This window comes from Polaribacter sp. 2405UD43-2 (assembly GCF_058147125.1).
Genome location: NZ_JBYVJX010000009.1, coordinates 1 through 112042, shown reverse-complemented (window position 1 = coordinate 112042; position 112042 = coordinate 1). Strand labels below are relative to the sequence as shown.

At 29.6% G+C, this 112042-nt stretch carries 99 protein-coding genes and 1 tRNA gene; 49 read left to right on the top strand and 51 right to left on the bottom strand.

Annotated features, from left to right (window positions below; all coding sequences use genetic code 11):
- Positions 1-88 precede the first annotated feature (88 nt).
- The gene (locus ACY2RX_RS12315; protein WP_490104288.1) at positions 89-1159 is read right to left on the bottom strand and encodes a phosphotransferase enzyme family protein; all 1071 of its coding nucleotides are present in this window, start codon (positions 1157-1159) and stop codon (positions 89-91) included.
- Positions 1150-2055 carry a nucleotidyltransferase family protein gene (locus tag ACY2RX_RS12310; protein ID WP_490104287.1) on the bottom strand — a complete coding sequence of 302 codons (906 nt, stop codon included), beginning with the start codon at positions 2053-2055 and terminating at the stop codon, positions 1150-1152. The genes ACY2RX_RS12315 and ACY2RX_RS12310 overlap by 10 nt, the downstream gene beginning before the upstream one ends.
- Before the next feature lie 251 nt (positions 2056-2306).
- Between ACY2RX_RS12310 and ACY2RX_RS12305 the strand changes: the two genes are divergently transcribed.
- Positions 2307-3344 carry a LacI family DNA-binding transcriptional regulator gene (locus tag ACY2RX_RS12305; protein WP_490104286.1) on the top strand — a complete coding sequence of 346 codons (1038 nt, stop codon included), beginning with the start codon at positions 2307-2309 and terminating at the stop codon, positions 3342-3344.
- A 96-nt stretch (positions 3345-3440) separates the two neighbouring features.
- Complete coding sequence (locus ACY2RX_RS12300; RefSeq protein ID WP_490104285.1) at positions 3441-5360, top strand: DUF4955 domain-containing protein; 1920 nt, start codon at positions 3441-3443, stop codon at positions 5358-5360.
- A 134-nt stretch (positions 5361-5494) separates the two neighbouring features.
- Here the strand turns inward: ACY2RX_RS12300 and ACY2RX_RS12295 are convergent, their stop codons facing one another.
- The 4 genes from ACY2RX_RS12295 to kduI form a co-directional block, all read right to left on the bottom strand.
- Entirely contained in the window at positions 5495-7960 is a 2466-nt protein-coding gene (locus tag ACY2RX_RS12295; protein WP_490104284.1) for a polysaccharide lyase family 8 super-sandwich domain-containing protein, read from the bottom strand.
- On the bottom strand, positions 7947-9137 hold the full coding sequence (locus ACY2RX_RS12290) for a BT3233 family polysaccharide utilization protein (RefSeq protein ID WP_490104283.1): 1191 nt from the start codon (positions 9135-9137) through the stop codon (positions 7947-7949). Before ACY2RX_RS12290 ends, ACY2RX_RS12295 begins: the two co-directional genes overlap by 14 nt.
- 92 nt (positions 9138-9229) lie before the next feature.
- The gene (locus ACY2RX_RS12285) at positions 9230-10021 is read right to left on the bottom strand and encodes a gluconate 5-dehydrogenase (RefSeq protein WP_490104282.1); all 792 of its coding nucleotides are present in this window, start codon (positions 10019-10021) and stop codon (positions 9230-9232) included.
- An 18-nt stretch (positions 10022-10039) separates the two neighbouring features.
- Positions 10040-10882, bottom strand: coding sequence for a 5-dehydro-4-deoxy-D-glucuronate isomerase (gene kduI, locus ACY2RX_RS12280; protein ID WP_490104281.1), 843 nt, complete (start codon positions 10880-10882; stop codon positions 10040-10042).
- Positions 10883-11062: 180 nt separating this feature from the next.
- Here kduI and ACY2RX_RS12275 point away from each other — a divergent pair, with 180 nt between their 5' ends.
- The 20 genes from ACY2RX_RS12275 to ACY2RX_RS12180 all read left to right on the top strand — a co-directional run bounded on the left by ACY2RX_RS12275 (position 11063) and on the right by ACY2RX_RS12180 (position 42772).
- Positions 11063-12097: a LacI family DNA-binding transcriptional regulator gene (locus ACY2RX_RS12275; protein ID WP_490104280.1), complete on the top strand. Its 1035-nt coding sequence runs from the start codon at positions 11063-11065 to the stop codon at positions 12095-12097.
- Positions 12098-12135: 38 nt separating this feature from the next.
- Positions 12136-16242 (top strand): hybrid sensor histidine kinase/response regulator transcription factor, encoded by a 4107-nt coding sequence (locus ACY2RX_RS12270; protein ID WP_490104279.1) that lies wholly within the window; start codon positions 12136-12138, stop codon positions 16240-16242.
- 167 nt (positions 16243-16409) lie between these two features.
- Positions 16410-19595: a SusC/RagA family TonB-linked outer membrane protein gene (locus tag ACY2RX_RS12265; RefSeq protein WP_490104278.1), complete on the top strand. Its 3186-nt coding sequence runs from the start codon at positions 16410-16412 to the stop codon at positions 19593-19595.
- Between the two features lie 10 nt (positions 19596-19605).
- Positions 19606-21243 carry a RagB/SusD family nutrient uptake outer membrane protein gene (locus ACY2RX_RS12260; protein WP_490104277.1) on the top strand — a complete coding sequence of 546 codons (1638 nt, stop codon included), beginning with the start codon at positions 19606-19608 and terminating at the stop codon, positions 21241-21243.
- Between the two features lie 27 nt (positions 21244-21270).
- The gene (locus ACY2RX_RS12255; protein ID WP_490104276.1) at positions 21271-22224 is read left to right on the top strand and encodes a DUF5017 domain-containing protein; all 954 of its coding nucleotides are present in this window, start codon (positions 21271-21273) and stop codon (positions 22222-22224) included.
- A gap of 175 nt (positions 22225-22399) precedes the next feature.
- A complete protein-coding gene (locus ACY2RX_RS12250) occupies positions 22400-23665 on the top strand; it encodes a T9SS type A sorting domain-containing protein (RefSeq protein ID WP_490104275.1) in 1266 nt (421 codons plus the stop codon).
- A gap of 221 nt (positions 23666-23886) precedes the next feature.
- The gene (locus ACY2RX_RS12245; protein WP_490104274.1) at positions 23887-25173 is read left to right on the top strand and encodes a glycoside hydrolase family 88 protein; all 1287 of its coding nucleotides are present in this window, start codon (positions 23887-23889) and stop codon (positions 25171-25173) included.
- A gap of 15 nt (positions 25174-25188) precedes the next feature.
- Positions 25189-26682, top strand: a complete 1494-nt coding sequence (locus ACY2RX_RS12240) for a sulfatase family protein (RefSeq protein WP_490104273.1) — start codon at positions 25189-25191, stop codon at positions 26680-26682.
- A 10-nt stretch (positions 26683-26692) separates the two neighbouring features.
- On the top strand, positions 26693-27478 hold the full coding sequence (locus ACY2RX_RS12235; RefSeq protein ID WP_490104272.1) for a hypothetical protein: 786 nt from the start codon (positions 26693-26695) through the stop codon (positions 27476-27478).
- Between the two features lie 16 nt (positions 27479-27494).
- Positions 27495-30548, top strand: a complete 3054-nt coding sequence (locus ACY2RX_RS12230; protein WP_490104271.1) for a chondroitinase family polysaccharide lyase — start codon at positions 27495-27497, stop codon at positions 30546-30548.
- Between the two features lie 12 nt (positions 30549-30560).
- On the top strand, positions 30561-32183 hold the full coding sequence (locus ACY2RX_RS12225) for a DUF4955 domain-containing protein (RefSeq protein ID WP_490104270.1): 1623 nt from the start codon (positions 30561-30563) through the stop codon (positions 32181-32183).
- A gap of 338 nt (positions 32184-32521) precedes the next feature.
- A complete protein-coding gene (locus ACY2RX_RS12220; protein WP_490104269.1) occupies positions 32522-34369 on the top strand; it encodes an alpha-L-fucosidase in 1848 nt (615 codons plus the stop codon).
- Between the two features lie 108 nt (positions 34370-34477).
- A complete protein-coding gene (locus tag ACY2RX_RS12215; protein WP_490104268.1) occupies positions 34478-35524 on the top strand; it encodes a PfkB family carbohydrate kinase in 1047 nt (348 codons plus the stop codon).
- 85 nt (positions 35525-35609) lie between these two features.
- On the top strand, positions 35610-36275 hold the full coding sequence (locus ACY2RX_RS12210) for a bifunctional 4-hydroxy-2-oxoglutarate aldolase/2-dehydro-3-deoxy-phosphogluconate aldolase (protein ID WP_490104267.1): 666 nt from the start codon (positions 35610-35612) through the stop codon (positions 36273-36275).
- A 20-nt stretch (positions 36276-36295) separates the two neighbouring features.
- Positions 36296-37270 (top strand): TRAP transporter substrate-binding protein, encoded by a 975-nt coding sequence (locus ACY2RX_RS12205; RefSeq protein ID WP_490104266.1) that lies wholly within the window; start codon positions 36296-36298, stop codon positions 37268-37270.
- Between the two features lie 46 nt (positions 37271-37316).
- Positions 37317-37781, top strand: a complete 465-nt coding sequence (locus ACY2RX_RS12200) for a TRAP transporter small permease (protein ID WP_490104265.1) — start codon at positions 37317-37319, stop codon at positions 37779-37781.
- The gene (locus tag ACY2RX_RS12195) at positions 37781-39079 is read left to right on the top strand and encodes a TRAP transporter large permease (RefSeq protein WP_490104292.1); all 1299 of its coding nucleotides are present in this window, start codon (positions 37781-37783) and stop codon (positions 39077-39079) included. The genes ACY2RX_RS12200 and ACY2RX_RS12195 overlap by 1 nt, the downstream gene beginning before the upstream one ends.
- Positions 39080-39089: 10 nt before the next feature.
- Positions 39090-39728 carry a carbohydrate-binding family 9-like protein gene (locus tag ACY2RX_RS12190; RefSeq protein ID WP_490104264.1) on the top strand — a complete coding sequence of 213 codons (639 nt, stop codon included), beginning with the start codon at positions 39090-39092 and terminating at the stop codon, positions 39726-39728.
- Positions 39729-39836: 108 nt separating this feature from the next.
- On the top strand, positions 39837-42575 hold the full coding sequence (locus tag ACY2RX_RS12185) for a DUF8693 domain-containing protein (RefSeq protein WP_490104263.1): 2739 nt from the start codon (positions 39837-39839) through the stop codon (positions 42573-42575).
- 29 nt (positions 42576-42604) lie between these two features.
- Positions 42605-42772 (top strand): hypothetical protein, encoded by a 168-nt coding sequence (locus ACY2RX_RS12180; protein ID WP_490104262.1) that lies wholly within the window; start codon positions 42605-42607, stop codon positions 42770-42772.
- 81 nt (positions 42773-42853) lie between these two features.
- Here the strand turns inward: ACY2RX_RS12180 and ACY2RX_RS12175 are convergent, their stop codons facing one another.
- The gene (locus tag ACY2RX_RS12175) at positions 42854-43189 is read right to left on the bottom strand and encodes a single-stranded DNA-binding protein (RefSeq protein WP_490104261.1); all 336 of its coding nucleotides are present in this window, start codon (positions 43187-43189) and stop codon (positions 42854-42856) included.
- A 158-nt stretch (positions 43190-43347) separates the two neighbouring features.
- Between ACY2RX_RS12175 and ACY2RX_RS12170 the strand changes: the two genes are divergently transcribed.
- Positions 43348-43890, top strand: a complete 543-nt coding sequence (locus ACY2RX_RS12170; RefSeq protein ID WP_490104260.1) for a GNAT family N-acetyltransferase — start codon at positions 43348-43350, stop codon at positions 43888-43890.
- Complete coding sequence (locus tag ACY2RX_RS12165; protein WP_490104259.1) at positions 43880-44230, top strand: hypothetical protein; 351 nt, start codon at positions 43880-43882, stop codon at positions 44228-44230. Before ACY2RX_RS12170 ends, ACY2RX_RS12165 begins: the two co-directional genes overlap by 11 nt.
- A gap of 7 nt (positions 44231-44237) precedes the next feature.
- On the opposite strand, the gene ACY2RX_RS12160 is transcribed toward ACY2RX_RS12165, so the two are convergent.
- Complete coding sequence (locus ACY2RX_RS12160) at positions 44238-44705, bottom strand: CBS domain-containing protein (protein WP_490104258.1); 468 nt, start codon at positions 44703-44705, stop codon at positions 44238-44240.
- A 105-nt stretch (positions 44706-44810) separates the two neighbouring features.
- Between ACY2RX_RS12160 and ACY2RX_RS12155 the strand changes: the two genes are divergently transcribed.
- The gene (locus ACY2RX_RS12155; RefSeq protein ID WP_490104257.1) at positions 44811-47108 is read left to right on the top strand and encodes a M28 family peptidase; all 2298 of its coding nucleotides are present in this window, start codon (positions 44811-44813) and stop codon (positions 47106-47108) included.
- 60 nt (positions 47109-47168) lie between these two features.
- Here ACY2RX_RS12155 and pyk read toward each other — a convergent pair whose 3' ends face one another.
- From pyk to ACY2RX_RS12130, 5 genes are all read right to left on the bottom strand, one after another.
- Entirely contained in the window at positions 47169-48596 is a 1428-nt protein-coding gene (pyk, locus tag ACY2RX_RS12150) for a pyruvate kinase (protein WP_490104256.1), read from the bottom strand.
- A 2-nt stretch (positions 48597-48598) separates the two neighbouring features.
- Complete coding sequence (locus ACY2RX_RS12145; RefSeq protein WP_490104255.1) at positions 48599-49069, bottom strand: IPExxxVDY family protein; 471 nt, start codon at positions 49067-49069, stop codon at positions 48599-48601.
- A gap of 92 nt (positions 49070-49161) precedes the next feature.
- Positions 49162-49899 carry a ribonuclease III gene (rnc, locus tag ACY2RX_RS12140; RefSeq protein WP_490104254.1) on the bottom strand — a complete coding sequence of 246 codons (738 nt, stop codon included), beginning with the start codon at positions 49897-49899 and terminating at the stop codon, positions 49162-49164.
- A 6-nt stretch (positions 49900-49905) separates the two neighbouring features.
- Positions 49906-51159 (bottom strand): beta-ketoacyl-ACP synthase II, encoded by a 1254-nt coding sequence (fabF, locus tag ACY2RX_RS12135; protein WP_490104253.1) that lies wholly within the window; start codon positions 51157-51159, stop codon positions 49906-49908.
- A 7-nt stretch (positions 51160-51166) separates the two neighbouring features.
- Positions 51167-51403 carry an acyl carrier protein gene (locus ACY2RX_RS12130; protein WP_004569249.1) on the bottom strand — a complete coding sequence of 79 codons (237 nt, stop codon included), beginning with the start codon at positions 51401-51403 and terminating at the stop codon, positions 51167-51169.
- A 175-nt stretch (positions 51404-51578) separates the two neighbouring features.
- Between ACY2RX_RS12130 and purN the strand changes: the two genes are divergently transcribed.
- Complete coding sequence (purN, locus tag ACY2RX_RS12125; RefSeq protein ID WP_490104252.1) at positions 51579-52151, top strand: phosphoribosylglycinamide formyltransferase; 573 nt, start codon at positions 51579-51581, stop codon at positions 52149-52151.
- Positions 52144-52779, top strand: a complete 636-nt coding sequence (locus ACY2RX_RS12120; protein ID WP_490104251.1) for a ribonuclease H1 domain-containing protein — start codon at positions 52144-52146, stop codon at positions 52777-52779. The genes purN and ACY2RX_RS12120 overlap by 8 nt, the downstream gene beginning before the upstream one ends.
- A gap of 86 nt (positions 52780-52865) precedes the next feature.
- On the opposite strand, the gene ACY2RX_RS12115 is transcribed toward ACY2RX_RS12120, so the two are convergent.
- The 3 genes from ACY2RX_RS12115 to ACY2RX_RS12105 form a co-directional block, all read right to left on the bottom strand.
- Entirely contained in the window at positions 52866-55538 is a 2673-nt protein-coding gene (locus ACY2RX_RS12115) for a carboxypeptidase-like regulatory domain-containing protein (protein ID WP_490104250.1), read from the bottom strand.
- A gap of 111 nt (positions 55539-55649) precedes the next feature.
- Complete coding sequence (locus ACY2RX_RS12110) at positions 55650-56393, bottom strand: GLPGLI family protein (RefSeq protein WP_490104249.1); 744 nt, start codon at positions 56391-56393, stop codon at positions 55650-55652.
- Positions 56394-56483: 90 nt separating this feature from the next.
- The gene (locus tag ACY2RX_RS12105) at positions 56484-56711 is read right to left on the bottom strand and encodes a hypothetical protein (RefSeq protein WP_490104248.1); all 228 of its coding nucleotides are present in this window, start codon (positions 56709-56711) and stop codon (positions 56484-56486) included.
- Between the two features lie 501 nt (positions 56712-57212).
- Between ACY2RX_RS12105 and ACY2RX_RS12100 the strand changes: the two genes are divergently transcribed.
- Positions 57213-57476 (top strand): helix-turn-helix domain-containing protein, encoded by a 264-nt coding sequence (locus ACY2RX_RS12100; RefSeq protein ID WP_490104247.1) that lies wholly within the window; start codon positions 57213-57215, stop codon positions 57474-57476.
- Between the two features lie 126 nt (positions 57477-57602).
- Here ACY2RX_RS12100 and ACY2RX_RS12095 read toward each other — a convergent pair whose 3' ends face one another.
- Entirely contained in the window at positions 57603-57956 is a 354-nt protein-coding gene (locus tag ACY2RX_RS12095) for a toxin-antitoxin system YwqK family antitoxin (protein WP_490104246.1), read from the bottom strand.
- Between the two features lie 153 nt (positions 57957-58109).
- Between ACY2RX_RS12095 and ACY2RX_RS12090 the strand changes: the two genes are divergently transcribed.
- The 3 genes from ACY2RX_RS12090 (at position 58110) to ACY2RX_RS12080 (ending at position 59605) form a co-directional block, all read left to right on the top strand.
- Positions 58110-58310: a dodecin family protein gene (locus tag ACY2RX_RS12090; RefSeq protein WP_288955135.1), complete on the top strand. Its 201-nt coding sequence runs from the start codon at positions 58110-58112 to the stop codon at positions 58308-58310.
- A gap of 72 nt (positions 58311-58382) precedes the next feature.
- Complete coding sequence (locus ACY2RX_RS12085; RefSeq protein ID WP_490104245.1) at positions 58383-58739, top strand: DUF1304 domain-containing protein; 357 nt, start codon at positions 58383-58385, stop codon at positions 58737-58739.
- A 65-nt stretch (positions 58740-58804) separates the two neighbouring features.
- Complete coding sequence (locus tag ACY2RX_RS12080; RefSeq protein WP_490104244.1) at positions 58805-59605, top strand: mechanosensitive ion channel family protein; 801 nt, start codon at positions 58805-58807, stop codon at positions 59603-59605.
- Here the strand turns inward: ACY2RX_RS12080 and tsaB are convergent.
- From tsaB to ACY2RX_RS11995, 17 genes are all read right to left on the bottom strand, one after another.
- Positions 59595-60281 (bottom strand): tRNA (adenosine(37)-N6)-threonylcarbamoyltransferase complex dimerization subunit type 1 TsaB, encoded by a 687-nt coding sequence (gene tsaB / locus ACY2RX_RS12075; protein WP_490104243.1) that lies wholly within the window; start codon positions 60279-60281, stop codon positions 59595-59597. The two genes, ACY2RX_RS12080 and tsaB, sit on opposite strands and share 11 nt — an antisense overlap.
- Positions 60282-60388: 107 nt before the next feature.
- On the bottom strand, positions 60389-61726 hold the full coding sequence (locus tag ACY2RX_RS12070) for a TolC family protein (protein WP_490104242.1): 1338 nt from the start codon (positions 61724-61726) through the stop codon (positions 60389-60391).
- Between the two features lie 222 nt (positions 61727-61948).
- Positions 61949-62170, bottom strand: a complete 222-nt coding sequence (locus tag ACY2RX_RS12065; protein ID WP_490104241.1) for a hypothetical protein — start codon at positions 62168-62170, stop codon at positions 61949-61951.
- A complete protein-coding gene (locus tag ACY2RX_RS12060; RefSeq protein WP_490104240.1) occupies positions 62163-62702 on the bottom strand; it encodes a DUF420 domain-containing protein in 540 nt (179 codons plus the stop codon). Before ACY2RX_RS12060 ends, ACY2RX_RS12065 begins: the two co-directional genes overlap by 8 nt.
- Positions 62695-63339 (bottom strand): SCO family protein, encoded by a 645-nt coding sequence (locus tag ACY2RX_RS12055; protein WP_490104239.1) that lies wholly within the window; start codon positions 63337-63339, stop codon positions 62695-62697. The genes ACY2RX_RS12060 and ACY2RX_RS12055 overlap by 8 nt, the downstream gene beginning before the upstream one ends.
- Before the next feature lie 6 nt (positions 63340-63345).
- The gene (locus ACY2RX_RS12050; protein ID WP_490104238.1) at positions 63346-63999 is read right to left on the bottom strand and encodes a hypothetical protein; all 654 of its coding nucleotides are present in this window, start codon (positions 63997-63999) and stop codon (positions 63346-63348) included.
- A 71-nt stretch (positions 64000-64070) separates the two neighbouring features.
- The gene (locus ACY2RX_RS12045; protein WP_490104237.1) at positions 64071-64412 is read right to left on the bottom strand and encodes a cytochrome C oxidase subunit IV family protein; all 342 of its coding nucleotides are present in this window, start codon (positions 64410-64412) and stop codon (positions 64071-64073) included.
- A gap of 59 nt (positions 64413-64471) precedes the next feature.
- Positions 64472-65452 (bottom strand): cytochrome c oxidase subunit 3, encoded by a 981-nt coding sequence (locus ACY2RX_RS12040; protein WP_490104236.1) that lies wholly within the window; start codon positions 65450-65452, stop codon positions 64472-64474.
- A gap of 56 nt (positions 65453-65508) precedes the next feature.
- A complete protein-coding gene (locus ACY2RX_RS12035; RefSeq protein ID WP_490104235.1) occupies positions 65509-66096 on the bottom strand; it encodes a cytochrome c oxidase subunit 3 in 588 nt (195 codons plus the stop codon).
- An 8-nt stretch (positions 66097-66104) separates the two neighbouring features.
- Entirely contained in the window at positions 66105-67007 is a 903-nt protein-coding gene (gene cyoE / locus ACY2RX_RS12030; RefSeq protein ID WP_490104234.1) for a heme o synthase, read from the bottom strand.
- A 201-nt stretch (positions 67008-67208) separates the two neighbouring features.
- On the bottom strand, positions 67209-69278 hold the full coding sequence (locus tag ACY2RX_RS12025; RefSeq protein ID WP_490104233.1) for a gliding motility protein RemB: 2070 nt from the start codon (positions 69276-69278) through the stop codon (positions 67209-67211).
- A gap of 1 nt (position 69279) precedes the next feature.
- Complete coding sequence (locus ACY2RX_RS12020) at positions 69280-69852, bottom strand: acyltransferase (RefSeq protein ID WP_490104232.1); 573 nt, start codon at positions 69850-69852, stop codon at positions 69280-69282.
- Between the two features lie 2 nt (positions 69853-69854).
- Positions 69855-70601 (bottom strand): deoxyribose-phosphate aldolase, encoded by a 747-nt coding sequence (gene deoC, locus ACY2RX_RS12015; protein ID WP_490104231.1) that lies wholly within the window; start codon positions 70599-70601, stop codon positions 69855-69857.
- Between the two features lie 68 nt (positions 70602-70669).
- Complete coding sequence (locus ACY2RX_RS12010) at positions 70670-71413, bottom strand: energy transducer TonB (RefSeq protein WP_490104230.1); 744 nt, start codon at positions 71411-71413, stop codon at positions 70670-70672.
- Between the two features lie 355 nt (positions 71414-71768).
- The gene (locus ACY2RX_RS12005; RefSeq protein WP_490104229.1) at positions 71769-72515 is read right to left on the bottom strand and encodes a hypothetical protein; all 747 of its coding nucleotides are present in this window, start codon (positions 72513-72515) and stop codon (positions 71769-71771) included.
- A gap of 11 nt (positions 72516-72526) precedes the next feature.
- Positions 72527-74716 (bottom strand): T9SS type A sorting domain-containing protein, encoded by a 2190-nt coding sequence (locus ACY2RX_RS12000; RefSeq protein ID WP_490104228.1) that lies wholly within the window; start codon positions 74714-74716, stop codon positions 72527-72529.
- A 12-nt stretch (positions 74717-74728) separates the two neighbouring features.
- Entirely contained in the window at positions 74729-75976 is a 1248-nt protein-coding gene (locus ACY2RX_RS11995) for a DUF4412 domain-containing protein (RefSeq protein ID WP_490104227.1), read from the bottom strand.
- 244 nt (positions 75977-76220) lie between these two features.
- Here ACY2RX_RS11995 and ACY2RX_RS11990 point away from each other — a divergent pair, with 244 nt between their 5' ends.
- Genes ACY2RX_RS11990 through ACY2RX_RS11980 form a run of 3 tightly spaced genes read left to right on the top strand, consistent with a single transcriptional unit; the run spans position 76221 to position 80354 of the window.
- Positions 76221-76955, top strand: coding sequence for a LytR/AlgR family response regulator transcription factor (locus ACY2RX_RS11990; RefSeq protein ID WP_490104226.1), 735 nt, complete (start codon positions 76221-76223; stop codon positions 76953-76955).
- 18 nt (positions 76956-76973) lie between these two features.
- On the top strand, positions 76974-78899 hold the full coding sequence (locus ACY2RX_RS11985; RefSeq protein ID WP_490104225.1) for a tetratricopeptide repeat-containing sensor histidine kinase: 1926 nt from the start codon (positions 76974-76976) through the stop codon (positions 78897-78899).
- A gap of 3 nt (positions 78900-78902) precedes the next feature.
- Positions 78903-80354, top strand: a complete 1452-nt coding sequence (locus ACY2RX_RS11980) for a sensor histidine kinase (protein WP_490104224.1) — start codon at positions 78903-78905, stop codon at positions 80352-80354.
- On the opposite strand, the gene ACY2RX_RS11975 is transcribed toward ACY2RX_RS11980, so the two are convergent.
- Positions 80346-80915 carry a DUF3109 family protein gene (locus tag ACY2RX_RS11975; RefSeq protein ID WP_490104223.1) on the bottom strand — a complete coding sequence of 190 codons (570 nt, stop codon included), beginning with the start codon at positions 80913-80915 and terminating at the stop codon, positions 80346-80348. The genes ACY2RX_RS11980 and ACY2RX_RS11975 overlap by 9 nt on opposite strands.
- An 86-nt stretch (positions 80916-81001) precedes the next feature.
- Between ACY2RX_RS11975 and ACY2RX_RS11970 the strand changes: the two genes are divergently transcribed.
- The 3 genes from ACY2RX_RS11970 to ACY2RX_RS11960 all read left to right on the top strand — a co-directional run bounded on the left by ACY2RX_RS11970 (position 81002) and on the right by ACY2RX_RS11960 (position 83077).
- Positions 81002-81583, top strand: coding sequence for a MarC family protein (locus ACY2RX_RS11970; protein WP_490104222.1), 582 nt, complete (start codon positions 81002-81004; stop codon positions 81581-81583).
- A 10-nt stretch (positions 81584-81593) separates the two neighbouring features.
- On the top strand, positions 81594-82199 hold the full coding sequence (locus ACY2RX_RS11965) for an NAD(P)/FAD-dependent oxidoreductase (protein ID WP_490104291.1): 606 nt from the start codon (positions 81594-81596) through the stop codon (positions 82197-82199).
- A gap of 143 nt (positions 82200-82342) precedes the next feature.
- Positions 82343-83077, top strand: coding sequence for an energy transducer TonB (locus tag ACY2RX_RS11960; protein WP_490104221.1), 735 nt, complete (start codon positions 82343-82345; stop codon positions 83075-83077).
- Here ACY2RX_RS11960 and ACY2RX_RS11955 read toward each other — a convergent pair.
- The 3 genes from ACY2RX_RS11955 to ACY2RX_RS11945 all read right to left on the bottom strand — a co-directional run bounded on the left by ACY2RX_RS11955 (position 83074) and on the right by ACY2RX_RS11945 (position 85514).
- Positions 83074-83286 carry a transposase gene (locus ACY2RX_RS11955; protein WP_490104290.1) on the bottom strand — a complete coding sequence of 71 codons (213 nt, stop codon included), beginning with the start codon at positions 83284-83286 and terminating at the stop codon, positions 83074-83076. The two genes, ACY2RX_RS11960 and ACY2RX_RS11955, sit on opposite strands and share 4 nt — an antisense overlap.
- Before the next feature lie 201 nt (positions 83287-83487).
- Positions 83488-84675, bottom strand: coding sequence for a mannonate dehydratase (uxuA, locus tag ACY2RX_RS11950; protein ID WP_490104220.1), 1188 nt, complete (start codon positions 84673-84675; stop codon positions 83488-83490).
- An 11-nt stretch (positions 84676-84686) separates the two neighbouring features.
- Positions 84687-85514, bottom strand: a complete 828-nt coding sequence (locus ACY2RX_RS11945; protein ID WP_490104219.1) for an SDR family oxidoreductase — start codon at positions 85512-85514, stop codon at positions 84687-84689.
- Positions 85515-85884: 370 nt separating this feature from the next.
- Between ACY2RX_RS11945 and ACY2RX_RS11940 the strand changes: the two genes are divergently transcribed.
- The gene (locus tag ACY2RX_RS11940) at positions 85885-86106 is read left to right on the top strand and encodes a helix-turn-helix domain-containing protein (RefSeq protein ID WP_490104289.1); all 222 of its coding nucleotides are present in this window, start codon (positions 85885-85887) and stop codon (positions 86104-86106) included.
- Between the two features lie 99 nt (positions 86107-86205).
- On the opposite strand, the gene ACY2RX_RS11935 is transcribed toward ACY2RX_RS11940, so the two are convergent.
- Positions 86206-86276 (bottom strand) — tRNA-Cys (locus ACY2RX_RS11935).
- A gap of 49 nt (positions 86277-86325) precedes the next feature.
- The gene (gene folB, locus ACY2RX_RS11930) at positions 86326-86688 is read right to left on the bottom strand and encodes a dihydroneopterin aldolase (RefSeq protein ID WP_490104218.1); all 363 of its coding nucleotides are present in this window, start codon (positions 86686-86688) and stop codon (positions 86326-86328) included.
- Between the two features lie 76 nt (positions 86689-86764).
- On the opposite strand from folB, the gene ACY2RX_RS11925 reads away from it, so the two are divergent.
- The 6 genes from ACY2RX_RS11925 (at position 86765) to ACY2RX_RS11900 (ending at position 91115) form a co-directional block, all read left to right on the top strand.
- Complete coding sequence (locus tag ACY2RX_RS11925; RefSeq protein ID WP_490104217.1) at positions 86765-87613, top strand: hypothetical protein; 849 nt, start codon at positions 86765-86767, stop codon at positions 87611-87613.
- 52 nt (positions 87614-87665) lie between these two features.
- Entirely contained in the window at positions 87666-88298 is a 633-nt protein-coding gene (locus tag ACY2RX_RS11920) for a dioxygenase family protein (RefSeq protein WP_490104216.1), read from the top strand.
- A 114-nt stretch (positions 88299-88412) separates the two neighbouring features.
- A complete protein-coding gene (locus ACY2RX_RS11915) occupies positions 88413-90098 on the top strand; it encodes a glutamine--tRNA ligase/YqeY domain fusion protein (RefSeq protein ID WP_490104215.1) in 1686 nt (561 codons plus the stop codon).
- Positions 90099-90160: 62 nt separating this feature from the next.
- Positions 90161-90469 carry a DUF6370 family protein gene (locus tag ACY2RX_RS11910; RefSeq protein WP_490104214.1) on the top strand — a complete coding sequence of 103 codons (309 nt, stop codon included), beginning with the start codon at positions 90161-90163 and terminating at the stop codon, positions 90467-90469.
- A gap of 129 nt (positions 90470-90598) precedes the next feature.
- Complete coding sequence (locus ACY2RX_RS11905; RefSeq protein ID WP_490104213.1) at positions 90599-90847, top strand: hypothetical protein; 249 nt, start codon at positions 90599-90601, stop codon at positions 90845-90847.
- A gap of 1 nt (position 90848) precedes the next feature.
- Positions 90849-91115, top strand: a complete 267-nt coding sequence (locus tag ACY2RX_RS11900) for a type II toxin-antitoxin system RelE family toxin (protein WP_490104212.1) — start codon at positions 90849-90851, stop codon at positions 91113-91115.
- Positions 91116-91196: 81 nt separating this feature from the next.
- Here the strand turns inward: ACY2RX_RS11900 and ACY2RX_RS11895 are convergent, their stop codons facing one another.
- Both ACY2RX_RS11895 and ACY2RX_RS11890 read right to left on the bottom strand, forming a co-directional pair.
- Positions 91197-92237 (bottom strand): aldo/keto reductase, encoded by a 1041-nt coding sequence (locus ACY2RX_RS11895; protein ID WP_490104211.1) that lies wholly within the window; start codon positions 92235-92237, stop codon positions 91197-91199.
- A 207-nt stretch (positions 92238-92444) separates the two neighbouring features.
- A complete protein-coding gene (locus tag ACY2RX_RS11890) occupies positions 92445-93632 on the bottom strand; it encodes a phosphoglycerate kinase (protein ID WP_490104210.1) in 1188 nt (395 codons plus the stop codon).
- Positions 93633-93810: 178 nt separating this feature from the next.
- On the opposite strand from ACY2RX_RS11890, the gene ACY2RX_RS11885 reads away from it, so the two are divergent.
- From ACY2RX_RS11885 to ACY2RX_RS11875, 3 genes are all read left to right on the top strand, one after another.
- Positions 93811-94953, top strand: coding sequence for a DNA polymerase III subunit (locus ACY2RX_RS11885; protein WP_490104209.1), 1143 nt, complete (start codon positions 93811-93813; stop codon positions 94951-94953).
- A 142-nt stretch (positions 94954-95095) separates the two neighbouring features.
- Positions 95096-95443, top strand: a complete 348-nt coding sequence (locus ACY2RX_RS11880) for a YciI family protein (protein ID WP_490104208.1) — start codon at positions 95096-95098, stop codon at positions 95441-95443.
- A complete protein-coding gene (locus tag ACY2RX_RS11875; protein WP_490104207.1) occupies positions 95443-96684 on the top strand; it encodes an RNA polymerase sigma factor in 1242 nt (413 codons plus the stop codon). Before ACY2RX_RS11880 ends, ACY2RX_RS11875 begins: the two co-directional genes overlap by 1 nt.
- Before the next feature lie 31 nt (positions 96685-96715).
- On the opposite strand, the gene ACY2RX_RS11870 is transcribed toward ACY2RX_RS11875, so the two are convergent.
- The 4 genes from ACY2RX_RS11870 to ACY2RX_RS11855 form a co-directional block, all read right to left on the bottom strand.
- Positions 96716-97273 (bottom strand): MOSC domain-containing protein, encoded by a 558-nt coding sequence (locus ACY2RX_RS11870; RefSeq protein WP_490104206.1) that lies wholly within the window; start codon positions 97271-97273, stop codon positions 96716-96718.
- Between the two features lie 4 nt (positions 97274-97277).
- The gene (locus ACY2RX_RS11865; protein WP_490104205.1) at positions 97278-98045 is read right to left on the bottom strand and encodes an enoyl-CoA hydratase/isomerase family protein; all 768 of its coding nucleotides are present in this window, start codon (positions 98043-98045) and stop codon (positions 97278-97280) included.
- Between the two features lie 133 nt (positions 98046-98178).
- Positions 98179-99510, bottom strand: coding sequence for an MATE family efflux transporter (locus tag ACY2RX_RS11860; RefSeq protein ID WP_490104204.1), 1332 nt, complete (start codon positions 99508-99510; stop codon positions 98179-98181).
- Positions 99511-99562: 52 nt separating this feature from the next.
- Positions 99563-102301: a PD-(D/E)XK nuclease family protein gene (locus ACY2RX_RS11855; protein WP_490104203.1), complete on the bottom strand. Its 2739-nt coding sequence runs from the start codon at positions 102299-102301 to the stop codon at positions 99563-99565.
- Positions 102302-102380: 79 nt separating this feature from the next.
- On the opposite strand from ACY2RX_RS11855, the gene ACY2RX_RS11850 reads away from it, so the two are divergent.
- Positions 102381-103163: an amidohydrolase gene (locus ACY2RX_RS11850; protein ID WP_490104202.1), complete on the top strand. Its 783-nt coding sequence runs from the start codon at positions 102381-102383 to the stop codon at positions 103161-103163.
- A 146-nt stretch (positions 103164-103309) separates the two neighbouring features.
- Here the strand turns inward: ACY2RX_RS11850 and ACY2RX_RS11845 are convergent, their stop codons facing one another.
- From ACY2RX_RS11845 to ACY2RX_RS11825, 5 genes are all read right to left on the bottom strand, one after another.
- Positions 103310-106414, bottom strand: coding sequence for a leucine--tRNA ligase (locus ACY2RX_RS11845; protein ID WP_490104201.1), 3105 nt, complete (start codon positions 106412-106414; stop codon positions 103310-103312).
- A gap of 128 nt (positions 106415-106542) precedes the next feature.
- Positions 106543-107085, bottom strand: a complete 543-nt coding sequence (locus tag ACY2RX_RS11840; protein WP_490104200.1) for a DUF2911 domain-containing protein — start codon at positions 107083-107085, stop codon at positions 106543-106545.
- Between the two features lie 205 nt (positions 107086-107290).
- Positions 107291-109402 carry a ferrous iron transport protein B gene (gene feoB, locus ACY2RX_RS11835; RefSeq protein WP_490104199.1) on the bottom strand — a complete coding sequence of 704 codons (2112 nt, stop codon included), beginning with the start codon at positions 109400-109402 and terminating at the stop codon, positions 107291-107293.
- A 6-nt stretch (positions 109403-109408) separates the two neighbouring features.
- Positions 109409-109633: a FeoA family protein gene (locus ACY2RX_RS11830; RefSeq protein ID WP_490104198.1), complete on the bottom strand. Its 225-nt coding sequence runs from the start codon at positions 109631-109633 to the stop codon at positions 109409-109411.
- An 85-nt stretch (positions 109634-109718) separates the two neighbouring features.
- Entirely contained in the window at positions 109719-110399 is a 681-nt protein-coding gene (locus tag ACY2RX_RS11825) for an SCO family protein (RefSeq protein WP_490104197.1), read from the bottom strand.
- Positions 110400-110569: 170 nt separating this feature from the next.
- Between ACY2RX_RS11825 and rseP the strand changes: the two genes are divergently transcribed.
- On the top strand, positions 110570-111916 hold the full coding sequence (gene rseP, locus ACY2RX_RS11820; protein WP_490104196.1) for an RIP metalloprotease RseP: 1347 nt from the start codon (positions 110570-110572) through the stop codon (positions 111914-111916).
- The last annotated feature ends 126 nt before the right edge of the window (positions 111917-112042 follow it).

Genomic DNA, 112042 nt, shown 5'->3' with positions numbered 1-112042 from the left:
ATCCAAGTGACAAAACCGAAGATGGCAAACATACCTCCTATTATGACAATCGCTCTTGTGTTGTTTTTTTGTTGCATAGTGTTTTGTTTTATAGTTTTTCAGAAAAACTTTCTATCAATTTAAATTGATTTTTAGCTCTATCTAAGTTATGTTCTGAATAGTTTGTTTTGTAATAGGTGTCGTTATTTAAATAATCTGTTAAAAAACGAAGTCCCATTATAAAAATCATTGTTTTTGCTGCTAATGGTAAATACTTTAATTCTGTGGCTGATAAAGAATCTTTGGTTTGTTCTAAAAATCCTTTTTCGTAAGCTTTGTAATATTCTAAATTAAAGGCTACTTTAGACAAGTCTTTTTCATCTTCTGCTGCTGTATTACAAATAGTTCTAATGGCATCTCCAAAATCATAATGTATAATTCCTGGCATTACTGTATCTGTATCTATCATACAAATTCCTTTTTTGTTTTTATCGAAAAGTGAATTTGAAATTTTAGTATCATTATGAGTTACTCTTGTTGGAATTTTTCCTGTTGCCTTTAAGTTTTGAAGTATGTGCATTTCATCTTTTAAATCTGCCACCAACTTGGTGTATTTTGCCGCTTTTTGTAATCTTGCTTTTGTGGCACTTTGGATGGATGATGCATATTGTGAATAACGAAATGACATATCATGAAAATTCGGAATTACATCTATTAATTGACTGCTATCAAAATCGGATGTTAGGTTTAAAAATTTGCCTAAAAGTTTCCCTCCTTCGTAAGCAATTTCTTTGTCTTTTACAATTTCGTGTGTTACACTATCGTTGATAAAAACCATTACATTCCAATAGTCTTTATCCTTTTTGTAGTAATAAAAATCGGAGTTTTTGGTTTTTACAAAGCTTAATACTTTTTGACTTAGTTCATTCTCTGAAATACCTGTAAATTTACTTTTTATATGTTTACTGGTAAGTACTTTATTATTTACTAAACCTGGCACATCTTTAAAAATGTTATGGTTTATTCTTTGTAAAATATAGTTTTTGTTTCCTGCTGTTTTTACTAAAAACGTATCATTAATATGCCCCGAATTTAATTCTGAATGACTTATATATTCTGACTTATGGTCAAATTCGTTAAATATATTTTTTAGAGTGTTTGCTTCCATAACTAGTTCCATAAATTTGTTGGATAGACTCCGTTTTCTTTTAATTTATTGATCTCTTTTTGTGCTTTTTCTTTGTCATCACTATAAGTAACTCCAAACCATTTTGAGTTTGATGCTAATACTTTTACGGTTGCTTTTTTACTTTCTAACATCTTATTTACTATTAATGGTAAATAAAATTCGGCTTTTAGATTGTTTTTATTATTCTCTAAAAATTCTAAAAACAACGCGTCTCCAAACTCAAAACATTTAGGTGTAAACCCCCAAAAATTCATAGAAACTGTGGTGTTTTCATCAATAGGAATCATTTCTCCTGCCTCGTTCTCGCTTTTTAAGATTCCGTCTAATTTTTCAATTCTTGTTCTTTCTGTTACATCTGTTAGGTAACCGTTTTTATCAACAGTACATTCACCTCTAGAAACATAGCCATTGTCTGAAACTGTATTTTTTAAAGAATAGGCAACCATACTAAAATCGTAGCTATTTTTATCTGTATTTCTTAGTTGTTCTGCAATCGTTTCAAATGCCTGTCTGCTATAAAAATCATCGGCATTTATAATGGCAAAATTTTCTTTTACAACATCTTTTGTCATCAATAAAGCGTGCCCTGTTCCCCAAGGTTTTACTCTTTCTGGGTTTTTATATTTTTCTGGAACGTTGTCTAATTCTTGAAAAACATATTCTACTGCTACCTTACCTGCTAACTTTTTATTAAAAATGGCTTTAAAATCTTCTTCAAAACTTTTTCTTATGATAAAAACTACTTTACCAAAACCTGCCTGAATTGCATCGTACAAAGAAAAATCTATAATTGTATCTCCTTCTGGTGTAAATGTATCCATCTGTTTTAAGCCTCCATAACGGCTTCCCATTCCTGCAGCTAAAATTACTAATGTCGGTTTGTTCATTTTTTTTCTGTTTATAATATTTCTTCCTCTTAAAAGTTTTTTAAATCAAATTCAAACACCTACAAGTCAATATTTTAAAATAGTTTATAGTTATAAAGAACTCTTTTAAGGCTTTACAAATTTAGTCATTAAAAGAATATAAAAAAAGAAAAACACGAAAAAATGTGTTCGAACACATTTTTTCGTGTTGTCGAACACAGAAATTGTCTAATTAGGCAATTAGAATAATAAAATCTATCTATATTTGTGTTATGACAAAAAAATATACCATAAAAGATATCGCAGAAATTGCTGGTGTATCTAAAGGTACAGTTGATAGAGTTTTACACAAAAGAGGAAAAGTTTCTGCAAAAGCATTAGAAAAAGTAAATACAGTTTTAAATAAAATAGACTATAAGCCAAACTTACTTGCCAGAAGCTTAAAGAACACAAAAGACTATCATATCTGTGTAGTGCTGCCAGATTTTAATAGAGATTCTTTTTGGCTTCCTTGTAATGAAGGCATACAAGAAGCTATTAAAGAATTTTCTTCTTTCGGAATTTTTATAGAACCTTTCTTTTTTAGTCCTAATGATATACAATCTTTTATAAAAGTAAATAATGATGTTTTAAAAATAGCCCCAGATGCTGTTTTATTAGCTCCTTTATTCTATAAAGAAACAACAGAAATTATTGCTAGTTATGCACTTTCTAATATTATTGTAAGTAAGTTTAATAATCAATTAGACACTGAAAACATTAAAAACTTTGTGGGTCAAGATTTATTTAAAAGTGGTAGTGTTGCTGCAAATTTACTTAGAATGATTACTCCTATAAATTCTACAATTGCTATAATTCATATTGATGAAGATTTTAATAATGCAGTTCATATGCAAGAAAAAGAAAAAGGGTTTAGAAAGTATTTTAATGATTCTTCTGACTATAAAATAAGAACTTTTAATTTTCGACAATCGCAACTCAATAATAATTTAGAAACCATTTTTAATTCTTCTTCAGAGATTGTGTCAGTTTTTGTTACCACATCAAAAGTTTATAAAATTGCTCATTTTTTAAAAAATAAAAAAATAAAAAATGTTCATTTAATTGGTTATGATTTGCTTGTTGAAAACATACAATATTTAAATGAGAATTTAATCCAATTTTTAATTCATCAAAATCCTAAAAAACAAGTTTATTTAGGATTAACTTACTTAGCAGAACATTTTCTTTTTGGTAAAGAAATTCCTAAAAAAAGTTTATTACCAATAGATATTATTACTTCAGAAAATTTAGAAACTTATTTAAGTTAAGCTTTTATTTTTTTTGATTAAAAAACCCCTTTAAAAGAACATAATACCTCCTATTTAAAAAACAAGAATTAACTAATTTTATAAAAAATAAAAAATATGAATTTTAGTTTTTCAAAAATATTATCATCCACTTTTTTTTTCTTCTTAGTTATAAAGCTTGCTGCTCAAAACCCTAGTTCATTATATCAAAATTGGGTAAACGCGCAAACAAATAATACCACACCAACCTTACCGACTTTTAGTTATGCTGGGTATCATAATGGAGAAATTGACCTACCAACTTCTTTCTCTCAGCAAATTTATAACGTTACCAATTACGGAGCGGTTGCAAATGATAATAAATCTGACAAAGCTGCTATCATTGCAACCATTGCTGTGGCTGAAGCAAACCCTAATGGAGGAATTATTTTCTTTCCTCCTGGTAAATTTATAGTTAATGACACAAATCCAACTGAAGCGGGTGTTACTGCAGATGACCCAAGCCAAGTTATTAGAATTTCTAAAAGTAATATTGTAATTAAAGGAAGTGGTTCTGGTATTGGGGGTACTGAGTTGTATCAAAAAAGTCATACAACACACCCAGATATGGCTACAAGACCTTGGGCTTGTCCATATTTATTTATGTTCTGGAATGGTGAAGATTCTACCAATTCTTTTAGAGCTAATGTTACTGCCAACGCTAATAGAGAATCTTATACGGTTCAAGTAAATACTACATCAAACATTTCTGTGGGACAATGGGTAGAATTATTTGTTAAAAATAACAATAGTAATTTTGTAAATGAAGAATTAGCACCTTTCTCAACCTCAGATTTTTATCAACCTGAAAATTTAAAGATCGTAAATAATGGTGTAGAGATTAGAGAAATTCACAAAGTGGTAAGTAAAACAAGTAATTCTATCACCTTTAAAGAACCTATTCACAGAGCAATTAACGCTTCTTATGGTTGGAAAATAAACAACTTTAAAGCTTTAGAAGAAGTAGGGGTTCAAGATTTAAAATATACAGGCGGTTATATTTGGAATTTTTTACACCATAGAGCTCCACAAGAAATACATCCTGGTGAAGCTGTAAATGGCCCTAATGCTTTTAAAAGTGATTCTGGTTGGAGTGGCATTGGATTTAACCATGTAGTAAATAGTTGGATTAAAAATGTTGAGTTTTCTGCAATGTCTCAAGTAGCTATATTTACATTTTCTGCAAATATTACTGCTTTAAATAATAAATATACAGGCAATCCTGGTCATAATTTTATCACTGCCAATTCCTCTACTGGTTGTTTTATTGGAAACAATAAAGACTTAACAACTGGTGTTTGGCATGGAGCTGGCGTAAACGGAAAATCCATAGGAAATGTACTTTGGAGAAATGAACATCCACAAAACGGAAATTCGGGTATGGAAATACATGCAAGCCAACCCAGATCAACACTTTTTGATGCCTGTAAAGGAGGTTTCTTTTTAAATGCAGGAGGAGCATACCAATCATTACCTAATCATTTAAAAAATTTAGTGTTATGGAACTTTGAAGGAGTTTCTTACAGTAACTCTAATGTAAAATCTTTTGCACCACTCCCAAATCGAAATCTAAAATTTATAACACCAATTATTTCTGGCTTAAAAGGGTTTACAATGTCTACAGAAACAAATCAATACCAAGTAAACGAATCTGAAGGAACACACGTAGATGAAGAATCTTTATATGAAGCTCAGTTAAAATACAGATTAGGTACACTTCCTAATTGGATAAACAATACTTTAACAACTAAAAATTATAATGTAAATAAAACGAAAGTGTTTCCAAACCCTTTTTCTGCAGAAATTAAAATATCTAATTTAAATGCAAAATTTATAAAGGCTTTTATAATTGATTCTTCTGGAAGAATTATTTTATCTAAAAATATTAAAGGTATTGAAAACATTAACTTAAAATTAAAAAACTTATCAAATGGGATTTATTTTTTAAAGTTGATTGGTTCTTCTTTTTCAACAACACATAAAATTATTAAAAAATAATAGTTACTTTAAATATATTCACAACAAAAAAGGGTTTCTAATTATTTTTTATAATTAATATAGTTTGATTAGAATAAATAATAAAAAAGGCAAGATTATTTATAAACAATCTTGCCTTTTTTATTAAATGAAATTTATAAAAGGTTAACAGAAATAGGCTTACCTGTAAGATTTCCTTTTGGAAGCTCTACTTTAAGAGTATACCATTTTCCTTCTCTTTTAGCATTTTTAATTTTAAGTGTAGTTTTAATAGTAATCGCTTCTAAACCAGGAGTCATTGTTGGGTCATTAACCGTTAATCTATATCCTTTTACTTGCTTTTCTAATAAAATTACCACGGGATGAGATACTTTAAGTTCAAAACTATCTTCAGCTTTTAATGTGCTTTTTGTAGAATAAAAAACAGCTCCTAGTACTTTTTTATCAACGGATTGTAATGCTTGAACTAAAGTGTCATTACGAATTATATTTACAGGCCTTTTTCTAAAAGCTTCTTTAGCTGTTTTATTACCTAAATATACAGCATAAGCATAAGTATCATTAACTGGAGTTTTACTATGATTTATTGCTAATTGAAATACTTTTGCTGAAGAAGGTAATTTTTTTGCTCTTTTATTAGCTTCATTATACTTTACCCAGTCTGCTTGTCTTTCTTCACTAGTAATATGTATATTTCCTTTATTCCATTTAGGAAAAATAGCATAAGACATTTGATTTTCTTGCTCAACAAGAATTAAGTTTTTGCTTTTTTTATTTTTAAGAATAATTCTTTTATTCTCTTTTAAAGAACAAAATCTTTTTTTATTTTTCTTACTATAACTAACTTTTCCGTTTAAAAGTGTTTGATTAATTGTAGTATAAACTTCTCCGTCCTTTTCAGGTTGAGTATTGGTAATACCAGAGCCTAATGCAATCATATAATCGTTCCATAAAAAATAACTTTTATGTGCTTTTACTCCGTAAATTAAATCTACATTAAGTTCTTCTCTCCTGTTTGTTTTATACTTTTTACCAGAATTTATTTTCTCAAACTTAAATCCTACGATTCCATTTCCAGATTCTGATACTGATGCACCTGCAAAGTTATACTTGCTGCAAAACCCAGACCAATTAGTAATTGTTTTTGGCAAAGAACTTGGGTGCCTATTAGTTACACCTGGTGTAGAATAAATGTCCCAAACTCCAAGAATATCTTTGTATTCGCGTCCTTTTTTTGTAAATAAAGTAGCACCGTCATTGGTAAAGAAATTTAACTTATCAGCCATTGAGTCAGCACTTTCGGTACCATCAACTCTAAAAGAAGCCATATTGATGAAAGCAGCATATTCTGAAGTTTTTTTAACAACATCATCATTATTAAAAAAGAATCTGATACCTGAATATTTGTTAGGATAATCAGACATTAATAGCAGTTTTTTATTTGCTTCTTTTTTATACTGTTTTAACTCTTTAACTTGTTCATTACTTAAAGAAGGTTGAAAATCAGACAGTAATTTGTTAACCAATTTTATAGATTTAATAACCTTACTTTTAGATTTATACTGAAATGTATGACGACTTAAAAAAAGTTGATCGTAGCCTTTGTAATGATAAAAAGATGAGCCTCTTAAATAGTTAAAGATGCTATTTATATTAGATTCAGATAGTTTTTGGCTCCAAGGAGTATTTTTTAAATAACTTAAAATAGCCAATGCATTAATAGTACCATCTATTGGATATTCAAAAATTAAGCATTGACGACCATGACCCCATCCTGCTCCATCTGCAGTAAAACCTTCAGACCAAAATGAGGTTTTATTTGTTACTTGCGAAGTTGGACTAATTGATTTTTTAGTTACTTCTGCCAAAACATCAACCATCTTTATAGATTTTAACATTATAGCACAAGGTAATAAACTACGATATGCTAAAGCATTTCCTCCTACCCACCAGACATGGTGTCTAAATCTTTCAACAGAAACTACATTTTTATCTGTTTCGTCATTTCTTACTGGTTGTGTCCAACTTTGTTTACCTAATACTTTTAATATTTTATTCAATTCTACAAACAAAGGATCATTTACAGTGTTGTTTTCAACTGCATCCATTAAATTTATTAAGGAAAAATAACTATTTATTGCTGCTGTTGGAATTGCAAAACAAGAAGAATGAAAACGTGTTGATACGTTTGGAAGATCTTTTTCTATTTGCCCTAAATATACCATTCCCTTTGCTATTTTACGAAATAAAGAATCGGATTGGTAACTTTGATAAGACTTGTTTCTATACTGCTCTGCAATTTTCCAATATTTATTGTATTGAACAGAAATAAAATCACTTATTTTTCTGGTAGGCATTTTTATTGCCTCTTCTTTATTTTTTACAATATTTTTGAAATCAGGAAAAAGACCATTTTCATCTATATTATTAATGAGTTTAGCTCTACTAGTTTTTATTGAGTTTAACTGGTGACCTCTATACTTTCTTTTTGAAAAAAACTCTCTAAAGTATTTTATTCCATCCTCTTTTGTTGTTACTTTTTGTTGTGCACTTACTGTAGAAGATAAGCTGAGTAAAAGCCATACACAAAACCAAAAAAAATTAAAATTATTTGTTTTCACTATTCTCTTTTTTTACTTCTAAAGGATTATTAATCATTTTAGAGAATTTATTTAAATAGTTTTCCCATTCTTTATTCGATTTAAATTGCCCGCTTTTTACCCATCCAAAACCAGCATAATAAACAACTTTATTATTTTTAACGTTAAGATGTGCATAAGCATTGCTTAAATCTTTAGTTTCAACATCGTATTTTTCAAAACCTTTAAAAGTGTTTTTTGGAGCTATGATAGCAGTACCAAGTTCAGAGTCTGCGTGAGGTTGCCAATAACTAACCCAGCCATTTTTATTACTACCTGTAACTTTACCATCTTTTTCATGCAAAGTTAATCCTGCAGAAATAGTATTTGTTCCTTCGATATTAGTTGTAAATTTCGAAAAATTATTACCTAAATCTAAACTGATAACTTTAGACTCTTTAATTTTTTTACCATTAGCATCCCAATTTTCATATTCTAAATAAAAACTTGTTCTTAATGGACCAGTAGTAATGGTTCTCCATTTTGTATAATTTTTAGAATAATAATAAACATCATTAGACTTAACAGCAATACCACCAACACCTCTACTAACCCCCACATGGAAATTGTCTAAACCTTCGCCAGTATCTTCATGATAGCTTCCTGTTTTATCTATCATTGTTTCTTTATACCATTTATTAATTACAGGATATTCTACTCTTTTTAACCAAGCATCTACTCCACTAGATAAAGTGCCACCAGGAATATTGTCTTCTATCATTTTTTGAGCCACAGGACCATAAACTCTAAAAGCAACTTTGTTGTTTTCCCAAGTATAATCATCTGTTCTTTCTGGCACAAAACGAGAATAACATAAATCATCTGCTTTAGGTTTTTCTGCTTCAGTAATGGTTACCACTTCAAATTTAGCTTCTGAGTTTGCAGCTACTTTAGGTTGAAATAAAATTTCATCCATAGAACCATCTCCGTCTAAATCTACCAATTGAGTAACTTGTAATTTACCCGATTTTACATCTTTAATTCCTAAAAGTGATAAATCATCAACATTTAAAGAAGATTTATTGATTTCGACGATTTCAAAAGTCCGTGCTATATCGAGCGTATTTTTTACGGTAATAATTGTAGCTTTTTTTTCTGTTGAACAAGAAATGTTAAGAGACACAATTAATAGATAAGAAAGTGTTTTAATAATATTCATTTTTCGTTAATTTAAGTTAAAAAATTAAAAAACCTGCCCAATATAAAAAGACAGGTTTTCTAAACTATTATATTTATATTGATAAAGTTTCACTAGTCTTCATTGGCAGGTTTACCAATAGTTGCTAAAATACCACCATCTACATAAACTATATGTCCGTTTACAAAATCACTTGCTTTAGAACTTAAAAAGATGGCTGCTCCTTGTAAATCTTCTGGAGTTCCCCAACGTGCAGCTGGTGTTCTTTTTATAATAAATTCGTTAAACGGATGACCATCTACTCTAATTGGTGCTGTTTGACTTGTTGCAAAATACCCTGGTCCAATTCCGTTTGTTTGGATGTTAAATTTAGCCCATTCTGTAGCCATACTTCTGGTAAGCATTTTTAAACCACCTTTTGCAGCAGCATAAGCACTTACAGTATCTCTACCTAATTCACTCATCATAGAACAGATGTTTATAATTTTACCTCCACCTCTTTCTATCATACCTTTTGCAACGTATTTAGAAACAATAAATGGCCCAACTAAATCCACATCAATTACTTGTCTAAAGTCTGATGTTTCCATTTCTACAATAGGAGTTCTTTTAATAATACCTGCATTGTTTACTAAAATATCTATTGCACCAACTTCTTTTTCTATTTTTTCGATAGATTCTTTTACAGCTTTATCATCCGTTACATCAAATACATAACCATAGGCATTTAAACCACAAGCTTTGTATTCTGCAACAGCTTCATCTAATGCTTCTTTAGAAAAATTATTTACCACAATTGTTGCTCCAGCGTTTCCTAAACCTTTGGCCATAGCCATTCCTAATCCGTGAACTGCTCCTGTTACTAAAGCTACTTTTCCTGTTAAATCAAATAAGTTAATTGACATATTTTCTGTTTTTATTGATTATCTTAATTCGTTAATTTTGCAGTGATCCATATCACCATAATCTAAATTTTCTCCAGCCATTCCCCAAATAAAAGAATAACTACTTGTACCAGAACCTGAGTGAATTGACCAAGGTGGAGAAATTACGGCTTCGTTATTTCCCATCCAAATGTGTCTTGTTTCTGTTGGTTCTCCCATAAAATGGCAAACAGCTTGATCTGATGGAACTTCGAAATAGAAATAAACCTCCATTCTTCTGTCATGCACATGCGCTGGCATTGTATTCCAAGAACTTCCAGATTTTATGGTAGTCATTCCCATTTGTAATTGACAAACCTCTACTACACTGTTTACAATGTATTTTCTTAATGTTCTTGCATTTGCAGTTTCTGCTGCACCTAACTCAATAGTTTCAACATCATCTTTACCAATTTTTTTAGTTGGAAAAGCTTTGTGAGCTGGAGTAGAGTTTAAATAAAATAAAGCTGGATTTTCTGCAGATTCACTAGAAAATGTTACATCTTTATTTCCTTGACCAACATATAGTGCTTCTTTATGCTCTAAAACATACGTTGTTCCATCTACAGTTACAGCTCCTTTTTCTCCAACATTAATAATTCCTAACTCTCTTCTATCTAAAAAGTTTTCAGACTTTAAAGCATCTATAGTTTCTAATTTTAATGGAGATTCTGTGGGTACTGCACTACCAGCTATAAATCTGTCATAATGCGTATAAACTAGGTTTATAACGTTAGGAACCATTAAATTATCTATCAAAAATTCTTCTCTAATTCTTGTTGTGTCGTAATTTTTTACATCTTTTGGCGATACCGCAAATCTTGTGCTATAGTTTGTTTTCATAATTATAATTTTGTATTTTTAAAATAATGTTCTACAAAACATTCTGTGGCAAAAGTAATAAAAAATATTAAAATACAATCGATTGTATTTTAATATTTTTTATCTTTGTTCTATATAAAGTGAATTTTATGTTTAAATTCACTTAAAAAACAAGAACTAAAAAAGAGGTTTTTTTAAAGGATGGATAATAGTGAAGTTACTATACATGATATTGCGCAAATTTTAGGTATTGATAGCTCTACAGTTTCAAGAGCATTAAATAATAGCCCAAGAGTTGCTAAAAAAACAAAGAATAAAATTTTTGAAAAAGCGAATGAATTAGGTTATCAAAGAAATTATTTAGCATCAAATTTACGCAAAAGTAAAACCTATACTTTAGGAGTAATTGTACCAAGAATATCTCGTCATTTTTTCTCTTCTGCTATTGCTGGTATAGAAGAAACTGCATTTAAAGCAGGTTATAATGTTATTATTTGTCAATCTTTAGAAAGTTTAGAAAGAGAACAAAGTATTATTAATACGTTATTAGCAAATAGAGTTGATGGTGTTTTAATTTCCATTTCTATGGAAACAAAAAATTACAACCATTTAAAAGGTTTAAAGCAAAGAAATATTCCGTATGTTTTTTTTGATAGATATTGTAATATTAAAGATAACAGCAATGTTATTATAAATGATTTTGATGCGGCTTATAAAGCTGTTGAGCATTTAATACATAAAAACAGTAAAAAAATTGCACACTTTTCTGGACCCCAGAGTTTAGAAATTTATAAAAACAGACTTAAAGGGTATAAAGCTGCTTTAAAAAACTACAATATCCCTTTTAGAGAAGAATTGGTAATATCTTCTAGTTTAATGGAAAAGGATGCAACAGAAAACGTAAAAAAACTGTTAGCATTACCTTACAAAGTAGATGGTTTATTTTGTGCTAACGATGTAATTGCAATTGGAGCTATTAAATACTTAAAAGATTTAGGTGTAAAAATACCCAAAGATATTGCTATTGTAGGTTTTAGTAATGAATCTATTTCGTCTGTTATAGAGCCGGCATTAACCACTATTAATCAACCTGGTTTAGAAATTGGAATAACCGCAACTAATTTGCTTTTAGAAAACATTTCTAATAAAAACAAGAAGCAGGTAAATGAAACTATTATTGTTAAAACTGACTTAATAGAACGCAAATCTTCTTTGAGAGTTGCAAAAAATTATTAAATTTAAATTCTTTATAAATTAATAGACTAAAGGTTAAGATGAAGCTTAAAAAATTATTGTTTTTTTTCTCTTTTTTTATTGTTTTTTATAACACGTTTGCTCAAGATATTTCTAGCTCAAATCAGTTACTAAAATTTAAGCAATTTTCATTAGCAGAAGGCTTATCTCAAAGTTCTGTAATTTGTATTCTTCAAGATACAAAAGGTTTTATGTGGTTTGGTACTAGAGATGGATTAAACAAATACGATGGTCATACCTTTAAAACCTATAGATATGATCATAAAAACAAAACCACCATTAGTAACAGTTATATTAAATCTTTGTTTGAAGATAAAAACGGAAATATTTGGATAGGAACTCTTAACGGATTAAATAAATATTTACCTACAAAAGATAGCTTTAAAAGATTTAAGCATAATAAAAAAGAAAGTAGCCTAATTAACAATGAAATTTCGAGCATAGCACAAGCAGAAGAAAACTATATTTGGGTGGGTACAAGTTTAGGTTTAGAAAAATTTAATACGCTTACAGGTAAAAGCAATCATATAAATATTGGTAATAGTAATTTAAAAAAAGAAATTCTTTCTTTATATAAGGACAACAATAACAATTTATGGATTTGTAACAAAGAAAACATTACCATTTATAATGATAAAGTAACAGAAATACCCTACCCAAAAACTAAAAAAGAAGAAGCTAACAAAAACTTTGTCTCGGTTATTTATAAAGACCAAAACAACACAACTTGGTTAGGATATAGAAACGGTTTAGCCATCTATAATAAAGAAACGAATACTTTTAAAGATTATAAAATCAACTCAACTAAAATTAGTCAAATATCAGATGAAGTTAGAACAATTTATGAAGATATTTATGGCAACCTCTGGGTAGGCACTTATAACGGTCTATACATTATAAACAATAAAAGAACTAGCATATCTTACTATTTTCATGACGAAAACAATTTAAATAGTTTAAGTCAAAATTCAATATACAGTATTATTGGAGACACAAAAGGTGATGTTTGGGTTGGTACTTATGTAGGTGGAGTTAATTTCTACGATAGAAGTTTAGATATCTTTAAAAATTATTATGCAGGTGCAAACAATTACAAATTAAATTATAAAGTAGTTAGCTCTATAATAGAAGATCCTTTAGGTAATTTATGGATAGGCACAGAAGGTGGAGGTATTAATTTGTTGGATAAAAAAACGGGTAAATTCACTTACTACTCACATAACAAAAACAACCCCAACAGCATAAGTACCAACAATATAAAATGTATTCTTAGAACTAAAGAAGGTAATTTTTGGATAGGAACTCACGATGGTGGTCTTAACTTTTTAAACCCTAAGAAAAAACCTTTTGTTTTTAAAAAATATAAAAATGAATTTAAAAACAATGCCAGCCTAAGTAATAATAGGATTATTACCTTATTTGAAGATCATAAAAAAAATATTTGGGTGGGTACTTCTGGTGGTGGATTAAATATATACAATCCAATCCAAAATAATTTTATTAGAATTTCAAACATATCAACAACTATAGGAACAATGGTTTACGATATTGCTAAAACTCATAAAAAAGACGTTTTACTTATATCTGGCAACAAAGGTTTAGCAACTATTAATATAAATACAAAAAAAATAACTCCTGTAAGATATGAATTAAAAGATGATAATATAGCGGCTGTAACGCTTTGCGTTTATGAAGATAACCAAAATAATTATTGGATTGGTACAGAAGGAAATGGTTTGTTTTATTATAACACCACTACAAAAAAAAGTACAAAATACGGAACTTCTGAGGGCTTACCTAACGAAGTAATTTACACCATTTTACCAGACGATTATAACAATATCTGGTTCAGTACCAATAAAGGTCTAAGTAGGTTAAGCTTAGAAACGCATCAATTTAAAAACTTTGACGTTTCTGATGGACTTGTTGAAAACGAATTTAATTATGGCGCTAAATTAAAGTTAAAAAACAAAGAATTAATGTTTGGTAGTGCCAACGGAATTGTATTTTTTGATCCAAATAAAATCACCGAAAATACATTCATCCCTCCAGTTTACATCACTTCAATTTCGGTAAACAATAAACCTTATTTATCGGGCACAGATATCACTAAAAATATAGAACTTACACACAACCAAAATGTGTTTAGTTTTAACTTTATTGCCTTAAGCTACTCGCAATCTAGCAAAAATAAATATGCATATAAATTAGAGGGTTTTGATAAAGATTGGAATTATGTAGGAAATAAAAAATCGGCAACTTACACAAATTTAGATTCTGGCAATTATCTGTTTAAAGTAAAAGCTTCTAACAATGATGGTTTATGGAACGAAAAAGGGCAATCTATAAAAGTTAAAATTCTTCCTCCTTTCTGGAAAACCTGGTGGGCATATCTTATTTATTCCATACTTTCATTAGCACTGTTATTCTTAATAAGAAAATACAGTTTAATAAGAATTTATGAAAAAAACCAATTAAAACAAGAACGTTTAGAAAAAGAAAAATTAGAAGAAATAAACAGATTAAAACTAAAATTATTCACCAATATTTCGCATGATTTTAGAACACCTTTAACTTTAATTATTGGTCCTTTAGAAAGGATGATAAAAAATAAAGAAGGCAACCATTTTATACAAAAACAACATCAAACAATGTATAGAAATGCTAGTGTTTTGTTGCAACTTATTAATCAATTATTAGATTTTAGAAAAAGTGAATCTGGTAAATTAAAGCTAAAAGCTTCTAAAAACAATATTGTATTATTTGTAGAAAACATAAAAAAATCTTTTGATGAATTAGCAAATTTTAGAGAAATAGAATACAAATTCAAATCTACAGAAGACACTTTAGATATTTGGTTTGATGTTGTAAACCTAAAAAAAGTAATTTTTAACTTATTATCTAACGCGTTTAAATTTACATCTAATAATGGTAAAATTAAGATAAAAATAGCGACAACTAAAAAAAATAAAACTAGGTTTGTTAAAATAGAAATAAAAGATAATGGAAAAGGAATTCCTAAAAAGAATTTAAAATATGTTTTCGATCGTTTTTATCAAATAGAACGAGATGAAAATAATCGCTCTGGTACTGGTATTGGTTTAGCATTAGCAAAAAGCGTAATAGAACTTCACAGCGGAAAAATTAAGGTAGAAAGTAAAGAAAAAGAAGGCACTACTTTTGTTGTTTTATTACCTTTTGGAAATAACCATTTAACTAAAGAACAACTAATAATTGAGCCAAATGAAATAGAAAGTATTAGTGTTTTTGAAGGAACTACAGTAGATTCATTAAAAGAAAAAACACAAAACCTCCCATCAAAAAAAGTAGAAATAAATTCAGAATTGCCAACGCTTTTGTTGGTAGAAGATAACTCAGAAGTTAGAGCTTTTATCAAACAAATTTTTGAAGAAAAACATAATATTCTAGAAGCAGAAAACGGAAAAGAAGCTTTGGCAATAGCAAAAAATAACAGTCTAGATTTAATTATTAGTGATGTTATGATGCCTATAATGAATGGTATAGAACTTTGTAAAAAAATTAAAACAGATGTTATTACCAGTCATATTCCTGTATTATTATTAACAGCAAAAACATCAGAAGAATCTAAAAAAGAAGGCTATAAAACAGGAGCAGATGCTTATGTAACCAAACCTTTTGTGGCAAGTGTTTTAGAACAAAGAGTAACCAATCTTTTAAACACTAGGCAAAACCTTATAAGAAAATTTAAAAAAGATATTATTTTAAAACCGAAAGAGTTAGAAATTACCTCTGCAGATGAAGTTTTCTTAAAAAAGAGTATTTCTTTAATAGAAGAAAACATTAATAATACCGAATTTTCTATTAATGTTTTTATTTCAGAAATAGGGATGAGTCGTTCTGCATTATATAGAAAATTAAAAGCTTTAACAGGGCAATCAATCACAGAATTTATTAGAACTATTAAATTAAAAAGAGCCGCACAATTAATATCTCAAACCAATTTAACAATTTCAGAAATCGCATTTGATCTTGGGTTTAATGATTTAAAACACTTTAGAAAATCATTTCAAAAACTTTTTGATGAACTTCCATCACAGTACCGTCAAAAGAATTCAAAAAAGAATTCTAAAGAAAATAATGAATAGTTAATTCTGTTTTCTTTTTTATATATGAAATTTGTATGCTACTCAACACTAACTAGTTGCTAAAAACTAGAACTCATAACCCCTAATAAAGAGCAAAAGCACCCCCTAAATTTCTTTAACATCTTCTTAACTTTACACTATAATTTAAATAAACCAAAATAATAGTGATGAAAAATCATATTAGAATATCTTTAATTAAATCAAAAACGAGTAAAATCTCTCGCTTTTTATTTTTATTAATTGCACTAATAAGTGCAATTAATACATTTGGTCAGGTAAAAACAGTTACAGGTGTTGTTACCGACGAAGTTAACACTCCTTTACCTGGAGTTTCAATTCTAGAAGTTGGAACCGTTAATGGAGTTACCACAGATTTTGATGGTAAATATGCTATTAAAGCTAAAGTAGGAACCAAGTTATCTTTTAGTTACATTGGTTACAAAACAGTAACAAAAATTGTAGGCAAAGGAAATGTACTCAATTTAAAACTAGATCCAGATATCGAAAGTCTAGAAGAAATTGTAGTAATTGGTTATGGTTCTGTTCAGAAAAAAGATTTAACTGGTTCTGTTGCAACCGTTAAAATGGATAAACTACAAGAAGCCCCCGTTGCAAATTTTGACCAAGCATTAGGGGGTAGAGTTGCTGGTGTGCAGGTTAATGTTAATAGTGGAGAACCAGGAAGCTCAGCTTCTATTACCATTAGAGGTGGTAATACTATAAATGGTGATAATTCTCCTTTGTATGTCGTAGATGGTTTTATTATGGAAAGTTTTTCTCCTGATATTATAGATCCATCAGATATAGAAAAGATGAGCGTTCTAAAAGATGCTTCTGCTACCGCAATTTATGGGGTTAGAGGGGCAAACGGGGTTATTATTATTACTACCAAAAGAGCCAAAGTAGGAAAAACAAAAATTACCTATCAAACAAGATTAGATTTAAAAAACGTGACTAAAATGTTAGATGTTTTAGAACCTTATGATTTTTTAAAGCTATCAGAAGAAATAAATCTTTCAGCAACAACCAGTAGATATTATTCAGTTTTTGATGAAACTCTTAACAGATATGTTCAGGTCGGTAATGCAGAAGATTATAAAGGTGTAAAAGGTAGAAACTGGCAAGAAGAAGCATATAGAACAGCAGAGTCAAGAACTCACAAACTAAATATTTCTAGTGGTACAGATAAAACTAGATTTAACGCTTCTATAAACTATTTAGATGACCAAGGTTCTTTATTAAACTCTGAGTATAATAGATTAAATGGACGTATAACATTAAATCATAAAATTAATGATAAACTAGATACAACTGTAGATGTGCTTTACTCCAACTCAACTCAAGAAGGATTAAATACAAAAGGAACTTCTTCTTATTCTTTTCTAAGAAATCTTATTACCTATAACAATGTAGCTAATAAATTTATAAAATATAAAGATGGTTTTGATCCTTTAAATAATGTAAGTGATGAGTTCGATTTACAAAACATATCTATTTGGCATCCATTAGTATCTTTAAAAAATGAATATAGAAAAAGAGTAGATGACAGATTTATTGCAAACTTAAGAGCAAAATATAAATTTAATTCTAATTTTTATATAGATTCTAGAGTAAGTTTTAATAAGTCTTTTAGACAAAATGCTGGGTTTAGCAACAGTAAAACAGTTTACGGTAGGTTAGTAAACCCTATTAATGGTATTAATGGTGGAATGGATTATACAAGATGGTCTAATTTTTCTGCAGTAAATACATTACACTATAAAAAAAGAATTAATAAACACTCTTTTAATGCTTTGCTTGGTGCAACAATAAATAGTAGAGAAACATCTAGAACTAGGTATACTTCTATCCAAATACCCAAATTTGTAGAACATCTTGGTATTAACTCTCTTAGTTATGGTACTTTAAGTAGTGCTGGCGACCTAAATTATAATGAAAACGCTTACATTTTCTCTCTACTAAGTAGGGTAAATTATAATTATGCGGGTAAATATTTATTAACCGCTTCAATAAGAAGAGATGCTTCATCAAAATTTGCAAAAAAACATAGAGCAGGGTACTTTCCATCTTTTGCTGTATCTTGGAATGCACACAAAGAAGCCTTTATTAAAAAATTGGATATATTTTCACAATTAAAATTTAAAGCAGGTTATGGTAAAACAGGAAATGATAGAATACCTGGTAATGCAAGGTTTGATCTTTTAACTGACAGTGCTGCTAATTATACATTTGATGACCGATCAAGTCCAGGACAAAGACCATCAAGTATAGGTGCAAATCCAAACTTATTCTGGGAAACTACAGATCAAATTAATTTTGGTGCAGATATTGGTTTATTTAAGGGAAGAATTTCTTTAAGTACAGAAGCCTATCAAAAAGACACTAAAGATTTGTTATTATACTCAGATACCGCTCCTTCGCAAGGGTTTTCAAAAATTTGGGTGAACTCTGGTCATGTAAGAAATAGAGGTCTAGAGTTTAGTTTAAATACTGTAAATATAGCTACAGAAGATTTTAAATGGACAACAGATTTTAATATTTCATTTAACCAAAATACCATAGTTTCTTTACCAGAACAGAAACCTATTTTTGGAAAACCTAATTATTACTGGCCTTTTAGCACAAATCAATTCTTAGTTGAAGAAGGAAAACCATTAGGTAATATGTACGGGTATATCACAGATGGTTTGTATCAAATTAAAGATTTTAAAAACTATGATCCTAACGCATCTTCATTTACATTAGATTCAACACAACCGAGATATCTGCAAAACCATCAACCTGGAGACCAAAAATATGTTGATGTAAATGGAGATGGACAAATTACTGAAGCTGATAAAACAATTATCGGTAATGCTTTACCAACACACTTTGGAGGTTTGAGCAATACATTTTCTTATAAAAACTTTGAATTGAGTGCATTTTTACAATGGTCTTATGGTAATGATGTGTTAAATGCCAACAGGTTAGTTTTAGAAAGAATGACAAATTCTGGAAATAACCAATTAGCAACTACACTTAATAGATGGACACCTACAAATCAAAATGCAACTCTACATAGAGCTGGTGGAGAAGGGCTTGATGATATTTCAACTAATATAATTGAAGACGGTTCTTTTTTAAGACTAAAAACCGTTAATTTGAGATATACTTTTTCTAAAGAAGTTGTAGAAAAGTTAAACTTAAATAGTTTATATCTTAATATTTCAGGTCAAAACCTTGTAACTTGGACAAATTATTCTGGTTTAGACCCAGAAGTTTCGGTGTCTAGATCTCTTATAACACCAGGTATCGATTATTCTGCGTATCCAAAACATAGAATAATTAGTTTTGGTTTAAACTTAACATTTTAAAAAAACAATCATGAAAATAAAAATAGTTTTATTTACAATAATTGCAGCTATGGTTTTTCTAAGTTGCGAAAAAGAGTTAGAAATAACACCACAAAACAGTATTAACTCAGAAACACTTTATCAAACTGAAGCTGGTGCTTTAGCAGGATTATCTGGTGCATATAGCCGTATTGTTAGTGCATATAGAAATGCAATAATAAACGCACAATATCCAACAAACAATACAGACGAAGGTCTATTTAATAGAAATTGGACAAACGGAACTCTTAGAACTAATAATTATTCTCCAGTTGGTAGTCAAATAAGAGTATATTGGACTACCTTTTATGAAGGTATTTATGCAGCAAACATAATGTTAACCAAGCTGAAAAAGTCCCCTTTAGAAGAAAGCGTAAAAAAAGTATATATTGCTGAAGCACGTTTTGTAAGAGCTTTAATATATTTTGAAATACAAAAATTATTTGGTGGTGAAGAAGGAATACCAATGCCTTTAGAAGAAACAATTAAAGAATTATTACCAAGAACACCAGGTGTAGATGTTTATAAACAAATTATAAAAGATTTAGAAGCTGCAGAAAAAGACTTACCAACCGCAGCAGAAGCAATACCTGGTAGAGCAAGTAAAGGAGCTGCACAAGGCTTAATAGCTAGAGCCTATTTATATATGGCAAGTAAACCTATTAATGAGGCAGGAGCTTATAAAAAATCTAGAGATTGGAGTAAAAAAATAATGGACAATCCGTTTTATGGTTTAAATCCAAGCTATCAAGATGTCTTTGATAAATTAGCAGCAGGTAAATATGAGAAAAAAGAAATGTTATTTCAACTTGGCTTTACCAATGCAGTAAATATTGTATACGCCTCTAAATTGGGTTCAGAATTCGGAATGGCTGTTGGAGACAATAAATGTGGTAGAGGTTATGCTATTACCAATGCAACCACAAGTTTGGTCTTAAAATATAGATCAGACCCAACAGATGAAAGAGGACTTTGGAATACTTCTCCTTACAAGATTAACAATAATAATAATTGCAAATTTTCTACAAACACTTCTCAACATGGGTATGCAGCTTCAAAATACAGAAGATTTTTAGAAAAAGGTGGTGACATTAAAAATTCTAGTTTTGGTACACACCACTGGCCAATATTAAGATATTCTGATGTTTTATTAATGTATGCAGAAGCAGAAAATAAATTAAACCCTGGTTCTAGTTTGGCGCTAGATGCATTAAATAAAGTTAGAAAAAGAGCTAAAGCTACACCTTTAACTACCATCTCTGATCATCTAATTCAAGAAGAACGTTTATTAGAACTTTGTTTTGAAGGGCATAGAAAATTTGATTTGGTAAGATGGGGACTTTTAGAAGCCAAAGTAAAACAAGTCATTGCAGAAATGGAGGGTTACGCAAGAAACTCTTTTGTAAATGAAGATTGGACATCTTATGGAGAACCTAATTTAGGACCTGACGGAATACCAGAAAGTGGTGATGAACCTGCTGTAAGAAATATAAGAAAAAACTATTTTAGCCTTACTTCTACTTACTTTTTAGGGTACAGAAACTTCGATCCCACTAGGCATCATATTTTACCTATTCCTGAACAAGAATTAGGTATCAATACTAATTTAAAACAAACCAAAGGTTGGTAAACCTATTTAATTTAAATCATTCATAAAATGAAAAAATCAATTTATTTAGCAACCAGTTTAATTTTTGGAATTTTAATATTTCAAGGTTGCGAACATACAGTAGAGGTTGAAAAGCCAGACTTTAGTGTTACATTTAATTCAACAGCTAAAGTTGGAGAACCTATTGAATTTACTATTGATAATGCTCCTGATTTTTTAAGTTTTTTTTCTGGTGAATTTGGAAAAGAATATAAAAACAAAGACCGAACAAAAGCAGAAGGAAGCTTTTCTTTAACATTTGAAACTTCTAGACATTATATGGACGGAACAAGTAAATCCGACAACGCTTGGAGCTTATTAGTTTCTACAGATTATACAGGGTCAGGTAAAATAGCGGATGTTAAAGCGGCTACTTGGAAAAATATTTCTGATAGATGTACATTCGCAACTAATAGAACACATACACCAACAAATTCTGGCTTAATAGATATTACAGATATTGCAGGTGATAAACCTGTGTTTTTTGCGGTAAGAATTTATGCTGAGGGAAAAAAATCTGAGGGTAATAGGCAAGGAGTTTTTCGATTATATAGTTTTGATATTAACTTATTAGTTACCGATGGAAGTAATTCTTTTTCTTCGAAAATAACAGATTTAACAACCCCAGGTTGGTTTCCAGTAAATGTTGAAGGAACTCACCCTACCAAATCTGCAGAAAGAGATAACTGGAATAAAAGAAGTTTTGATAAATTTTACAGAATGATAGCTGACCAAGCAGAGTACACCAATGATGATTGGTTAATTAGCAAACCTATAGATTTATCTGGTACAGTTTCACCAGATAGAGGAGAGCCTTTAAAAACCTATTCAGAAAAATTAAAAACATTTTCTCATACTTATACCAAAGCAGGAACCTATACAATCTCTTTTGTAGGAAAGAACCAAACAGTTTATGGTAAAGAAACAAAATTAAAAGAATATACTATTACCGTAAAAGATTAATACCAAATTCTAATTCAAAATGATAAAACCAGCATATTTTATGTTGGTTTTTTTTGTGAAAAACATTATTAAAGATTAACCCTCTATTTTGAACAATTTCCCCCACTTTTATTTCTGTAAATTTCATTACTTTTACTCTATATTAAAAAACATATTAATCTCTTAAAAATATTTTATGATGAAAAAAACTACTTTATTATTCCTTTTTTTAACCTTTACTGCGCTCTCTATTTCAGCTCAAGTACAACCCAATGGTCTATGGTACCCTATGGGGAATACAACAATTTCTACTGTTAACGACGACGCAGATAATGGTGATGGAGTCGCTGATGGAGCTTTACTTTTTGATGGTCAAGATGATACTGGTCCATTAGGAGCTAAATTTACTTTTAATGGCACAATGGTAAGTGGTACTGCCTATAATACGGCTACTTACGCTTACAACACTAAAAATTCTTTTGTTAATTTTATTGTAAAATTATACAATAAAACAGATGATACTGAGCTTGCAGCTTCCCCAACATTTGTTTTAAAAGACACAGATTCTGGTGCTACTTTAATTAACTTAAATTACACCGCTACAGCGTCAGATGCTGGCGATGTACTTGAAATAAGATACCTAAGACAGAATTTAGATGCTGCAAGAGATTTTAAAATTGACAATCTAGCTTTAAATGGTACGTTTGTAACTGAAGTTTTACCAACCGTATCTGCTGCAGGAAGTTGGGGTGTTATAGGTACTACTAGTTTAAATTATTTTACAGATGACGCTGATAATGGTGACGGTGTAAACGATGGAGCAGTAGAAGTTAAAGGAGCAAATGTAGATCCTGTAGAAACCGTACAAGGAGGTAAATACACTTTAACTGAAGCAATGGCAGCCGGAAAAAGATATAAAGCTGAAATTGTTGCTTACAGTCTTTCAGGTTCTTATTGTAATTTTGTGATGGAATTATACAATGTTACAGACAATAAAGTATTAGTAACTTCTCCGAAAATAACTGTTCAAAAAAATGGACATGACGTAAAATCTGGCTCTGTAACTTATGACGCAGTTGCTAGTGATGCTGGCGATGTGTTGGCTATTAGATTCTTAAGAGTTGATAAATTTGAACATTATAGATCATTTAAAATTGATGTTTTAAAAATAAACAATGCAGCAATTACAATATCTGCTGCAGTTTTAGGTATAGAAGATAATATTTTAACAGAAGGGATTTCAACTTACCCTAATCCTGTAAGTGAAACTTTAAATATTAAAAAGTTAAATACAGATATTGCTATTAAAAGTGTTTCTCTATACAATTTATTAGGTAAAGAAGTTTATCGTGCTAAAGAAACTAAAAGTATTGATGTTTCTAGCTACGCAAGAGGTTTGTATATTTTAAAATTAGAATCTGTAGCTGGAGGAGTTTTAGCTAAGAAAATTGTTTTAAAATAGATATTAAAAAACCCATTTTTTTAATAAACCTCAATCAAAATTATTTTTGGTTGAGGTTTTTTTATTGTTCACACTAAAAAGTCATAGTTTGAACAATAATAACCTCTTTAATGAACAAGTATACCCACTAATTTTATAATTTATAGTAGCATCTTTGTTTGGTGTTAAATAAGATTACACACTAAAACATAAACACTAATTAAAATAATAAATACAATTAAATGAAATTACAATATTCAAATCAGTCTAAAAAATTTGAAACACTATTATCTTTAAGTGTTTATTTTTTTTCTATCGTATTGATATTCGCTTTCGTGGGCTGCAAAAACTCAGCTAAAAAAGAGAAAATAGCAGCAGTAAAAACTGTTACTACTGTTTCTGATGATTTCAATATTAATGCTCTTATTAAAGATTGTGAAAACCAATTAGAAATTTCTGTACCTAAAATAACAGATTTAACCAAACACCCAAGATTAATTGAAACAAATGAAACTGAATGGAAACAAGTACCCAATGATAAATTAGTATGGACTTCTGGTTTTTATCCTGGTGTTTTATGGTATGCTTACGATGTAACAGGAAATGACAAATGGAAAAAAGAAGCCATCAAAAGAACCGAAGTTTTTGAAGATTTTAAAAACATTACAGAACATCATGATATTGGTTTTATGATGTTTCCTGCATACGGAAAAGGATATCAAATAGGCAATAAAAAAGAATACAAAGATATTTTGTTAACCTCGGCAAAATCTTTAGCATCAAGATTTAACCCAAATGTAGGTACCATAAAATCTTGGTCTAATAAAATGCATCCACGCTGGAAACAGCACATTACAATTATAGACAATATGCTAAATTTAGAGTTATTGTTTTGGGCAGCTAAAAATGGGGGTGATAAAAAACTTTATGATATTGCTGTAAAACATGCAGAAACAACTATGAAAAATCATTTTAGAAAAGATTTAACTTCTTGGCACGTTTTAGAATACGACTCAATAACCGGAAAAGTTTTAAACAGACACACTAAACAAGGTTTTGCAGATGATAGCAGATGGTCTCGTGGACAAGCTTGGGGCGTTTATGGTTACACTATGGTATACAAAGAAACCAAAGACAAAAAGTTTTTAGATTTTGCACAAAAAATTACGGATAAATATTTGTCTTTACTCCCAGAAGATATGGTTCCTGCTTGGGATTTTGATGTTCAAAACAATCCCAAAGAAGAAAAAGATGCCTCTGCTGCTGCTGTTGTAGCATCTGCTTTATTTGATTTAAGCACGCTTGTAGAAAACAAAAAAGATAAAGAAAGATACTTTAACGCAGGTGTAAAAATGTTAAAATCTTTAGGCTCAAAAAAGTATTCTGCAGTTGGTAAAGCAGATGCTTTCTTATTGCATTCAACGGGTGCAAAATCTTTAGGACATGAAATTGATGTTGCATTAATTTATGCAGACTACTACTACATAGAAGCTTTATCAAGATTAAAAAAATTACAAGCAAACAAGTAAGAAAGATAATTTAAAATGAATTACTTAAAGGTTTTAACATATATTTTTGTTACTTTTCTTTTAATTTCTTGTAAATCAGTACCTCAAGAAATTAAGAAAGAAAAACCTAATATTCTATTTATTTTTCCTGATCAATTTAGAAATGCAGCTGTTGGTATTAACAACCAAGATCCTGTAATTACGCCTAATTTAGATAAATTGGGTAAAGAAGGGATGGTTATTTCTAACGCAATTAGTAACTATCCATTATGTAGCCCTTATCGTGCAATGCTAATGACGGGCAAATTACCTTATCATAATTCTGTGATGAGTAATAGTAACTCTAAACGTTACAAATACAATAATTCTTGGCAAAAAAAGGATGTAAGCATTTCTGATGTTTTAGTAAAAAATGGTTATGATGCGGGTTATGTAGGCAAACTGCATTTAACATCTCCACCTCCAATTAAAGGCAAAGACACTGTTCTGTGGGATGCTTATACGCCAAAAGAATTACGCCACGGATTTAATTTTTGGTATTCTTATGGTACTTTTGATCAGCATAACACCCCACACTATTGGGTAAATGATGCTAAAGAAGATGAATTAACTTATGTAAAAGAATGGTCTGCAAAACACGAAGCAGATGTTATTATAAATTACATTAAAAATCCATCTAAAAAAACGAGAAACAAAAACAAACCTTTTGCTTTATTTTGGTCTGTAAACCCTCCTCACCCACCTTATCAATATGTACCAAAAAAATATTTAGAATATTATAAGAATAAAAGTACAAAAGATTTACTGGTTAGAGAGAATGTAAATTTAAATGCTGATAAACCTGAGCTAGCTTTTCATAGAGGAGCAACAAAGAAAAAAGCACATTTAGCAAAAAAGCACATTAAAAACCACTTTGCGATGGTTACAGGTGTAGATGATCAAATAGGGCGAGTTCTAAAATCTCTAAAAGACGAAGGTTTAGAAGAAAATACCATTGTAATTATTACATCAGATCATGGAGAAATGATGGGAAGCCATGGGTTAATGTCTAAAAACGTTTGGTTTGAAGAAGCCATAAATGTGCCTTTCATTATAAAATGGCCAAAAAAAATTAAAGCAAATCAAAAGAGCGATTTAATAGTTAGTGTAACAGATATAATGCCAACACTGTTAAATCTTGCAGATGCCACAAAAGGGATTCCAACCCATTTAGATGGTAAAGATTTATCATCAATAATTACAGATAATAAAGGAGATAAACCAACTTCTGCATTGTATTATTTTATTTTAGGAGGCAAACCAGCTTCTGGGCATAGAGGTATTAGAACTCACAATCATACTTATGTAGTTACAATCGATAAAAAAAATGTAGAACGTAAGTTTTTGTACGACAATGTTAAAGATCCTTATCAAAAAACTAATCTTATTGGTAAAGATTACATCACAGAAAAAAGATTACACGCAGAATTACTTAAAAACTTGAAAGAGAAAAAAGATCCCTGGTTACAAAAATATTTAAACCTAAAATAAGAATACAAAAATGAACTTGAGAGCATTTAAATTATTTTCTTTTTTTAAAAATCAAACAGTAAGAACTACAATATGTATTTTTATCTGTTTGTCTTTTCTTTTTACTGCCTGTAAAAAAGAAAATAATTTAAATGCTACTTATAAAAGCGATTTTACCAATACAAAAACAAATACTTTTCAAAAATTAGAATACTGGACTAAATTCCCTAAAGAATGGCAAATTGCAAACGATAGAATTGAGTGCTTAGTTAGTAAAGAATTTAGAGAAATTAACCTATTAACTAGGCAATTAGCAACTTATGATGGAAATGTAGAAATAACAATTCGTTTAGGTTTTTTTAACGAAACCATTTCTAATTTAAATAAAAATTGGGCAGGATTTCATATTGGTTTTCAAAATAAAAATTTAGAAAATGTAATAAATTACAAAAAAGGCATAAATGTTGGGGTCTGTACAAACGGAGCATTATTTATTGGAATGCCAAGTCCAAATCATAAAAGTAAAAATATTATTGATGATTTAAAAAACGGGGTAGATTTAAGGGTTTTAATTTCTAATCACAAAGGTAGCTACACTATCGATTTTTCTGTTTTAAAACAATCAACAAACAAAGTATTAGGGCATATTTCAAAAAAGAATATTGCAGCAGAACAAATAATAGGTGGGTTCGCTTTAATAAGTAATTTTGAAAATAATGGAATTAGCACAAATAATAAAAGTGTTTGGTTTCAAAACTGGAAAATAAAAGGCTCTAAAATTGAAGTAATCAATCAAGAACAAAAGAGAAAAATATAATATAAAAGTAAATAATATGAATTTTTTAAATAAAATAAAACTTTTTTCATTTTTAGCAATCTTAACTGTTTGCTTTGTAAATGCGCAAAAAGAAAAACCAGCAGTAGAATCTTTCGAAAAAGAAACTGTTTTAAAAAAATACACATCAAAAAACAGTACACTTTCAGTTAGTAAAGATCATTTTCAATTTGGAAAAAACTCTTTAAAATGGGAATGGAATGATGCTGCCTCTTTTGGTACAGATCATTTTAGAATTTTAACCTTAGAAGAAAGTCCTTTAGATTACGGAGGTTTTTTTAGAACTAGCCCAACAATACAACTGGCAATTTATAACGAAATAGCCCAAGACGAAAAAGTAACTTTTTCTTTTGAAAAAAATGGTAAAAAAGAAGTATGGTTTAGCATACCAATTAACTTTACTGGATGGCGTACAATTTGGGTACCATACTATGAAATGGAAGGAAATGCTCCTAAACAAAAAGAGGCGATAGATTACAATTATTTTAAGGTTTCAACCACTGCTAAAAAGGGTTCTTTATTTTTTGATGATATTATTTTCTCTCAATATCAAGATGATAGACACCAATACCCAGATCAAATAGTTCCGTTTATAAAAAAAGGTCAAACCCATGAAAAAGATCACTGGATGCCATTAATTAGTTTTTATGAAAACTTTAAAAAACTAAAACCAAAACCTATTTCTGTTGCTACAAGATTAACTTTAAAGAAAATTGAAAATAAAATAGACAACTATTTAAAGATGCCAAAAAGGTACAAACTATACATCAATTCAATTAAAGATAATTATGCAAAATTAAATTTAAATGATAACGGAAAAACAATTACAGGGCCACCCCTACTATTTTCTACACAGCAGATTTATTTTGATAAAAAACAACAAGGACCAAGAAATTATACAGACATCAAAGAATTTAGTAAAACTCTAAAAAGAATAGCCAGTTATTACGATAGAGCTTATGGAGAAGACAAAGAAGCTATGCGTAAAATGTTTGTTAATTGTACAAAATACTATTTAGATCAAGGTTGGCAAGCAGGTTCTAATGGCGGAACAAGACATCATATTGGTTATGCCGTTAGAGATTTAGCTGCTGGATTTTATATAATGAGAAATACATTATATGAAGAAGGTTTATTAAATGAAGTAAGTAAAAGTTTGTATTGGTTATTTAACATTGGGGTAATTCTAGAAGACGAAAGCCACTTTGCAGTAAATATAGATTATTTAAATACTCAGGCTTTTTACCATTTAATGATTATTTTCTTATCAGAAAAACAAGAAACTCAAGGGGCATTATTAAGTGCATACTCTAACTATATGTCTATTATTTTAGGACAACAAGATAAAGAATGGGGTTTTAAAGTTGATGGTACGAGTTGGCATCACGGAGGGCATTATCCTGCTTATGCAATTGGTGCTTATAATAATGTACCAAGAATCATTAATTATCTGGCAAAATCAATATTTCGAGTAAAAACAAAAGGACACGCAAACTTTAAAAAAGCATTTTTAGCATCCAGAATATATAGTCAAAAATACGATTGGGGTTTTGGCCTTTCTGGAAGACACCCGTTTACTGGAGATTTTTCTAGATTAAAAGAGCAATATTTATTAATGGCAAATGCTGGTAACCCAACTGGAACAGAAAAAATAGACAAAGAAGTTGCTGCTGCTTATCTAAGATTATACGGAAATAAAGATGTCTTTAATACTACACTTTTTACTAAATTAAATGGTATTTATAGGGAAAATTTAAAAGGATATTATACTTTCCCGTATGCTGCAACAGCGGTTCAAAGAGGAAATAATTGGGCTGCTTTAATTAAAGGATATAGTAAATATGTTTGGGCTTCAGAAATTTATGTTTTAGACAATAGGTATGGTAGATATCAATCTAACGGAACCATTCAATTGTTAAACAATAAAGGTCAAAAAGGAAGTGGTTTTAAACAAGACGGATGGGACTGGAATCGTTATCCTGGTTCTACAGTAGTTTATTTACCGTTTGAAGAATTAGAGGCAGATAGTCCTTTATTAATGTTTAAATCTTATGAAACATTTGCTGGTGCTGTTACGTTAGACAACAATGGTGTTTTTGGCATGAAACTTAATGAAGGCAAAGGAAGTAATGAAGAAGGATCAGCTAACTCTATTGGTTTTCCTGCGAGATTAAAAGCTAAGAAATCCGTTTTCTCTTTTAATGATAAAATGGTTTGTATCGGTACAGATATTAAAAGTTTAGATACTAGATATCCTATACAAACAAACTTATTTCAAACCGCTCTTCTAAATAAAAATGATAAAATTATTACATCAGAAGGTAAAGCATCTAAATTTCCATTATCTGCTACCATTCCAGCAGAAAACAATGAAAAATGGTTGATTGATCCATACGGAAATGGATATCATATTTTATCAAATCATACCGTTCATTATAAAAAAGAGCATCAACATTCTTTTCATAATAAATACTCTGTAAACAGCGGTAAAGGTAAAAAAGGTGCTGGACCAACAGAAGGAGATTTTGCTTCTGCTTGGTTAGATCATGGCATTGCTCCTACAAATGAATCTTACCAGTATGTTATTTATCCTTTTTTAAATAAAGATGATCAAAAAGATTTTGGTGAAAAAATAAAAAAAGACAATAGTATTACTATTGAAAGAGCAGATAGAATTGCGCACATCGTATCTGACAAAAACTCTAATACAACAGGGTACTCTATTTTTGATGCTAGAAAAGAGCTGAATGATAAAATCATTAAAAAAGTGTCTGCACCTTCTTTAATTATGATTCAAACAGAGAATGGTAAAAACTTAACTTTAAGTGTAGTTAACCCTGATTTAAATTTTCCTAAAAAGAAAAACTCTTGGAGGTTAGAATCCTATAGTGCACCTATTGAATTAAAAGTTACATTAAAAGGAAAGTGGGATGTATTTAAAGAAGATTTTATTTTAGAAAACTCGTATTCTGAAAAAGACAATACAACAACCATTTTAGTAAATTGCGTTAACGGATTTTCAAGAGTATTTAAAGCAATTAAACAACAATAAAAAGATATAAAAATGACATTTAAAAAAAATAAATCTATTTTTTTAATTTCTTTTATAATAGCGGCAAGTTTTGTGTATAATTCAAAAGCACAAGAAGCGGCTATATGGAAGAAATATATAGGTGAAAACGATAATCCTGAAATACCAATGTTATTTGATTATTCTTATGCCGGTTATAAATTGGCAAATGAAGGAATTCCTGAGAAATTCGAACATTTAAAAACATTTAATGTTGTGGATTTTGGAGCAATTCCTAACGATAGTATTTCTGATCAAAAAGCAATTCAGGAAGCAATTATAGCTGCAGAAAAAAACAAAGGAGGAATTGTTTTTTTTCCAAAAGGAGAATTTTTGGTAAATGTAAACCCTACCAGAGCAAATCCTATTGTTATTAAGCTTTCAAATATTATTTTAAAAGGAAGTGGTGCTGGTAAAGATGGTACTATTATTAATATGAAAAATCATATGTTAAAAAGAACACCTAATGAACCTGAATGGCGGGTAAATTATATGTTTAAATTTTATCCGTATAGAAAACGTGTAAATAAAACTAGTATTACCAAAAACGCCAAAGAAGGAGACAGAGTAATAGAAATTGAAAATCCATATTTTTTTAAAAATGCTAAGTTTATTAAGCTAGAAATGCCATACAATGTAGGGGCAAGAAAAGTAGCTTTGCAGGGAAGAGAAGTAAGGCCACATTGGGAAAAAATAATAAAAAAAGGAGTACACTATATAGAAATCCACGAAATAGAAAGTATTTCTGGTAAAAAAATTAAATTAAAAGACCCGTTAGTAAATGATATAAATACAACTTATAATTGGGAAGCTAAACAGTATTACCCACTTGAAAACGTAGGTGTTGAAGACATTTTCTTTAAAGCAAATTTTAAAGATAAATTTATACATCATAAAGATTACATTCATGACAATGCTTGGTCTATCATATCTATGAATAAAGTTGCACATTCTTGGGTTAGAAGATGCAGATTTAGAAGTGTTACTGGTGCAGTATCATTTGGCAGTAGTTATGCATCTTCAATTTTAATGTTAATGGCAGAAGGGAATAGAGGTCATAAATTAACCAATGTTTCCCATTCTTCAAGAATTTTATCAGGTTTAGTAACCGACATAACAAATGATGGACAATTTCACGGTCCTTCTATATCTCACAAATCTTCTGGTTCTGTTATTTGGCGTATAAAAACTCCTAAACAAGGTTGGGATTCTCATGCAGATATTCCAAAAAATAATTTAGTCGATTTATTTGAAGGTGGTAAAATGACAAGCCATGGTGGTTCTCATACAAATGAACCTCATCACCTTAAAGGATTAACTCTTTGGAATTTTAAAAGAGTAGGAAAACCAACCGAAAACTTTAATTTTTGGAAACTCTCTGGTAAAGGTATGTATTGGGGGTTTGCTGTAGTAAACCCAACAATTGTAGGGATGCATGGTTCACAAACTAGTTTTGATGAAAAAAATGTAGGATATTTAGAAAGTTTGGGTACTAAAGTTTTCCCTGAATCGCTATACGAAGCTCAATTAAAACATAGGTTAGGCAAAACACCTAAATGGGTTACAGATGTTTTAAATGAATGGAAAAACCTAGAACAAAAGTGGTTAGACAATTAAATTTAAAATGTTTAAAAACAGTTTTTTTATGCTATCTTAAAGTAAGCCTTCGGCAAAGTACATATTGTAAATTTTTGCAATTGTCTTTAGTTTTGTATTTATGAGATGGAATCAAAAATACGGTAACGATAAGATGTTTAGTTTGGTAGAAGAATATCTTAAAAGTAATCCCTACTAGTATTTTTTATTTATATTTAAGTATCAGTGTTTTATAAAGTTTATTTGGCTAGTTAGCCCCCTTAAAAAGATTTTGTTGCCTACAGTTTAAAACCTATAAAATCATAAATTGCTTACCCAAAAATTATTAGATAAATTAGTATAAATTTTAATTAAATAAAATGAAGTATATAAAAAAGTTTAACAAGTTTTTATTTATAGTTTCTATTCTATTATTTTTTTCTTGTAAAGAAAATAAAAATTCAGACAAACAGTCTGAAATTCAAATACAAAAAAATAACCCTTCTAAAGTTGATGTTTTTTCTGAAACCTATGAATCTTATCAAAAAAGAATGCAATGGTGGAAAGATGCCAAATACGGAATGTTTATTCATTGGGGATTGTATTCTATTTTAGCAGGTGAATATAATGGAGAGGTTACTCCTAAAATTGCTGAATGGATTCAAAATACGCTAAAAATTCCTTTAGAAGACTATAAAAAGCTAACAAAACAATTTAATCCTAAGCAATTTAATGCCAAATATATTGTAGACATTGCTAAAGCTGCAGGAATGAAATATGTTGTAATTACTGCCAAACATCATGATGGTTTTGCACTGTTTAATTCAAAAGCATCTGCGTATAATGTTATGAATACTCCATTTAAAAGAGACATCATAAAAGAGCTTAAAGACGAATGTGATAAACAAGGATTAAGGTTCGGGGTTTACTATTCGCACGTAATAGATTGGGAACATCCACATGCATATATTGGTGATGGTAAATTAAAAGAACGTATGAATACGGTAGATTTTGAATCAGAAAAAATGGATCGTAAAATTTATCTTAAAGAAAAAGCTTTTCCTCAAATAAAAGAATTATTAACCAACTATGGTAAAATTGATATTATTTGGTATGATATGGGCGGAGGATTAAGCAACAAAGAATTACAAAAATTTATTACGTTTACAAGAAAATTACAACCAGATATTATTATTAGCTCTAGAATCGGTGACGAAGTAGCTCCTGATATTTTTAAACAACAAATGGACTTCGATTTTTACACGCCATCAGATAATTATTTCACAGGAGATCATTTACCAATTCCTTGGGAAATGGCAGGAACCACAAATGGTTCTTGGGGATATAGAAAAGATGACCACGAATGGAGAGAACCAGATTTTATTTTAAATTCACTAATCTCTTGTGCTAGTAGAAATGGTAATTATTTACTAAATGTTGGACCAATGCCAAATGGTTTAATCCCTAGTCTACCAGTAAAAAACCTAAAAATAGTTGGTAATTGGTTAAAAGAAAATGGCGAATCTGTTTACAACACAAAACCATCTCCTTTTCCTTGGAATTATAGTTGGGGACATATAACTCAAAAACCAAATAAAATTTATTTAAACATATTTAACTGGCCAAAAGACAATTCTATTGAATTAAACGGATTGCAAACAAAAATAGAATCTGTTAAAGTATTAGGAACATCAACAAAAGTTAATTTTAAGCAAGAAGGACGATTCTTAAAAATTAACTTATCAAACCTAACAAAAAAAGATTTAGCAACTACTTTAGTGGTAAATTACAACTCATCAAATTTAAAAATAGACACATCAATATCTCAAGATTCTAAAAATAATATTCGTTTAGATAGAATTTGCGGAACTTATGATAATAAAAAACTAATTTCTACCTGGAAATTCGAAGTTCATACTCCAGGTAAATTCAAAATTAGAATTATTTCAAATGAAAAAGCAAGGCATTCTAATCCAATTTGGGTAGGTTCAGAACAAGAAGGAACTTTAGAAATTTTAGGAAAAGAAATTCCTGTAAAACTAAAAAGAGATAAAGAAATCACAAACCCTTCTTTATTCTTTTATAAAGAAATAACCAGTAATATAGGCGAAATTAAAATTTCTAAAAAAGGTGCTTACACATTACAGTTAAGAGATATAAAAGTAGGTGCTGGTAAGTGGAGAGATGGATTAGGACTAAACAGAATAGTATTAGAGAAAATTAATTAGGTTTTGTATGCAATTTACCCCTCTTTATTGGGCAATACTGCCCCTACTAATATTTCATTTTATATCTAATTTTATCAAATAAAAAAATTAAATTTTAGTAAAGCAAATATGAGTAAAGTTGTCACATTCGGAGAAATTATGTTAAGATTGGCTCCACAAGGTTTTTTAAGATTTTCACAAGCAAATAATTTTGATGCCATTTATGGTGGTGGAGAATCTAATGTCGCAGTTTCTTTAGCAAATTATGGTGTAGATGTAGATTTTGTAACACGTTTACCTAAAAATGATATAGGTGAATGTGCAATGATGGAAATGCGTAAAAGAGGTGTTGGAGTAGATAAAATTGTTTGGGGTGGAGATCGCTTAGGAATCTACTTTTTAGAAACAGGCGCAGTATCTAGAGGTTCTAAAGTGGTTTACGACAGAGCACATTCCGCCATTGCAGAAATAGAATCTGGAATGATAGATTGGGATGCCGTTTTTGAAGGTGTAGAGTGGTTTCATTGGACAGGGATTACGCCTGCAATTTCTCAAGGTGCCGCAGATGTTTGTTTAGAAGCCGTAAAAGCCGCTAACGCAAAAGGAATTACTATTTCTACAGATTTAAATTATAGAGCAAAATTATGGAAATTTTGTGATGCTGCTCATAGAGAAAAAATAATGACAGAATTAACATCTTATTGTGACATTGTTTTAGGAAATGAAGAAGATGCAGAAATGCATTTTAGTATTAAGCCAGAAGGAATTGCTGTACAAACAGAAGGACACAATGTAAAAGCAGAAGCTTTCTTATCTGTTTGTGAACAAATGATGGAAAAATTTCCAAAAGCTAAAAAAGTAATAACAACATTAAGAGGTTCCATTTCGGCATCTCATAATACTTGGGCGGGTGTTTTATATGATGGAAAAAAATTATACCAAACTCGCCAATACCAAATTACTGATATTGTAGATAGAGTTGGTGGTGGAGATTCTTTTATGGGAGGCTTAATCTACGGATTATTAAAATACCCAAAAGATGATCAAAATGCCTTAGATTTTGCAGTTGCTGCCTCTTGTTTAAAACACACTATTAAAGGTGATGCAAACTTGGTAACAGTTTCTGAAGTAGAAAAATTAATGGGAGGTGATGCCTCTGGACGTGTAGCAAGATAAATTATGTTAAATTGTTTAAGCGTTGAATTGTATAACATTTTAACGCTTAAACTTTTACACATTTAAACAATTAAACATAAATAAGATGGCACAATTTACAAGAATAGAAGTAGCACAAGCAATGAAAGAAACAGGTATGATTCCTTTATTTTTTCATACAGATATAGAACTTAGCAAAAAAGTATTAAAAGCGTGTTACAATGGTGGAGCTCGTTTAATGGAGTTTACCGCTCGTGGAGATTTTGCTCACGAAGTTTTTAGCGAGTTAACTAAGTATGCTATTGCTGAATTACCAGGAATGATAATGGGAGTTGGTTCTGTAACAGATGCAGGGCAAGCTTCATTATATATGTCATTAGGAGCAAATTTTGTAGTAACTCCTGTTTTAAGAGAAGATATTGCAATTGCTTGTAATCGTAAAAAAATATTATGGTCTCCAGGATGTGGTACATTAACCGAAATCACTAGAGCAGAAGAATTAGGATGTGAAATCATAAAACTTTTCCCTGGTGATATTTACGGTCCTCAATTTGTAAAAGGAATTAAAGGACCACAACCTTGGACAAGTATTATGCCTACAGGTGGTGTATCTCCCACAAAAGAAAACTTAAAAGGATGGTTTAATGCTGGTGTAACTTGTGTAGGTATGGGCTCTAAATTGATATCAAAAGAAATTTTGGCAAATAACGATTTTAAAACTTTAGAAGAAAACGTTAAAGCTACTTTTAAAATTATAAAATCAGTAAAATAAAGATAAACTATAATTTTAAAATGAAAAAAGTACTCTTATACGCGTTTGTTTTAGTTTTTGCCTTTAGTTCATGCGAAACAAAAAAACAAAATAAAACTATAAAGTTAGCTCATGGTTTAGATATGAGCCATCCTGTACATAAAGCTATGGTTTTTATGGGGCAAGAATTAGAAAGAAATTCTAAGGGCGCTTTAAAACTAGAAATTTATCCAAATCAGCAACTAGGTTCAGAAAGACAATGTTTAGAATTGTTGCAAATAGGAAGTCTAGATATGACAAAAGTTTCTGCTGCAGTTATGGAAAATTTTTCTCCTAATATGAAAGTATTAGGACTTCCTTTTTTATTTAAAAACAAAGCGCAAACTTTTAGAGTTTTAGATGGTGAAATAGGTAAAGAATTATTAGACGGAGGTAAAAAATATTGGCTTAAAGGCTTAGGATATTATGATGCTGGTAGCAGAAGTTTTTACACCAAAAACGAATCTGTTTTAGAACCTAAAAACTTAGAAGGCTTAAAAATAAGAGTAATGGAAAGTGTTACTGCTATGAATATGGTAAGTAGTCTTGGAGGTTCTCCAACACCAATTTCATACGGAGAGTTGTATACAGCATTACAACAAGGTGTTGTAGATGGCGCAGAAAATAACCCGCCTTCATTTTTCTTGTCTAGGCATTATGAAGTGTGTAAATTCTATTCTTTAGACGAGCACACAACCATACCAGATGTATTAATAATGAGTACGCATTTATGGGATAAATTATCACCTAAAGAACAAGTTTGGATGCAAAATGCAGCAGATGCTTCAGTAAAACACCAAAGAGAATTGTGGGCAAAAGCAGAAACAGAAGCTATAGAAGCAGTAAAAAAAGCAGGTGTTACAGTAGTAAAACCAGATAAATCATTATTTCAAGAAAAGGTTTCTTCTATGTATGATGAATACAAAAGCAATAAAGAAATTTATGAATTGATAACAAGAATAAAATCAATTCAATAAAAAACATTTTTTAAATGCAATTTTATTTGCACAAATAATATTTAAGATGAAATTCAGAAAAAAAATTGATAAAATATTAGGAATCTCGCTTGTTATAATTATGGGTGTTATGGTAATAAACGTTTTGTGGCAAGTATTTACACGTTTTATTGTAGGTACACCAAGTTCTTTTACAGATGAGCTTGCACGCTATTTAATGATTTGGGTTGGAGTTCTTGGAGCTGCATATATATCTGGAAGAAGAATGCATGTGGCAATAGATTTATTACCTGCAAAATTGAATAAAGAGGGGCAAGTAAAATTAAAAGTTTTTATCAACTGTATTATTATACTTTTTTGCTTTTTTGCTTTAGTAGGTGGTGGTTTAAGATTGGTATATATCACCCTTACATTAGAGCAATATTCACCTGCTTTACAAATACCTTTAGCACTTGTTTATTTAGTAATTCCAATTAGTGGAATTTTAATAATTTATTACAAAATTACCGATATTTTATACAAACAATTATGATGGAATATTTACCAATACTCGTTTTAATTTTTAGTTTTTTAACCCTTTTATTAATAGGTGTTCCTGTTGCATGGAGTATTGCTATATCATCATTATTAACAATGATGGTAAGTATTCCTTTTATACCTGCTTTAACAACTGTGTCTCAAAGAGTCGCCACAGGTTTAGATAGTTTTGCGCTACTCGCCATTCCATTTTTTGTCCTCTCAGGTCAATTAATGAATAAAGGAGGTATTGCCCATCGTTTAATAGATTTTGCCAAAACACTAGTAGGTTCTCTTCCTGGAGGGTTGGCTTTAATTAATGTAATTGCAGCAATGTTAATGGGCTCTATTGCAGGTTCTGCAATGGCATCAGCCTCAGCAATGGGTAGTATTTTAGGTCCAGAAATGGAAAAAGAAGGTTATTCAAAAGAATTTGGTGCGGCAGTAAATATAACATCCTCCACTGTAGGTTTAATTATTCCCCCAAGTAATGTACTTATAGTTTATTCCTTAGCAAGTGGAGGTGTTTCTATTGCTGCACTTTTTATTGCAGGTTATATTCCTGGTATTTTAACAGGATTACTTCTAATGCTTGTTGCTTCTTTTTGGGCAAAAAAGAAAGGTTACAAAGTTGGTAAAAGAAGTACTTTAAAACAAGTAGGTAAAACATTTATAAAAGCTTTTCCTAGTTTAACGTTATTATTTGTAGTTATTGGAGGTATTGTTGCAGGTATTTTTACTGCAACAGAAGCATCTGCTGTAGCGGTTTTATACACCTTACTTTTAGGTTTCTTTTACAAAGAAATTAAAGTAACAGATTTGCCTCAAATTTTGCTTGAATCTTGTGGTACAACTGCAATTGTAATGCTATTAATTGGTGCTTCTATGAGTATGTCTTGGGTAATGTCTTATGAAAACATTCCGCAAGATATTAGTAATTTACTCTTATCTTTGAGTGATAATCCTATTATAATTCTTTTAATAATCAATCTACTATTGTTGTTTGTTGGTATTTTTATGGATATGACTCCTGCAGTGTTAATTTTTACACCCATCTTTTTACCTATAATTACAAAGTTAGGCATGGATCCTATTCAGTTTGGTATCGTTATGGTTTTAAATTTATGTGTTGGTTTGTGTACGCCACCTGTTGGTTCTGTACTTTTTGTTGGTGTTGGCGTTGCCAATACAACTATAGAGAAAGTAGTAAAACCATTATTACCGCTATTTTTAGCAATGATAGTTTCTTTATTTTTAGTAACTTACTTTTCAGAATTAAGTCTTTGGTTGCCTAGATTTTTTGGGTTGATATAAAATCATTTAAATGAAAACATACAAGGTAAAATCAATAAAAAATAAAGAAATAATTATTTCAGGTGATGGAAATCATCCTGTTTGGAAAAAAGCAAATAGTTTAACCGATTTCTCTTCTCCTTGGGATAATGACCCTGTAAAAAAAATAGAATTTAGAGCGATTCATAATTCAGAAAAAATATTCTTTCAATTTAAAGTTGATGACAATCAAACTCATATACACCCTTCTAAAGACAAAAATGATAGCATTAATAATTCTGATAGAGTAGAATTGTTTTTTAGAAGCGATGCTTCTTTAAACCCTTATTATTGTTTAGAAATAGACACAACAGCAAGAATTATGGATTTTAAAGCAAAACCAAATAAAGAATTCGATTTTAATTGGAATTGGCCATCAAAAGAAATAGCCGTAAAATCATCAATAAAAGAAAACCATTTTGTTGTAGAAATTGCAATTACATTGCAATCTTTAAAAGAGTTAAACTTACTAAAAAACGGAGTTATAGAAACGGGTATTTACAGAGCAAAATACAATCAACAAAAAAACAACAGTTTTGAACCCACTTGGATTACTTGGGCAAACCCAAAAACAGCAAACCCAAATTTTCACACACCAACTTCGTTTGGATTGTTAACCCTTGAAAACTAACAAAATAAGTAGAAAAAGCACAATTACCCCTCCTATTTTGAATAGCCAACCACCTAAATTAAAGGTTATTAATGCATAATTTTACCACTCTAATTAAAATCACTTAAAATGAAAAAAATTACTTTATTTATTTTGCTAGCCTTATCGTGTTTTTACATACAGGCTCAAATAACAAATACCACAGGTATTACTGGAGAAGATTTAATCTACCATGAAGATGGAAGATTTGCTAGCGGTGCCGGCTATACTTTTACTACAGAATCTGGTACAACCTCAATTGGTACAACAGGTGATGGAGCACCAAGTGAGGCTGATGCAGGATATACAAGACCTACTAATAATTACCCAGTTGCAACTGCTGCAGATTACTCTGCAACCGTAAGAATTACAAGTAGTGGTGCCGCTAATAATGCTGCTGTAGTATGGGCTGTAGTTAATTCTGTAGATCTTTCTGCTTATGATGGTGGAGGTAGTAAATATTTTACAATAGCTACAAGATCTAGATATTTTGAAAATGGAAGTACAAATATTGATGATCAAAATAAATTTTATTACAGAAGCTCAGCAACAGGTGCAGATCCAACAACAGGTGCTGCTTGGACAGAAGTTCCTGCAGGTCTTATCAGTTCGCATGCAAATGGTGTTTTTGGTAAAGATAATGACTGGGTAGCAACAAAAATTGATTTGTCTTCTATTACCTGTGGTAGTACTTTTGCAATTGCAATGAAACGAACTACAACTGCAGATGGTCCTAATCCTGGGGAGACAGCTTTTAGTAATTCTACAAATAGAAACGGATCTATATATTTAAGTTCTCATGCTTACACCGGTACAGTATTAAAATCTAATATTACAACAGGTGATTTTTCTGCATTAAATACAAGTGCTACTGGACAAACTAGTCTTTTTAATAGACCTTATGCAGCAGTTTCTAATTCAAATTTCAGTAATAATGGAGACAGTAAATGGGATAATATTTTTAATGCTGCAAGTACTTTTGGTCCTAGACTTATAAATGGTACTGCATTTCCAGTAGGAGAAGGTTATCAGTTTGAATTAGCAAACAATTACAATCCTATATTAGTTAGCCATGCAAAGTACCAATTTGATTCTGGTCATTCAGGAAAAGGTAGTCCAGGTAATTCTAAATGGAAAATACAAGGAAGTACCGATAATTCTACTTGGGATGATATAAGTGGAACTATAGAAACGGTAGTAGCTGACAACCAACAAGATATTACAATTCCGTTAACAGCAAAAAAAGCATATAAATATTTCCGATTTATTTCTACAACTTCTTGGACGCCAAGTTCAAATTTTGCTTCATTAAGAAGATTAAGCTTTACTGTTGCTTCTCTTTGGACAGGAACCACAGATTCTAATTGGGCTACAACAACCAACTGGAATACTGGTGCAGTACCAACAACACATTCCGTTGTAATTCCTTCTGGTCTTACAAACTACCCAACAATTGCAACGGGTACAACTGTAAATACTAGCAACATAACTATTGAATCTGGTGCTACATTAAAAGCTGATGGTACATCAACCGTAGGAGGTACAGTAACTTACAAAAGAAATTTATCTTTCACAGCTGGTAATGCGGAAGGATGGCATTTAGTAGGTGCTCCTGTTACAGGACAAGCTTATAATGATACTTATATTACTAATAACTCTATTGCTTCTGGAAACGGAAACAACAGAGGAATTGCAACCTACAATAATGGGGTAGCTTCTAGTAACTGGACCTATGTTCAAGCTGGTGGTAGTGGTACTTTTGGTACAGCAACTGGTTATTCTGTAAAAACTTCTGCCACAAAAGATATTTCTTTTACGGGTACTATGAATACCGATAATGTAACCAAAGCAATTACTGTGGGTGCAGGTACGCCTTTTAACTTAGTTAGCAATCCGTTTGCATCTTACATAAACAGTGAAACTTTTTTAGATTTAGCTTCTAATTCAAGTAAATTAACACAAAAAACTATTTGGGTGTGGAATCCTACTACTAAAAACTACGATGCTAAAATTTCTACTGCTGCGTTTAAAGTAGCTCCTGGTCAAGGATTCTTTGTTAGTTGTTCTTCGGCTGGAAACTTAACTTTTGAAGAAGGAACTCAGTCTCATCAAACAACTGATACCTTTTTAAAAACCGCTGCAAATCCTGAAGTACAATTAAATATTACTGACGGAACATTACACAGATATGCTAAAGTATATTATAATGAAAAAGCAACCAAAGGATTTGATAATGGATTTGATGGTGAAACTTTTTCTGGCGTAGAAAACAAGTTTGATGTTTATACAGAATTGTTAGGTAAAAATAAAGGAAAAAAATACCAAATTCAATCTTTACCAAATTCTGATTTAGAAATTATGGTAATTCCTGTGGGACTTAAAGCTGGGGCTGGTAAAAAATTAACCTTCTCTGCTCAGGCTTTAAACTTACCTTCTAATATGAAAGTATTTTTAGAAGATAGAAACACCAATACTTTTACTCGTTTAGATGAAGCAAATACTGAATATACAATTACTCTAAACCAAGCTGTAAACGGTACAGGAAGATTTTATTTACATACAAAACCTTCTTCTGTTTTAAGTACGGATGATGCTTTATTAGAAAGTGTTAGTATTTATACAAATAATAATAACTTAAAAATTGTTGGCTTAGAAAAAGGGAAAACAACTGTTAAACTATTTAATGTTCTTGGCAAACAAGTAGTAAATACTACTTTTAACGCAACAGCTAATAAAGAAATTGCATTGCCTAATTTAACTAAAGGTGTTTATATTGTTCAATTAACTTCGGTAAAAGGAAAATTAAATAAAAAAATAATCTTAGAATAAATAACGAGAACTTTTTAAAACAAAACAGAATGAAAAAACAAATTGAAAATACGCAAGAAATTTCTCGTAAAGACGCTCTTAAAAAGATAGGTAATTACGGTAAATACGCAGCTTTAACTGCATTAGGCACATATATGATATTAAACCCACAAAAAGCTCAGGCACAAAGCCCTGAAGATCCTGGTACAGGATTTTAATATATTGAGTGAAATACATTTAGTAAAAGCCTGTTCTTAAAAAGAACAGGCTTTTTCATATTTGTAACAAATTTTCAAGAACTAGTTTCTTCCTAAAAGTAACAATTCTGTTACAACAACTTCAGTAACATATTTTTTTTCACCTTCTTTGGTTTCATAAGAACGAGAAGTTAACTTGCCTTCAATGGCAATTTCTTTTCCTTTGGTTACATACTTTTCAATAATATCTGCGGTTTTGTTCCAAGCAACTAACGAATGCCATTCAACATTCTGTATTTTTTGACCTGAAGCATTTGTATAACTTTCATTAGTCGCTAATGAGAATTTTGCTAATTTCTTTCCAGATTCTAAGGTAATGATTTCTGGGTTGTTTCCTAAGTTTCCAATTAACTGTACTTTGTTTCTTAACGTATTCATAAGATAAGTTTTTAAATTATTATTTTGTTTTTGTCAATTCGTTTTGACTCTGCAAAGTTGCGATACCATTAAAGTTTTATTCGGTTACAAAACATTTACTTTCGGTTGTAATTATTTGTAGTCGTTTGTAAACGAATAATTTTACTTACTTTTAACGTATGAAATTTTATTTAGAAACGGAAAGGCTTATTCTTAGAGAGCTTCAAGAAAATGATGTTGACGGAATGTTTGAATTAGATTCAAATGTTGATGTGCATAAATATTTAGGAAACGATCCTATTACAACTAAAAAAGACGCTTCAAAAAATATTATTTTTATTAAAGAACAGTATAAAAAAAGAGGTATTGGGCGTTTTGCAGCTATAGAAAAAAAGTCTGACAATTTTATTGGTTGGTCTGGTTTAAAACTAAATCAAGGAAAAAAAGAAGCGTTAAATGGATTTCAAAATTTTATTGATATTGGTTACAGATTTATTCCTAAATATTGGAAAAAAGGGTATGGTTTAGAAGCTGCTGTTGCTTGCTTAGAGTATGGATTTAAAGAAATGAATTACAATATTATTTATGGTGCTGCTGATGTTAAAAACATTGGTTCTAACAAAATTTTACAAAAAATTGGATTGCAATTTGTCAATGAATTTGATTACAAAGATGTAAAAGTAAATTGGTATGAATTAAAAAAAGAAAACTATGAAAGCTAGAGAATGTTTAGAATGTAAAGAGCCTGTAAAAGGCAGAATTGATAAAAAGTTTTGCTCTGATTATTGCAGAAATGCATATAATAACAAAGTAAATAAAGATAGTAAAAACCTAATTAGAAATATTAACAATCGTCTTCGAAAAAACTATAAAATATTATCAGAATTAAACAGCTCTGGAAAAACAAAAGTGTCTAGAACTAAATTATATGATAAAGGTTTTGACTTTCAGTTTTTTACATCCATCTATAAAACAAAAACAGGTAATACCTATTTTTATATTTACGACCAAGGGTATTTAGCCTTAGAAAATGAGACATTTTTATTGATTAAAAGAGATTGATTCGCTTTTATTTCCAAGTAGTTCCTTTTACTTTTAAGGTGGCTTTAAGAACATCTTTCTGGCTTAATTGCCCAATTAATTTTCCGTTTTCTACAACAGGAAATCTTCTTCTGTGCGAACTAATAAACTTAAATGCAGCATCAAAAATATTCATATTTTTATCAATAGTATCTACATCTTTAACCATATATTTACCAACAGTATTATTAATGTCAGAAGGCATATTATAATATTTGCTCTCAGAAATATGTTTAATACAGTCGGTTTCAGAAATGATTCCTATTAAATCATTTTTATCATTTACTACAGGCCCTCCAGAAATCTTATGAGCTATTAATTGTGCTATAACATAATCTAAAGAATCTTCAGCTTTAAATGTTATCAATTTTTTGGTCATATAATCAGACACTAAAATTTGAGATTCTTCTTTTTTTTGGCTGGTGTCTCTTTTTCCTTGAAAGCTTTTTATACCCATAATAATTAGTTTTAGTTGTTTTAAATTTAGTGTTTTTTATGTTCTATGCAACATTAACTTTAAGTTTTTTTTATTTCTTACTTTTATAAAAACTAATTTCGCAAAATGAAAACCTTTTCTTCTCTTGTTTCTGTACTAATTATTTTGGGTGTAATTTATTGGAGTTTTTCTGATTTAAAACCCTCATTTAATTCAGAAAAAGTTGCTTTAAAAAACGAATTCTCTATAAATAATGCGCTATATCACCTAAAAAACATTAGCAAAGAGGTTCATTATACAGGTTCTAAAAATCATAAAAAGGTTCAAGATTATATTGTAAATGAATTACAGAAATTAGGTTTAAAAACGGAAATACAAACCCAAACTGCAATTAACAAAAAATGGTTTTCTGCAACAACAACAGAAAATATTTTAGCAAGAATTAAAGGTTCTGAAAACGGAAAAGCGTTAATGTTGTTAACCCATTATGACGCTAACCCTCATTCTTCTTTGGGCGCAAGTGATGCTGGTTCTGGCGTGGTTACCATTTTAGAAGGAATTAGAGTTTTCTTAGAAAAAAACAAACAACCTAAAAATGATATTATCATCTTAATTTCTGATGCAGAAGAGTTGGGTTTATTAGGCGCACAAGCTTTTGTTGATGCGCATTCTTGGAAAAAAGACGTTGGTTTGGTGTTAAATTTTGAAGCCAGAGGAAGTGGAGGCCCAAGTTATATGTTAATGGAAACCAATGGAAAAAACAGCAAATTATTATCTGAGTTTTTAAAAGCAAAACCCAATTATCCTGCTGCAAATTCTTTAATGTACAGCATTTACAAAAAGTTGCCAAATGATACAGATTTAACCGTTTTTAGAGAAAAAGCAAATATAAACGGATTCAATTTTGCGTTTATTGGAGATCATTTCGATTATCATACATCACAAGATTCTTACCAACGTTTAGACAGAGAAACACTCTTACATCAGGTAGATTATTTTTCATCAACCGTAAATTATTTTGCAAATTCAGATTTATCTAATTTAAATTCTGATAAAGATTTTGTCTATGTAAATTTTCCGTTTGTAAAGTTAGCAACCTATCCTTTTTCTTGGGTTTTACCAATGTTGGTTATTGCAATTGCAATCTTTATTCTTTTGCTTTTCTTCGGATTTAAAAAAAAGAAACTCTCTGTAAAAGGAATTGTAAAAGGTTTAGGAATTTTTCTTTTATCGGTAATTTTATGTGGCGGAATTTCTTTTGGAATCTGGAAATTAATATTGATGATGCATCCTCAGTACCAAGACATTTTACACGGTTTTACTTATAATGGATATCAATACATTGCTGCTTTTGTCTTCTTAAATCTTTGGATACTATTCAAATGCTACAAATACATTTCTAAACACGAAAAAACGACTGATTTATTGATTGCTCCAATTTTAATTTGGTTAATCATTAATTTTTTAATTAGCGGTTCTTTAAAAGGTGCAGGTTTTTTTATCATTCCGGTTTTTTGTGCTTTAATCATTTTAGCCATTGCTGTTTTTATGAATTTAGAACAAAAATCGAAACGTATTTTATTTACCATTATCTCAATTCCTACTATTTATATTTTTGCGCCATTAATAAAAGTATTTCCTGTTGGTTTAGGCTTAAAAATCTTATTTGTTAGCGGAATTTTAATTGCATTCGTTTTTGGTTTGATGATTTTTACTTTTCATCAAAAAAAATCTTTTTGGATGCAAAAAACAGCAGGTTTATTCACACTAATTTTCTTTGGTTTAGCAACCTATAATAGTGGTTTTTCTGTTGATAAGAAAAAGCCTAATAGTATTGTTTATATTCAGAATACAGATAATAAAACTGCTTATTTTGGCACTTATAACACAACTTTAGATGATTATACCAAACAAATTTTTGACGATAATGCCACAAAAGGAAGTATTGCAAATGCAGAAACTAAGAGCAAATACAATACACGTTTTTCCTATCATAAAAAAACGGATTATAAAAACATTCCATCATCAGATATAGAAATTGATTTAGACACCATTATTGGCAACAAACGTTTTTTAGAGTTTACACTTTCTTTTAACAGAAAAGTTAACAAACTAGAGTTTATTACCCAAAAAGAACTCAAATTACATCAATTTAAAGTAAATGATGTTTTGGCAAATGAAGGTAAAAATTATAGGGTAAAAAAAGGAACTTTTTTAATTTATCATTTAGCAAACAAAGACAAAGAAGTAACACTTTCTTTTAATATTTTAAAAGATGATGATTTAGATATTATTTTAAATGAAATTTCTTACGATTTACTACAAAACCCAAACTTCTCAATCAAATCAAGAACAGCAGAAATGATGCCTATGCCTTTTGTAACCAATGATGCTATTATTATTTCTAAAAAATTAAAGTTATAAGCATAAAAAAGCAACCTAGATGTTAGATTGCTTTTATAAATTTTAATAATAAAGAGCTTTCTATTCTATTTCAGAAACTCTTAATGTATTTACCATACCTTTAGCTTCTACTGGCATAGAAGTAAGGTTTATCATTAAATCGCCTTCTTTTACATATCCTTTTTCTTTAGATATTTCATTAATCTCTACAACAGTATCATCTGTACTTAGTTGTTTGTCGTAATAAAAAGCTTTAACCCCCCAAAGTAAGTTTAGTTTTCCTAAAATTCTTTTTTCTGATGAAAATGCTAATATTTTAGATTGCGGCCTCCAAGCAGAAATCTGAAATGCAGTATACCCACTATTTGTTAATGTAGATATGGCTGCTGCATCAATATCATTTGCCATTAATGCTGCATGATGACATACTGATTTTGTAATAAATCTATTGGTTCTAATATGGGGAGCTTCTAGCGGAACTTTAATCATTCTAGAGTTTTCTACTGCTTTAATAATCTCTGCCATTTTTTGAATAACTCTAACTGGATGTTTACCAACAGATGTTTCTCCAGAAAGCATAACTGCATCAGCTCCATCCATAATAGAATTGGCAACATCATTTACTTCTGCTCTTGTTGGTACAGAATTATCAATCATTGTTTCCATCATCTGAGTTGCAATAATTACAGGAATTCTAGCTCTTTTTGCACGTCTTACTAATTTTTTCTGAATTAACGGTACATCTTGCATTGGTATTTCTACACCTAAATCTCCACGTGCAACCATTAATCCATCACAATAAGGAATTAATGCATCCATATTTGCAACAGCTTCTGGTTTTTCAATTTTTGCAATTACAGGAACTCTATATTCTGAATGCTCATCAATTAAATCGCGTAACATTCTTAAATCTTCTGGTGTTCTTACAAAAGAAAGAGCAATCCAATCTACTTCTATTCCTAATGCAAAAATGGCATCTTCTTTATCTTTTTCTGTAAGCGCAGGTAAAGAAATAGCGGTATTTGGTAAGTTTACTCCTTTTTTAGAGTTTAGTGGTCCTCCAACAATAACTTTTACAACTACTTTTTTGTCTTTGTCTGTAGCTATTACTTCGAATAATAATTTACCATCATCTACCATAATTTGCTCTCCAACTTTTACGTCTTTTGGAAAACGTTGATACGTCATAAAAGCTTTTTCTTTTGTACCTATACATTCTTCTGTTGTAAAAGTAAATGTATCTCCATCATTTAAGATTACATTTTCTTCCATAACTCCTACACGTAACTTTGGTCCTTGTAAATCTGCTAAAATTGCTACATTAAAACCGTTTTCTTCATTAATTTCTCTAATGGTTTTTACAGTTTGCTTAACATTTTCATATTCTGCATGCGAAAAATTAATTCTAAAAACATTAACCCCTTCTATTGCTAATTCTGTTAATATTTCTTTACTACTTGTTGCGGGTCCTAATGTGGCAACTATTTTGGTTTTTTTGTATGCTTTCATTTTTAAAATATTAAAAAGTCTTTAGACTTTAATGCGTTTTTATCTATTAAATATGCAGTAATTACATTATTAATAGACTTAATTTTATGGATTATTTTTAATACAAATTCGTACTCTGCTTCTCCGCTAATTTTTAAAAAAAAATCTACTTTTTTCTTTTCTGGTATTAAATACGTTTTTGTTTCTGATGTTAACAATAATTCGTTAGATACGGTTTGATTTTCTCTTCTATAACTATTTGCAATTAAAAACCAATCAAAATCATATTTTATATTTTCGTAATTATAGATAGAAAAAGAGGCTTTCTTTTTTTCTCTAACAAACTCTAAATCTTCTTTTGCTTTGTAAAGTTTGGTGTTTAGATTTTTGTTAAGCAAATAGGCAAGTTTATAATCTTCTAATGTAGAATGAATTCCTATTAAAGAATATTCTTCTTCGCAAAAATCATCTAATTCTAAAGCGTGTACCTGCATAAATTATAACTAAAACTAGTTTTTATGAGGTGGCTAAATTACTAATTGTTTATGAGTTTTAATGTTAAATTTAACGAAAACGATATCGTTATTTAACTTAAAGTTATTTGCTTTTGAAAAGCATAATACACTCTTTTTGATGCTTGTTCTTCTGCTTTTTTCTTTGATGTAGCTCGCCCTTTCGCAATCTGCTCTCCATCTATACAAATTTTAACGCTAAAGTGTTTTATAGTTTCATTTCCTGAATCTTCATAAGTATTAAAAGAATACTTTTTCTTCTGTTTTTGACACCACTCTATAATTAAACCTTTATAGCTTGTAATTTTACCTTCCAATTTTTCGATATCAACATAAGGAATAATTACATTTTCATAAATAAACTTTTGACAAGTATTATAGCCCTTGTCTAAATAAATAGCACCTATTAAAGCTTCAAAAATATTTCCATAAATATTATCGCCAACATTAGCTTGGTCTATATTACTTTTAACAAAACGGATTAAATTTAAATCCTTACCTAATTCATTTAAATGCTCTCTGCTTACAATTTTAGAGCGCATTTGTGTTAAATACCCTTCTGTACCTGTTGGTACTTTCTTGTATAAATAAGCAGCAATCACAGAGCCAAGAATAGAATCGCCTAAAAACTCTAAGCGCTCATAATTAATGGGAATTCCTTTTCTATCTAACATTTGCACAGATCTATGTGTAAATGCTTTTTTATATTTGTTAATACTTCTTGGAGAAAAATTGAGCAGTTTTTTTAATTCGTAATATAATTCAGTATCCTCTTCAGAATGAGGCTTCACTATTTTACGAATAAAATTCATAGAGTATTATTCTTCTAACTTTTTAAATGCAATACATGCATTATGACCTCCAAAACCAAACGTGTTGCTCATTGCAACTTTAATCTCTCTTTTTTGAGGTTTATTTAACGTTAAGTTTAATTCTGGATTGATATTTTCGTCTACGTTAACGTGATTTATTGTTGGAGGAACAAGGCTGTGTTTCATTGCTAAAATTGATGCAATCGATTCAATAGCACCTGCAGCTCCTAATAAGTGACCCGTCATAGATTTTGTCGAATTAATGTTGATGTTTTTTGCATATTCTCCAAAAACTTCTGAGATTGCTTTTAACTCAGCAACATCTCCTAATGGAGTAGAAGTACCATGCGTATTAATATGATCTACATCTTCTGGTTTTATACCAGAATTTTCTAAACAGTTTTTCATCACAGCAATTACACCAATCCCTTCTGGATGTGGAGCTGTCATATGATAAGCATCAGAAGACATTCCTCCTCCAATAACTTCTGCATAAATTTTTGCTCCTCTAGCTTTTGCGTGTTCATAGCTTTCTAAAACAATTGCTCCTGCACCTTCACCTAACACAAAACCATCGCGTTCTGCATCAAAAGGTCTTGAGGCTGTTTTTGGGCTTTCATTGCTTTCAGATAATGCTTTCATTGCATTAAACCCACCAACACCTGCTTGTGTAACAGCAGCTTCAGAACCACCAGTTACAATAACATCACAATGTCCTAATCTAATATAGTTTAAAGCATCTATCATAGCATTTGCTGATGATGCACAAGCTGATACTGTTGTGTAGTTAGGCCCCATAAATCCATTTTTAATAGAAATATTACCAGGAGCTATATCAGCAATCATTTTTGGAATAAAGAATGGGTTAAATCTTGGAGTACCATCACCAGCGCCAAAATTTATAGCTTCGTTTTGAAAAGTTTCTAAACCACCTATTCCTGCTCCCCAAATTACACCAACGCGTAATTTGTTAATTGTTTCTAAATTTAATTCAGCATCTGCAATAGCTTCGTCTGAAGCAACCATTGCATACTGTGTAAATTTGTCCATTTTACGCGCCTCTTTTCTATGTATAAAATCGGTAGCGTTAAAATCTTTTAATTCACATGCAAAACGAGTTTTGAACTTGGCAGCATCAAAGTGTGTGATAGGTGCTGCTCCGCTAACTCCGTTAACTAAGGCGTTCCAATATTCTTCAATATTATTACCAATTGGCGTTAATGCGCCAAGTCCTGTAACTACAACTCGTTTTAACTGCATATAAATATTACTTTTTTGCTTCTTCTATATAGCTAACTGCTTGGCCAACTGTACCTATGTTTTCAGCTTGATCGTCCGGAATTTGAATATCAAATTCTTTTTCGAATTCCATAATTAACTCAACAGTATCTAAAGAATCTGCTCCTAAATCGTTTGTGAAGCTAGCTTCTGTTGTTACTTCGTTATCGTCTACTCCTAACTTGTCTACGATAATCGCTTTTACTCTTGATGCAATGTCTGACATAATTTTTTTGTTTTTTTAAAATTTAAATCGGTGCAAAAATACAAATCTTTATAATTATAACTAATTTTTGTCCGAAAAATGATTACTAAAAGTAAAGAAAAAAAATTAATCTCTCCTTAAAAATAATCAGTTTGTTAATAATTATTCTTTTTTTTGTAACCTAGATTTATAGTATATGAAGCGTATTGTAATTTTTGCTTCTGGTTCTGGTACGAACGCAGAAAATATTATTAAGTTTTTTAATCTAACTAAGACAGCTATTGTTACTAATGTATTGTGTAACAATGAGTATGCCAAAGTTTTTGATAGGTGTAAAAACCTAAATACCAAGTGTTTACATTTTGACAGAAATGACTTTTCTAAATCGGATACGATTTTAAATATCTTAAAAAAAGAAGCTGATTATATAATTTTAGCTGGGTTTTTATGGAAAATTCCTGAAAATATTATTGATGCTTTTCCTAATAAAATTATTAACATTCATCCTGCTTTGTTACCAAATTATGGTGGAAAAGGTATGTATGGAATGCATATTCACAGAGCTGTAAAAGAAAATAAAGAAACCGAAACAGGTATTACAATTCACTATGTAAATACCAATTATGATGAAGGAGCCATCATTTTTCAGGCAAAAACGGCTCTTTCAGCCAAAGATTCTCCTGAAAAAATTGCTGAAAAAATTCATATTTTAGAGCAAAAGTATTTTCCTAAAGTTATAGAAGAAGTTATTTTATCTACAAATGCCTAAAAAAAAGTTTTACGTTGTTTGGAAAGGAAGAAAAACGGGTGTTTTTACTTCTTGGAAAGTTTGTAAACAACAAATTGATGGTTTTGAAGGCGCTCAATACAAATCTTTTACTAATTTAGATGAAGCTGAAATTGCATCCACCAAAAAATATGAAGCTTATAAAGGTAAAAACACCAAAAAACCTACTTTATCATCTTCTGAAAAAGCTAAATATGGAACGCCTATTTTAGAAAGTATTGCTGTGGATGCAGCTTGTAGTGGAAATCCAGGTAAAATGGAATATAGAGGTGTTTTAACACATAATAAAAAAGAAATTTTTAAAAAAGGTCCATTTAAAAAAGGAACTAATAATATTGGTGAGTTTTTGGCTCTAGTTCATGGAATTGCACTTTTAAAAAGTAAAAACAAAGAAAATATTCCTATATATTCTGATTCTAAAATTGCGATGAGTTGGGTTCGTCAAAAAAAATGTAAAACCAACATTCTTTTTGATGCTTCTAATAAAGATTTATTAGAGTTGATAAAAAGGGCTGAAAAATGGCTAAAAGAAAATACGTTTAAAAATCCTATTTTAAAATGGGAAACCAAAGCTTGGGGAGAAATTCCTGCAGATTTTGGACGGAAGTAAAAAAAGTCCATCTCAACCTTCCCTAAAGGGAAGGAGTTAGCAAGTTTTCAAAAATTCTTATCTCTTTAAAATTGTAATATTATTGGCTACAAATTATACCCAATACTAAACATAATTATTCTTGGTAGAATAAACGTTTTTGTGTCTGAAATTAGATAATCTGAAAAACTATTGCTTTGTTTAAATTGTGCATTAAACAAATTCTGAGCTTTTATTTTATAAGACCAAGCACTGTTTTCTTTTTTATAAGACAAGGTTACATTGGCAATTTCGTAAGTGTTTTTTTGATTTAGACTTTTGTTTTGATACATACTTTTTTTGTAATCGAAATTGAAAATAAATCCTTTTAAAAAATCGTAATCTATCTTTACAAAAGGTTCTGTAGTTACAAATTTTGAGGTGTTGTTGCTAGAAATAAAACGCCCAATATCTCTGCTTATTCCAACTTCTATGGTTGGAAAATTATCAAACAACGTTTCTAAACCAACTTCATAATTATAACTATTATTTTTATTGGTTTGCAAAATATTGTCTATTTCTTGAATATATTTTGAGTTGCTAAAACCAACATCGAATTTGTATTTAATTTTTTTTATACTTTTTTGAAGGTTGATATTTCCTCTTAAATTTTCTGAAGGATTATGAAACAATTTTGCAGTTAAAAACTGATTGATTCTTAATGCTGGGTCTGGATTGTTTTTATCAAATTCTACAGCACTTCTAACTCCTTTTATTTGCTTGTTGTAGTTAAGGTTAGCAAATAATATTAAACCTCTGTACAAACTAAACCTGCTGTAAAAAATTCTTGCGCTGTGATATAAGTTGTTTTCTAAGTTTTCATTTCCTTTAAAAATAGAATTATAAGATCTTAAATAAAAGTTATTTGCAAACTTACTAGCATCAGAAAATGATGTTTTTAAACTATAATTTATTTGAATTTTCTTGGATTTATTAAACTCAATTTTTGCAAAAAAGTCGGGCAAGAAAATCCATTTATTTTTGTGTTTTTGTGTTTTTTGATTTACAGACCAATTGTAATTATGCGTATAAAACCCTTGTTTAAAGGTAAAAATACCTGTTCTAAATTTGTAATGAACTCCTAAAAACAAATCGTTTAATTTAAAATTGAAGTTGTTATTAAATCCGCCATTGGCGAAATTATTGATATCTCCATTATCTAAAGTTTGACTATCATCCGTCAGAAAATTTTCCTTTAAAAATTTATTACCAACTGTGGTATAAATATGATTGTTATTGTTGAGTTCCCAAAAGTGTTTAAAAATAGCATCAATGTTTTGTTCTTGAGTGTTTTTTAATTGATTGATGATATATAATTTTTGCGGTGATGCAATAGGAATTAATCCATTAAACACTTTGTCTTTTGTTTGCCAAAAATTGGTTTTATCACTCTTATCAAAAACATAATTGAACACTGTAGAAAACGTGTGTTTTTCTGATTGTCTTTTATGCCACTCAATATTTTGATTTACATAAGTTGCTTTTAAATCTCTATGGGTTATAATTGAATTATTCTTTGCACTTACCAAAGATGTTAAGTTATTATCTTTGTTATTATTGGTTCTTTTTACTTGGGTTCTTGCATACCATTTTTCTTTAGAATTGGGTGTGTATTCTACATTAAAATTTCCTATCCCTAGTAAATTATCGGCATTGGTTTTGTTCGTTTTTTCTTCTGAAAATGTGTTGTATTGGTTACTATTTTCTATAAAACTGCTAGTATTGGTATTTGAAAAAATTGCATAACCAGAAATATCTAATTTTGAACTTGTTGTTTTTGTAATATTTAAGGCTCCAAATTTATGTTTACTGCTAAGTATGTCTCTGCTTTGCATAAATTGAGAGAAATTGCCACCTTTCCAACTAAAATTACCTCTAAAAACAGCGTTAAGTCCGCCAGAAAAACTCATATAATCTCTAAATGTGAATGTTTTTTCGCCAATATTATTGATGTTTCCAATAAAGTTGATATTCGTTTTGGGCGAATAATAAAATAAATTTGCACTGGTTTTATAAAAATCTTTGTTGCCTTTACCGGCTTCAATATCACCAAAAACAAAACGCTTTTTATCTTCTTTTAACTGGATATTCATTGCCATTTCATCAGAGTCTGTTAGGTTTTTTAGAAAAGCAACTTCGTTATAATTGTCTATCACTTGTACATTACCAACAGCATCTGCAGGAATGTTTTCTACAGCGAGTTTAGAATTACCACCAAAAAACTTTTTGCCATCTACCAACATTTTGGTTACTTTTTTACCTTGTACAGTAACACTACCGTTTTTAGAAACCTCTACACCTGGTAATTTTTTTAAAACATTTTTTAATTTCCGTTCAGAACCATTTACAAACTTACTGGTTTTATAAGTAGTTGTATCTCCTCTAACAGTTACAGGCATTTCTATAACCACCTCATCTAATTGTTCTGCAGATTGTTGTAATACAAAATCTTTTTTAGCCGATTTTAAGGCTATAAATTGATAATTGATAGGTTTGTAACCCAAATAAGAAATGCTAATAGTTATAGTATCTCCTTTTGTGAGTTTTAATCTATAATATCCTTCATTGTCTGTAATAGCAAATTGTAAGTTTTTAGAAACGTCTTGGGGTTTTGCAATTACATTTGCATACGATAAAGGGTTTTGTAGGCTGTCTTTTACTCTGCCTGTTAAGGTTATTTTTTGGGAGAAGAGAGAAACAGAAAGTATAAAAAATAATATAAATAAATTTTTCTTTTTCATAGCCTAGTTTATTGTTTTTTAAATACTTTACCAAAAATGAAATATCTTTTTTTGGTTTTTTTGGATATTTAAAATTTTCACACTTTTGTATTTGCTAAAAAATTATTATAACTATTCTGGATTGTTTAATTTTAAATTTTTATACATTTTTTTACTCAGTAAATTGAATTCTCTTAAATTAATTTTCTTTCCTGTTTTGATTTGTTCAATTTTTGAATTGTTAATTTTAATAATTTCTTTTAATTTGTACTGAGTATTACCTTCTTGCAATTGTATAATTAAATCAGGAAGTCCACTAAATTCTTTTGGTCCAAAATTGAAGGGAATATCAGGTGAAAACCAAGCTGTAATATACCTTTTTTTTAAACCACGACTAGTTTCTATTTCATTTATTAAGGTTGCTTTATAACACAAATATTTTCCACACTCTTTTGATAAGCTAGTAATATTCCATTTGTTTTTTGGTAAAGAAACTAAGAAATCTTGACCAAAAGAATTTTTACTCCATATAACACCTTCTTGATTTGTGTAGTAAGCCCCCTTAAATCTTCCTATTTTCTTAATTATAGAAATATGTCCTTTTTTTACTTCTAGCTGTTTAGGTAAATAAAAAATAGATTTCATCTTATCAAAATCTAAAACAAAATCTATTTTTTTTGAAAGCGAAATAGTTTTAAGCGTCTCTTTTTTTCTTTTTAGGAGTAACTTTTCATATTTGGTTCCCAAATACTTTTCAGGTACTTTAAATTTTGTACTATCTATTACTTCTACGTTATAATATGCTCTAAATGAATTTTGAGAGTTTATATTACAATTAATAAAAAATAATAGTATTGTTATTTTAAATATTTTCATATTAATCTTTTTTATCAAAGCCTCAAGGTATAACTCTTGAGGTCTTTAATTTATTATTATTTCTCTTAATTGAGAAAAGAAGTATAATTATTACTGTTCCTCCCAATTTTCAAGGCATTCATCATAAGCTTTTGCAAAGACATCATACTCTTCTTCAAAATCTAAACCCCCAAAACCATGCCAAGACATAGCTTCATCATAAGCCAAATAAACAGCAGCTTCTGCATCATCCCAGCATACATCATTTAGAATAGCGTTAGAACCTATCATAGTTCCTGTTGCAAAAACAAAAACCATTGCTAATATTAATTTTTTCATAATTATAAAATTTTGTAACCTAATTTTTAATTTAGGTTTATTATTCATTAAATTTTGAGTTTTTAGTTGAGTAAACCAAGTTAAAATTCTCTAAAAAATTGGTAGAAAAAGCATTACATTTGTAACACTTCCTCTGCTTGTTATTGTCTATTTACATAGGCTTCTATTTTAAGTTATACATTTATTTAGTAATTTTTATATTTCTTAATTCCGCAAGCGGAGGTTTTTAGTTTTTACTTTAGATTTCTGTATTTAGATTCCCGTTTTCACGGGAATGACAATTTCAACGAAAACCTCGAAGCTGAGCCTCGAAGAATTCTTTTATAACAAGCTTCTTTCTCTCAAAGTTGAGAAACATTTTTTAGGCTACCAAAAAAATCTATTTCCATTTTGTATTAACGGTTTTCAGTGATAAAAAAAACTCACGGTTTTCCGTTAATCCAAAATGGAAGAATTTTGCTCGTTTTTTTTTCATATTTTTATATCAGAAAAGGAATAGATATGAAAAAAAGAGAAAGAGAAAGAGAAAGGGAAAGAGAAAGGGAAAGAGTTAATGCTTTATATAAAAATGTTTTAGAAAAATTAGCAAAAAAAAGAGTTGAAGTTGGTTTAACTCAATATGATGTTTCTAACTTATTAGGTTTAACACAGAACGGTTATTTTAAAGTAGAAAAAGGAAAAACAAAACTAGACTTAGAGCGTTTATTTTTTATTTTAGAAAAATTAAATATTTCTCCTGAAGAATTTTTTAAAGGAATAAAATAAATTTTTCGGACAGTTTTTAAATGCAGTGTATAGTTCTTTTCGGAAAAACAAATCTTCCTTTATAATAAACAAAAAAACCAAAGAAATAAATTCTTTGGCTTTTTTATACTCATCTTAAAAACGTATCTACTTGTTAAGAGCAAGCTTAAATTTGTTGTATTTACTTGCATTAACACTAACAATTACGTTATTATCATAATTAATTTCTTTTAGAGAACCATTAGTTAAAACAAACCATTTACCAACTTTCTTACCATTATTATAATATGCAACTTGAGTTTGATTTCCTTCTTTATCAAAACGAATCCATTTGCCTGTTAGTTTTTTATTTTTAAAATATCCTTGTGTGTTTATAGTACCATCTTCAGAATAATAAGTTGCTTTTACTAAATCTCCTTCTGCTTTATAAGTAGGCTCTTTTTGCTGAGAATATCCTATTGTAGCAACACAAAGAATAAAAAGAGTTATTAAATTTTTCATATTTCTATTATTTAGGGTTAACTTGTTTGATTACAAATATATTATTTTGTTTACATTTAAGCAACTTTTACTTAACATTAATTTAACATTGGGGTTTTTAGAAATATTTTCGATATCTTTACTACCATATAAATTTAAAAATATTGTAAGACTATGGCAGTAATGAAAGTTATTGAAGTATTAGCAAATTCTGAAAAAAGTTGGGAAGATGCTACAAAAAAAGCTGTAAAACAAGCAGCAAAATCAGTTAAAAACATCAAATCTGTATTTGTACAATCGCAAAGTGCTGTTGTTAATGGTGATGATGTTACTGAGTTTAGAGTAAACTTAAAAATTACTTTTGAAGTAAATTAACCTACATATATAACTAACTACTATAAAAGCGATTTGATACTTACCATTAAATCGCTTTTTAATTTTAAATTTATGTCATCAATTCAAATAACACTTGTTTTATTAGTGGCCATTATACATATTTACATTATGTATTTAGAAATGGTTTTATGGACTACCCAAAAAGGCATAAAAACCTTTGGATTAAAAAACAAACAATTTGCTGAAGAAACTAAAGTTTTAGCAGCTAATCAAGGTTTATATAATGGTTTTTTAGCAACAGGTTTAATTTGGTCTTTTATTTCTAAAAACCCAAATACAGCTATTTTCTTTTTAACATGCGTAGCCATTGCTGGGTTTTATGGTGCTTATTCAACTAAAAAAATTAGAATATTATATATTCAAACAATCCCTGCAATTTTAGGTTTCATATCATTTTTATTATTGTAAACAATCTCTTTATACTTTAATAAGAATCTTTATTTTTGTAAAATAATATCTAACAAATAAGAAAAATGGAAGAATATATTGAAAAGTTAAAAGAATTAGTAATCGAATACACTCCAAGAGTTTTAATGGCATTGGCTATTTTAATTATTGGTTTGTTTATTATTAGCATTATTGTAAAATCGTCTAAAAAGCTAATGAAAAAAAGAGGTGTAGATGATACACTACAAAAATTCTTAGGAGATTTATTAAGTTGGTCTTTAAAAATCTTATTATTTATTACCGTTATTGCAAAGCTAGGAGTAGAAACGGCTTCTTTTGCGGCAATTCTAGCAGCAGCAGGTTTAGCTGTTGGTTTGGCACTACAAGGCTCTTTAGCAAACTTTGCTGGAGGCGTTTTAATAATGATTTTTAAACCTTTTAAATTGGGCGATTTAATTGAAGCTCAAGGTGAAATAGGTGTGGTTAAAGAAATTGCAATTTTTACGACAAAACTAACAGGTTTATCAAACAAAGAAATTATAATTCCTAATGGAATATTATCTAACGGTAATATTGTTAATTATACAACTGAAGGAACAAGACGTGTAGATTTAACAATAGGTGTTTCTTATGATGCCGATATTAAACAAACAAAAGAAGTTTTAATGAATGTGTTAACATCGCATTCAAAAGTGTTAAAAGACCCAGCTCCTGGAGTTACTGTGGCAGAATTGGCAGATAGTTCTGTAAACTTTGCTGTTAGACCTTGGTGTAAAACAGCGCATTATTGGGATGTTTATTTTGATGTAACTGAAGCTGCTAAATTAGCGTTAGACAAAGCAGGAATCGAAATTCCTTATCCACATCAAGTAAATATTAAAAAATAGGTTTCTTTTTCTTTTCTGGGATGACCACAAAATCCTTTAAATAAAAAGGCTCAAAATAAGCGACATCTTCTGTGTCGCTTTTTTTGTACTTATTGTAAGATAATTGTGCCATTTCTTTTGCTGATGGAAATTGATCATCAATAAAAACAGCATTTTTATGAGTAATTGTATTTTTACATTTCTGAGTTCCATCACCTAAAAAATAAACTTTATTGTTTTCTAAATATTCAGAAAACGAATTCTCATCTATTATTTCTGCTTTAATTTCTCTTATTTGTTGATGGTTTTGGTCGAAAATAGCTGCATAAACCTCCATTCTTCTGGCATCTAACATTGGTATTATAATTCCATCATCAATAGAAATTGAATGTGCTAAAGAGGTTAAAGTTTCTATAGAAATTAATGGTTTGTTAAAAGCAAAACAAAGTCCTTTAGCTGCAGAAACGCCAATTCTAAGACCTGTATAAGAACCTGGACCTTTACTAACAGCTACAGCATCTATTTGAGAGGTTTTAATATTTGCTTCTTTTAAAATAGCTACAATAAAAGGATGCAGGACTTCTGCATGAGAATAGTTTCCGTTATTTAATTCTTTAATAGCTAAAAGAACGCCCTCTTTTGCCAAACTTACAGAGCAATTTTTTGTTGCAGTTTCTATGTTAAGGATAATTGCCAAAGTGAAAAAGTTTTTGCAAAGATAAGTGATAACAAAAAGAAAACCTCGTAAAAAAAGACCCTTGAGGTTTTAAAAACCTGAAGGGTCTTTTAACTTTTTGTATATATTTAATCTAAAACTAGCTCACCAGAATAGAATTGTAACACTTTAGTTTTAAAAACGTAATCGTATTTAGAACGAATCATAGTCGCTTCTGCATTTACCAATCGAGTTCTTACTTGGTCAAAATCAAACAAGGTCATATCTCCATAATTATATCTTTCTTGTGCATTTTTAAAAGCTTCTTGTTGTGCTTCTAAAGATATTTTTGCAGCTTCGAATGTTTTAATTGCTGCTTTTGCATCTAGATAAGATTGCTGAATTGTTTGCTGTAATTGCAATTTTTGGCTCTCTAAAGCGAATTGGCTTTGTTCTCTATTAATTTTTGATTTAGCAACTCTATTTTTTGTTTGAAAACGATTAAAAATTGGAATATTTAAGCTTACTCCAAAACCATAACCTAAATTATCTTTCAAAACTTGTTTCAAAAAATATTCGTTATAACCTCCTGGAGTAAGAATTTTGAATCTATGTCCATAATTTGTATTAATATTTGCTGATCCTGATATAGATGGTAAATATGATGATTTTGCAATTTTAATGCCTAAATCTGCATTTTCAATGGCAATTTTAGCACTTTCTATTTCTGGTCTATTAATTAATGATTTTTGATAAATCACTTCTGAACTATTATATAATAAAACTTCAGAAGGAGAATCAATTTCTAAAGGAGCAATATCAAAATTATTAGAAGAAACTTGTAATAATTGCGCTAAATTTAACAATGCAATATCCAAAGCATTTTCTTGAGTAATTACATTTTGTAAATCAGTTGCGGCTGTAGATTGTGTATTTAAAAGTTCGCCTTTAGCAATATCTCCTGCTTCAAATCTATTTTTAGCAGCTTCAATTTGCTTTTTACTAATTTCATATTGAACTTTTGCTGCGTTTAAATTTTCTTTAGCAAATAACACATTTAAATAACCATTTACCACAAATAAAGAAACATCATTTTCAATTTTTTGCAAATCATACTTGCTGCTTTCAACTCCAAGTTGAGCTTGTTTATAAACATAGGTATTTCTAAAACCATTAAAAATTGTTATACTGGTATTCACACCAAAAGAAGAACCAAATGTAGATGATGATACTCTATCACGACTTACTGGGTCAAAAGTAGAACCAAAATTTAAGTTACCTCCTGTTGAAGCATTTAAATTGGGCAAGAAATTACCTTTAGAAATATCTACATCTCTCTCTGCAATTTCTAAACTAAGTTTATTTTGTTGAATGGAAATATTTTTTTCTAATGCTTGATCTACACACTCTCTAAGTGTCCATTTTTTTTGGGAAAAAGTAGCTATAGAAGTTAGTAAAGCTACAAATAGTATAAGTTTAGTTTTCAAAATTTTAATTTTTATATTTTCTTATAATTGATTTTCAATAGATGTACCAAAAAAACAAAAAAGACAAAATGACTGATAATCAGTGTTTTACAACTTTAAATAATCTATAATTATCTAAAAACGAACACCTTTACATCAATATTGAACACTTTAATCTTTTAATAGTTTTAATAAGACGGCTAAAAGTAAAATATGTTACAGGAAATTACTCTTATCTAAATGTTAATTTTTTGCTTTCTTTTTATATCTATAAATAATATAAAATAAGGCTCCAATTAACAGGTAAGGAAAAACCATTAAATAGGTAATTCCGTTATTTACGCCTTCTGCTATAGAAACATCGCCATTTTCTACCACAGCTTTACACATTGCGCATTGTGAGTAGGAAACCTCAACTAAGAGAATCATTAATAAAGTAAAAAGGAATACTTGTTTTTTATGCATAATAAGGAGATATCATTATATAAACTATTACACCAGTTATAGCAACATATAACCACAAAGGAAAAGTATATTTTGCAATTTTTTTATGCTGCAAAAAGTTGCCTAATTTTGCTCTCATAAATGTTGTTAACACCAAAGGAATTACAACCACAGATAAAATTATATGTGTTATTAAAATAAAATAATAGACATACTTAATTGCGCCTTCGCCTCCAAATTTTGTAGAATCAGAAGTCATATGATATGCAATATACATGAACAAAAAAAGTAACGAACAAAAGATTGCAGACGTGTTTAATTGTTCGTGCAATTTTCTATTTCCTTTTTTTATTGCAATTACTGAAATTACTAAAAGTATTGCTGTTAATGCATTTATTGATGCATAAATTGGCGGTAAAAAGGTTAACGGTTTTACATTGAAACCTAATTTTTTTAAATTGACACCAAACAAAGCAGCTACCACTAACGGAATTATAACTGACAATATTGTAATTATCTTTGTGTACTTTTTTTCTTGCGATAAATTACTCATTTAACAACAATTTTATGTCTTCTTTTAGTTCTTTTATCTGGTCTGTAAAACCTTGTTCTTCAATAGCTCTGTAATACATTATTGGATTTCCAAATTCGTCTTTTCTAGAACGGATATAACCTTCTTTATCTACCAAAGCAAACAAGCCAGAATGTTCGAAACCGCCATGATCTTCATCTCCTTTACCTGCGTATAATTTAAAACCTTTATTAGACAAAGCATATACTACTTCTTCTGATTTGCCTGTTAATAGATGCCAATTTTTATGTGTAATCCCATTATCTTTTGCATATTTTTTTAAGATTTTTGGAGTATCTATTTCTGGAGTTATTGATATTGATGCTATTCCAAATTCTGGATTTCCAAAAAACTGATTTTGTATCGTTAGCATTTTTTGATTCATTATTGGGCAAATGGTAGGGCAGGTAGAAAAGAAAAATTCTACCACATATACTTTTCCTAAATAATCTTTATTGGTAATTGTTTTTCCTTCTTGATTTGTAAATTCAAATTCAGGAACTTTTGTAAACTTATATAACTCAGATTTTTTAAAATGATGTACAACCTTTGGTATTGAATAAATACCAAATAATAAAATTATGAATGCAATACCTATGTATGAATATTTCTTGTTCATTTTTAGCTATATTTCTCTATCTGCGTTGTTCTTTTTTAAAGCTAATCTATATTCGGCTAAAACTACTTTTATATCGTCTTTCATCTTGTTGTTTAATTCTGCAACAGATTTCATATTGTAACCAAATAATTTTCCGTCTTTATAATCTTCATCATCTAATCTACCTCTTAAACCAGATTCTTTGTCTATTAAAAAGGCTTTTTTACTATACAAATTATCTAAAGAATCGCCCGTATTTAAACTCGCATAAAAGGCTGTAATTTCTTTTTTAGAGCTTGCCACAAACTTCCATTTTATCATATCTGTAAAAGCGCCAATTTCTTTTTTAATTTGTGCTACTTCTTTTTCTTTTCCTTCAGGATAAATTGCTATCATTTGAAAGTCTTTAAAACCATAAAAGGGTTTGTATATTTTCTGATTAAGGTTAAAAACTCCTCCTTTTATTTTCTGTATATCATTGCCTAAAAAACAAATAATAGATATTTTATTTTTTAAAGTTGTTGATTTGGTTTTATCAATATGAGATATATCAATAATATTTTTTGTTACCACAGGTAATTTTGCAAAATTGTTAATGCCAGAAGACAGCATTAAGTACAAAAAAAGTGGCAATATAAATAGTAAAAAAAGAACTACTCGTTTTTTGGTAATGGTTATCATCTTTTAATATTAACGTTATTACAGATAGTTAAATGCAAAAAAAAGGTGGTTAAAACCACCTTATATTTTAATTACCATCTTACAAGTGGTGCTAGTGTGCTGTGTAAATAATCTCCTTCTATTAAGAGAAGGGTTACTAAATAAATAATTAAGAAAACTGCTGTCCAAACTACTGCGCGTCTAAACCATTTTTTTTCACCTTCCATATGCATAAAAACCCAGGTAATTCCGTAAGCTTTTGCTAAAGTTAAGATGATAAAAATCCAGTTTAAAGGACTTGTTCCTAAAAAATTAGTAAGGTGTAATGAACCTGGTTTATAAATACCTAGTATTACTTCTACAATGGTAATTGCAGATAATACCCAAAATACATTCCAGATTCTTTTTGTATTAGATTTGTGTGCGTGTGCCATTTTTAATATGCTTTATTTTAGATTTCATTCCAGCTTTTGCTGAAAAGACAATTTTAATATTAAACCAAGTAGAAAAAGGTAAATACAAATACCCAAACTAAATCTACAAAGTGCCAATATAATCCTACTTTTTCTACCATTTCATAATGCCCTCTGCGTTCGTAAGTGCCTAGAATTACATTAAAGAAAATAATGATGTTTAAAACAATTCCAGAAAAAACATGGAATCCGTGAAAACCTGTTATAAAGAAAAAGAAATCGGCAAAAATAGTATTACCATACTCATTTACTTCTAAATTAGCTCCTTCTACAACCATTTTGGTTTTTGCTAATTGTGCAGCTCCTTCTTCTCTAGACAAAATTACTTTGCTTTTTTCATCGGCATTTATTAATTCTGATTTTATTTGAATATCAGGATTTGCATTGTATGCACTAATTACTTGCGCTACAGAATAGGTTGGTATAGCTCCTTCTTTTTCGAACCATAATCCGTTTTGTCTAGAATGCTCTACTCTAGAGTCGGTTCTTTCTCCAACAACAAAATCTGATAATGCAATTTGATGACCGTCTTTTACAAATTGCAAAATTTTACCATCGGTAGTTTTTACGGCTCCGTAAGAACCTTTAATAAAAGTGTTCCATTCCCAAGCTTGAGAACCTAAGAAAATTAAACCTCCAATAATGGTTAAAAACATATAAAGAGTCACTTTCTTTTTGTTCATTTTATGCCCAGCATCTACCGCTAATACCATAGTTACGGATGATGCAATTAAAACAAATGTCATAAAAGCAACATAAATCATTGGGTAATTACCGTGAAAAAAAGGAATGTGAGTAAATACCTCGTCTGCAATTGGCCAAGAATCAATAAATTTAAAACGTGTTAATCCGTAGGCGGCTAAAAATCCTGAAAAGGTTAAAGCATCAGAAACGATAAAAAACCACATCATCATTTTACCATAACTAGCTCCGAATGGTTTTACTCCACCACCGCTCCAAGTTTCTTTACTTTCTGAAGGTATAGCAACATTTGCTTCCATATATAAATAAGTTGTTAATTATATTTTGTTAGTTTGCCAAAAATAGCTATTTTTCATCACCTAATAAAATAGAAAAAGAAAAATAGGTAAATCCATAGTATATCTACAAAGTGCCAGAAGATTGCTCCAAGTTCAAAACCTAGCATATTGTTTGGTTTGTATTTGTATTTAAAATGATTATAAATAACAACCAAAAGTACTATAACACCCGCTAATAGGTGTAAAACGTGCATAAACGTTATACCAATTATAAATGATGTTGATACAGTGCTTTCTGGTCCTGTAAAAAATAATCCTACACTTCTTAATTGATTAAAACCTACATATTGCTGCCAAATAAAACCTATCCCTAGTAATAAAGTTACAACAACAAATATTAAAGACAGTTGTCTTTTGTCTTTTTTTAATAATTTTTGCGATAAAAACAAGGAAATACTACTTACAACTATTAAAAAAGTACTTACATAAAAAGCTTTAGGCAAATCAAAAGTAACCCAGTCATCTCTTTTCATACTAATAACATAAGCACTTGTTAATCCTGCAAAAAACATAACCATACTAATTATTGAAACCCATAACATAGGTTTTGCAGATTTCTTCTTAGCTATTTTTAATTCTTCTTGTACTATTTGTTTTTGTATCATTTTTAATTTTAATGTAAAAATTTATCTACTACATATATAAATTGTACTACAGTTATATATAAAACACTTGCCAACATTAGTTTTCTTGCGTCTTTGTTTTCTTCGCTTTTATGTAGTTTTATAGCAAAATACAACATATAAAAACCTAATAAAGTAACTATAACTGCTGTTATAGGATGAATATAAAATGCTCCTGATAATTTTAAAACTGGTGCAACAGACACCAATATCATAATTAAAGTATAAAAAATAATCTGCTTTACAGCTCCTTTATCTTTTGTTCCCATTGGCAACAAATAGAATCCTGCTTTTTTATACTCTTCATATTGTAACCAACCAATTGCCCAAAAATGTGGGAATTGCCAAAAAAACTGAATCATAAAAAGAAAACCTGCTTCCATACCAAACTGATTGGTTGCTGCTACCCAACCTAACATAAATGGAATTGCTCCTGGAATTGCACCAACAAAAACCGATAAAGGTGTTACTGGTTTTAATGGTGTATAAACACTTGTGTATAAAAATATAGAAATGGCACCAAACAAAGCTGTTTTTGGGTTGATGCTGTATAGAATAATAATTCCTAAAATTGTAAATATAATTGCTATTGTTAGCGCAATATTAACAGACATTCTTCCTGTTGGCAAAGGTCTGTTTTTAGTGCGTTTCATTAATGCATCTGTATCTTTTTCTATAATCTGATTATAGGCATTAGAGGCTCCTACCATAAAAAAACCACCTATAGCTAACAAAAAAAGCGTAAAATAATTTACAGTTTCTACAGCTAATAAATAACCAGCAACAGAAGAAAAAACAACACTAAGAGACAAACCAACTTTGGTTAGTTGCTTAAAGTCAGAAAAAATAGCTTTCATATTTGTTGAGTTGCCTGTAATTACTGTTGATTCCATTTATTATAATATAGTTTGCAAAGATATATTGATAAAAAAGACTTTACAACAATTTTTTTTACCAGCCTTAGAATAAAAAAACCCACTCAATAAATTGAGTGGGAAAATTGCTATGAAAAAGAAAAAGTGTGATTTTTTAAAAAATCACGTTGCAAATATAAATAAATTTGCGCATTCTTTTATTAATAAAGTCATAAAATTTTAAAAATCGAAATACCAATTAAATAAATCTGCTCTAACGCCTACTGAAAACCAAACGTTTGAACCAGAAGGGAAACCTATTAAAGAAGTATTTGAAGAAAAGTTTCTGTAAGATAAGCTTGCAAAAAGATTGGTATTGTTTGACGGATTTATTAAGTAATTAGCCTGAATGTCTGCAATAAAAATATTAGCGGTGTTACCTTGCGCTAGTGTATTACCTGTATCTGCAAACCTTTTTGTGTAAGATTGATAAATATCTCCACCATAACTTACTTTTTGGTCTTGTAAATCAAATCCTTTTTTACCTAAAATAAATTTTGCGGCTCCACTCCATCTATCTTTTTTATATCTAGCAATAGCAACTGCTTCCCAGAAATTGGCACCCCATAAATGCCCTAAAGGCTGACTATAATTTCCGTAATTTAAAATGGGAGATTTATGCGCAAAAGTATAGGGTTTTGCAAAATTGTATTCTAGTTGTAAAAACAAATCTTTAACTTTAAAAGCATCAAAGTATTTTGCTCCTAATTGAAAAGCATACTTATGCCTCCAATCACTTAAATCGCCTAAATTTCCAAAAGAAAACTCATCAACCATAAATTGAGAATATAAAGAAATATGATCATCTAATTTATACTTACCTGTAAGACCAATTATTGCATTTCCTGCATCTTCTCCTCTATTAAATTCTAGCGATCTGTAAAAAATTAACGGATTTAAAAATCCAGCATCAAAACCATTTTCTCCTGCAGAAATTGCAGTTTCGAAAAAACCTAAGTTTAATCTTTTAGATAAATTGATACTTAAATAATGCGCTGCAACATATTTTCTAGAGTGTTCATTTGGGTCTGATATTGATGAAATTGAGGGTTCTGTATTCCACATCCAAATATTTGTATATTGAAATTTCCAAATATTGGCTTTCATTTTTAAATAGGTTGTTGGCGATGAAACATCAGACAAAACAAAAGAACGATAACCATCGCCTAAAAAATTTTTACCATTACCAAATTGAAATTCTAAATATTTATTTGGCGTGTAAGCTAAATATCCTTCTGCCACAGGATAATCATGAGAATCTGTTCTATGGCGTTTGGTTTTTCCTCTTCCTGGAACTAATCCTTCAGAATTTTTGGGTTTAAAATTTGCAGCAGGATTCTCTATAAAACGATTAATATAACTGGCAAATCTTGCTTGACTTTCATAATACGTTGTAGAAAACGAAAAGCTTTTACCTATGGCTCCGTTTACACTTACTGCTCTTGTATTGTTAAAAGTATATGCTAAATTAGAGTTGTCTTTACCTAATTGTACGTCTAATAAAAAGTCTATGGTTAACCAATAATCTTTCTTTTTAATTTGCACTAAATGTTCGTTCCAAATTTTATTACCCACCCAAGTTCTTTTGTTAGGTTTTAAGAATTTCTTTTTTTCTTTTGTTAAATTGTAATATTTATTAACCTCATTATAAGTATAAGGTTTAGAAGCTGTGTGTGTGCCATTTGCTTTGTGCATAGCAAATTCATAAGCTACATATTTTTGATGTGTAAAAGGAATATTTAAATGACTATTATGCTCTAAAAAAGTAGAATCTGCAATTCTGTTTTTTTCTACTGTAAGAAATAAATCTTCTTTTTTTTCTGCTGTAACTTCATTTTTTATAATTCCTTTACTTGCTTCTGCATTAATAGGAAAACTAATTGGAAGCACAAATTTCATTTCTGTAGCGTGGTTGTTATACCAACCTGGCGTAATTCTCGGAAAGTTTTCAAAAACTCTTTTTGCTTCTTTTTTTATTTCATCATAAGGTGTATTTACAAAAATTAACTTAAAATCTCCTTTTTCTGTTACAGCAAAAACTAAATTAACAGTGCCTTTAAAATTTTCATTTTCTACAATTGGCGGAACTTTAAAATCTGTAAAAAAATGTTTTTTTGTGGTTGATAAAAAACAATCTTCTAATGAGTCTATTTCTGAACCTTTACAAACATCATAAATTGGATATCTCTCTTTTTGAGAAAATATAACTGCTGGAAATAATAAAACTAGAAGTAGGTATTTTTTTATCATCCTATAATTTTAAAACTATATTATTTTTTATTTGATATTGCTCTTTGCTTTCTTTACAAATGGCAAACCCTTTATCATCAAAGTTTAATCTATGACCATATTGGCTAACCCAACCTATTTGTTTTGATGGATTGCCAACCACAAGTGCATATGGTAAAATTTCTTTTGTAACTACAGCACCTGCACCAATAAAAGCAAATTCGCCAATGTTATTACCACAAATTATAGTAGCATTTGCACCAATACTTGCGCCTTTTTTTACTAGCGTTTTTTGATATGCTGTGTTTCTTTTAATAGCACTTCTTGGATTGATAACATTTGTAAAAACCATTGATGGACCTAAAAAAACATCGTCTTCGCAAACCACACCTGTATAAATAGAAACATTGTTCTGAACCTTTACATTTTTACCCAAAACTACTTCTGGAGAAACCACAACATTTTGCCCAATATTACAATCTTCACCTATAATACAATTAGGCATAATATGACTAAAATGCCATATTTTTGTGCCTTTACCTATACTACAATTGGCATCTATTACAGCAGTTTCATGTGCAAAGTAATCTTTCAAAATTAGTATCCTGAGTTTGAATTTTTTTCTTTATTAACAATCTCTTTAGAAGATGATGTGCCAATTCTATCTACTCCTAATTCAATCATTTTTACAGCAGTTTCGTAATCTCTTACACCTCCTGCTGCTTTAATTTTTAATGGTTTTGAGTTTTCGGCAATTAATTGCATTGTCTTAAACGTAGCGCCATTTGGTAAATTGTTTTCTGTTTTAAAAAATCCTGTTGATGATTTTACAAAAACTTTATCGGCATTTTCTTTACCAAAAACATCGAAAACAATATTTTTAATTAACTGCGAAATTACAATTATTTCTTGGTCTGTTAAGGCAGCAACTTCTATAATCCATTTTACAACTTTGTTATTTTTAAGACAAAGTTCTGTACATTTTGTTACTTCTTCTTTAACTAATTCTATATTTCCTTCTTTAAAAGCAGTATAATTTATAACAAAATCTAACTCATCTGCTTCTAAATTAATGGCATTTTGTGCTTCTTCTAGTTTTTCTTTTATAGAATAAGTGCCTTCATGAAAACCAATAACAGTACCTATTAAGTTCTTTTTATTGGCTTCTTGCAACATTTTTTTTGCTAAAGGAATGTACTTTGCACGAATCATTATTAATTTATAATCATACAAAATGGCTTCGTTAATTAAATTAATAACATTTTGCTGATTTTCTTTTTCTGATATATTTGCTTGACTTGCTGTTTTTAAGTAAGTAGCATCTAAAAATTGATTTATTTTCATAGTTACAAAAGTACAAAATCTAAAAACATATCTCATAAAAAACCCAACCTTTTGGTTGGGATAAAAATTTACTCTATGCTAAAAGCAATAGGTAACGAATATTTTACTTTTACAGGTTTTGCTCTTTGTTTACCAGGTGTAAATTGTGGTAATTTGCTTATAAGCCTATTGGCTTCTTTTTTTAATTTTTTATGTGGAGCTCTTACTTTTAAATCTACAATATTACCTTGTTTGTTTATAACAAACTCTGTATAAATTTTATGAATCCCAGCATTTAAACCTAAATCGCTAGCCAAATCAACATTAAAATTACGTTGCACAAATTGTTTCATTTTTTTATCGAAACAAGCTTTGTTTTCTTTTTTTGATAACCCTTCACATCCTTTAAAAACAGGCGCGTTTTCTATTAAAATGAAAGGTACCGTTTCTGGTTCTTCATCAACAGGAATATCAACTGTAATAATATCATCTGGATTTATTTTTACAGGTGGAGTATCATCAACAGGTAAATCTATAATAGTTTCTATTGTTTTGTTTTCTCCTTTTTTTATTTCATCAAGAATAAAAGGTTTGTCTTTTATAACCTCAACTTTAGGTTTCGGTTTTTTTGCTTTTACAAAAATGATATCTCTATCTGGTTCTATATACACAGTTTTAGGTTTATAGACATCTGATATCGGTATTGATTTTTGCACGGTTTGGTGTTCTAATGTTATGTAAACGATAAAGAGCACTAATACGAGTCCTAACTGGGTAAAAATGTTAGAGAACTTTTCTAATTGTTTGGTTGGTAGTTTTTTTGTGTTTTTCATAATTAGAAAGTTTTAAATGTTAAAAACTTGTTAAAATCAAAGAACGTGCCAAAAAAAGCGGCATCAATTTTTTTTGATACCGCTCACAATTAAAATATAAACCTCTAAAAATAAAGAATTTTTTAAAATCAATTATCCTCGGGGCAGAGCCATAAAGGTATTTCGCTAGTTTCATACTCAGTTAAGTTGAGTGCAAGCTTTGACCTAAAAAAGGTCAAAAAACCAAAATTCTGTATTTAGATTCCCGCTTTCACGGGAATAACAATTTCAACGGAAACCCCGAGACAAAACCTCGAGGAATTTTTTTTCGATTAAAAATTGCGATGATTCCTTTTTCAAAAATATTACATCTAAACTACCAACTGTACGATTTGTTGTTTGTATAATCTGTATACGTTCCACTTCCGTCAGAATTCCATTTATACAGAGCAATTAAAGTTGATGCGTCATAAACTTTGATGTTCCCAGAATTATTTTTTAAGTTAGATTCTAAAATTAATTTGCCTGTATAACCATCAATTTCTACTTTAGAAACATCATCTTTTAACCACCATTTTATAGTTGTTGCCACAGAAGAACCTTCATATAATTTTGCTTCTGCATAACTGCCATCTTTCAATTGATAACCGTCCATTAATTTGCCTGTAAAATCTTTAGAAACTACGTTGTAAGAAAATGAATATCTGTCTGAATTATCGGTAATTGTATATTTTACAGTGATGCCGTTTGCAGACCAAGTATAGGTTTTGTTCGAAAAAAAAGTTGCTCTTTTGTTAGCTGATTTTCCACTTGTTTTTGCAGCTACAGCATTTTGTGGCACAGTAAAAAGAGACGCAAAAGACGCTCCTATACTTTTTACCGATTGAAACTGAACGTTTGCTTGCTGTGCATAAGTATTGTTTGAATTTGACAAACTTGATGGAACATCCATAGTGCTTACTTTTTTTACAAAATCTTGCATCACTATTTCTGATAATTCTTTTTGCTCCTCTTCTTTTTCTGATTTATTACTACTACATGAACTTAAAAATAATGTGCAAGAAATAAACAGGATTGAAAAAATAGTTTTTGTTGTTTTGATAATTAATTTTTCTGTTTTCATAATTTATGGTTTTAATTAATAATTAATTTTTTAGAGGTTATTTTATTGTTAGACTTTACTCTAACAATATAAATTCCTTTTGATAATTGAGATGTATTTAACTCTACTTTAGGTTGATTTTTAAATTGCTTGCTCAGTACTTTTTTACCCATAATATTAAATAAATCTACTTTTTGTATTTGTTGATTTTCTAATGAAATAGTAACTCTAGATTTAGCTGGGTTTGGGTAAATTAATAGTTTAAAAGTTTTTATGTTAAAGTTTTCTTTTGACAAAGTTCCATTAAATTTTAAAAACAGAAAAGCTTCATTTGGAAAGTTGTTAAGGTTTACTGTAACTGTTTTTTCTGTATTGTTAAAACTAGTTGGAGTAATTTCTGACCAAGTATTATTATAAAACGCCATTACAGAAAGGTTTTCTCCTAACAGCGTAGCATTACTAAACATAGCATCATTAAAACCTAATGTAATTGTTGCAGAAAATCCGTTTGAGCTTTCTAAAGTATTAAATCCATAAAAAAGTTTAGACATTCTTTGTTTAGGCACATTACTTGGTAAAGCTTTTATTGTAAATTTATACTTAGAAGAAAGTGTATCTAAAAGCTGTACTTTTAATTTATCTGGTTGATTATAAGTAATAGTGTTTAACTCAAAAGGATAATCTACTTTAGCATATTTAAAATTAGAAATACTACTTTGTTTTTTTGCACTTTTATTACTTCCGTTTTCAAATATTTTTGCTCTAATGTCTATATTTAATGTATATATTTTTTCTTCTGAAGAAATTGTTTCTTTAGATCTTATAATAAAACCATTATTATATGGATATAAATAATTTATAACAGGCTTTACAGTTTTAGGAAACTCGTATTCTATATCTAACTTATCATTTCCTGGTGTATAAGATAGTAATAAATGTCTTTTTTCACTCATTTCATATTCTGCTAAAAAATAAATCTTGCCATTTACAATCTTAAATTTTCCTATTTTTTTTGCAGCTATATTATGTAAAGGAGGAAACCTTGGAATAATAAGGCTTGTTGTGCCAGAAGCAGTACCATCAGAAATAAAAAAGTCATTAAAAAAACTATAAAAACCATTTTTTACACTTGGCGCTATATAGATTTTGTTATTTAACTTTGTGTATTTATATTCATCTAAATTTGCAACAGGAATTCCTACATTTTCTTTATTTGGTATACTATAAAAACTATTAGAAAAACCTTCTTTTTTAAAGACTACAAATCTAGAATTTACACGACCTAATAGAGCGGTAGGGCTCTCTACATCTGCATAAGACTTATAGCCTAAAGAGCCATCATCTCCATTATAAATTGCTGTTTCTGTACTTCCAAAATCAATATCGCCATTAGAATAACAAATTCTTTTTTTTATGTTTCTAACTACAGGACCTGGTGTTACATTGGTATAAAAACCATCTCTACCAATAAAGTAAATATAATCATCTAAAAGAAAATCGTACGGATTTACTCCTTTTAAAGATGCATTACTTGACACCTTATTTCTAGTAACTCTTCTTGTATCTATAGCATCAACCTCATATAAATCGTTATGACCAAGTGAGGTGGTTATAAAAAATAGTTTGTTATTCCACTTAAAAAAAGAAGTTGGTCTATTTTCTCCATAAAAATTCTCTGGAAGTATAAAATTATTTTGGGTTCCGTTTTTCTTTAAATGATGAATTCTTAATCTACTTTTATTGTTTATATAAACTGTATCTATGGTTACTAAACCATCTTTTGCCACTAAGTCAATATTATGATGCGATTTATCAGTTTGTTTAAAAATGTTTTCTGGAGTTAAAAATGTTCTTGCTTCATTAAATTTATAAACTTTTGGCAAGCCTGCAGAAATAACTGAAGCATAAATATCTTTACCTGCTTTAAAATAAGCATCTCCATAAAGCCTTTCTGATAAACCAATATTTTCGTGTTTAAAATACGCCCTAGAGTTTGTGCCTGCTAAAAGTTCTATTCTATCTCCTGGAGTACCATTACTTAAAAAAACCCCTGACTGAAAAGTGGCATTGTCCTTAACCATTGTATAAAGAATATCATTGTCATAAATTGCCATTGAATACACAGTTCCACTACCCTCTCCTAAAGGTTCATCTAATAAAATTAATTGCGCATTAGCACAAAAACTTATAAATGTGAATAGTATTAGTAATCTTGTTTTCATAATTGTAATTTTTTAAAATCCCATAGATTTATATTCTTTGGTATTAATAGTTACAGCCTTGTTTTTATTAAATTTAATGGCTTTCATATTACCCGATTCATTTTTAGATTTCATATCTATTTCTAAAATAAAACCATCTATTGGCCCACCTTGTCTCATACCTAACATATTAATTTTTGTTGCTTGCATAGGAAAATCTTTGGTTGCCCAAACACTAACAGAACCACCATCATTTGTATGTTTATATTCATAACAGGTGTAGCCTAAAATAGTTTTTGTGGCTCCTGTTTTCTTTAAATCATCTGGGTTTGATGGTACTTTATCAGAAAAATTAGCTTGAGAAAATTGTTGTTGGGGGACCGTTTTCTTCATTTTCATTCCGGCAACATCCATAAACATTGTAATACTTTTAGGAGTAATAACATTGTAAACTTTACCTCCATTTCCCATTTCTTTAGCAGCAATAGACATAGCATATATATTAGAGTAATTCCCCAATAAAAACTCTAAATCTGCACTGCTACCATCACTAGAAGTCATCTTTACTTCTAAACTTGATGAAAAAGAAAAAGTGTCTGGAATTGCAACAGAAGTAGTATTTGAGTTCCTATTATTTATGTTGTTAGAATTATTTCTGTTTGTGTTTGAATTGGTATTATTATTTGTAACAACATTTTTCTTAGAAGAATCTAAAACTCTTTTATCTATAATTTTTGAAACTCCTAAATTTATAAACGAACCAGAAATTGGCTTATTTCCAGCTGTTGTATTCCAAGTTCCTTTTAATGAAAACACCACTTTTGTACTATCTGCATGATGAATTATAATTTGCCCTTTTTTTGGATTTAAAAAACCACTACCGTTAAAAGCCAATGCATAACCTTCTGGATAAGCATCAACAGGTTTTATGACTCTATCTTCGTTATAGGTTTTTACAGCATTTGATAAATTATTTTTTGTAAATTTTCCATACACAGAAACGCCAATATCTTTTGTGATGTATTCTAAACCGTAGTTATAAATTTTTAAAATTCCTGAACCACCAGAAAGTTTTGGTAATTCACTAGATGGTTTAGCTTTCTTTTTACCATCTATAGCATCCTCTATTTTCTTATCGGTTTTTTTATCAAGTTTGTCTAAAACTTTATCTTCAGCTTTCGATATTTTTTCTTTTGCTTTTTTCTTTAGTTTTTTCCAGAATTGAGCATTTGCAGAAGTGTTAATTCCTAATAAGAAAAAACAGAGTAGTAACGTTTTCATCAATTTCATAATAACAGTTTTGGGTTTATATTTTGTGCTACAAATATTCTATAAATGTGTTTCTAAAAAAAGACTCTTTGTACAATTGGTTAAAATTTCTGTATAAATGGATTTTTACTTATTTTGATTGAAAATCGACCATTTATCATTAAAAAAAGGTTGATTTTGATTGAAACACATCAATCTGTACATCAAAAAAAAATAATTGATAAATAAATTTTAACTTTGATAAAATTGACTACCAATGATTAAAGCTGTTATAATTGATGATGAACCAAAAGCCATACAAGGTTTAACTTGGGAACTTTCTAATTTTGAAGACGAATTAGAAGTGGTTGCTACATTTACTGAGCCAGAAAAAGCAATTCCTTATTTAAAATCTTCTAATATTGATTGTCTTTTTCTAGACATAGAAATGCCAACTATGGATGGTTTTCAGTTTTTAGAAAAGCTAGACAAAAAAGATTTTGCAGTTATAATAACTACTGCTTATAACGAATATGCAATAACGGCTTTAAAAAAAGAAGCCATAGATTATTTATTAAAACCAATAGACACAGACGATTTAAGAGAAACCATTTCTAAAATAAAAAAGCACAATTCTAAAAGTTTTAATGCCGATAAGTTTGAAGATATTCTTTTAAAGTTTAACAATAAATTACATCATAAAAAAATAACCATAAACACAGATGGTAAGTTGGTTTTTTTAGAACCTAAAGATATTTTTTATGTAGCTTCAGATGGTAATTATTCTACGTTATATTTAGCTAACAATAAAAAAATTGTAGTTACAAAAAAACTAAAAGAGATTAATGAATTATTGCCAGCAGATCATTTTTTTAGAATTCATAATTCTTATATCATCAACTTACATAAAATTAAAGAATTTTTAAAATCTGATGGATATGTCGTTTTAGAAAACAATGCCAAAATACCTGTATCTAGACAACGTAAATCAGAATTTTTAGAAAAATTATAACCCCTTAAAAAACTTCTTATGACTAGAGTTTTAACCGCTATATTTTTTTGCGTCTTTTTCTTTTCAGTAAATGCTCAAAAGAAAAAAAAAACCGATTTTAAAACTCAAATTGATAGTATTTTAAAAGTAAAACCAATTACTTATAAAGGTATCAATTCGTTTTTAAGACCTTTTAGAAGAGATACTACAAAACTAAAAGAATTGGTTGCAAAATTTGAAGCAAATAATTATTTAGACGGAAAAACCTATGTAGAAAATTTTTTAGGAATACAGTATAGAAATTTTTCTTTATACCAAAAAGCAATAGAAACTCATAAAAAAGCTTTAAAAACTGCTAAAGCCGCAAACAGTATAGAATTTAGAGTTTTTAGTTTAAATATGTTGGGGGTTGATTATAGAAAAAAAGATGCTAATAGAACAGCTTTAGACTACAATCATGAAGCATTAACATTGGCAGAAACTGTAGAAAAACCCAGCCTTGGTTTGCGTAGAAGTATTGCTGTTTCTTTAAATAGTATGGGTAATATTTACTTGCTTTTAAAGCAATATGATTTGGCAATAGAGCGTTTTAAAAAATCGCAAGAAATAGAAAGAAGTATTAATAACACCCTAGGTTTAGCAATAAATTATCAAAATATTGGCTATGCCAAAGAAGCGCAAGGAAAAAGAGCAGAGGCTTTAGATTATTTTCAAAAATCTCTTGATATAAATAATAAAATTAATAATACTTTCGGAAAAATAATTTGTAACAGTAGTATTGCAAATATTTACATAAAACAGAATCGACCTAAAAAAGCGATAAGTCTTATTACCAAAAACTTAGTAGCTGCTAAAAAACTTGGGAATAAAAAATATTTAGCCAATGAATATTTAAATTTAGGATGGGCACAATCTAAATTAAAGCTGTTTTCTGAGGCCGAAAACAATATAAACGAAGGTCTAAAAATTGCTAAAAAATACAATCTTTCATCATCTTTATCTTATGCATATAGCCATCTTTCTGAGTTGCATCAGCAAAAAAATGATTTTAAATCTGCCTTAAAATACTACAAGCTTTCTGATGAATTTGAAAAGAAAATATCTAACGAAAGAACCATACAATATGTAAACGATTTAATTATTAAATACGATAGTGAGCGGCAAAATAATCAAATAAAAAGTTTGGCAAAACAAAATGAAATTGCGCAACTACAATTAGTAAAAAATAGAAATATTTGGATTCTAGTAATTGTAACGCTGGCTTTACTTTTAGCAACTTTATACTTTTTGTACAGACAACGTTTGTTAGAAAAACAGAAAAGAATTTTAACCTTAGAACAAGATGTTTTAAGAACGCAAATGAATCCTCATTTTATTTTTAATGCGCTTAATTCTATTAAACATTATATTATAAATAACGAACAAAAAAATGCGGTTCATTATTTAAATAAATTCTCGAAATTGGTGAGGAAAATTTTAGAATCATCAACCTTAAAAGAAGTTTCTTTACAAGAAGAATTAGAAACTATGGATTTGTATATGAACATAGAAAATATCCGTTTTTCTAACGAAATAAATTATCAAATAACTGTTGATGAATCTTTAGATTTATCAAAAATTAAAGTTCCCCCATTAGTTTTACAGCCCTTTTTAGAAAATGCTTTATGGCATGGATTATCTTCTAAAAAGGGCAATAAAAATGTTGTTTTATCGGTTTTTAAACCTTCAAAAAATTTTATTCAAATAAATATTGAAGATAATGGAATTGGCAGAGCTGCATCAGCTAAAATAAAATCGGACAAAGTAATTAAAAGAAAATCTATTGGAATTGAACTTACTAAAGAGCGTTTAAATAATTTTATTAAAGACTTTAAACATCCTTTTAGCTTAATTTTTAATGATTTAGTTGATGAAAATAAAAAATCTTTAGGTACAAAAGTGGCACTAAAAATACCTACAAATTAAACTATGGAACTTTTTTTTAAAGACTTTCCTACACTTTTACAAGGCATATTATTTATTCTAATAATATATCACTCTAGTGTATATTTCTTTACCAAAGACAAAAGTTTTTCTATTTATGCAGGGTATTTACTCTTGGTTTTTATCTACTTAATTCCTAAAACACCTAATTATTTTTCTGATGCTATAACTCTAAAATATCGTTTGTTTTTTGATAACGCAAATTGGATTATTCAAGTATATTATTGGCTTTTATACTCTTGGTTTTCTATTTATTTTTTAAACATCAAACAAAAAGACAAAAAACTAAATGGCTATATAATTAATTATATTGTTGCTACTTTTTTTATAGCTACAATTGTTTATTTTATCGACTTATTTTTTCTTGAAGGAAGATTTTTTAGGCAGTTTTTCTCATATATTTATATGCCTGCTTCCTTAATAATTATTAGTTTTTTCTTAAAAATAATTTATAATTTTAAAGATAAACTGAATAGTTTTTTCTTGTTTGGCTTGGTTTTCTTTTTAGGTTTTTCTGTACTTTCTTTATTCTTATCAATAAAAAATATATATCCTTTTAAATTTATAAGACCTATTGATGTTTTTATGTTTGGTGTTGGTTTAGAAGCAATTGTACTTTCTGTTGGTTTAGGATATAAGTACCATATTTATAGACAAGAAAGAGATAATTATAACAAACTTTTAATAGAAGAATTTCAAAAAAATGAAAAACTAAAAGACCAATTAAATGAAAAATTATCAGAAAAAGTAGAAAACTACAAATTGGCAGAAATAGAGGCTTTGTACCAAAAACAAATTAACGATTTAAAATTAACAAGTTTGTTAAGTCAAATGAATCCTCATTTTATTTTTAATGCTTTAAACTCTATCAAATTATATATTATTAATAACGATACTAAATTGGCAGCGCGCTATTTAAATAAATTTTCGAAATTAATTAGAAGAATTTTAGAAGCTTCTAACACAAAAGAAATATCGCTTCAAGAAGAATTAGAAACGATGGATTTGTATATGACCATAGAAAATATTCGGTTTTCTAATGAAATAAATTTTCAAATAAAAGTAAGTGACAGTATTAATTTAGAAACTATAAAAGTACCTCCTTTAGTTTTACAGCCATTTTTAGAAAATGCGATTTGGCACGGTTTGTCATCAAAAAAAAGTGATAAAAAAATAACACTTTCTGTAAATAAAAATACAAACAGTATTGTTAAAATTATAATAGAAGACAATGGTATTGGAAGAGAAGCATCTGCAAAAATAAAATCTAAAAAATCTTTAAATAGAAAATCTATCGGAATTAATTTAACCAAAGAAAGGTTAGATAATTTCTCTAAAAATTATAAAAAAGAATATCGTATTATTTATGAAGATTTATTTGATGACAAAAACAAATCAACAGGCACAAAAGTTACCATCTCCATTCCGTTATTTTAAGTGTTTTTCAGCCACTTTTTCTAACTCATCATACCAATCTTGCCCAAACTTTCTAACTAAAGCTTGTTTTACAAATTTATAAGTAGGTATTTGTAATTCTTTTCCTAAAGAGCAAGCATCATCACAAATTTCCCATTTATGATAATTTACGGCAGCAAACTCGCTATAATCTTTAACTCTTACTGGATATAAGTGACAAGAAATGGGTTTTTTCCAAGCAACTTCTCCTTGATTATAAGCTTCTTCAATTGCGCAAAGTGCGGTGTTTTTTTCATCAAAAATTACATACGCACAATCTGCTCCGTTTATTAAAGGTGTTTCCAATTCTCCCCATTCACTTGTTACCCAGGTTCCTTTTTGTTCAATAATTTCAATTCCTTTCTTGCGCAAAAAAGGTTTTACCTTCGGATAAATTTCTTCTAATATTTTTGTTTCCTCTTTATCTAAAGGCGCTCCTGCTTCACCATCTACACAGCAAGCACCTTTGCAAGCAGATAAGTTGCAAACAAAATCTTTTTCTATAATATCTTCAGAAACAATTGTTTTTCCTAGTTGAAACATAACGCAAAAATACACTTATTTTTTTCGTTATATTTACAATTAGTTAAACATAGTTAACTAATTTTGCCGCGTTAAATAAATTTAGAATGAATTTTAATTTTAAAGAAATAATTACTGCTTTTATGGTTTTGTTTGCAGTAATAGACATTATTGGAAGTATTCCTATAATTATAGATTTGCGTAAAAAAGTGGGTCATATTCAATCTGAAAAAGCATCTTTAATTGCTGGGTTTATAATGATTTTATTCCTTTTTGTTGGGCAAAGTTTATTAAGTTTAATAGGAATTGATGTAAATTCGTTTGCTGTTGCTGGGGCTTTTATTTTGTTTTTTATAGCGTTAGAAATGATTCTTGGAATCACACTTTATAAAGACAGTGAAGAAGGAAGCATTACAGCTTCTGTTTTTCCTTTAGCTTTTCCTTTAATTGCGGGTCCTGGCAGTTTAACAACATTACTTTCTTTAAGAGCAGAATTTGCTATAGAAAACATTATTGTAGCTGTACTTTTAAACGTTATTTTAATTTATGTCGTATTAAAAACATCTTCAAAAATAGAACGTATTATTGGCCCTAACGGAATTCAAATTATAAGAAAGATTTTTGGTGTAATTTTATTAGCTATAGCAGTAAAACTTTTTGCTGCAAATATTAAAATGCTCTTTGTATAATATATATAATATGCCTTTTGATGCTTTAATTGTTGGTGGTGGAGTTTCTGGAATGCAATGTGCTCTAATTTTAGGCTCAGCAAAAAATAAACCTTTTGCTACAAATAAAAAGATAGGAATTGTTACACATCAAAAATCTTCTCATTTGCAAAATGCTCTTTTTAATAACGTTTTAGGTTTATCACCAAAAACATTAGGAAAAGATATTTTAATAGAAGGTAAAGAGCAATTATCGGCTTTATACCCACATATTCTGCAAATAGAAAATGAAAAAGTTATAGAAATCACTGATTTTCAGAATGGCTTTAAAGTAAGTACAAACAAAGGAATTCATTTTTCTAAAATAGTAATTATAGCTCTAAATTATTCTAAACCATTTACAATAAAAGGTTTAGATAATTTTTTAGAACTACATAAAAGAGCGAATCCTGTTAAAGATAGAATTCAACTTAAAAACAACAATCACCTTATAAAAAAAGGATTGTATTGTTGCGGAACCATTGCTGGATGGAGAAGCCAATTTGCAATAGCTGCAGGAAGTGGTGCAAGCGTAGCAACAGACATACTTACTTTTTGGAATAACGCTAACCCAACCAAAGTGCATGATAAAGTATGATGAAAATCATATTTTAAATTGTTTCTACTTTATATCTTTATAACGAGCTAATTAACTTGAGTGTTTAATTTAACTCTCAATAAAAACTCCACGACTATTTTTAGATAGCCTATTTATATGTATCAACTTAAAAGGGTTACAAAATGCAGATCAAAAAAAATCCAAAACAGCAATTAGAAAATTATAGTAAAATTTTCTTACAAATAGGATTAGTGCTTACGCTATTCATTACTTATACTTTAATTGAACACAAAACCTATGATAGAAATGATATTAAAAGTCTAGGTGAAGCAAATATGCAAGATGAAATGAAGGAAGAAATTCCGATTATAGAAATTCAAGATTTAAAGCCACCTCCGCAAAAAACACCTCCACCTGTTGTAGAGCAAATTACAGTTGTAGAAGACGAAAAAGAAATTGAAGAAACAATTATAGAATCTACAGAAACAGATGAAACAGAAAGTGTAGTTGTTAATACTGAAGATATAGAAGAAGTTGAAGAGGCAGAAGAAGTTGTAGAAGATATTCCGTTTGTTTTAATTGAAAATGTACCTGTATATCCTGGCTGTAAAGGAAACAACAATCAATTAAAAGCTTGTTTTACTAAAAAAGTTACCCAATTCTTTAGTAAAAAATTTAATATTGGTTTAGCTGAAGATTTAGGGTTGCAAGCTGGTAAGAAAAAATTATTTGTAGTTTTTACGATTAGTAAAACAGGTAAAGTTATTAATGTAAAAGCTAGAGGACCACATCCTGTATTAGAAAAAGAAGTCGCTTCTATTATCAAGTCTCTACCTAAAATGACACCAGGTAAACAAAGAGGGAGACCAGTTGGTGTAAGCTACAGTATTCCTATTACTTTTGAAATTAGAAATTAAATAAAAAAACCTGCAAAAGCAGGTTTTTTTGACACTGCCCTAAAGAGGAAGAATTCTATATTTCTCACGCCTCTAAATTGAGCGCTAAAAGCTTTTATCTTCGCATTGAAAGATATTCTGATGTAGCATTTATGCTTTCTATTGTCAAAATAGTTGAGTATATTTTTATAATGTATTGACATTGTACTTACGATAGTGTTAAAATGGATTAACTTAAAAACAATTACTGTTATTGCTTTCTAAAACCCAAGAGCTTTATCATCTCCTCTTGAATCAGCTCCTCCTTCTAGTTTTCTGTTAGGTAAAATTAAAATACCTTCAACCTTACCAATTACAGGCGTTCTTTCTTCATTTGTTTTGTATCCTAACCTATTAGTTCAGTATTTCTTTTTAATTCTATTTTGTTCCTTTTATAAAGAACGTCTAATTCCTAATTCTAAACCTCTTAATTCTGCTAAACCACGTAAACGTCCAATTCCTGAATATCCAGGGTTGGTCTTCTTCTTTAAATCGTCTAACATTTTATGACCGTGATCGGGTCTAAAAGGCATTCTTACATCTTGCCTTCCTAATGCAATTCTTTTTTGTTGTTCTAAAATCAACGCTTTCATCACTGCATACATATCCACATCACCTTCTAAATGATCTGCTTCGTGAAAATTCCCTTCTGTATCACGTTTTGTAGCACGCAAATGAATAAAATGAATCCGATCTCCTAAACGCTCTACCATTCCCAGTAAATCGTTATCTGCTCTTACTCCAAAAGAACCTGTACAAAATGTTAATCCGTTATTTGGAGATTGCACTGCATTGTAAATATCTTCGATATCTTGTTCTGTAGACACCACTCTTGGCAATCCTAAAATTGGAAATGGTGGATCATCTGGATGAATACACATTAATACTCCTGCTTGTTCTGCTGCAGGAATAATTTCTGATAAAAACGAGAATAAATTCGCTTTTAATTCTTTAGTTCCAATATTTTTATATGTCGCTAAAATTTGATTGAACTCTTCTAAACTATATCCTTCTTCTGCTCCTGGCAAACCAGCAATAATATTTCTGATTAATTTTGTCTGCTCTTCTTCTGATGTGTTTTTGATAAATTCAGCTGCTTTTTGCTTTTGAGCATCAGAATATTCATTTTCTGCTCCTGGTCTTTTTAACAAATACAATTCGAAAGAAGCAAAAGCAGCAGCTTCAAAACGTAATGCTGTAGATTGGTCAGACACTTCGTAATCTAAATTAGTACGAGTCCAATCTAATACTGGCATAAAGTTATAACAAACAATATCAATTCCACATTCCCCTAAATTTAAAAGGGTTTGTTTGTAGTTTTCAATATATTTTTGATAATTGCCAGATTTGGTTTTTATGTTTTCATGAATTGGTACAGATTCTACTACAGACCAAGTTAATCCTACATTTTCTATGATTTCTTTTCTTTTGGTAATTTCTTCAACAGTCCAAACTTCTCCATTAGAAATGTGGTGTAACGCAGAAACAATTCCTGTTGCTCCTGATTGTTTTATATCTGATAAAGTAACGGGATCATTTGGTCCATACCAACGCCAAGTTTGTTCTAAATTTTGTCTCATTTTTTGCTGTTTTAAACGCCACTATATGCTGAGAAACCACCATCAATAGGAATTACAATTCCTGTAACAAATGCAGAAGCATCATCACATAAGTACAATGTAGAACTGACTAAATCGTCTGCAGTTCCGTAACGTCCCATAGGCGTTTGATCTATAATTTGCTGACCTCTTTGCGTTAAGCTTCCATCTTCATTGGTTAATAATGCTCGGTTTTGATCTGTTAAGAAAAAACCTGGTGCTAAAGCATTTACACGAATACCAACCTTAGAAAAATGTACTGCTAACCATTGCGTAAAATTAGATATAGCTGCTTTTGCACCACTATATGCTGGTATTTTAGTTAAAGGTGTGTACGCATTCATAGAAGAAATATTTAAGATAGAGCATCCTTCTCTTCCAACCATATCAGTTGCAAAAATCTGAGTAGGAATTAACGTTCCTAAAAAATTAAGATTAAAAGTAAACTCAATTCCTTTTGGGTCTAAATCAAAAAAAGTTTTAAAACCCTCTGCTGTATTCTGTAAATCTTCCATTACAAAAAATGGATTAGAAGTAGTTCCTAAAGGATGGTTTCCCCCAGCTCCATTCACTAAAATGTCTACTTTCCCAAAAGCATCGTTTACGACTTGTTTAGCTTTTTTTAAAGAAGCTTTTTCTAAAACGTTAGCAGCTACTCCTATAGCCTCCCCTCCTTCATTTTTTATTTCATCCGCAACTTTATTTGCTGCATCTTCTCTTAAATCTAAAACTGCAATTTTGTTTCCTTGCTTAGAAAGGGCTTTCGCCATTGTGCTACAAAGAACACCCCCAGCACCTGTTAATACGATTGTTTTACTCATTCTAAATTAATTCTGATTAAAGATTATTTCTAGTGCATAAATATATAAATAGGATATGGTTTTAACATCCCGTACTATCTGCTTTTTACATCTTTTTATTAAAAAAAATGATTTATTTTTTCATAAAAGTTAGGTTATTGAATATTTCTTACTGCATTCAGGTACTTTTTTTACAGAAAACGTAAAGAGTAGTATTCGTGAAAAAATTCAAGAAAATGATTGATTGCTGTTTTCATAGAACTTAAAGTTATTTAATTGATATTTTTATTATTACTTTTTTATAAATGTAGTATTTTAAGATGACAACATAATCATTTCTTAGTTTGATTTTAGCAGTCGTGAAGTCACTATCAGAAGTTGAGATAAAAAAATAAAAGAAACTACTCCAATCCTTATTGGAAAAAAAGTACGGCTACTAAGAAAGCAACAAGGTTTAACACAGACAGAACTTGCAGATTTGGTTTTAAAAGATCGTCAATACCTTTATAAAATTGAAAAAGGTTTGGTAACACCAAATATATCCACTATTATTATTCTAGCTAAAGCAATGCAAATTCCTTTGAAAGAATTATTTGATATTGAAAGCTTATAGAAAATATCTTTTTTTAGAATGTGGGCAATCAAGTGGGCAATAAGAAAAAAAACAAACCACCTAACATATTAATTATTAGATGGTTTTGTTTTTATTTTGAGGTGTCGAGCGGATTCGAACCGCTGTAGATGGTGTTGCAGACCACTGCCTAGCCACTCGGCCACGACACCCTTTTGGGACGACAAATTTACGCAATTTATCGTTTTAAGCAAGTCTTTTTTACTTTTTACGTTTTTTTGTTAAGATTATTACCACTTCTTCTACATTTCCGCCTATTGGTGGATTTATTTTTGAGACAGAAACTTTTGCTCTTTTTATCATTTTTAGCTCTTTAAAAAAACGATTTAATATGCGGTTAGCAACTTCTTCTAATAATTTAGAACGAATTGCCATTTCTTCTTTTACAATAGAATTTAAATGTACATAATCTACAGTATCAGATAGATTATCTGTTTTAGATGATTTTTTTAAATTTGCTTTTACCTCTAAATCAACGCTATACCATGAACCTATTTTAGCTTCTTCTTCTAAACAGCCGTGAAATGCATATAGCTTTATATTATTTACTTGAATTTTTCCCATAGAGCAAATATATTTAAAAAAGTAGGGCTTTTTAAATTAGTCTTGTTATAATTAAAACATTAATCTTAATACAAAAATGAAAAAAGCAACACAATTAAGAGCAGCAACTCTAATAGTTATGGTTCTATGTTGTCTATCTTGTTCTAAAGATGATAACGAAACGAAAACAATTATTAATCTAGGTAAAGACCCTAATTTTAAAATTATTGCCAATTCTGATTTCAAAAAATTCAACAGAAAAGTAGTGGTTTTTGGTGTCGATATTTATGCAGCTCCAAAAGTTGAAGATAATAAGCTTTTACACGCAGCAAATTTAATGGCTCAATATTTAGATAATAATGAAGATGGTATTGTTGACAATAAATTAGTAGTTGATAAAATGGTAGAAAACAAAGCTTTTTTATTCTTATGGAAAACTAAAAACGATATGCTGTCTAAACCTCCTTCTGGAAGATTAGGACAAGATTTAGGGAATGATGAAACCAGACCTAATTGGCACACAAATAAACATAAAGGCAAATTCGATGCTGCTTTAGAAGAAGTTTGGCATATTGTTACGCATGCTGGTTATTCTAAAGCATATCCAAAAATATTTGGCGAGAATGAAGGTACTTCTTTAACCAAAGCTATGGATGTTGCAAGAGGAGGAAAATTTACAAGTATCCCTAAAACTTATCCAGCAAAAGCTTGGTATACTTATGATGATAAAACTTGTGAATACAATTGCCAAGCAACTGAGTATTTTTACTGGGCAATGTCTTCAATTTTAGGAGCACAAACAAATAGATTGAGTGAAATACAATATGAATGGAAATTAAACACCAAAGCAAAAATAAAAACTACAGATAAAACTATTTATAGTTTGTTAACAGATAAAAAGTACAATTTTCCAACAGTTTTACCAGACGGAACTTATAAAAAATAGGGTTTCTTGTTACTAAACTGTTTAATAAGTAATGAGCCTTAAAACCAAAATTATGGATAGAAAAAAATTCTTAAAAAAATTAGGCCTTGGTGTTGTTGCTACACCAATGGTAACATCTTCATTAATCTCTTGCTCTAAAGAAGAAAACACTATCAACCCTAACCTAGAAAGTAATAATTGTGGCGTAACTAAATCTGATATGTTAGGGCCTTATTATGTAAGTGGAACATCAAAAATAACAAATCTAAACACTCAAAATTTACCTGGCGATAAAATTATTGTTTCTGGTAAAATCTATGGCGGATCAAACAAAAACAGACCCATAGCCAATGCTATGATAGAAGTTTGGCACGCAGATAGTGGCGGAATTTATCATCCTGTTGGAGATGGAGACGTAAGCAACTATAAAGCCAATAAAATTACATTAAGAGGTTTTGTTACAAGTGATGCAAATGGCAACTATTCTTTTGAGAGTATTAGACCAGGATTATATCCTGGAAGGCCAAGACATTTTCATTATAGAATTACTGCTAATGGTTATAAAGCATTAGTAACACAAATTTATTTTACAAATGACCCAAAAACAGCTGATGAAGGCATAGAAAAATGTAGAATTATAAATTTTAAAAAAGACAGCAAAGGCGTGTATAAAGGAAATGCAGAAATACATTTAGAAGCAAATTAACCCTAATTTTTTATTAAACAAAGAACCCTTTTAAAATATTGTAAAAGGGTTCTTATGTATTTAGAAAAGACCTCAACAATTTTGTGTAATTTTGCACTTCAAATTCAACAAAAAATGACTGAAGAAAAAAAATCATTGAATTTTTTAGAGCAAATTATTGAAGAAGATTTGGCAAACGGAATGCCAAAAGAAAGTTTACGCTTTCGTTTTCCGCCAGAACCAAATGGATATTTACATATTGGGCACACAAAAGCAATCGGAATTAGTTTTGGTTTAGGATTACATTACAATGCGCCTGTAAACTTGCGTTTTGATGATACAAATCCTGCAAAGGAAGAACAAGAATATGTAGATGCTATTAAAAAAGATATATCTTGGTTGGGGTATAATTGGGCAAATGAATGTTATTCTTCAGATTATTTTCAGCAATTATATGATTGGGCAATTTTATTGATTAAAGAAGGAAAGGCTTATGTAGATTCGCAATCATCAGAAGAAATGCGAAAACAAAAAGGCACACCAACTCAAGTGGGTACAAATAGTCCTTTTAGAAATCGTTCTGTTGAAGAAAACTTAGAATTATTTCAAGCAATGAAAGATGGAAAGTTTAAAGAAGGTGAACATACTTTGCGTGCAAAAATTGATATGGCAGATGATAATATGCTAATGCGAGATCCTTTAATGTACAGAATTATGTACAAAGAGCATCATAGAACTGGTTCTGATTGGTGTATTTACCCAATGTATGATTGGACACATGGAGAGAGCGATTACATAGAACAAATTTCGCATTCTTTGTGTTCATTAGAATTTAAACCTCACAGAAAATTATACAATTGGTTTAGAGATCATGTATATGAATTTAGTAAAACGGATTATCCTAATCCGCCAAAACAACGTGAGTTTTCTCGTTTAAATTTAAGCTACACAATAATGAGTAAACGTAAGTTACTTAAATTGGTAGAAGATAATATTGTGGCAGGATGGGATGACCCTAGAATGCCTACAATTTCGGGTTTAAGAAGACGTGGCTATACACCAGCATCTATTAAAAGTTTTATTGAAACTGTAGGTGTTTCTAAGCGTGAAAATGTAATTGATGTTGCTTTGTTAGAGTTTAAAATACGTGAAGATTTAAACAAAACTGCCAAAAGAGTTATGGGAGTTTTAGATCCTGTAAAAGTAGTGATCACTAATTATCCTGAAGATAAAGAGGAATTATTAGATGCTAATTATAACGATTATGAAGAAGGTTTTGGAAGTAGAAAAGTGCCGTTTTCTAGAGAAATTTATATAGAGCGTGAAGATTTTAGAGAAGAAGCCAACAAGAAATTCTTTAGACTAAAATTAGGAAAAGAAGTCCGTTTAAAAAACGCCTATTTTATTACCGCAAATAGTTGTTCAAAAGATTCAGAAGGAAATATAACTGAAATTCAATGTACTTACGATCCGTTAACAAAATCAGGTAGTGGAACAGAAGAAAGCAAACGCAAAGTAAAAGGAACTTTGCATTGGGTTTCTGCAAAACACGCTGTTAAAGCAGAAGTTAGAGCTTATGATAGGTTGTTTTTAGATGAAGCTCCAGATGCTCATAAAGACAAAGATTATATGGAATTTATCAACCCAAATTCATTAAAAATAATCAATGCTTTTGTAGAACCAAGTTTGCAATCTGCAAAAATTGGAGAGCGTTTTCAGTTTCAACGTTTAGGATATTTTAATGTAGATGATGACTCCACTTCTGAGAAGTTAGTATTCAACAAAACAGTTGGTTTACGAGATAGTTGGGCAAAAAAGTAATCAGTTGACAGTTGGCAGCTTTCAGTAATCACTGTTGCGTTAAAAATTTAAAACTTATAATTATGAAAAAAATATTTTTATTATCAATCTTATTTATTAGTCTTTCTTGTGCAGATAAACAAAAAGAAGTGAAACACGCAGCAGAAATTTCTTGTGGACAATGTAAATTCGATTTAGAAGGTGGTGGTTGTAATTTAGCGGTTCGTTTTGATGACAAAGCTTATTATGTTGATGGTTTTGGAATTGATGATTTTGGGGATGCTCATGATCTTAAAAAAGGATTTTGCAACGTTATTAGAAAAGGTGAAATTACAGGTGCTGTTAAAGACGGAAAATTTGTAGCTAGCAATATTAAATTAACAGATGAGTAATCTTTTAATTATCTCATAAAAAAATCCGAAGTAAAAATTACTTCGGATTTTTTTTATGATCGAAACTAATTGCATATATTATATATATTATATATATTTGACCTACTCTGTGAAAAAAGTACAATCGAAATGAAAAAATTAATAGAAATAGATGATACTATTCTTACAAAACTGAAAGTATTATCTGCTTTTGAAGGATTAAGTGTAAAAGCTCTAATGGAAAAGGCTATTGAATTGTTTGTAAAATCGAAAGAAAAAGAACAATTAGATAGTTTAACTCAAGAACAAAAAGAAGATTTAGGTCTTTTACTCTTAATGCAACAAGCAGATAGAACTGACACCGTGAGTAGAGAGGACATTTTTAAATTGTTAGAATAAAATGGAGGTAATCTACCTTAAAAGTTTAGAGAAAGATTTAAAAAAAATTAAAGATAAAAAGCTGCTTAAATCATTAGCCAGTATTTTTATAAATCTCGAAGATGTTAATACTTTATTTGATGTTTCGAGCGTAAAAAAACTTTCTGGTCATCCAGAAGCCTATAGAATACGTGTTGGCGATTATAGATTAGGAATTTTTTATTCAGAAGAAACCGTTACAATCGCTCGTTTTTTGAAAAGAAATGATATCTATAAATTGTTTCCTTAAAATTAAAAATCCAATGAAAATTAATTTTCATTGGATTTTTATTTTTACTGCAAACTGAATACTGAAAAACTACCAACTAAATTAAGGTGCAGGATTAGGAATCTCAGCGTGAACTGCTTCAATCTCTTTTAGAATTTCATCAGATAAATCAATATTTATAGAATTAATATTTTCTTTTAACTGACTCATTTTTGTGGCTCCAATAATATTTGCTGTTACAAATGGTAATTGATTTATGAAAGCCAAAGACATTTCTGTTAAAGTAATTCCGTTTTTCTTTGCAATCGCTTCATATCTTTTTACCGCTTTTGTAGAACCATCACCCATATATCTTGCAACAAAACGCGGAAATAAAGTTCCTCTTGCTCCTTCAGGTAAATTTCCGTTTAAATATTTGCCTGATAAAACACCTTGTGCTAATGGCGAATACGCTAATAAACCAATATCTTCTCTTAAAGAAACTTCAGACATTCCATACTCATACGCTCTATGAATTAATGAATACGAATTCTGTATAGAAATTGGTCTTACTAAATTATGAGCTTTAGCAGTTTGCAAATATTGCATAGTCCCCCAAGGAGTTTCATTAGAAAGTCCTATGGCTTTTATAGTTCCTTTTTTTACAAATTCATTTAAAGTTTCTAAAATTTCTAAATGATTTTCAGCTTCTTTACTTGCTGTTTTAAACGGATAATCACGCAAACCAAAACAATTTACACCGCGATCTGGCCAGTGTAATTGATACAAATCTAAATAATCGGTTTGTAAGCGTTTTAAGCTTCCTTCAATAGTTTTAATAATATTTTCTTTTGTTAATCCGCCAGTTCTAATGTGTTTTGTATAATCTCCACCACCGGCAATTTTAGTTGCCAAAACAACGCTGTCTCTATTTCCTGTTTTTTGAAACCAGTTACCAATAATCCTTTCTGTGTCTGCATAACTATCTGCGGTAGCAGGAACCGGGTATAATTCTGCAGTATCAAAGAAATTTACACCTTGTTCTAACGCGTAATTCATTTGTTCGAAAGCATCTTTTGGAGTGTTTTGTTTTCCCCAAGTCATTGTTCCTAAACAAATTTTACTGATTTTTATATTGGTATTTGGTAGGGTTGTATATTTCATTTTTTTTGATGTGTAATTGTTGATTTATTTAATTGAAGATTTCGTCTTTTTAAAAAGTGAATATTTTAACATCGGTTTCTTAATTTTCAGAAGAAATAGAATTCCAATAATTGCTAAATTAAATACTATTAATTCAATCAAAAAAATAAAGCGTGTAATTTTAACAATTACACGCTTACACTTTTAAACAAATAAACGAAAAGGCGTTTATTTTAATATCGCTTCTATACCAGGTAAAGTTTTTCCTTCTAAACTTTCTAACATTGCTCCACCACCCGTAGAAACATAACTTACTTTATTGGCAAAACCAAATTGTTTAACAGCTGCAACAGAATCTCCTCCACCCACTAATGAGAAAGCTCCGTTTTGAGTTGCTTTATCTATAGAATTTCCTAAAGCAATGGTTCCGCCAGCAAAAGATTCCATTTCAAAAACCCCTAAAGGACCGTTCCATAAAATGGTTTTGCATTTATTTACAACATCGTCAAAAATATCTCTAGATTTTGGCCCAGCATCTAAACCTTGCCAGCCTTCTGGAATTTGAGTTATATCTAAAATTTGTGTGTTTGCATTGTTAGAAAAATTATCTGCAGCAATAACATCAACAGGAATATGAACGAGAACATTTTTTGCTTTTGCTTGCTTTAAAATATCTAAAGCCAGTTCCATTTTATCATCTTCACAAATAGAATCTCCAATAGTTCCTCCTTGTGCTTTAACGAATGTAAAACTCATTCCGCCACCAATAATTAAGTGATCTACTTTATCTAAAATATTTTCAATTACAGTAATTTTTGATGATACTTTTGCACCTCCTAAAATTGCTAAAACAGGTTTTTCAGAGTTGTTTAATACTTTATCTATACTAATAATTTCTTTGGCTAATAAGTTTCCAAAACACTTGTTTTCTGGAAAAAATTGAGCAACAATTGTTGTAGATGCGTGTGCTCTATGTGCTGTACCAAAAGCATCGTTTACATAAATATCACCTAATTTAGATAATTTTTCTGCAAAAGCCTTATCGCCTTTTTTCTCTTCTTGGTAAAAACGCAAGTTTTCTAATAATAAAACTTCACCAGATTGTAAATTGGCTACAGCTTCTTCTACTTTATCACCTATACAATCTGCAACAAATTTTACTTTAACACCTAATATTTCGGTAGCTTTTTCTACAATATTTCCTAAAGAAAATTCATCTTGAAACCCTTTTGGGCGTCCTAAATGCGACATTAACACACAACTACCTTCTTGTTCTAAGATGTCTATAATAGTAGATTTTGCTGCTTGAATTCTTGTTGCATCCGTTACTTCAAATTTATCATTTAAAGGCACATTAAAATCTACACGAATTAATGCTTTTTTATTCTTAAAATTAAAATCTTTTAGTGTTTTCATTTTTTGTAAAATCTATTTTCTACAAAAATACCTATTTATTTACTCTTTTTGAGGTTGAAATTATAAAAATCAATACAACGTTTTCGAAGGCAAAAGAATCTCTTTCAACAAAATAACTAATTATAAGATTGCTTTCGTAATTTAATGAATTAATGCCAAACAAATTTTATATTTGCTTATGCTTTTCAACCAAATAATAGGTCAAGAACACATAAAAAAACACTTAAAAGTTTCTGCTGAAAATGGTAGAATTCCGCACGCACAATTATTTGTGGGTAAAGAAGGAAGTGGAACTCTGCCTATGGCAATCGCATACGCACAATTTTTATTGTGTAATTTTTCTGATAATATTGAGGTTTGTAATTTAAAATGCGACAAGTTGCAACATCCTGATTTGCATTTTGCGTTTCCGGTTACATCCAACGAAAATGTAAAAAAACACCCCGTAAGCAGCTTGTTTTTAGAAGATTGGAGAAGTTTTATAGAAACCCAACCTTACGGAAGTTTATTTAATTGGTTGCAACATATTGGCGTAGAAAATAAACAAGGAATTATTGGTGTTGATGAAGCCGAAGAAATTGTAAAAAAACTAAAACTTAAAAGTTACGAAGGTGGTTTTAAAATAATGATTATTTGGATGCCAGAAAAGATGAATATTGCTGCTGCCAATAAATTATTAAAATTGATTGAAGAACCACCAGAAAAAACTGTTTTTTTATTGGTTACAGAAAACGATGAACAGATTATAAACACCATAAAATCGCGTTGTCAGGCATTACATTTCCCTGCATTAAGCGAACAAGATATTACCAATACTTTAATTGTAGAATATCAAGTTTCTAATAATGATGCTGCAAAAATTGCACATCAAGCAGAAGGAAATTTTAACAAAGCATTACATTTATTACACAACGATTCGTCTGATTTTGTTTTTGAAGAATGGTTTGTTGCTTGGATAAGAACTGCTTTTAGAGCCAAAGGAAATGCTTCTGTTGTACAGCAATTAATTGAGTGGTCCGATACCATAGCTAAAACTGGTCGTGAAACCCAAAAGCGTTTTTTAGAATATTGCTTGCAGTTTTTTAGACAAGCAATGTTGCTAAATTATCAGTCTAAAAACTTGGTTTTTATGGAAACTAAAACCGGGTTTAACATCTCTAAATTTGCACCTTTTGTACATTCTGGAAACATACTTGAGATAGAAAAAGAATTAAATGAAGCCATCTATCATATTGAAAGAAATGGTAATGCAAAAATTATTTTACTAGATTTATCGATGAAATTGACTCGTTTTCTGCATAAAAAGGAGGAAACTGTTTAATTGATAAGTTATGCTGATTTTTTTTCAGAAGCTCATTAAGCATATACCCATTTTATAATAAATTCAAAATAAAAGCTTAAAAAGTGTCCCTTTTTATTTTTGACAAACGTCTTATAAGTATAAAACTTAAAAACTTTAAATTATGAAACAATTTATGATGATTTTTATTGGCGAAGATTATGCTGATTTAGGGCTTTCTCCAGAAGAAATGCAAAACAGAATGCAAAAATGGTTTGCCTGGAGCCAAAAAATGGAAAAAGCTGGAATTTTACACGAAGGAGAAGCCTTAACTTCAAAAATAAGGCGCATATCTGGAGTTGAAAGAACATCAAAAGACATCGCATCTACCGAATTAAAAGAAATTGTTGGCGGTTATTATACTATTAAAGCAAAAGATTTTGATGAAGTTGAAAAAATTGCTAAAGATTTCCCTGATTATGATTTAGGCTCTATAGTAGAAATTAGAGAAATAATGGTATTTGATCATTAATGGAAACAAAACTAATAGACCATCTTTTTCGCCATCATAGTGGAAAGATGGTTTCTGTTTTAATTAGAATTTTTGGGCTCTCAAATATTGAAATTATTGAAGATGCTGTTCAAGATACTTTTTTAAAAGCCAGTATTTCTTGGCGAAAAAAGCAACCTAAGAATCCTGAAGCTTGGTTAACTCAAGCTGCAAAAAACAGAGTTTTAGATATTTTTAGAAAACTAAAAACTGAACAAAAACACTTTCCTGAAATCAAAAACGGAATTGAAGCAATTGCTATAAATGAACTCTTTTTAGAGGCAGAAATTGAAGACGCACAACTTCGAATGATTTTTACAGCTTGTCACCCAAAATTAGATCCAAAAGATCAAATTTCATTTGCTTTAAAAACGATTTCTGGATTTAGTATCAAAGAAATTGCATCTGCTTTATTAACAAAAGAAGAAGTAATTAAAAAAAGACTGTTTAGAGCAAGAAAAACAATTAAAACTAAAAATTTAACTTTTAAAATTCCGCAAGGAAAAGAATTACATCAACGGATTGAAAGTGTTTTAACTGTTATTTATTTAATTTTTAATGAAGGGTTTCATTCCAACAAAAAAGAAATTCTTATTCAAAAAGAATTGTGTGGAGAAGCTATGCGTTTATGTAAGGTGATGTTAAAAAATAAACACACTCAAACTTCAGATGCTTATGCTTTATTTGCTTTAATGTGTTTTCATTCTGCAAGATTAGATGCGAAAATAAATACCGAAAATGAGTTGTTAGATTTAAAAAAACAGGATAGAAATAAATGGTTTTTTCCTATGATACAATTAGGAAATAATATGATGGATAAAGCTGTAGAAACTGATGATTTTTCTAGATATCATTATGAAGCAGCCATTGTTGCAGAACACATAAAAGCACCCAATTTTGAACAAACAGATTGGAATAAAATTTTATATTGGTACAAATGTTTGTACAAATTACATCCTTCAACGTCTCTACTTTTAACAATGGCAGTAGTTTGTTTACAAAATGAAAACTATGTGAAAGCGAATTATTATTTTGAGCAAATAAATCCTGAAGATTTAACACAACGTGCCTACTTATTTTATGGCGCTAAAGCAGATTATTATTCTAAAATAAACAAGAAAAAAGAAGCCTTAAAATTTATTGAATTCGCTTTAGAAAAAGTGACAAATAAACTGGAAAAAGAGTTTTTGGAGAGGAAAAAAAGTAATTTTAAAAAACTATAGATTTAAGCAATCAATCAACAAAACAACAGAACTAAATCCCCTTTTCAATTCTTTTAGCAACATACAAATCTGCAATGGTTATGTTTTCTTTACACAATTTTATTATTTTAAACTCATCTCCAGCTTTTACAAAACCCGTTTGAATTACCTTAAAATAAACACCACAAAAAGTGGTATTCCAGAATTGTTTTACAATTTTCATATTGTTAAAACGAACTCCTAATTTCATACAAGGATTTCTTTGAACTGTAACTTCTAAAATAGCATCACCAACTTTAAAAGTATCACCTTGATGAATTTTAGTTTCATCCAAATCATCAATGGTTAAATTTTCTCCAAAAATTCCCATTTCAAAATTTAAATTGGGATACAAATTTTTCCAATAATTGTAATGTTTTAAAGAATAACCATAGACTGCTTGTAAAACTCCCCCATGATGTTCTCTATTGCAAATTACATCTCCTTTAACATCTTCAGTATCTAAAAAAATAGGTTGATCAACCGAAAACTTAAAAATACCTGTAGTTACTTTTTTACCTTTCCAATTGATTTCTTTACGTTTTCCAATATTTGTTGAAATGATTTTCATATAGCTATTTTTTAAATTTTGACAATGCTTTTTTTGTGAAATCTGACAAAACCAATTTACCTGAAATTACTGCTCTTTCTGCCAATAAATCATTCCAATTTTCAGTTCCTTTCCACAATACTTTTTTCATTTCTGACAAAGCTTGAGGATGATATGATGCCAATTTTTCTGATAAAATTTCGACTTCTGTATCCAATTCGTTTTCTGTATCAAAAACCTTCGCATACAAACCTTTTTCTTTTGCCCAATAAGCGTTTTTCCAACTAGTTGCATCTAAAGTTAATTCTGATGTTCCGGCAACTCCTATTTTTCTAGAAACTGCAGGTTCAATTACAAAAGGCCCAATACCGATAGTAAACTCCGAAAGTTTAATTGCTGCGTTTTCGGTTGCTAAAACATAATCACAAGCTGCAGCTAAACCAACACCACCACCAACAGCTTTTCCTTGAACTCTTCCAATAATTAACTTTCCACAAGTTCTCATTGCATTAATTACGTTTGCAAAACCAGAAAAAAATTGTTTTCCTTCTTCTAAATTAGAAATTGCCACTAATTCATCAAAAGAAGCTCCTGCACAAAAAGCTCTGTCTCCTTCAGATTTTAAAATAATTACAGAAACTGCATCATTTTTTCCTATTAAAATCAATTCTTTGGCTAATCTATCTAGCAACTCGCTAGGAAAAGAATTACTTGCTGGATGCCCAAATTCTATAGTTGCAATCTTATTCTGAATATTGGTATATAAACTTCCGTTTTGTCTTTTTGTGGTCATTTTATATTTTTTTTAGTAAAAATAAGATATAATATTCAATGTCATTTCGAAATGAGACTTTTTAGTCGATTGAGAAATCTATAAAATTTTGTATTTAAAACTCTTCATAAATTCGGAATGACACACTCGTTATTTATTTCTCTACTAGCGGCAAAAATTTCTTTCTAAACTTAAAAACCAATGGCAAACCTCTTGCTAAAATCCATAGCGTAAAGGCAATCCAAATAGCAGTGAGCTTTAAATTATAATAATCAAAGACCAGCAAAGTCGGAATAAAAACGAAAGCAGTTGAGATAATTAAGAGGTTTCTTAAATATTTCATTTCTCCCATTCCTTTAAACATTCCGTCAAAAATAAATGTAATTGCACTTATGGGCTGTGTTAACAAAACAATCCAAAAAACGTGATAAAATTGTTCTAAAACATCTAAATCTTGTGTGAAAATTTTACCAATGGATGTATAAAAAACAAAACCCAACAAAGCAATTATAAATCCTGTTGCTAACCCATATTTAAACAATTTATTACTTAAAGTTACCAAAGATTTAAAATCTTTTGCGCCCAATAATTTACCCGATAAAATATTTCCTGCGCTAGAATATCCATCAATCATAAATGCGCCCAACAACCAAATATTTATGCCAATTGTATAGGCTGCAATGTATTCTTTACCGTAATCTGTGGCGTAAGCAGTTGCAAAATATAATGCCGTATTTAAAGCAATTGTTCTTACAAAAAGGTTTCCAATCATTGCTAATAAACGCGGAACTTCTTTGTGAAAAGGGAAACTTATTTTAAGAGAAATGGTTGTTTTTTTCAATAGTAAAATCACCGCAATAATTGCCATTGTAATTTGTGCAATTACACTTGCATAAGCGGCTCCTTCTATATGCATTGCCAGAATAAAACCATCAACTCCATAAACAAAAACAAGATCTAAAACAATGTTTAACAATGCACCAATAATGGCAATTATCATTGGATAAAAAGTGTTTTGCAAACCTCTAAAAGTGCCAAAAATGGCAAATACAAAAAGAGAAAAAGGGAAACCAAAAATTCTTATTTTAAAATAAGAAATACAATATCCTAAAACTTCTTCTGTTGCATTATAAAATTGAAAAATTTGTTTTGCAAACGGATAAGAAATTGCCAAAACAACTAAGCTTCCTAAAACAACAATTGCAATTGCTTGCGCTGGTAAAGATTTTACTTCATCTAATTTATTGGCACCTACATATTGAGAAATTATGGATGAAATAGCACTTCTAATTTGCCCAAAAACCCAAACTAACATAGAAATAAACGCACCTACAATACCAACTGCCGCTAAACTTTCGGTGGCATTTTTATCAATATTACCAATAATTGCAGTATCTGTAATAGATAACAAAGGCTCTGCAATACCTGCAATTAAAGCAGGTATTGCCAATTTATTTATCCTTTTAAAACTAATATCTGTGCCCAATAATTTTTGTTTTTGCAAATGTACATATCTGAAAAAGGAGAATAAAAAGAATTTAATATTTTAAATCAGCAGGTTCAATAAAATTAATTTCTAACATATAAATTTCTTTGATATAAATTTTTATTTCGTTGATAAATTTGTCAAGTTTTTCTTCTGTAATTTCTACATCTGGTTTTCTATAATTTGATGAAAAATTGACAGGCAAAAAACCACTTTTTAAATTCTTAAAAGAATAAATTCCTGCTTCTAGAGGTTGGTTGAATTTATAGTTTTTATTTTTGGTATATAAATATGCATATAATAAAACCTGAATGGCTTTATATTGTTCTTTTTCTCTTAGTTTTTCGAAATCTAGAACTTTTAAATGAGCATTACTAACTATTCCTGTTTTGTAATCAATGATTCTTAAAACGCCATTTACTTCATCAACTCTATCTACTTGACCATGAATTTTTATCGGAAAATCTATCCCATCAATTTTAATTTCTGTGGCTAAATTTTCTTCTGTTGCAATAATTTTTAACTGATTGTTTTTGTCTTTTAGCAACTCCTTTTCTTGTGCTAAAAAATTATTGACAAATCTATTGGCAACTTCAAAAATTAAACGATTTTTTCCTGTTGATAAATCTCCATTTTTAAACTCTTTTTTAAAATGTTTAATCACTAAATCTTTTGATTTCTGACTTATAGAATCAATGTCATCAATCAATAAATACTTTCCAACAAATGGCTTGTATAATTCGTCTAAAGTTTCATGAACCACAGTTCCTAAAGTATTGTATGCAACAGTTTCTTCTACATCATCAAACTCTTTAAGTTTCAAAACTTTTTGTTTGTAAAACGAAATAGGATTGTACAAATAATTAGTCAATGCAGAAGGTGAAATTCCTTTTTGTGCTAAAATTTTTAGAGCGTCTAAAACAGCTTCATTTTTTTTAATTTCTTTTAATGCAACTTTTGAGGAAACTACTTTAGGAGAAACAATTTTCTGAACCACATCTGTTCTCATCATTTCTAATTGTGTAACAAACCTGCTTTTTTCTCCACTCCCAAAAACATCGTGTTCTGTATTATAAATAATAAAAACGTTCTTTGCTCTTTGCATTAATCTAAAAAAATGATACGAAAAAATTGCATCTTTTTCTCGATACGTTGGCAAACCAAAAGCCAGTTTTACATCAAAAGGAATAAAAGAATTTTGCTGACTGTTTGCTGGTAAAACACCTTCGTTAGAAGATACTAAAATAATATTTTTAAAATCTAAAACCCGTGTTTCTAACATTCCCATTAATTGCAATCCTCTTAGTGGTTCTCCTTGAAAAGACAAGCTTTCTGATGCTATTAATTGCCTAAAAAACAACGACAATGTCTTTAAATCTGGAAAATATTGAAACTCTTTTTGTAATGTTTTTAATTGTGTAAATGTTGTGTAAAAACGAAATAAATATTCTTTTTCTAAATCATTAGTAGTTTCTTTTAAAAGATTGATTAAGTGTATGATTCTATCAATAAATTCATCAATAGAAACGTACTCATTAAAAATAGATGCAATGATTTTTTTGAGTTCATTGCTAGAATTTTCTAATAATTTTTTAATATGATTTTGATGGATAAATGTTTGATTCTGTTTTGCAATCTTATCAGAAAAATCATCAATTTTGGGTATCAATTTATAAATAGATTGATGTTTAAAAAAACGAATTACATCTTTATAATAAAACTCATTTACAGCTTTTTTTTGCAATTTATCTTGAGAAATAAAGAGCTGAAATATAGAAAACAACAAGCTTGTGGTTGGTATATCTTTTAGCGGATATCCCATTGTTATATTAATTGCATTGATATTTTTAGGCAAAGAATTTAACGTTATTGGCAACAAGGTTTCATCTGCCATAACCAAAGCTGTATTGTTAAAATCTGTAAATTTCTCTAAAATTTCTCCTGCATATTTTATTTGAGTGGTGTTTTTTGAAGCTCCAATTACTTCAATTTTTTTAGGTTGAGAAAATGCATTACTAAGTGTTTTTAATGGGTGTTTTTCATAGTATTTCCAGGTGGCTTTGTATTTTCTAATAAAAGTCCCTGCTTGATGATTCGAATTAAAGAATACCGCATCCAAATCCCAATAAATTTCTGAATTCCCAGTTTCTAAAACTTTTTGAAATAAAAATTCTTCAGCTTTATTTAAAGCATTAAAACCTAAAAAAGCAAACTTTTTATTTTGATTTTCATCTAAAAATGAATCGATTTTATTACAAGATTCTCTATAAAGTAAACCTTGATAACCAATATTTTTTTCTTTTAAAAAACGATAAAAATTAGTATAATAAACATTTAAGCGTTCTAAAAACGAATAATGATCTTTCATTAATTCCGTTTCTTTAAACTCTCCTTTTACAGACCATTTTTTTAAGCGCTGGATATCTCTTAAATAAATAAAAATATCTTTTGCATCTACAAGGTGTTGATCAATTTCATTAAAATCTTGTAAAACTGTAAATGCCCAAGATGAAAAAACATCAAAAGAAACAGGTTCTTTTTCTAAACTCTTATAAATAGTATAAAAGTGAAATAATAATTGAATACTATCTACTTTTTCTATTCCTGAAACTCGGTTGATAAATTGCTCAACATTGAGGGTTTCTGGTAAAAATCCAACAGAAATTTTATCTTTAAATGTTTGTTTTACAAAGACTTTTGCTCTTTGCGATGGTAAAATAAAAACTACATCTTCTAAAGATTTTGTGGTTTTTAAAATAGCATCTAAAGTATCAGAAATAAAAGATTGCATCAATTTTCTTGTGATTAGTTTCGATTTCTAAATTACAAAAACTTACTTTTATACATCTTTAATCCTTAAATTATTTTTGATGCAAAACGAATTAAACGTTGTTGGAATTCAAGCCAATTTAGTTTGGGAAAATCCTACTAAAAATCTATCCTTTTTTGAAGAAAAAATAAATGCGCTTTCTAAAAACACAGATTTAGTGGTTTTACCAGAAATGTTTACCACTGGTTTTACAATGCATCCTGAAAAGGTTGCTGAAAAAATGGAGGGTATTTCTATTTCTTGGATGAAAAAAATGGCAATAAAAAATAAAATTGCAATTGTGGGAAGTTTGGTTATTGAAGATGATAAAAAGTATTACAATCGCTTAGTTTTTGTAGATTCTGATGCAAAAATAAAAACTTATAACAAAAGACATTCTTTTACTTTGGCTGGTGAAGATAAAGTCTATACTTCTGGTAATAACAAAATAATTATTAAGTATAAAGGCTGGAAAATTTGCCCGTTAATTTGTTATGATTTACGTTTTCCTGTTTGGGCTAGAAATACCCAAAATTACGATCTATTGATTTATATAGCAAATTGGCCAGCAGCCAGAATAAAAGCTTGGGACACGCTTTTAAAAGCGCGCGCCATAGAAAATATGACCTATGTTGTTGGTGTAAATAGAACCGGAAAGGATGCAAATAATTACCAATATTCTGGCAATTCTTTAATTGTTAATTATTTGGGTGATGAGATTTCTAACTTAAAAAACAATGAGGTGGGAGTTGTAAAATCTGTTCTAAATAAATCTGAACAAGAGAAAATCCGTGAGAAATTAGGGTTTTTAAACGATATGGATTCTTTTCAAATTTTGGAGTGAATAAAAAAATCATTTGGTAATAGTAATTTGTATAAGAAAGAAACCCATCAAGTTTTTAAAACCTGATGGGTTTGGATATTAAGCCTAAAAGTTACATTTATCCGCTTCTACAAAAACAAGCTAATACTTATTGCACACTGCGTGTACTAACCAACTATATTAACAATTTTACCAGGCACAATAATTACTTTTTTAGGAGTTCTGCCCTGTAATTGTGCTTGCGTTTTTTCGTGTGCCATTACAGTTTTTTCAATTTCATCTTTAGACATATCTAAAGGTAATTCTAACGTAAAACGCATTTTACCATTGAATGAAATCGGATAATTCTTAGAACTTTCTACCAAATATTTTGCTTCAAAAACAGGAAAATTTGCAGTTGCAATACTTTTAGTATTTCCTAATTTGCTCCATAATTCTTCTGCAATATGTGGCGCATAAGGTGATATTAAAATCAACAAAGGCTCTAAAATTGCACGCTTGTTACATTTTAACGCTGTTAGTTCATTTACTGCAATCATAAAGGTAGAAACTGATGTGTTAAAAGAGAAATTCTCTATATCTTCTTCTACTTTTTTAATGGTTTTATGCAATGTTTTTAACTCATCTTTTGTTGGTTCAGAACCTGAAACTTCAAAATTTTCTCCGTTATGATATAGTTTCCAAAGCTTTTTTAAGAAAGAATACACACCAGAAATACCCGAAGTTTTCCAAGGTTTTGCTTGTTCTAAAGGTCCTAAAAACATTTCGAACAAACGTAAACTATCTGCACCATATTCTTTTACAATATCATCAGGATTAACTACATTGTATTTAGACTTCGACATTTTTTCTACTTCTCTAGAAACTTTAAAAGTACCATCTTCTTCTGTAATAAATTCTGCGTCTTTAAATTCTTTGTATCTATTATCTGAGATAAAAGATTTAATATCTAATTCATCAGAAGAATTCACAAATGTTACATCAGCTCTAACGAAATGAGACAGACAATCAAAAACAATTTTATCTTTTAAATATTCAATTATTTGAGATTTATTCATACCCAATAAATTATCGATAATTTCATTTGATTGAAAAATATTTTCTAATTCAATTTTATTAGGATTACTGCTCAAAAGATCATATAAATACTCCAAAAAACTATTTGATTCAATTTCATTTTTTACAAATCGCTTTGTTATTAATTTATGTGAAATTAATCTTTTCTTATCTTCAATTTTAAAATTACTTATAACAGATAATTTGGTTCTCTTAGTCTCAATTGCTAATTTCATAGAATAAACAAAAGCAGAAGTCCCCAAAATCATTCCTTGGTTAATTAGTTTTTTTGCAAACTCATCTACAGGTACAATACCTTTATCAAACAAGAATTTTTGCCAAAAACGAGCGTATAATAAATGTCCTGTTGCGTGTTCTGAACCGCCAATATATAAATCTACTTCTTTCCAATAATCTAATGCTTCTTTGCTTGCAAATTCATTAGGATTAGAAGCATCCATATAACGGTTAAAATACCAAGAACTTCCTGCCCACCCAGGCATTGTGTTTAGTTCTAGAGGGAAGACACTAGTGTCATTTATTTTTTCATTACTAACAACCGAGTTAGTTTCTATACACCACGCCCAAACATCTGCATTTCCTAAAGGTGGTTTTCCGTCTTCAGTTGGCAGGTATTTTTCTACTTCTGGTAAAACGATTGGCAAGTGTTTTGCATCAATCATTTGTGGCATTCCGTCTTTGTAATATACTGGAAACGGTTCTCCCCAATAACGTTGTCTGCTAAAAACAGCATCACGTAAACGGTAATTTATTTTTCCGTAGCCAAAACCGCGTTTCTCTATTTCGTAGATTACGGTTTTCATTCCTTTTTTATAATTCAATCCGTTTAAGAAATCTGAATTTGCCAATTTAATACCTTCTTTAGCATCGTTTGCTTTTTCAGAAATATCAACGTCTTTAAAAATATTAGGAATCGGAATGTTAAAATGCTTAGCAAAATCATAATCACGTTGATCACCACAGGGAACTGCCATAACTGCACCTGTTCCGTAAGAAGCTAAAACATAATCTCCAATCCAGATTTGTACTTTTTCGCCCGAAAAAGGATGAATTGCAAACGCGCCTGTAAACACACCAGAAATGGTTTTTACATCTGCCATTCTATCGCGTTCAGAACGTTTTGCTGTTGCTTTTATGTAGGCTTCCACCTCATCTCTTTGTTCATCTGTCACGATTCGTGACACAAGTTCATGTTCTGGAGCTAAAGTCATAAAACTTACTCCGAAAATTGTATCAGGACGTGTTGTGAAAACTTCAATTTCATATTGAGATTTCTCGACTGCGCTCGAAATGACATTACTTTCTAACTTTGAACTTTGAACTTTGAACTTTATAGATGCTCCTTGCGAGCGACCAATCCAGTTAGTTTGAGAGTCTTTTAATGGTTGTGGCCAATCTATAGTTTGTAATCCGTCTAATAAACGTTGTGCATAAGCAGAAATTCGCATAGACCATTGGGTCATTTTTTTTCTGACAACAGGATGACCACCACGTTCTGAAACGCCGTTTACAATTTCGTCGTTTGCTAAAACGGTTCCTAAAGCAGGACACCAGTTTACTTCTGTATCTGACAAAAATGTTAAACGATATTGTAATAAAATTTCTTGTTTTTGGGTTGAAGAAAAGCCATTCCAATCTTCCGCAGAAAACGAGATAACATCTTCGTCACAAACTGCATTTATATTTGCATTTCCTTCTAAAGCAAACACTTCTTGCAATTCAGAAATGGGTCTTGCTTGGTCAGAATCTTTGCAATAATAAGATTCGAAAAGTTGGATAAAAATCCACTGCGTCCATTTGTAATATTCTGGATTTGAAGTTCTTACTTCTCGAGACCAATCAAAAGAAAAACCAATTTTATCTAATTGTCTTCTGTAGGTTTTTATATTTTCTTCTGTTGTTTTTGCAGGATGCTGCCCTGTTTGAATAGCATATTGTTCTGCTGGTAAACCAAAAGAATCATAACCTTGTGGATGCAATACATTAAAGCCTTTATGACGCTTGTAACGTGCATAAATATCGCTTGCAATATAACCTAATGGATGCCCAACATGTAAGCCTGCTCCAGATGGATAAGGAAACATATCTAATACATAATATTTAGGTAATTCAGAATTATTTTTGGCTTTAAAAGTTTGTTTTTTTGCCCAAAACTCTTGCCATTTTTTTTCTATTTCTTGGTGATTATATTGCATCATTCTCCTTTTAAGGCTGCAAATTTACGGTTATTCTAGAAAAGAAAACAATTTGTAAACTGCTAAATTTTTTCCATAAAAAAAACCATAAATAAATTATGGTTTTTCAATTATATTTAAAGTTTATTTTATCCTTTTATTGGAACAGAAATAACTGTGTTTTCCCATCCTAAATGCATTGTTGCATTTGCTCCTTCTCCTTCAAAAATAATAGAAAAAGCTTCAATAGGTTTTTTTGATTTAGATACTTTTCCTTTCACTCTTACAACATCCATTTCTTGCTTATAAAAATAAGAACCCCATACATTTTTGTGGTTACTAATAATCACTGTCCAATCTCCATCAGTAGGAATTGTAAATAGTGTATAAGTTCCTGCTTTTACTTGTTTTCCTCCAAAATTTACATCTTTATAAAATGTAATTTCTGCGGCTTCATTTGCTCCTGTTCGCCAAACTTTATTTTTTGGCGCCAGTTTATCTAAAGATCTTCCTTTTAATTGTGGTCTGCTATAAATTACTTTTACTAATTTGTCTGCTTCTCTCCAATTATCTGGATGTGCTGCTGCATCCATAGGGCTAACATCTAATTTTTTAAATTTTTGTGCAGAAATTTCTGTTGATGAAATCATTGCAATTGCAAAAATTGCCAATGATAAAATTGATTTTTTCATTTTATTATGATATAATTATTGATTTAATAAGTCTGTTTTCAAAAATAGAAAAGCTAAGTTTACTAATATACTAATTTTGTGTTAAAGAACTAATTACAACCACAATCAGAATTGCAGTTTTTATCTTTTTTTGATGTAAAAAAGTATTTTTTTATCAAAAATAAAACCGCTAAAACCACTAAAGTATAAGCTATAATTTCTTGCATTAACTTAAAACTTGATATGTTATTAATGACGATATATAAGCTAAAACTGCCATTCCTAATAACTGAATTAATGGCCATTTCCATGTTTTGGTTTCTCGTTTTACAATGGCTAAGGTTGCCATACATTGCATTGCAAAAGCATAAAAAACCATTAAAGACATTCCTACAGGAAAATTAAAACGTTTTTTACCTGTATCTGGATTGAGTTCAGAAGCCATTTTTTGTTTAATGGTTGTGGTATCTTCATCATCAGCTTCTACACTATAAATGGTTGCTAATGTACCTACAAAAACCTCTCTTGCAGCAAAAGATGTAATTAATGCAATTCCTATTTTCCAATCATAACCTAAAGGTTTTATGGTAGGTTCTATGGTTTTTCCTAGAATTCCTATATAAGAATTTTCTAATTTTGCAGATGCTATTTTTTGTTGTAATTCATTATCAGATAAATTTTGATTTGCAACATTTTCTATGGTATTTTTTTCTGCATTCTTAAAAGAAGTTGGTCCGTTAGATGCTAAAAACCATAAAATTACAGACAATGCTAAAATAATTTTACCTGCTTCTAAAACAAAAGATTTTGTTTTTTCTACTACTTCTAATAAAACATTTTTTATTGATGGTAGCTTGTAATTTGGCATTTCTACTACAAAAAACGACTTCGATTTTATTTTTAACGTTTTATGTAAAATAAATGCTGATAAAAATGCGGTGGCAAAACCCAAAGCATACAATGCTAATAAAACGATTCCTTGTAAATTTAAAAATCCGAAGATTTTAGTATCAGGAATAATTAATGCTATTAAAATTGCATACACTGGCAAACGTGCAGAACAGGTGGTAAATGGTGTTACTAAAATGGTGATTAAACGCTCTTTCCAACTTGCAATAGTTCTGGTTGCCATAATTGCAGGAATTGCACAAGCTGTACCCGAAATTAACGGAATTACACTTTTACCATTCATTCCATAACGTCGCATAATTTTATCCATTAAAAAAACCACACGACTCATATAACCGGTTTCTTCTAAAATGGCAATGAATAAAAATAGAATGGCAATTTGTGGAATAAAAATGACAACTCCACCAATTCCTGGAATAATTCCTTCGGTTAATAAATCTGTTAAAATACCTGCAGGTAAATTGCCTTTTACAAAACCTGATATTTCTGCAAAAGTGGCATCAATAAAATCCATTGGTACAGAAGCCCAATCAAAAATTGATTGAAAAATTAGCAACAATAAAAAGACAAAAAATACATATCCAAAAATTTTGTGTGTAAATATTTTGTCTAATTTACTTCGTAAATCTGTGGCTTTACTTTTATCAACAATATATGTTTTTTTAAGAATTTTGTTAATTTCTTGATACCTATAAATGGTTTCTTTATGTTGATATTTTTTTAGTTTAGAAACATCCTTTTTAAAAGCTAATAACTTTTCTTTTTCTTGTTTTGTAATAGAATCTGGGTAATTATTTTGAGTAATCATCAACCATAATTCGTACAAAGAATAATTGGGGCTTACTTCTTTTAATTTATTAAAATAATCTGGATCTATTTTGTGATTTATGCCACATAATGGGGATGCTTTTGCTGCAACGTGACAACGAATTATTGCTGCTTTTACATCATCTATTCCTTCATTTTTTCTGGCAGAAATTAAAACAACTTCTGTATTTAATTCTTTTTTTAGCAAAGACAAATCAATAGTAATTCCTTTTCTACTCATTTGATCAACCATATTAATTGCCAAAACCGTAGGAATTTCTAAATCTTTAATTTGGGAGAAAAGCAATAAGTTTCTCTTTAAATTTTCTACATCGGCAACCACTAAAATTACATCTGGAGATTCTTTAATATCTTTTTTAAGCAAGGTTTTTAAAACAATACTTTCGTCTAAAGAAGTAGGGTTTATGCTGTAAGTTCCAGGTAAATCTGTAATTATTGCATTATGGGTTGATGATAATTTACTTGTGCCTTCTTTTTTATCTACGGTAATTCCTGGGTAATTACCTACCTTTTGATTTAAACCCGTAAGTTGATTAAAAAGTGAAGTTTTACCAGTATTAGGGTTTCCTATTAAAGCTACTTTTATATCGTTTTTAGACATCGATTTTTAACTTTTTAGGATTTGAATTAGTGCAGCCGTTTCTTTTCTAATTGCTAAATGACTGCCATTTACACAAATATAAATAGGATCGTTTAAAGGAGCAATTTGTACCAATTTTACCTCAGCTCCTGGTAAACAGCCCATTTCTAGCAATTTTAGTGGAATAAAATCTAACGACTCTTCAGAAATATATCCTATTTCTCCTTTACGCAATGTTGCAATTGTACTCAACTCTTTTTATTATAGAAAGATTCCCGCTAAAGCGGGAATGATAAATTCTTTACAAAGATAGGAATTTAGAATGATTCTAAACAAGTTAATTTCTACTATATTCTTCTTTTAACAAAACAATATCTTTTTTCAATTTTTCCATATCTTTTTTTTCTGTGCCATCATAATAACCACGAATGCGTTTTTCTTTATCTACCAACACAAATTGCTCTGTATGAATAAAGTCGTTTTCGTCTCCATTTCCTTCATCTAACACAGCAAAATAACTTTTTCTTGCCAACTCATAAATGTGTTTTTTGCTTCCTGTAGTTACATTCCATTTGCCATCTATAACTCCTTTTTTATCAGCATATTTTCTTAACACAGAAACGCTATCCATTACAGGAGTTACAGAATGAGATAAGAACATTATATCATCGTCATTTTTATAAAACTCTTGCAATTCGCTCATATTATAAGCCATTGCAATACAAATGGTTTGGCAACGTGTAAAGAAAAAATCTGCAATATAAATTTTGTTTTTATAATTGTTGTTGGTGATGATTTCTCCATTCTGATTTGTCAGCTCAAAATCTGCAATGGTATGGTTTTTTTGAATATGCAACATACTATCATCTACCAAACGCGGATTTACATCAACAGGATTGTAAATTTTAAGGCGATTATCAACCTTTAATAAATGATAAAAAACGGTAATTCCAACCGCAGAAAAAACTACAAAAAAAATGATTGTCGGAATAGATTTCTTAAAGAATTTGAGTTCCATAAAACACATTATAGCTACAAATTTACAACTTAAAAACCCCACAGAAAAGTAAACAAAACCAAATACTTTGCAAAATCTTTGTTAAAATAAAAACCAAGTTTTAATTGTTCTTTTACAACTCTCTTTAAAAACGTACATTTGTGCGTTTTTTAATTATGATTTAACGCTGAATGGAAATATTAATAAAAGCATCGCAATTTATTTTAAGTTTATCTTTATTAATTGTTTTGCATGAATTGGGGCATTTTATCCCTGCAAAATTGTTTAAAACCAAAGTAGAAAAATTCTACTTATTTTTTGATTATAAAATCTCACTTTTCAAGAAAAAAATAGGTGAAACCGTTTATGGTATTGGTTGGATTCCGTTAGGAGGCTATGTAAAAATAGCTGGTATGATTGATGAAAGTATGGATACTGAACAAATGAAACAACCAGCACAACCCTGGGAGTTTCGTTCTAAACCAGCTTGGCAACGTTTAATTATAATGTTGGGTGGTGTTTTTGTAAACTTTGTTTTAGGAATTTTTATCTACATTATGTTAATGTATGCTTATGGAGAAAAGTTTTTGCCAAATGAAAACGTAAAAGAAGGTGTTTGGGTGCAAGATTCATTGGCTATGGACTTGGGAATAAAAACGGGAGATAAAATTTTAACGATTGATGGAGAAAAAATAAAAAAATTCTCTGAATTAACTCTAGGTTTTGTAAACGGAAACAACTTTCAAATAGAAAGAAATGGAGAAGTTCTTGACAAACAAATTCCAGAAGATTTTATTTCTAAATTAGTAGATAGAGGTAAAGATGCAGGTGCTGTTTTGTTACCAAGATATCCTTTTACCATTGCTGGTATTTCTGATGATTCTCCAAATGTAAATGCTGATTTAAAAAAGAAAGACATTGTTATTGCTATTAATGGAAATACAATCAAATACTTTGATGAAGCACAAGCAGAACTAGATAAATTCAAAAATCAAGACATTACAGTTACTGTAAAAAGAGGAGCTGAAACTAAAGAAATCCCTGTAAAAGTTACTTCTGAAGGAAAATTAGGAGTTGGTTTAGGACAATTATCTTTTAAAGATTTAGAAAAGTTAGGCTACTACACATTAGCAAATATTGAATATTCTTTTACTGAAGCAATTCCTGCTGGTTGGAACAAATCTTGGAAAACATTAACGGATTATGTAAAACAATTAAAAAAGATATTCAACCCAAGTACAGGAGCTTACAAAGGTTTAGGTGGTTTTATTTCTATTGGTAGTATTTTTCCTGCAGAATGGAGCGCACAATCTTTCTGGAATATTACTGCGTTCTTATCTATTATGTTAGGTTTTATGAACTTATTACCAATTCCTGCTTTAGATGGAGGTCACGTAGTTTTTACACTTTGGGAAATGATTACAGGTAAAAAACCTGGTGATAAATTTTTAGAATATGCACAAATAGCTGGCTTTATATTTTTAATAGTCTTGTTACTTTTTGCAAATGGTAATGATATATTTAGATTGTTTAAATAAACTATTACACATAAAATAAGAATTTAAAAAGCCTTACAATGAGCTACTGTACTGTTGGGAGTAAATCGGTTCTTTGTATTTAGGACACTAGTGAAATTAATCTATATAATCACAACAACAGGATAC

Bases quoted from the DNA above. Each gene is read 5' to 3' on its own strand.
- ACY2RX_RS12315 (WP_490104288.1), bottom strand. From the start codon at position 1,159: ATGGAACTAGTTATGGAAGCAAACACTCTAAAAAATATATTTAACGAA.
- ACY2RX_RS12310 (WP_490104287.1), bottom strand. From the start codon at position 2,055: ATGAACAAACCGACATTAGTAATTTTAGCTGCAGGAATGGGAAGCCGT.
- ACY2RX_RS12305 (WP_490104286.1), top strand. From the start codon at position 2,307: ATGACAAAAAAATATACCATAAAAGATATCGCAGAAATTGCTGGTGTA.
- ACY2RX_RS12300 (WP_490104285.1), top strand. From the start codon at position 3,441: ATGAATTTTAGTTTTTCAAAAATATTATCATCCACTTTTTTTTTCTTC.
- ACY2RX_RS12290 (WP_490104283.1), bottom strand. From the start codon at position 9,137: ATGAATATTATTAAAACACTTTCTTATCTATTAATTGTGTCTCTTAAC.
- ACY2RX_RS12285 (WP_490104282.1), bottom strand. From the start codon at position 10,021: ATGTCAATTAACTTATTTGATTTAACAGGAAAAGTAGCTTTAGTAACA.
- kduI (WP_490104281.1), bottom strand. From the start codon at position 10,882: ATGAAAACAAACTATAGCACAAGATTTGCGGTATCGCCAAAAGATGTA.
- ACY2RX_RS12275 (WP_490104280.1), top strand. From the start codon at position 11,063: ATGGATAATAGTGAAGTTACTATACATGATATTGCGCAAATTTTAGGT.
- ACY2RX_RS12270 (WP_490104279.1), top strand. From the start codon at position 12,136: ATGAAGCTTAAAAAATTATTGTTTTTTTTCTCTTTTTTTATTGTTTTT.
- ACY2RX_RS12265 (WP_490104278.1), top strand. From the start codon at position 16,410: ATGAAAAATCATATTAGAATATCTTTAATTAAATCAAAAACGAGTAAA.
- ACY2RX_RS12260 (WP_490104277.1), top strand. From the start codon at position 19,606: ATGAAAATAAAAATAGTTTTATTTACAATAATTGCAGCTATGGTTTTT.
- ACY2RX_RS12255 (WP_490104276.1), top strand. From the start codon at position 21,271: ATGAAAAAATCAATTTATTTAGCAACCAGTTTAATTTTTGGAATTTTA.
- ACY2RX_RS12250 (WP_490104275.1), top strand. From the start codon at position 22,400: ATGATGAAAAAAACTACTTTATTATTCCTTTTTTTAACCTTTACTGCG.
- ACY2RX_RS12245 (WP_490104274.1), top strand. From the start codon at position 23,887: ATGAAATTACAATATTCAAATCAGTCTAAAAAATTTGAAACACTATTA.
- ACY2RX_RS12240 (WP_490104273.1), top strand. From the start codon at position 25,189: ATGAATTACTTAAAGGTTTTAACATATATTTTTGTTACTTTTCTTTTA.
- ACY2RX_RS12235 (WP_490104272.1), top strand. From the start codon at position 26,693: ATGAACTTGAGAGCATTTAAATTATTTTCTTTTTTTAAAAATCAAACA.
- ACY2RX_RS12230 (WP_490104271.1), top strand. From the start codon at position 27,495: ATGAATTTTTTAAATAAAATAAAACTTTTTTCATTTTTAGCAATCTTA.
- ACY2RX_RS12225 (WP_490104270.1), top strand. From the start codon at position 30,561: ATGACATTTAAAAAAAATAAATCTATTTTTTTAATTTCTTTTATAATA.
- ACY2RX_RS12220 (WP_490104269.1), top strand. From the start codon at position 32,522: ATGAAGTATATAAAAAAGTTTAACAAGTTTTTATTTATAGTTTCTATT.
- ACY2RX_RS12215 (WP_490104268.1), top strand. From the start codon at position 34,478: ATGAGTAAAGTTGTCACATTCGGAGAAATTATGTTAAGATTGGCTCCA.
- ACY2RX_RS12210 (WP_490104267.1), top strand. From the start codon at position 35,610: ATGGCACAATTTACAAGAATAGAAGTAGCACAAGCAATGAAAGAAACA.
- ACY2RX_RS12205 (WP_490104266.1), top strand. From the start codon at position 36,296: ATGAAAAAAGTACTCTTATACGCGTTTGTTTTAGTTTTTGCCTTTAGT.
- ACY2RX_RS12200 (WP_490104265.1), top strand. From the start codon at position 37,317: ATGAAATTCAGAAAAAAAATTGATAAAATATTAGGAATCTCGCTTGTT.
- ACY2RX_RS12195 (WP_490104292.1), top strand. From the start codon at position 37,781: ATGGAATATTTACCAATACTCGTTTTAATTTTTAGTTTTTTAACCCTT.
- ACY2RX_RS12190 (WP_490104264.1), top strand. From the start codon at position 39,090: ATGAAAACATACAAGGTAAAATCAATAAAAAATAAAGAAATAATTATT.
- ACY2RX_RS12185 (WP_490104263.1), top strand. From the start codon at position 39,837: ATGAAAAAAATTACTTTATTTATTTTGCTAGCCTTATCGTGTTTTTAC.
- ACY2RX_RS12180 (WP_490104262.1), top strand. From the start codon at position 42,605: ATGAAAAAACAAATTGAAAATACGCAAGAAATTTCTCGTAAAGACGCT.
- ACY2RX_RS12175 (WP_490104261.1), bottom strand. From the start codon at position 43,189: ATGAATACGTTAAGAAACAAAGTACAGTTAATTGGAAACTTAGGAAAC.
- ACY2RX_RS12170 (WP_490104260.1), top strand. From the start codon at position 43,348: ATGAAATTTTATTTAGAAACGGAAAGGCTTATTCTTAGAGAGCTTCAA.
- ACY2RX_RS12165 (WP_490104259.1), top strand. From the start codon at position 43,880: ATGAAAGCTAGAGAATGTTTAGAATGTAAAGAGCCTGTAAAAGGCAGA.
- ACY2RX_RS12160 (WP_490104258.1), bottom strand. From the start codon at position 44,705: ATGGGTATAAAAAGCTTTCAAGGAAAAAGAGACACCAGCCAAAAAAAA.
- ACY2RX_RS12155 (WP_490104257.1), top strand. From the start codon at position 44,811: ATGAAAACCTTTTCTTCTCTTGTTTCTGTACTAATTATTTTGGGTGTA.
- pyk (WP_490104256.1), bottom strand. From the start codon at position 48,596: ATGAAAGCATACAAAAAAACCAAAATAGTTGCCACATTAGGACCCGCA.
- ACY2RX_RS12145 (WP_490104255.1), bottom strand. From the start codon at position 49,069: ATGCAGGTACACGCTTTAGAATTAGATGATTTTTGCGAAGAAGAATAT.
- rnc (WP_490104254.1), bottom strand. From the start codon at position 49,899: ATGAATTTTATTCGTAAAATAGTGAAGCCTCATTCTGAAGAGGATACT.
- fabF (WP_490104253.1), bottom strand. From the start codon at position 51,159: ATGCAGTTAAAACGAGTTGTAGTTACAGGACTTGGCGCATTAACGCCA.
- ACY2RX_RS12130 (WP_004569249.1), bottom strand. From the start codon at position 51,403: ATGTCAGACATTGCATCAAGAGTAAAAGCGATTATCGTAGACAAGTTA.
- purN (WP_490104252.1), top strand. From the start codon at position 51,579: ATGAAGCGTATTGTAATTTTTGCTTCTGGTTCTGGTACGAACGCAGAA.
- ACY2RX_RS12120 (WP_490104251.1), top strand. From the start codon at position 52,144: ATGCCTAAAAAAAAGTTTTACGTTGTTTGGAAAGGAAGAAAAACGGGT.
- ACY2RX_RS12115 (WP_490104250.1), bottom strand. From the start codon at position 55,538: ATGAAAAAGAAAAATTTATTTATATTATTTTTTATACTTTCTGTTTCT.
- ACY2RX_RS12110 (WP_490104249.1), bottom strand. From the start codon at position 56,393: ATGAAAATATTTAAAATAACAATACTATTATTTTTTATTAATTGTAAT.
- ACY2RX_RS12105 (WP_490104248.1), bottom strand. From the start codon at position 56,711: ATGAAAAAATTAATATTAGCAATGGTTTTTGTTTTTGCAACAGGAACT.
- ACY2RX_RS12100 (WP_490104247.1), top strand. From the start codon at position 57,213: ATGAAAAAAAGAGAAAGAGAAAGAGAAAGGGAAAGAGAAAGGGAAAGA.
- ACY2RX_RS12095 (WP_490104246.1), bottom strand. From the start codon at position 57,956: ATGAAAAATTTAATAACTCTTTTTATTCTTTGTGTTGCTACAATAGGA.
- ACY2RX_RS12090 (WP_288955135.1), top strand. From the start codon at position 58,110: ATGGCAGTAATGAAAGTTATTGAAGTATTAGCAAATTCTGAAAAAAGT.
- ACY2RX_RS12085 (WP_490104245.1), top strand. From the start codon at position 58,383: ATGTCATCAATTCAAATAACACTTGTTTTATTAGTGGCCATTATACAT.
- ACY2RX_RS12080 (WP_490104244.1), top strand. From the start codon at position 58,805: ATGGAAGAATATATTGAAAAGTTAAAAGAATTAGTAATCGAATACACT.
- ACY2RX_RS12065 (WP_490104241.1), bottom strand. From the start codon at position 62,170: ATGCATAAAAAACAAGTATTCCTTTTTACTTTATTAATGATTCTCTTA.
- ACY2RX_RS12060 (WP_490104240.1), bottom strand. From the start codon at position 62,702: ATGAGTAATTTATCGCAAGAAAAAAAGTACACAAAGATAATTACAATA.
- ACY2RX_RS12055 (WP_490104239.1), bottom strand. From the start codon at position 63,339: ATGAACAAGAAATATTCATACATAGGTATTGCATTCATAATTTTATTA.
- ACY2RX_RS12050 (WP_490104238.1), bottom strand. From the start codon at position 63,999: ATGATAACCATTACCAAAAAACGAGTAGTTCTTTTTTTACTATTTATA.
- ACY2RX_RS12045 (WP_490104237.1), bottom strand. From the start codon at position 64,412: ATGGCACACGCACACAAATCTAATACAAAAAGAATCTGGAATGTATTT.
- ACY2RX_RS12040 (WP_490104236.1), bottom strand. From the start codon at position 65,452: ATGGAAGCAAATGTTGCTATACCTTCAGAAAGTAAAGAAACTTGGAGC.
- ACY2RX_RS12035 (WP_490104235.1), bottom strand. From the start codon at position 66,096: ATGATACAAAAACAAATAGTACAAGAAGAATTAAAAATAGCTAAGAAG.
- cyoE (WP_490104234.1), bottom strand. From the start codon at position 67,007: ATGGAATCAACAGTAATTACAGGCAACTCAACAAATATGAAAGCTATT.
- ACY2RX_RS12025 (WP_490104233.1), bottom strand. From the start codon at position 69,278: ATGATAAAAAAATACCTACTTCTAGTTTTATTATTTCCAGCAGTTATA.
- deoC (WP_490104231.1), bottom strand. From the start codon at position 70,601: ATGAAAATAAATCAATTTTTAGATGCTACTTACTTAAAAACAGCAAGT.
- ACY2RX_RS12010 (WP_490104230.1), bottom strand. From the start codon at position 71,413: ATGAAAAACACAAAAAAACTACCAACCAAACAATTAGAAAAGTTCTCT.
- ACY2RX_RS12005 (WP_490104229.1), bottom strand. From the start codon at position 72,515: ATGAAAACAGAAAAATTAATTATCAAAACAACAAAAACTATTTTTTCA.
- ACY2RX_RS12000 (WP_490104228.1), bottom strand. From the start codon at position 74,716: ATGAAAACAAGATTACTAATACTATTCACATTTATAAGTTTTTGTGCT.
- ACY2RX_RS11995 (WP_490104227.1), bottom strand. From the start codon at position 75,976: ATGAAAACGTTACTACTCTGTTTTTTCTTATTAGGAATTAACACTTCT.
- ACY2RX_RS11990 (WP_490104226.1), top strand. From the start codon at position 76,221: ATGATTAAAGCTGTTATAATTGATGATGAACCAAAAGCCATACAAGGT.
- ACY2RX_RS11985 (WP_490104225.1), top strand. From the start codon at position 76,974: ATGACTAGAGTTTTAACCGCTATATTTTTTTGCGTCTTTTTCTTTTCA.
- ACY2RX_RS11980 (WP_490104224.1), top strand. From the start codon at position 78,903: ATGGAACTTTTTTTTAAAGACTTTCCTACACTTTTACAAGGCATATTA.
- ACY2RX_RS11975 (WP_490104223.1), bottom strand. From the start codon at position 80,915: ATGTTTCAACTAGGAAAAACAATTGTTTCTGAAGATATTATAGAAAAA.
- ACY2RX_RS11970 (WP_490104222.1), top strand. From the start codon at position 81,002: ATGAATTTTAATTTTAAAGAAATAATTACTGCTTTTATGGTTTTGTTT.
- ACY2RX_RS11965 (WP_490104291.1), top strand. From the start codon at position 81,594: ATGCCTTTTGATGCTTTAATTGTTGGTGGTGGAGTTTCTGGAATGCAA.
- ACY2RX_RS11960 (WP_490104221.1), top strand. From the start codon at position 82,343: ATGCAGATCAAAAAAAATCCAAAACAGCAATTAGAAAATTATAGTAAA.
- uxuA (WP_490104220.1), bottom strand. From the start codon at position 84,675: ATGAGACAAAATTTAGAACAAACTTGGCGTTGGTATGGACCAAATGAT.
- ACY2RX_RS11945 (WP_490104219.1), bottom strand. From the start codon at position 85,514: ATGAGTAAAACAATCGTATTAACAGGTGCTGGGGGTGTTCTTTGTAGC.
- folB (WP_490104218.1), bottom strand. From the start codon at position 86,688: ATGGGAAAAATTCAAGTAAATAATATAAAGCTATATGCATTTCACGGC.
- ACY2RX_RS11925 (WP_490104217.1), top strand. From the start codon at position 86,765: ATGAAAAAAGCAACACAATTAAGAGCAGCAACTCTAATAGTTATGGTT.
- ACY2RX_RS11920 (WP_490104216.1), top strand. From the start codon at position 87,666: ATGGATAGAAAAAAATTCTTAAAAAAATTAGGCCTTGGTGTTGTTGCT.
- ACY2RX_RS11915 (WP_490104215.1), top strand. From the start codon at position 88,413: ATGACTGAAGAAAAAAAATCATTGAATTTTTTAGAGCAAATTATTGAA.
- ACY2RX_RS11910 (WP_490104214.1), top strand. From the start codon at position 90,161: ATGAAAAAAATATTTTTATTATCAATCTTATTTATTAGTCTTTCTTGT.
- ACY2RX_RS11905 (WP_490104213.1), top strand. From the start codon at position 90,599: ATGAAAAAATTAATAGAAATAGATGATACTATTCTTACAAAACTGAAA.
- ACY2RX_RS11900 (WP_490104212.1), top strand. From the start codon at position 90,849: ATGGAGGTAATCTACCTTAAAAGTTTAGAGAAAGATTTAAAAAAAATT.
- ACY2RX_RS11895 (WP_490104211.1), bottom strand. From the start codon at position 92,237: ATGAAATATACAACCCTACCAAATACCAATATAAAAATCAGTAAAATT.
- ACY2RX_RS11890 (WP_490104210.1), bottom strand. From the start codon at position 93,632: ATGAAAACACTAAAAGATTTTAATTTTAAGAATAAAAAAGCATTAATT.
- ACY2RX_RS11885 (WP_490104209.1), top strand. From the start codon at position 93,811: ATGCTTTTCAACCAAATAATAGGTCAAGAACACATAAAAAAACACTTA.
- ACY2RX_RS11880 (WP_490104208.1), top strand. From the start codon at position 95,096: ATGAAACAATTTATGATGATTTTTATTGGCGAAGATTATGCTGATTTA.
- ACY2RX_RS11875 (WP_490104207.1), top strand. From the start codon at position 95,443: ATGGAAACAAAACTAATAGACCATCTTTTTCGCCATCATAGTGGAAAG.
- ACY2RX_RS11870 (WP_490104206.1), bottom strand. From the start codon at position 97,273: ATGAAAATCATTTCAACAAATATTGGAAAACGTAAAGAAATCAATTGG.
- ACY2RX_RS11865 (WP_490104205.1), bottom strand. From the start codon at position 98,045: ATGACCACAAAAAGACAAAACGGAAGTTTATATACCAATATTCAGAAT.
- ACY2RX_RS11855 (WP_490104203.1), bottom strand. From the start codon at position 102,301: ATGCAATCTTTTATTTCTGATACTTTAGATGCTATTTTAAAAACCACA.
- ACY2RX_RS11850 (WP_490104202.1), top strand. From the start codon at position 102,381: ATGCAAAACGAATTAAACGTTGTTGGAATTCAAGCCAATTTAGTTTGG.
- ACY2RX_RS11845 (WP_490104201.1), bottom strand. From the start codon at position 106,414: ATGCAATATAATCACCAAGAAATAGAAAAAAAATGGCAAGAGTTTTGG.
- ACY2RX_RS11840 (WP_490104200.1), bottom strand. From the start codon at position 107,085: ATGAAAAAATCAATTTTATCATTGGCAATTTTTGCAATTGCAATGATT.
- feoB (WP_490104199.1), bottom strand. From the start codon at position 109,402: ATGTCTAAAAACGATATAAAAGTAGCTTTAATAGGAAACCCTAATACT.
- ACY2RX_RS11825 (WP_490104197.1), bottom strand. From the start codon at position 110,399: ATGGAACTCAAATTCTTTAAGAAATCTATTCCGACAATCATTTTTTTT.
- rseP (WP_490104196.1), top strand. From the start codon at position 110,570: ATGGAAATATTAATAAAAGCATCGCAATTTATTTTAAGTTTATCTTTA.